General features: G+C 43.7%; 98 protein-coding genes and 1 tRNA gene (1 of these 99 running past the window's edge). 37 read left to right on the top strand and 62 right to left on the bottom strand.

Going from position 1 to position 105,784, the window contains the following annotated elements; genetic code table 11:
* Positions 1-1,069: 1,069 nt before the first annotated feature.
* The 5 genes from HUJ21_RS21725 to HUJ21_RS21705 form a co-directional block, all read right to left on the bottom strand.
* Complete coding sequence (locus HUJ21_RS21725) at positions 1,070-3,445, bottom strand: OmpA family protein (protein WP_291372794.1); 2,376 nt, start codon at positions 3,443-3,445, stop codon at positions 1,070-1,072.
* A gap of 2 nt (positions 3,446-3,447) precedes the next feature.
* Entirely contained in the window at positions 3,448-4,422 is a 975-nt protein-coding gene (locus HUJ21_RS21720) for a type IX secretion system membrane protein PorP/SprF (RefSeq protein WP_291372793.1), read from the bottom strand.
* Positions 4,423-4,461: 39 nt separating this feature from the next.
* Complete coding sequence (locus tag HUJ21_RS21715; protein ID WP_291372792.1) at positions 4,462-7,377, bottom strand: gliding motility-associated C-terminal domain-containing protein; 2,916 nt, start codon at positions 7,375-7,377, stop codon at positions 4,462-4,464.
* 216 nt (positions 7,378-7,593) lie between these two features.
* Positions 7,594-9,150, bottom strand: coding sequence for an LruC domain-containing protein (locus tag HUJ21_RS21710; protein ID WP_291372790.1), 1,557 nt, complete (start codon positions 9,148-9,150; stop codon positions 7,594-7,596).
* A 56-nt stretch (positions 9,151-9,206) separates the two neighbouring features.
* A complete protein-coding gene (locus HUJ21_RS21705; RefSeq protein ID WP_291372788.1) occupies positions 9,207-9,641 on the bottom strand; it encodes a hypothetical protein in 435 nt (144 codons plus the stop codon).
* 494 nt (positions 9,642-10,135) lie between these two features.
* On the opposite strand from HUJ21_RS21705, the gene HUJ21_RS21700 reads away from it, so the two are divergent.
* Entirely contained in the window at positions 10,136-11,287 is a 1,152-nt protein-coding gene (locus HUJ21_RS21700) for a PQQ-dependent sugar dehydrogenase (RefSeq protein WP_366483788.1), read from the top strand.
* Positions 11,288-11,339: 52 nt separating this feature from the next.
* Here the strand turns inward: HUJ21_RS21700 and HUJ21_RS21695 are convergent, their stop codons facing one another.
* From HUJ21_RS21695 to bshC, 3 genes are read right to left on the bottom strand one after another with little or no spacing between them, the layout of a single operon-like run.
* On the bottom strand, positions 11,340-11,831 hold the full coding sequence (locus tag HUJ21_RS21695) for a hypothetical protein (protein WP_291372787.1): 492 nt from the start codon (positions 11,829-11,831) through the stop codon (positions 11,340-11,342).
* A 19-nt stretch (positions 11,832-11,850) separates the two neighbouring features.
* Positions 11,851-12,426 carry a 5-formyltetrahydrofolate cyclo-ligase gene (locus HUJ21_RS21690; RefSeq protein WP_291372785.1) on the bottom strand — a complete coding sequence of 192 codons (576 nt, stop codon included), beginning with the start codon at positions 12,424-12,426 and terminating at the stop codon, positions 11,851-11,853.
* On the bottom strand, positions 12,392-13,981 hold the full coding sequence (bshC, locus tag HUJ21_RS21685; RefSeq protein WP_291372784.1) for a bacillithiol biosynthesis cysteine-adding enzyme BshC: 1,590 nt from the start codon (positions 13,979-13,981) through the stop codon (positions 12,392-12,394). The genes HUJ21_RS21690 and bshC overlap by 35 nt, the downstream gene beginning before the upstream one ends.
* A 185-nt stretch (positions 13,982-14,166) precedes the next feature.
* Here bshC and HUJ21_RS21680 point away from each other — a divergent pair, with 185 nt between their 5' ends.
* From HUJ21_RS21680 to HUJ21_RS21655, 6 genes are read left to right on the top strand one after another with little or no spacing between them, the layout of a single operon-like run.
* Positions 14,167-16,374 (top strand): heavy metal translocating P-type ATPase, encoded by a 2,208-nt coding sequence (locus HUJ21_RS21680; protein ID WP_291372783.1) that lies wholly within the window; start codon positions 14,167-14,169, stop codon positions 16,372-16,374.
* A 7-nt stretch (positions 16,375-16,381) separates the two neighbouring features.
* Complete coding sequence (locus tag HUJ21_RS21675) at positions 16,382-16,588, top strand: heavy metal-associated domain-containing protein (RefSeq protein WP_291372782.1); 207 nt, start codon at positions 16,382-16,384, stop codon at positions 16,586-16,588.
* Between the two features lie 47 nt (positions 16,589-16,635).
* Positions 16,636-17,874: a pitrilysin family protein gene (locus tag HUJ21_RS21670; protein WP_291372781.1), complete on the top strand. Its 1,239-nt coding sequence runs from the start codon at positions 16,636-16,638 to the stop codon at positions 17,872-17,874.
* A 48-nt stretch (positions 17,875-17,922) separates the two neighbouring features.
* A complete protein-coding gene (ispF, locus tag HUJ21_RS21665) occupies positions 17,923-18,402 on the top strand; it encodes a 2-C-methyl-D-erythritol 2,4-cyclodiphosphate synthase (RefSeq protein WP_291372779.1) in 480 nt (159 codons plus the stop codon).
* Positions 18,403-18,412: 10 nt separating this feature from the next.
* Positions 18,413-19,102, top strand: coding sequence for a tRNA (5-methylaminomethyl-2-thiouridine)(34)-methyltransferase MnmD (mnmD, locus tag HUJ21_RS21660; RefSeq protein ID WP_291372777.1), 690 nt, complete (start codon positions 18,413-18,415; stop codon positions 19,100-19,102).
* The gene (locus tag HUJ21_RS21655; protein WP_291372775.1) at positions 19,087-19,635 is read left to right on the top strand and encodes a hypothetical protein; all 549 of its coding nucleotides are present in this window, start codon (positions 19,087-19,089) and stop codon (positions 19,633-19,635) included. The genes mnmD and HUJ21_RS21655 overlap by 16 nt, the downstream gene beginning before the upstream one ends.
* Positions 19,636-19,689: 54 nt before the next feature.
* Here HUJ21_RS21655 and HUJ21_RS21650 read toward each other — a convergent pair whose 3' ends face one another.
* From HUJ21_RS21650 to HUJ21_RS21540, 23 genes are all read right to left on the bottom strand, one after another.
* Complete coding sequence (locus HUJ21_RS21650) at positions 19,690-20,091, bottom strand: hypothetical protein (RefSeq protein ID WP_291372773.1); 402 nt, start codon at positions 20,089-20,091, stop codon at positions 19,690-19,692.
* A gap of 132 nt (positions 20,092-20,223) precedes the next feature.
* Positions 20,224-21,228: an adenosine kinase gene (locus HUJ21_RS21645; protein WP_291372759.1), complete on the bottom strand. Its 1,005-nt coding sequence runs from the start codon at positions 21,226-21,228 to the stop codon at positions 20,224-20,226.
* A gap of 47 nt (positions 21,229-21,275) precedes the next feature.
* Complete coding sequence (locus HUJ21_RS21640; protein ID WP_291372758.1) at positions 21,276-21,692, bottom strand: transmembrane 220 family protein; 417 nt, start codon at positions 21,690-21,692, stop codon at positions 21,276-21,278.
* 44 nt (positions 21,693-21,736) lie between these two features.
* Complete coding sequence (locus tag HUJ21_RS21635; RefSeq protein ID WP_291372756.1) at positions 21,737-23,113, bottom strand: nucleotide pyrophosphatase/phosphodiesterase family protein; 1,377 nt, start codon at positions 23,111-23,113, stop codon at positions 21,737-21,739.
* Entirely contained in the window at positions 23,110-24,318 is a 1,209-nt protein-coding gene (gene eboE, locus HUJ21_RS21630; protein WP_291372754.1) for a metabolite traffic protein EboE, read from the bottom strand. The genes HUJ21_RS21635 and eboE overlap by 4 nt, the downstream gene beginning before the upstream one ends.
* Positions 24,319-24,354: 36 nt before the next feature.
* Positions 24,355-25,515 carry a 3-dehydroquinate synthase gene (locus tag HUJ21_RS21625; protein ID WP_291372752.1) on the bottom strand — a complete coding sequence of 387 codons (1,161 nt, stop codon included), beginning with the start codon at positions 25,513-25,515 and terminating at the stop codon, positions 24,355-24,357.
* Positions 25,516-25,585: 70 nt separating this feature from the next.
* Positions 25,586-26,476 carry a UbiA-like protein EboC gene (gene eboC / locus HUJ21_RS21620; RefSeq protein WP_291372750.1) on the bottom strand — a complete coding sequence of 297 codons (891 nt, stop codon included), beginning with the start codon at positions 26,474-26,476 and terminating at the stop codon, positions 25,586-25,588.
* Between the two features lie 7 nt (positions 26,477-26,483).
* Positions 26,484-27,395, bottom strand: a complete 912-nt coding sequence (locus tag HUJ21_RS21615; RefSeq protein ID WP_291372749.1) for a TatD family hydrolase — start codon at positions 27,393-27,395, stop codon at positions 26,484-26,486.
* A 105-nt stretch (positions 27,396-27,500) separates the two neighbouring features.
* The gene (locus tag HUJ21_RS21610; protein WP_291372748.1) at positions 27,501-28,388 is read right to left on the bottom strand and encodes an EboA domain-containing protein; all 888 of its coding nucleotides are present in this window, start codon (positions 28,386-28,388) and stop codon (positions 27,501-27,503) included.
* A 299-nt stretch (positions 28,389-28,687) separates the two neighbouring features.
* Complete coding sequence (locus HUJ21_RS21605; RefSeq protein WP_166145970.1) at positions 28,688-29,842, bottom strand: Gfo/Idh/MocA family oxidoreductase; 1,155 nt, start codon at positions 29,840-29,842, stop codon at positions 28,688-28,690.
* 49 nt (positions 29,843-29,891) lie between these two features.
* The gene (locus tag HUJ21_RS21600; RefSeq protein ID WP_291372747.1) at positions 29,892-30,923 is read right to left on the bottom strand and encodes a TIM barrel protein; all 1,032 of its coding nucleotides are present in this window, start codon (positions 30,921-30,923) and stop codon (positions 29,892-29,894) included.
* Between the two features lie 173 nt (positions 30,924-31,096).
* Entirely contained in the window at positions 31,097-32,302 is a 1,206-nt protein-coding gene (locus HUJ21_RS21595) for a hypothetical protein (protein WP_291372745.1), read from the bottom strand.
* Positions 32,303-32,336: 34 nt separating this feature from the next.
* The gene (locus tag HUJ21_RS21590) at positions 32,337-33,401 is read right to left on the bottom strand and encodes an aldose 1-epimerase family protein (RefSeq protein WP_291372743.1); all 1,065 of its coding nucleotides are present in this window, start codon (positions 33,399-33,401) and stop codon (positions 32,337-32,339) included.
* Between the two features lie 104 nt (positions 33,402-33,505).
* Positions 33,506-34,303, bottom strand: a complete 798-nt coding sequence (locus HUJ21_RS21585; protein ID WP_291372741.1) for a DUF1080 domain-containing protein — start codon at positions 34,301-34,303, stop codon at positions 33,506-33,508.
* Positions 34,304-34,381: 78 nt separating this feature from the next.
* The gene (locus HUJ21_RS21580) at positions 34,382-37,024 is read right to left on the bottom strand and encodes a c-type cytochrome (RefSeq protein ID WP_291372740.1); all 2,643 of its coding nucleotides are present in this window, start codon (positions 37,022-37,024) and stop codon (positions 34,382-34,384) included.
* Between the two features lie 222 nt (positions 37,025-37,246).
* A complete protein-coding gene (locus HUJ21_RS21575) occupies positions 37,247-38,752 on the bottom strand; it encodes a RagB/SusD family nutrient uptake outer membrane protein (RefSeq protein WP_291372739.1) in 1,506 nt (501 codons plus the stop codon).
* A 30-nt stretch (positions 38,753-38,782) separates the two neighbouring features.
* Positions 38,783-41,878, bottom strand: a complete 3,096-nt coding sequence (locus tag HUJ21_RS21570) for a TonB-dependent receptor (protein ID WP_291372738.1) — start codon at positions 41,876-41,878, stop codon at positions 38,783-38,785.
* Positions 41,879-42,237: 359 nt separating this feature from the next.
* Entirely contained in the window at positions 42,238-43,743 is a 1,506-nt protein-coding gene (locus HUJ21_RS21565) for a RagB/SusD family nutrient uptake outer membrane protein (protein WP_291372737.1), read from the bottom strand.
* 19 nt (positions 43,744-43,762) lie between these two features.
* Positions 43,763-46,837, bottom strand: coding sequence for a TonB-dependent receptor (locus tag HUJ21_RS21560; protein ID WP_291372735.1), 3,075 nt, complete (start codon positions 46,835-46,837; stop codon positions 43,763-43,765).
* 290 nt (positions 46,838-47,127) lie between these two features.
* Positions 47,128-47,493: a 50S ribosomal protein L19 gene (rplS, locus tag HUJ21_RS21555; RefSeq protein WP_166145942.1), complete on the bottom strand. Its 366-nt coding sequence runs from the start codon at positions 47,491-47,493 to the stop codon at positions 47,128-47,130.
* 57 nt (positions 47,494-47,550) lie between these two features.
* Positions 47,551-48,276 (bottom strand): tRNA (guanosine(37)-N1)-methyltransferase TrmD, encoded by a 726-nt coding sequence (trmD, locus tag HUJ21_RS21550; RefSeq protein WP_291372733.1) that lies wholly within the window; start codon positions 48,274-48,276, stop codon positions 47,551-47,553.
* 1 nt (position 48,277) lies between these two features.
* A complete protein-coding gene (rimM, locus tag HUJ21_RS21545) occupies positions 48,278-48,808 on the bottom strand; it encodes a ribosome maturation factor RimM (protein ID WP_291372732.1) in 531 nt (176 codons plus the stop codon).
* A 14-nt stretch (positions 48,809-48,822) separates the two neighbouring features.
* Complete coding sequence (locus HUJ21_RS21540) at positions 48,823-49,560, bottom strand: 30S ribosomal protein S16 (protein ID WP_291372730.1); 738 nt, start codon at positions 49,558-49,560, stop codon at positions 48,823-48,825.
* 362 nt (positions 49,561-49,922) lie between these two features.
* Between HUJ21_RS21540 and HUJ21_RS21535 the strand changes: the two genes are divergently transcribed.
* Positions 49,923-49,994: transfer RNA gene (locus tag HUJ21_RS21535), tRNA-Arg, on the top strand.
* Between the two features lie 61 nt (positions 49,995-50,055).
* Here the strand turns inward: HUJ21_RS21535 and HUJ21_RS21530 are convergent.
* From HUJ21_RS21530 to HUJ21_RS21510, 5 genes are all read right to left on the bottom strand, one after another.
* Positions 50,056-50,835, bottom strand: coding sequence for a glycosyltransferase family A protein (locus HUJ21_RS21530; protein ID WP_291372729.1), 780 nt, complete (start codon positions 50,833-50,835; stop codon positions 50,056-50,058).
* Positions 50,832-51,665 carry an FkbM family methyltransferase gene (locus HUJ21_RS21525; RefSeq protein ID WP_291372727.1) on the bottom strand — a complete coding sequence of 278 codons (834 nt, stop codon included), beginning with the start codon at positions 51,663-51,665 and terminating at the stop codon, positions 50,832-50,834. The genes HUJ21_RS21530 and HUJ21_RS21525 overlap by 4 nt, the downstream gene beginning before the upstream one ends.
* A gap of 86 nt (positions 51,666-51,751) precedes the next feature.
* Positions 51,752-52,780 carry a phenylalanine--tRNA ligase subunit alpha gene (gene pheS, locus HUJ21_RS21520; RefSeq protein WP_291372726.1) on the bottom strand — a complete coding sequence of 343 codons (1,029 nt, stop codon included), beginning with the start codon at positions 52,778-52,780 and terminating at the stop codon, positions 51,752-51,754.
* Positions 52,781-52,856: 76 nt separating this feature from the next.
* Positions 52,857-57,209 carry a hypothetical protein gene (locus HUJ21_RS21515; RefSeq protein WP_291372725.1) on the bottom strand — a complete coding sequence of 1,451 codons (4,353 nt, stop codon included), beginning with the start codon at positions 57,207-57,209 and terminating at the stop codon, positions 52,857-52,859.
* Between the two features lie 468 nt (positions 57,210-57,677).
* A complete protein-coding gene (locus tag HUJ21_RS21510; protein ID WP_291372724.1) occupies positions 57,678-58,712 on the bottom strand; it encodes an RluA family pseudouridine synthase in 1,035 nt (344 codons plus the stop codon).
* A gap of 264 nt (positions 58,713-58,976) precedes the next feature.
* On the opposite strand from HUJ21_RS21510, the gene HUJ21_RS21505 reads away from it, so the two are divergent.
* Positions 58,977-59,885 (top strand): pyridoxal-phosphate dependent enzyme, encoded by a 909-nt coding sequence (locus tag HUJ21_RS21505; RefSeq protein ID WP_291372723.1) that lies wholly within the window; start codon positions 58,977-58,979, stop codon positions 59,883-59,885.
* 194 nt (positions 59,886-60,079) lie between these two features.
* On the opposite strand, the gene HUJ21_RS21500 is transcribed toward HUJ21_RS21505, so the two are convergent.
* From HUJ21_RS21500 to HUJ21_RS21465, 8 genes are all read right to left on the bottom strand, one after another.
* Positions 60,080-61,435, bottom strand: coding sequence for an NAD(P)/FAD-dependent oxidoreductase (locus tag HUJ21_RS21500; RefSeq protein WP_291372722.1), 1,356 nt, complete (start codon positions 61,433-61,435; stop codon positions 60,080-60,082).
* A gap of 30 nt (positions 61,436-61,465) precedes the next feature.
* A complete protein-coding gene (kynU, locus tag HUJ21_RS21495) occupies positions 61,466-62,752 on the bottom strand; it encodes a kynureninase (RefSeq protein ID WP_291372721.1) in 1,287 nt (428 codons plus the stop codon).
* A 56-nt stretch (positions 62,753-62,808) separates the two neighbouring features.
* A complete protein-coding gene (locus HUJ21_RS21490; protein ID WP_291372719.1) occupies positions 62,809-63,321 on the bottom strand; it encodes a 3-hydroxyanthranilate 3,4-dioxygenase in 513 nt (170 codons plus the stop codon).
* Between the two features lie 176 nt (positions 63,322-63,497).
* Positions 63,498-64,304 carry a DUF4382 domain-containing protein gene (locus HUJ21_RS21485; protein ID WP_291372718.1) on the bottom strand — a complete coding sequence of 269 codons (807 nt, stop codon included), beginning with the start codon at positions 64,302-64,304 and terminating at the stop codon, positions 63,498-63,500.
* A 112-nt stretch (positions 64,305-64,416) separates the two neighbouring features.
* A complete protein-coding gene (locus HUJ21_RS21480; protein WP_291372716.1) occupies positions 64,417-65,739 on the bottom strand; it encodes a HAMP domain-containing sensor histidine kinase in 1,323 nt (440 codons plus the stop codon).
* A 6-nt stretch (positions 65,740-65,745) separates the two neighbouring features.
* Entirely contained in the window at positions 65,746-66,420 is a 675-nt protein-coding gene (locus HUJ21_RS21475; protein ID WP_291372714.1) for a response regulator transcription factor, read from the bottom strand.
* A gap of 1 nt (position 66,421) precedes the next feature.
* Positions 66,422-67,264, bottom strand: coding sequence for a hypothetical protein (locus HUJ21_RS21470; protein ID WP_291372713.1), 843 nt, complete (start codon positions 67,262-67,264; stop codon positions 66,422-66,424).
* A 39-nt stretch (positions 67,265-67,303) separates the two neighbouring features.
* Entirely contained in the window at positions 67,304-67,723 is a 420-nt protein-coding gene (locus tag HUJ21_RS21465) for a hypothetical protein (RefSeq protein ID WP_291372712.1), read from the bottom strand.
* 307 nt (positions 67,724-68,030) lie between these two features.
* On the opposite strand from HUJ21_RS21465, the gene HUJ21_RS21460 reads away from it, so the two are divergent.
* Both HUJ21_RS21460 and HUJ21_RS21455 read left to right on the top strand, forming a co-directional pair.
* Entirely contained in the window at positions 68,031-68,810 is a 780-nt protein-coding gene (locus tag HUJ21_RS21460) for a hypothetical protein (protein WP_291372711.1), read from the top strand.
* Positions 68,811-69,026: 216 nt separating this feature from the next.
* The gene (locus tag HUJ21_RS21455; protein ID WP_291372710.1) at positions 69,027-69,635 is read left to right on the top strand and encodes a thiamine pyrophosphokinase; all 609 of its coding nucleotides are present in this window, start codon (positions 69,027-69,029) and stop codon (positions 69,633-69,635) included.
* Here HUJ21_RS21455 and prmC read toward each other — a convergent pair.
* The 3 genes from prmC to HUJ21_RS21440 form a co-directional block, all read right to left on the bottom strand.
* Complete coding sequence (prmC, locus tag HUJ21_RS21450; protein ID WP_291372709.1) at positions 69,609-70,478, bottom strand: peptide chain release factor N(5)-glutamine methyltransferase; 870 nt, start codon at positions 70,476-70,478, stop codon at positions 69,609-69,611. The genes HUJ21_RS21455 and prmC overlap by 27 nt on opposite strands.
* Before the next feature lie 136 nt (positions 70,479-70,614).
* Positions 70,615-70,974: a magnesium citrate secondary transporter gene (locus tag HUJ21_RS21445; protein WP_291372708.1), complete on the bottom strand. Its 360-nt coding sequence runs from the start codon at positions 70,972-70,974 to the stop codon at positions 70,615-70,617.
* Positions 70,974-71,312 (bottom strand): hypothetical protein, encoded by a 339-nt coding sequence (locus tag HUJ21_RS21440; protein ID WP_291372707.1) that lies wholly within the window; start codon positions 71,310-71,312, stop codon positions 70,974-70,976. The genes HUJ21_RS21445 and HUJ21_RS21440 overlap by 1 nt, the downstream gene beginning before the upstream one ends.
* 64 nt (positions 71,313-71,376) lie before the next feature.
* On the opposite strand from HUJ21_RS21440, the gene HUJ21_RS21435 reads away from it, so the two are divergent.
* The 3 genes from HUJ21_RS21435 (at position 71,377) to guaB (ending at position 74,968) form a co-directional block, all read left to right on the top strand.
* Positions 71,377-72,567 (top strand): RsmB/NOP family class I SAM-dependent RNA methyltransferase, encoded by a 1,191-nt coding sequence (locus HUJ21_RS21435; RefSeq protein WP_291372706.1) that lies wholly within the window; start codon positions 71,377-71,379, stop codon positions 72,565-72,567.
* Between the two features lie 120 nt (positions 72,568-72,687).
* On the top strand, positions 72,688-73,347 hold the full coding sequence (locus HUJ21_RS21430) for a hypothetical protein (protein WP_291372705.1): 660 nt from the start codon (positions 72,688-72,690) through the stop codon (positions 73,345-73,347).
* A 142-nt stretch (positions 73,348-73,489) separates the two neighbouring features.
* Positions 73,490-74,968 carry an IMP dehydrogenase gene (gene guaB, locus HUJ21_RS21425; RefSeq protein ID WP_291372703.1) on the top strand — a complete coding sequence of 493 codons (1,479 nt, stop codon included), beginning with the start codon at positions 73,490-73,492 and terminating at the stop codon, positions 74,966-74,968.
* A 56-nt stretch (positions 74,969-75,024) separates the two neighbouring features.
* Here the strand turns inward: guaB and HUJ21_RS21420 are convergent, their stop codons facing one another.
* Genes HUJ21_RS21420 through HUJ21_RS21405 form a run of 4 tightly spaced genes read right to left on the bottom strand, consistent with a single transcriptional unit; the run spans position 75,025 to position 78,142 of the window.
* A complete protein-coding gene (locus HUJ21_RS21420; RefSeq protein ID WP_291372700.1) occupies positions 75,025-75,585 on the bottom strand; it encodes an FKBP-type peptidyl-prolyl cis-trans isomerase in 561 nt (186 codons plus the stop codon).
* Between the two features lie 10 nt (positions 75,586-75,595).
* A complete protein-coding gene (locus HUJ21_RS21415; RefSeq protein ID WP_291372698.1) occupies positions 75,596-76,141 on the bottom strand; it encodes an FKBP-type peptidyl-prolyl cis-trans isomerase in 546 nt (181 codons plus the stop codon).
* Positions 76,142-76,185: 44 nt separating this feature from the next.
* Entirely contained in the window at positions 76,186-77,109 is a 924-nt protein-coding gene (locus HUJ21_RS21410) for an FKBP-type peptidyl-prolyl cis-trans isomerase (protein ID WP_291372696.1), read from the bottom strand.
* Positions 77,093-78,142: a bifunctional oligoribonuclease/PAP phosphatase NrnA gene (locus tag HUJ21_RS21405; protein WP_291372694.1), complete on the bottom strand. Its 1,050-nt coding sequence runs from the start codon at positions 78,140-78,142 to the stop codon at positions 77,093-77,095. The genes HUJ21_RS21410 and HUJ21_RS21405 overlap by 17 nt, the downstream gene beginning before the upstream one ends.
* Positions 78,143-78,321: 179 nt before the next feature.
* Here HUJ21_RS21405 and HUJ21_RS21400 point away from each other — a divergent pair, with 179 nt between their 5' ends.
* Together HUJ21_RS21400 and HUJ21_RS21395 are read left to right on the top strand one after the other, a co-directional pair.
* On the top strand, positions 78,322-78,744 hold the full coding sequence (locus tag HUJ21_RS21400) for a nucleoside-diphosphate kinase (protein WP_291372692.1): 423 nt from the start codon (positions 78,322-78,324) through the stop codon (positions 78,742-78,744).
* A gap of 134 nt (positions 78,745-78,878) precedes the next feature.
* Positions 78,879-80,258 carry a glycoside hydrolase family 140 protein gene (locus tag HUJ21_RS21395; RefSeq protein WP_291372690.1) on the top strand — a complete coding sequence of 460 codons (1,380 nt, stop codon included), beginning with the start codon at positions 78,879-78,881 and terminating at the stop codon, positions 80,256-80,258.
* Positions 80,259-80,272: 14 nt separating this feature from the next.
* On the opposite strand, the gene HUJ21_RS21390 is transcribed toward HUJ21_RS21395, so the two are convergent.
* Both HUJ21_RS21390 and HUJ21_RS21385 read right to left on the bottom strand, forming a co-directional pair.
* Positions 80,273-81,349, bottom strand: coding sequence for a lysylphosphatidylglycerol synthase transmembrane domain-containing protein (locus HUJ21_RS21390; protein WP_291372688.1), 1,077 nt, complete (start codon positions 81,347-81,349; stop codon positions 80,273-80,275).
* Positions 81,346-82,101, bottom strand: a complete 756-nt coding sequence (locus HUJ21_RS21385) for a segregation/condensation protein A (protein WP_291372686.1) — start codon at positions 82,099-82,101, stop codon at positions 81,346-81,348. Before HUJ21_RS21385 ends, HUJ21_RS21390 begins: the two co-directional genes overlap by 4 nt.
* Before the next feature lie 183 nt (positions 82,102-82,284).
* On the opposite strand from HUJ21_RS21385, the gene dxs reads away from it, so the two are divergent.
* On the top strand, positions 82,285-84,210 hold the full coding sequence (gene dxs, locus HUJ21_RS21380) for a 1-deoxy-D-xylulose-5-phosphate synthase (protein ID WP_291372684.1): 1,926 nt from the start codon (positions 82,285-82,287) through the stop codon (positions 84,208-84,210).
* Positions 84,211-84,309: 99 nt separating this feature from the next.
* Here the strand turns inward: dxs and HUJ21_RS21375 are convergent, their stop codons facing one another.
* Both HUJ21_RS21375 and HUJ21_RS21370 read right to left on the bottom strand, forming a co-directional pair.
* Positions 84,310-84,537, bottom strand: a complete 228-nt coding sequence (locus tag HUJ21_RS21375) for a type II toxin-antitoxin system MqsA family antitoxin (RefSeq protein ID WP_291372682.1) — start codon at positions 84,535-84,537, stop codon at positions 84,310-84,312.
* A 129-nt stretch (positions 84,538-84,666) separates the two neighbouring features.
* Positions 84,667-85,269: a Uma2 family endonuclease gene (locus HUJ21_RS21370; RefSeq protein WP_291372680.1), complete on the bottom strand. Its 603-nt coding sequence runs from the start codon at positions 85,267-85,269 to the stop codon at positions 84,667-84,669.
* Positions 85,270-85,637: 368 nt separating this feature from the next.
* Between HUJ21_RS21370 and HUJ21_RS21365 the strand changes: the two genes are divergently transcribed.
* Both HUJ21_RS21365 and HUJ21_RS21360 read left to right on the top strand, forming a co-directional pair.
* Positions 85,638-86,792 (top strand): cellulase family glycosylhydrolase, encoded by a 1,155-nt coding sequence (locus tag HUJ21_RS21365; protein ID WP_291372678.1) that lies wholly within the window; start codon positions 85,638-85,640, stop codon positions 86,790-86,792.
* Positions 86,785-87,564, top strand: coding sequence for an alpha/beta hydrolase (locus HUJ21_RS21360; protein ID WP_291372676.1), 780 nt, complete (start codon positions 86,785-86,787; stop codon positions 87,562-87,564). Before HUJ21_RS21365 ends, HUJ21_RS21360 begins: the two co-directional genes overlap by 8 nt.
* Here HUJ21_RS21360 and HUJ21_RS21355 read toward each other — a convergent pair.
* Positions 87,558-88,319, bottom strand: a complete 762-nt coding sequence (locus HUJ21_RS21355) for an SDR family NAD(P)-dependent oxidoreductase (protein ID WP_291372675.1) — start codon at positions 88,317-88,319, stop codon at positions 87,558-87,560. The genes HUJ21_RS21360 and HUJ21_RS21355 overlap by 7 nt on opposite strands.
* A 269-nt stretch (positions 88,320-88,588) precedes the next feature.
* Between HUJ21_RS21355 and HUJ21_RS21350 the strand changes: the two genes are divergently transcribed.
* The 14 genes from HUJ21_RS21350 to HUJ21_RS21285 all read left to right on the top strand — a co-directional run bounded on the left by HUJ21_RS21350 (position 88,589) and on the right by HUJ21_RS21285 (position 98,014).
* Positions 88,589-89,173 carry a sigma-70 family RNA polymerase sigma factor gene (locus HUJ21_RS21350; RefSeq protein ID WP_291372674.1) on the top strand — a complete coding sequence of 195 codons (585 nt, stop codon included), beginning with the start codon at positions 88,589-88,591 and terminating at the stop codon, positions 89,171-89,173.
* 28 nt (positions 89,174-89,201) lie between these two features.
* On the top strand, positions 89,202-89,537 hold the full coding sequence (locus HUJ21_RS21345; protein WP_291372673.1) for a hypothetical protein: 336 nt from the start codon (positions 89,202-89,204) through the stop codon (positions 89,535-89,537).
* A gap of 86 nt (positions 89,538-89,623) precedes the next feature.
* Entirely contained in the window at positions 89,624-90,367 is a 744-nt protein-coding gene (locus tag HUJ21_RS21340) for a flavodoxin family protein (protein ID WP_291372672.1), read from the top strand.
* A gap of 27 nt (positions 90,368-90,394) precedes the next feature.
* Complete coding sequence (locus tag HUJ21_RS21335) at positions 90,395-90,556, top strand: hypothetical protein (protein WP_291372671.1); 162 nt, start codon at positions 90,395-90,397, stop codon at positions 90,554-90,556.
* Positions 90,557-90,559: 3 nt separating this feature from the next.
* The gene (locus tag HUJ21_RS21330) at positions 90,560-91,270 is read left to right on the top strand and encodes a hypothetical protein (RefSeq protein WP_291372670.1); all 711 of its coding nucleotides are present in this window, start codon (positions 90,560-90,562) and stop codon (positions 91,268-91,270) included.
* 14 nt (positions 91,271-91,284) lie between these two features.
* Positions 91,285-91,824: a YceI family protein gene (locus tag HUJ21_RS21325; RefSeq protein WP_291372669.1), complete on the top strand. Its 540-nt coding sequence runs from the start codon at positions 91,285-91,287 to the stop codon at positions 91,822-91,824.
* A 9-nt stretch (positions 91,825-91,833) separates the two neighbouring features.
* Positions 91,834-92,919 (top strand): type III polyketide synthase, encoded by a 1,086-nt coding sequence (locus tag HUJ21_RS21320; protein ID WP_291372667.1) that lies wholly within the window; start codon positions 91,834-91,836, stop codon positions 92,917-92,919.
* Between the two features lie 13 nt (positions 92,920-92,932).
* Entirely contained in the window at positions 92,933-94,033 is a 1,101-nt protein-coding gene (locus HUJ21_RS21315) for a BamA/TamA family outer membrane protein (RefSeq protein WP_291372665.1), read from the top strand.
* 9 nt (positions 94,034-94,042) lie between these two features.
* Positions 94,043-95,071, top strand: coding sequence for a hypothetical protein (locus HUJ21_RS21310; RefSeq protein WP_291372664.1), 1,029 nt, complete (start codon positions 94,043-94,045; stop codon positions 95,069-95,071).
* A complete protein-coding gene (locus HUJ21_RS21305) occupies positions 95,056-95,265 on the top strand; it encodes a GDCCVxC domain-containing (seleno)protein (protein WP_291372662.1) in 210 nt (69 codons plus the stop codon). Before HUJ21_RS21310 ends, HUJ21_RS21305 begins: the two co-directional genes overlap by 16 nt.
* Before the next feature lie 289 nt (positions 95,266-95,554).
* Complete coding sequence (locus HUJ21_RS21300; RefSeq protein ID WP_291372661.1) at positions 95,555-96,055, top strand: DUF4833 domain-containing protein; 501 nt, start codon at positions 95,555-95,557, stop codon at positions 96,053-96,055.
* A 4-nt stretch (positions 96,056-96,059) separates the two neighbouring features.
* Positions 96,060-96,566, top strand: a complete 507-nt coding sequence (locus HUJ21_RS21295; RefSeq protein ID WP_291372660.1) for a hypothetical protein — start codon at positions 96,060-96,062, stop codon at positions 96,564-96,566.
* On the top strand, positions 96,556-97,149 hold the full coding sequence (locus HUJ21_RS21290; protein ID WP_291372659.1) for a hypothetical protein: 594 nt from the start codon (positions 96,556-96,558) through the stop codon (positions 97,147-97,149). The genes HUJ21_RS21295 and HUJ21_RS21290 overlap by 11 nt, the downstream gene beginning before the upstream one ends.
* A gap of 10 nt (positions 97,150-97,159) precedes the next feature.
* Positions 97,160-98,014 carry a helix-turn-helix domain-containing protein gene (locus tag HUJ21_RS21285; protein ID WP_291372657.1) on the top strand — a complete coding sequence of 285 codons (855 nt, stop codon included), beginning with the start codon at positions 97,160-97,162 and terminating at the stop codon, positions 98,012-98,014.
* A gap of 193 nt (positions 98,015-98,207) precedes the next feature.
* On the opposite strand, the gene HUJ21_RS21280 is transcribed toward HUJ21_RS21285, so the two are convergent.
* From HUJ21_RS21280 to HUJ21_RS21270, 3 genes are all read right to left on the bottom strand, one after another.
* Positions 98,208-98,957 carry a DUF547 domain-containing protein gene (locus HUJ21_RS21280; RefSeq protein WP_291372656.1) on the bottom strand — a complete coding sequence of 250 codons (750 nt, stop codon included), beginning with the start codon at positions 98,955-98,957 and terminating at the stop codon, positions 98,208-98,210.
* A gap of 36 nt (positions 98,958-98,993) precedes the next feature.
* Positions 98,994-99,674, bottom strand: coding sequence for a Crp/Fnr family transcriptional regulator (locus HUJ21_RS21275; protein ID WP_291372655.1), 681 nt, complete (start codon positions 99,672-99,674; stop codon positions 98,994-98,996).
* 101 nt (positions 99,675-99,775) lie between these two features.
* Positions 99,776-100,465, bottom strand: a complete 690-nt coding sequence (locus HUJ21_RS21270; protein ID WP_291372654.1) for a haloacid dehalogenase type II — start codon at positions 100,463-100,465, stop codon at positions 99,776-99,778.
* Between the two features lie 442 nt (positions 100,466-100,907).
* Here HUJ21_RS21270 and HUJ21_RS21265 point away from each other — a divergent pair, with 442 nt between their 5' ends.
* Together HUJ21_RS21265 and HUJ21_RS21260 are read left to right on the top strand one after the other, a co-directional pair.
* Positions 100,908-101,597: a hypothetical protein gene (locus HUJ21_RS21265; RefSeq protein ID WP_291372653.1), complete on the top strand. Its 690-nt coding sequence runs from the start codon at positions 100,908-100,910 to the stop codon at positions 101,595-101,597.
* Positions 101,598-101,707: 110 nt separating this feature from the next.
* The gene (locus HUJ21_RS21260) at positions 101,708-102,280 is read left to right on the top strand and encodes a carboxymuconolactone decarboxylase family protein (RefSeq protein ID WP_291372652.1); all 573 of its coding nucleotides are present in this window, start codon (positions 101,708-101,710) and stop codon (positions 102,278-102,280) included.
* Positions 102,281-102,344: 64 nt separating this feature from the next.
* Here the strand turns inward: HUJ21_RS21260 and HUJ21_RS21255 are convergent, their stop codons facing one another.
* The gene (locus tag HUJ21_RS21255) at positions 102,345-103,013 is read right to left on the bottom strand and encodes a cytochrome c biogenesis protein CcdA (protein WP_291372650.1); all 669 of its coding nucleotides are present in this window, start codon (positions 103,011-103,013) and stop codon (positions 102,345-102,347) included.
* A 1-nt stretch (position 103,014) separates the two neighbouring features.
* Positions 103,015-103,530, bottom strand: coding sequence for a TlpA disulfide reductase family protein (locus tag HUJ21_RS21250; protein WP_291372648.1), 516 nt, complete (start codon positions 103,528-103,530; stop codon positions 103,015-103,017).
* A gap of 436 nt (positions 103,531-103,966) precedes the next feature.
* Here HUJ21_RS21250 and HUJ21_RS21245 point away from each other — a divergent pair, with 436 nt between their 5' ends.
* Entirely contained in the window at positions 103,967-104,236 is a 270-nt protein-coding gene (locus HUJ21_RS21245; RefSeq protein WP_291372646.1) for a hypothetical protein, read from the top strand.
* A gap of 99 nt (positions 104,237-104,335) precedes the next feature.
* The gene (locus HUJ21_RS21240; RefSeq protein ID WP_291372645.1) at positions 104,336-105,703 is read left to right on the top strand and encodes an FAD-containing oxidoreductase; all 1,368 of its coding nucleotides are present in this window, start codon (positions 104,336-104,338) and stop codon (positions 105,701-105,703) included.
* Positions 105,704-105,726: 23 nt separating this feature from the next.
* On the opposite strand, the gene HUJ21_RS21235 is transcribed toward HUJ21_RS21240, so the two are convergent.
* A protein-coding gene (locus tag HUJ21_RS21235; protein WP_291372643.1) for a rhodanese-like domain-containing protein crosses the window boundary here: on the bottom strand, positions 105,727-105,784 show its 3' portion. 443 nt of this gene lie beyond the right edge of the window; 58 of the gene's 501 nt are visible here — the last part of the coding sequence; the start codon falls outside the window, past its right edge — the gene reads right to left on this strand; its stop codon occupies positions 105,727-105,729.

Genomic DNA, 105,784 nt, shown 5'->3' with positions numbered 1-105,784 from the left:
TTTTAATTTATTTTATCTTATTATATTTTTATTATTTTTTAATTTAATTCTTTTTTTATTTAATTTTTATTCTTCGATAATTTTTTAATTTTTTTTTAATATTTACTTTCTATCGGATATTTATTAAACCTAATTCATTCTAATTTAATGTATTTACTATTTTTTGAGTTATTTTTTTTACCTCTTTTTAATTTATTTTAGATAACCACTTAATATTAGGGTTCATTTTTAAACTACAATAGCCATTTTTTTATTTTGTTCTTTATATTAAATCTAATCCATTTCTTATTCCTAATTTTTAACTTTAACTGTAATTTTATTCCTTACCCAAAACTCATTGTGTTTTTTACTATCATTTTTTTCATCTATCAAAGTTTTTATAAAACTATTTAAACTTAACCAGTCGTTCAAAAAGCATTCTCCATTCATTCAAATTCTTTGACAATCACTTAGTCTGTCAAGACTGCCGCTTTTTACTTTTCCGGTTAATGATTTCCAAATTAAATTTGATAATTCTGGATTGGTATTAAGTATTGCTTTAGCCTGAGCCGGAAACCAGGAAGGTTTGGAATAACAAAAAAAACCCTCATTACGAGGCATATAGTGGGTTTTGAGCGGTGAAAGCCCTGGGAATCTCTAGCCAAACGAGACTGCCACATCCTTTCCCAGCGCCTATACCCACGACAAAGGGTTCGCAGTGACGATTCAATTGGTTTTTATTGACGATCTTAATTCGAACTCAGTTTTAATGCATCTTTCGGAAAAAGTTAAGAGGTGTGCCTTTTTCTTAAAATGCTAAATATACCCGGGGGAAAAGGTTAAATTAACTAACTCCGTAATTAAGGTGAAGGAATAATAAAAACGATCAAAAATATTTGAAGACTTCGAAAAAAGTCAAAAATAATCCCTAACCAGTTAAGGGTAAAAAAGCCATAGCAGTTGGTAAAAATAGAATTCAGAATCCTTTCAAGGGTATTAAAAACAACAAATTTGCCTGGAGTTAACGAAAATACTCTTGGCTAATTAAACAAAAAAAGGAGCTTTTGAAAGCTCCTTTTTTATTCTTCGATTACTGTCCTTCTTTCTTAGACCAATTTTTCTTTGGCTTGGGAATGCTGGGCAGGATCAGCTCCGTTCGACGGTTTAGTTGGTGCATATCAGGACTGCAGGGCTGTTCATCACAATCGTTCACAGGTTTTGTTTTTCCAAAAAACTCATACACCAACCGATCAGAGGCGATGCCCCTGCCTTCCAGGTAATTTTTCACCACCAAAGCCCTCTCTTTAGATAATGCTTCGTTGTATTCGGCTGACCCTCTGTTGTCTGTATGTCCCATTATGGCCAATCTCCTGTTGATCATGTTTTTCAACATTAATGCCACCCTTTCCAGGGCCATCATGTCGGCAACATCAAGCTCCGCTTGATCAAAACCAAAATAAATGGTAGGCAACTCTTCCGGCAATTGAATGTTGCTGATATCGCATAGATCCACACCTTGCAATTCAGGGGGCATATTATAGGCCTTTCCTTCTTCCGGAAATGCCAGCAGGAGCAATTCCGTCCTCCTGTTTAATTGGTGAAGATCTTCAGGACAGGGATTCCCATCACCGCAATCATTGGCCAATTCAGTTTCTCCCATCCATTCTGCTTCAATCCTGGATCTGGCTACCCCGAATTCCGCCAAATAGTCCCTTACTGCGTCCGCCCTTTTCTCACTGAGGGCCTCATTGTAAGCTTCACTTGCCCTGGCATCTGTATGAGACCTAACAACAATATTTAAAAAGGAATAATATTTTAACAAGTCTGCCACCTTATCCAAAGAAACCTCAGCATCATCCCTTATTGCCGATTCATCCAGGTTGTAATATACCAGATCTACATATACAGCTGTGTTGTAAGGGATTCTAACCAATTGATAGGTCTTCTCCAGGCTTCCTGAGGCCAGTCCCCTGGTACTCAAATCCTTGTCCTGAACAGCAAAATAACCCTGCTTTTTGATCTGGATTTCATGGTCTTGTTCGGGAGCCATTTCGGCCTGAAGCATGCCATCCCCAATTTGATCAATACCAATGTTGATTTTATCATTGCCCTCCGTTAAGGAAACCTCTAAGGCACCTGATACCTTTTCTCCGTCACAAGCCAAAACCAATGCCTGGAAATCCTTATACAAAGTTTCCAATTCAAAAATATCATCCCATCCGCTGCTTTCTGGTCGGTTTGAGGAAATCAAAACCCTGTTTTCTGCCGTTTCGAAAAATCCAAAGTCATCCTGCGGTGAATTGTAAGGTAAGCCCATGTTTTTTACTCCGGCAAAGGTATCGTTGTTCCTGTCGGAAGCAAAAATATCCAGTCCCCCAAGCCCGGGATGTCCATCAGAGGCAAAGTAAAATTTTCCATCCTGAATAAAGGGATCTATTTCGTTGCCGGCAGAATTAATTACAGGTCCCAGATTAACTGGTTTCTGAAATTCAAAATTTTCTCCATAAGTCATGTAGTACAAGTCAAAGCCTCCATGTCCACCAGACATGTCTGAAGAAAAGTATAACCTTTTATTGCTTTCGTCAACAAAAGGACTTTTTATACTGTATTCCAGAGGAGCATTAATTGGCAGGCCTTTAAAGTCAACGGGCTTGCCTGCTGCATCCAGCCTGCTGAAATACAGCTCCGAGTGGACTTCATAATTTTTGGACCGCCTGATATCCCTGGTGACTGTATAAAAAATAATATCCTGCTCTTGCAAAACATAGGGATCTGAGGCATGAAATACCCCGGGAACCGGAACCTCAAAGGGAGATACCGTTCCATCGGTATCCATGCGGTAAATACTTAAGTAATCCCTTCCTGTCCAATCTGAGGATTTGTTGTAGTATTTATAGCTCTTGTCAATCCGCAAAGCTTTTTTCTTCCGGTCAGATTCACCCCCTCTGTCTGAGGTAAAATATATCCTTCCCTGCTGGTCCTTTACCCAACCAAATTCGGTACTTGAACTGTTGATCCGGTCCAGTCTTTTGAGCCCGGCATTGCCTTCTGAACCATACCAATATTTTAAAGAATCCAATTGAAGGTTTCTGATGGCCCCGTTCTGCTCCTCGTCCAGGGAATCCAATGCCATAAAAACAGCATCCTTTTCACCAGCCCTGTTGGCAGCAGCAATATATTGTAACCAATCCTTGTCATCCGCTTCCGCAAAAGTGACTGCCTTTTCCCACCAGTTGTAAGCTTTGGGATAATCTCTTAAAACATCAAAAGCCAATGCAGCTCCCTTTGCAGCCTGAAAAGAAGGTTTTTTGGCATAGGCATTGGCATATCCCTGGCCAGCTTCAAAATAGTTTTCCTCTGCAAGCTTTCTGTCAGCATAGCGCAACAATCCACTTTGGGCAGTGGCGCTGCCTGAAAGCAGGCCAAACAAAAACACCGGAATTAAATAAATAAAAATCTTCTTCATATTCAGAACCATCTTGGGTTGTTCATATTCACTTTTCTTGGAGAAATATAGTAGCCAAGGGAAATTTCATGTGAATTGTTCCTTAAGCCACTGAAAGCATTGGTCTGCACATCATAGGCATAACCCAACCTGAGTTTTTCCGTTGCGAACAATTCAAGGATCAGTGCCACGGCATTTCTTGAGGACAAACCCTCGGGCAAATCGTTTTGTCCTATTTTAAGGTTGGTCCGATAAGATGCTCCGGCCCAGATTCTGTCCATAAACAAAAACATACCATTTAAATCCAGGTTGCTCGGGCCACTACCACCATTTCTTAGCAGAAAGGAAGGTTTGAACTGCACCTGTTCGGATAAGGGCAGCAATCCCCCTGCTGTGAGGTAATAATGCACATTGTGGTAGACAAGGGCTACGGCCTCATCCTCGAGTGATTTCCGCCCAATCAGGTTATATGCACTAAAACCAGCGTAAAAATCCGGACTGTGGAAAAATACTCCCGTATTTAAATTTGGGGTAAATAAGTTGATTCTGCCTTCTGGAATTTCTCCGTCGTCAAAATCATTGGGATTAAACATGGAACCATCAATGGCATATTCGGTAACACCCCCACTGATCCCAAATCCCAAAAAGGAAGCAGATCCTGTTTGAATCCTGTAGGCATAGGTCAGTAAACCGGAATTGGTTTTGGCCGGCCCCTGCTCATCAGCAAGAATGGAAGCACCAAACCCCATCAAACCTTCATTGGCACTCAGGTCTGCGGTTACCGTAAAGGTAGTAGGGGCTCCCGGTAATCCTGCCCACTGACTCCGATAGGTGGATTGAATGTAATGCTCACCCTTGTAGCCTGCATAAGCAGGGTTGATATGCAATCCATTGAACATGTACTGACTGAATTGAGGCAATTGTTGGGCTTCTGTTAAGCCAAATCCCAGGCCATTCAACACCACCAAAAATCCAAAAACTCTAAAAATATTTTTCATTGATCTCCAATTTAAACGATCCCGATTAACACAAAATAATTACTTTACTACCTGAACCCATCCCTTATAGGTTTGGGCATCTCCCATACTGTCTGTAATGACCAATACATAGTAGTAGGAACCTGCATTTAAACCCTGCGCAGCCCAATCATTTTGGTAATCCTCGGAAGCAAATACATGGTCACCATTCCTGTTCAAAATGGTCAGGGAGCTTTGTGCAAACCTTTCAATTCCCCTTATCTCGAATGTATCATTCTTTCCATCCAGGGTACCTGGCGTGATCACATTGGGAATAAAGAAGGTATTAACCTGATTGGTATCGGTAGATTCCTGAATAAGGGAAACATTCTCCTGGTTTTCCGGCACCTGAAGCGTTACCCTATTGGTGATGGTACCAGGGCTTGTGGCCTGAACCCTGATGCGATAAACTTTTTCTTCACCTGCTCCAATGCTGGAAATTGTCCAGCTGATGGTGTTACCTGTGACTGCAGGATCTGCATCTCCTGTAAAACCGAGGTATGCCAGACCTGAAGGCAATTCATCCTGAACCGTAATCCCTTCACCTGGACCATCTCCGTTGTTGGTTACCCTGATCTCATACTCAAATTCATTCCCCTGGTAAATAGCTATTCCAAAAGAAGTTTTTAGGATACTAATATCCACTGGCCGGGCCAGTATGGATACAGGCACGGCTTGAGCCAGGTCTTCATAATCACCTATGCTGATTTCTGCAATATTCACCACTTCACCCAAGCTAGAACCCATGACTTCCAAATCGATATTGAAAGCCTCTCCCGAAGCTATTCTTTCAATTACCCATAGGTTATCTTCTGTTTGCTCAGGAACTGCAGATAAAAACATCAACCCTTCAGGAAGTATATCTGTTACCTGAACATTTTCCAGATCAAAGTCAGAGTTGTTGGTCAATTGAATGGTATAGGTCACTATCCCTCCAATGGACGCTTCTGTCACATCGGGAGTTTTAGAAACTTCCAGTTGAATAGGCCTTACGGTAATGCTAACCATAGCCTGGTCACAAAATTGGCGATCGGTATTCTCACAAATTTCGTACATGAAACTATCCGAGCCGGAAAAGTTTACATCCGGGGTATAGCTGACCGAACCATCGGCATTCTGAACGATACTGCCATTAACCGGATCTGTTGTAATCACCAGGGTTTCAACCAGCAATTCGCCGGTATTGATAAAATCATTTTCCAGCAAATTGATAGTAACAGGTTGGTTTTGGTTGGTCACTGCCGCATCGTCATTGGCTTCCAATTGTATATCAAGCAGGGAAAAAATAATGGTACCCTGGTCTGAATTGCCTGGATTAATGGTCTCCTTCAATTCATACAGCAATTCATAGTTTCCATTGGGCAGGCCCTCAGGAATAGATAACTCACCTGCAGCAGTCAAACTGAGGCCAGTCAACCCGTCCGCATCCAATAATTCAACAACCACTCTTCCCTCCTCTATGGGTTCACCGTTCAACAGGTCATTGGCGACCAGATCACCAATTACCCCTCCACGATTGAGGTTCACGTTTCCGAAATTGTCGTCTACCGCAATCAAAAGGGTTGGGGCCACCCTAATACTGACTTCGGCCTGGTCACATTTGCCCGGATCTGCCGCATCACAAATCTGATACACCAGGGTATAGGATCCGGAAGGAATGCCTTCTGAAATATCTATTGACCCATCTTCCGTGAGGAGGATAAAACCCGGAGCCTCATTACTTACCGTGCTGAGATTTACATTTTCAATCAATGCAGGAAGGCCATTCAACATATCATTGTCCAGCACATTCAACAAACTGTCCTGCGCAAAACTATTTTCCAGTTCGGCAGCATCGTCAAATGCCTCAGGCTTATATTCTATGACTTCAATCGTCACCTCTGCCTGGTCCGATTCGCTGCCCGTGCTTATTTCATAAGTAAGGGTATAAACGCCGGGTGCTGTATTAGGAGGAACATCCACCGTGCCATCGGGATTTAAAACAGCGGTACCCGAGGGAAAGTCTTCCAAAACCTCCATTTGTACATCAATAGGGTTTAGTGCAGCTCCATTCAATTCATCATTGTCATAAATATTCAGAACGGCATCCCCTCCCAGCTCGCTATTTATGCGTTCTGCCAAATCAGGAGTGGCCGAAATGGCATTGACAAAGAATACCAGTTTGCCATCCGGTTCATTAACCGCAATAATACGAATGCCAAAGATAGGCTCATTCGACTCGAATAGGGAGGGGGAGAACAAAACCATCTCCTGATTTTGATCCGGGACATTGCTCACATGGTGAATGCCTGTTGTCCATTGATAACCTCTTACCTCAATAGTATTGGCACCTTCAATTGGCTCTCCATCCCTGCCAAGAGCGATGAAATCTGTTGGAGAATTCCCATTCCGCTCTGTGTACAGCAGAAAACCGGATGTCACTACCGGGTCGCTGTAGATCAAATCCACAAATTGATCTCCCCTGGGAATAGAGGGTTGAGAATTGATATCCCAATATGAACGGATATCAGGGGTAGAAACTACAGCTTCCAGGTTACTAAAAAATTCCGGGTCCCTGTGTGAAATAATGGCATTGTCGGATCGAACGATTTGAATGGCATCTGGCCTTATTTCATTGCTTCCAATGGCAGGGTTGGGATTTGCCACTGAAGGATTTCTCGTGGTCGCAAAAATGACCTTATCCCCTTCAATTTGAATCCCACTTATTATGACAGGCACATCATCCGGACTGGGATTTTGGTTGCCTTCCGGAGAAGTTTGAATCAATTCCTCACCTTCGATCAGGTAGTTTACCTGCTGGATCTCGATATTGTTTTCCTCCCCGGTGACCCTGACAACCTGAGCATGGCTGAAAAAAACAATAAAAATAGCCATTGTCATCATCGGCAGAAACCTGTTAAAAAAAACAAGCTGCCTGCCCAAAGTTAAATATCCCATGAAAATTCTATTAAAAACCCGCTGTTATTCCTAATCTATAAACAAAATAAATAATCGTAGTGCTAAAATAGTTCTTTTATCACTAAACAACAAAAAACGATTTCAATCTCTTCTGAGAAATGGCACCACAATTGGCCTGTATCTCAGATAAATTAGAAATAAAGATCAGGTAATCCTTTGAGATACCTGATCTTTATTCTAAAATGATTTAGCGCATTACCTCGGAACCCTTCCCCGGGGCCTTGTCGGAACAAGAACAATATTTTCCTCTAATTGTGCATTCAACATGTACTGATCATTCCGGTTTTCCCCTCCATCCTGATACCAATCCGTATGAGACTCTCCTCCGGATACCACCCAATCGAAGAACCGGATGTATCCTTTGGTAATAGGAACTTTATTGATCATGTAAGGAATGCTTACAGGCACATTCATTGCCCAGGGTAAACCATTTTCTTTATTTCGGTAATAACTGTCAGCCCCATTGGTACTGCCGTCCTCTTTGGTGCCAAAAATAGATTCATCTACATGCTTTGTGGGCTTCTTGCCCGGCAAATGCACTTCAATACCTCTATTTTGATTGACTATTAAAAATGGATTGAAATTTTCCATTCCCAAATCTGCCAGGCTGGTAGGGCCCGCTCCTTGCGTCACACCATCCTCTTTAAGTGTGATCACGATGGTTTGCAATTTTAATTCCTGAAAACCAAATTTAGGGTCTGTGTTGATTCCCAATGCCCCTTGCCCGGGATGTGTGAGGACCAGGTCCACATCATCAAAAGGAATGATGGTAGCAAATTCATTGTCTGCTTCCAGGCCATTTTCTGCAAACTTGTGGATGGATTCTGATTTGGTTTTGGTACCAACTACTCTTATGACCTTTTCGGGAGACAAACCGGTAAACTCTATACCAAACCCATTGCTAAACCCGGCTCCGGCGGCCCTGGTCAAAAGCTCCACTACAACTTCTACCACATGTCCTTTTGCATCCGTAATTCTATTGATCCTGTAATCCACTACGAGATCATTAAAATCGTAATCTCCCCTTGCCGGCCACAAGTCTTCAAACATCAGGGTTCCAAAATCAGGCCCGGGAAAATAATTATTGAAAGCCTTGTATTTATCTTCAGGAAATACTTCCTCCTCATCGGCAACTCCGTCTCCATCAGTATCCTTCATTTGGCTTACCGGCAAACAACTTTCAGAAGGGTCAGAGGCATATTTTCCGGGAATAACCAGCTCATCCATTCCTATTCTGGCAGTCCCCCCGGAGCCAACAAAACTAATAAAGACCTTGACCGTTTCACCGATATATTTTGCGGGTACATTTACAGTCACTTCATGAACCTCCGTTTGCTTGTTGATAGGATTGGGAAAGTCAAAAGTGTCAAATTTTTCTACATCTCCTTCTCCGGTGCTTTCATTTTCGGCATCGAATGAGATTACCTGCATCAAGATACTTCTGTTGCCTCCGGCATTACCGTCAAGCCTGGTTTTAAAAGTAATATTTCCTGCTTCAAGTGTCAGCCAGGGTGATTTAATCCAGGTAGCGGTATTGGACTCATTGGTTACCTGATTGGTTCTTAGACTGTAATCCCCGGAAATCAGGGTGCCACTGTTATCACTTGTAGTTACAGCTCCCATGCCCCAGCAGGCTGCGAAATATTCATCCCTATCTCCCCACTCCGCATCTAATTCTACTGTATTTTCCTGTGCCAATGAAGGGAGGGCAATCAAGCCCATTATATAAATTAATATTGCTGTTTTTTTCATGATCTGAATTTTTAAAAATATTTAAAACAATCTCTTAGAAGAATCAAGTTTCTGCTTTAGGGTTCAATGTCATCATTATCCCTGTCAATAATGAAGTCAAAAGAAACCTGCTTATTGGAAATCTCCGCCTTTTTTTCAATGGCACCATATATCATGGTAACTTCCTTAGCATAAGCAGGCAAATCAAAAGTCATCTCAAAATCTGCTCCCATCTGCTGCACCCCGGCATAAAACTCATTGCCGTTTTCGGTTTCAAAGGTGAGGGTCCGGCTAATGTCTATATTCGCGGACAATCCCTTTACCAATACGGTCACCTGTTCTGTCGTCTTCCAATCAAAAAAACTGGAAGCCTGAAGATGTTCAATGTCTTGGGGATTACCTGTCCCAACGGGCCCTTCTATGGGTTGATCAACACAGGACACCAAAATCCCCATTGACAATCCTAAAAAAATAATCAACCTTATCCCGGTAAAATTTTTGCTGTTTTTCATTTTTGTCTTATTAAATAGCTTACTGCTTAAAATTTTCAATTGCTGCTGTTCTTTGATACCCCTAAATTCAGAAATATTATCACGTCAAATAATAATTTTCGATGAACACTACTTTTGAGCAGGTCAATTGAGATTTTGTAAGGTTTAATGTTATGGTATGCGTTGGTTTTCAGACATAAAAGTATAAAAAATAACAACTTCCAAAAACATAAAACTAATTAATATTCAAATTAAATAATACAAAATTTTTTTATTTATATGAAGCACAATATTTTATATTATTAAAGATTCATAATCAAAATTTTGATGTTAAAACTACTTTTTGTGTGTTTTGTCTTTTAGGGAAAACACTAGGGCAGGCCCTCAGTTTGTAAAAGCTGTGTAAATGGCGAATCACATTTACATATCCCCTTCTTTTGCCATTTAACTTTGATGAAAAAACAGAACAAATTACTGATCATTAAGTATATTCGCTTTTTTAAAAACAAATAATAATGAAAAGAAAACAAATAAGTAAGATAACCTTAATTTTAGTTACAGTTGTCATGATGGCTGCCTGCCAATCGGGGGAAGAAAAAAAGGCAGCTCCCGATCCTTTTGCCATCAGTTCCGAGAAACTCACCTTTAAGGTAGATACCCTTTACGAGGAATTGGAAAACCCATGGGGAATGACCTGGCTTTCTGATGGCACTTTGCTGATCACGGAAAGAAAAGGGGAGATCCTTGTATTCAAAGGAGATCAGTATACCGGAGAAAAATTAACAGGAGTACCGGAAGTCCATGAGGTGAACCAGGCCGGTTTGCTCGACATTCAAACTCATCCCGAACATGCAGATAACGGTTGGGTTTACATTTCCTATGCCAAGCCGGTGGAAGGCGGGGGTGCCACAGCCATCATGAGAGCCAGGGTTCAGGGCAATTCACTGGTAGATAAAGAAGATCTCATCATTACAGCTCCTGCTGTAGAAGGGGGTAGACACTTTGGCAGTAGAATTATTTTTGATAAGGACAATTACCTTTACTTCAGTAATGGTGAAAGAGGAAGCAATCCTGAAAATGCCCAGACCTTGAAAAATTCACATGGAAAAATTCATCGGATACATGATGATGGCCGGATTCCCGAAGACAATCCATTTGTAAACGAAACGGATGCTGTGGCTTCTATCTGGACCTATGGCAACAGAAACCCGCAGGGACTTGTTTATGACAGTGCCAATGACCGGATTTTCGGTATAGAACATGGTCCAAAAGGGGGAGATGAGATCAATATCCTTGAAAAAGGCAACAATTACGGCTGGCCTGAAATCACCTATGGGATAGATTATGACGACAGCATCATCACAGAAGACACCGTGAAAGCGGGTATGGAGCAGCCCATACATTTCTGGAGGCCTTCCATTGCGCCTTGCGGTTCCATGATCGTCACCTCCGACAGGTATCCTGAGTGGAAAGGAAACCTATTGGTAGGGGCCTTAAAAAGCCAGCATATTGCCAGGGTAGAACTGAATGGTGATACCTATGCAGGTGAGGAAAAATTGTTGCAGGACATTGGCCGGGTAAGGCATGTGGCACAAAGTCCCGAGGGGTTTATTTATGCCGTTACCGAGGGCACGGGTTTGTTGATCAAACTGGTCCCGCAGGAATAAAGAAATCATAAAAAAACCGCTGAATATATATTTCAGCGGTTTTTTTATGATTTTAAAATGTAAACCGGATGGATAAGGCCACCTCATCTCCCCAGAAACCTCCTCCATTGATAATATTGAATGCGGGTTTCCAATCCAGGGATAAATTGATCGGCGCATCGTCAAACTTATAGTCCAGACCAATGATCCCATCAATCCCTACAATCGTGGAACCTCTGTAACCAGAATCTGCCCATGGTGGAGGGGGATTGCCACTATTCCAGCTTCCAATATGGGCTCCGCCACCATAAAACCAACGCAAACCCCTTACTTCACGGATGTTTTTGTGCACCTCGTATAATCCGGTAATGACCAGACCTCTCCAGCGGGTGTGAAGGATACCTTCCAGGGCAACATCGCTTTGGATAAAATGCTTTACCGTCAACCCATTGCTGACACCTGCCCTTAGGCCAACACCTGTGGCATAGGTTTGGGCATTGCCCTCATTCATCAGAGACAATCCGATAAGGAGGGTAAAAACTACAATCATTGATTTTTTTACCATAAAACTATCATTTAGAGAACTATTGATTAAAAATTTCATAACCATCTGGAAATATGCAAGCATTTAGCGGTATATCGTGCGGATCTTTGGGCAAACTGACTTCGGGCCTGAAATAGGATAATCCGATCTTCAGCACATCCTTCCTTAGATTCAAAAAAAACCGGTCATAAAAACCCAGGCCATATCCAATTCTGTTTCCTTTATCATCCACCCCTAAAAGAGGTACAAATACCAAATCTATCAACTCCTCATTTACATATTCAGGATGCTCAGGGACCGGTATGCCCATTTCATCTTCCCGGAAAAATGTATTGGGGGAAAACCGCACCGTTTCAAGTCTTTTCGCCGACCTGTCCGTTATGGAGCCATACACCTGATACCCTTTATCAAAAAGCCTATGCAATAATAATACCGTATTGATCTCATACAGTCTTTTGATCGGTAAAAACAAATGCACATGCTGCACTTCCGGAAAATTGCTCAAAAAAGACAAGGCCTGAATGGTGATTTTTTGAGAGCGCCATTCCCGCTCCTTTTCTCCCAATGCTTCCCTATTGGCCTTAAAAGCCTTCCTTAGCGCTTTCTTCACTTCCATCCTCCTGCAAAATTATAAAATTAAAATCCAAAGGATCAAATGTTTTGTACAGCTTGTCAATAAAATGATTGTCCCCCAGGTAAAATTCAAGAAAATTCACCTTCCTTTCCTGAAGGGTGCCCAGTGGAAACAAAGCATCTTTGATTTCAAAAATCTGTCTGATGGCATCCCCATGTTTTCGTTCGGAAGCTTTTCTGAATTTAACCCCCAACTGATCGATGATTTTTTCACTTCTGATCAGTGCTGCCCGCACTGCATTTACCAGTGTAGGGTCTAACCTGACTGCTTTTTCCTCCATAGTCAAAAACAGCTTCTCCAGTTGTTCTTTTTCGGGCAACAAGCTCAAATCGGCTTCTGCATGTCTGTAAACGTAGTCAATTCTCAACTTATCCAAGGATAGAAAAAGATCCTCAGGTTTGAGATCCAATTTTTTTATTTTTCGCTGAACTTCCTTCGGAATGATCAAAGCAAAATTTCTGGGAAGAAGAAAGGGGAAATCAACCTTATAGTGATCAAAAACTCCTTTCAATTGAAACCAGTAAGCTACTTCTGCCGGTCCTCCCAGGTAAGCCAGGTTTGGCAAAATGACTTCCTGATATAAGGGCCGCATGACCACGTTGGGGCTGAATTTTTCCGGGCTATCTTCCAACAATTGGCTCATTTCTTTTTCAGTCCATTTGTTTTGGCCATCATGGGTACTGAAAACGCCTTCCTGATAAATCAAGCGCTCCCTTCTGCCTGGCTCCATGTAAAAAAAATTGATCTCCCTGGGAAATATCTGGGTTTTGTAACCTTCTGCTTCCAATGCAGCGTTGTGCTGATTGACCAGCTCATTGGCCTTTTGGGAAAACAGATCATCCTTAATAACAGGCAGGAAAGATCTTTTCAATCCCACATCGTTGGCATCCAAAATCACCAAACCCTGGTCGGCAAATAAGTGGTGCACGTATTTTCTAACCGCCTCTTTCAGGAATTTGCTATTGGTATAGGCTTCCTTAAAAAAATCAGGCAAAAAATCCCATTGTTGGATCAGGTCCCTGATAGACTTGTCCAGAATGAACTCACCCACAGGCCCCTGCTGTTCTGATTCCCAGCGATAATCCTTCCCATCAAAATGAAAATGGTTTATTTCCTCAAAATCATGATCTTCACTGGCCATCCAATATACAGGAACAAAATGGAATTCCGGGTAGCTCTCTTGAAGCCTTCTTGCCAGTAAAAGGGTAGAAACGATTTTATAAATAAAAAAGGCCGGGCCGGTCATCAGGTTCAGCTGGTGTCCGGTGGTCACGGTATAGGTATTGGGTTGCTTCAGCTTTTCGATATTGCTGCTCACCTGAGATGCTTCAAAACCAGTGTACTGCTCTTTCAAAACCCTCACCAGGATTTCCCTTCTTTCGGGATCAAAAGTCCTATCTGCTAAGATCTTTTTAAAATGCTTCAGCTCAGGGAACTCCTGATAAAATTGCTTTAACTCTTTTTTATTTTGAATGTAGTCTAAAAATAAAGTTGAAAACAAACCGGTACAGGCCGGGTCTACCGTAGATTTTAACATGGAAAGTGAGATTTAAGCTTTTATTCTAAAAGTTTTCAGTGATCGAAAACCTGAATAATAAGGCTAAAGTTCAACATTTTTATCGATTTATCAGAAACCGACCTGTACATTTTTTTAAAAATTATATAACAGGTACCTGTCAATTCCATGTAGTTTTGGGCTTAAATCCAGATGATAGCACAAAGATGAAAACCATAGAAGTACCCGTATCGGGAATGAGCTGTGCGGCCTGCGCACTAAGTATTGAGTCCACACTTAAGCAAAGTCCTGGAATTAAGTCCGCCACAGTCAATTACGCTACTCAGGCAGCTACCCTTGTCCTGGATGAAGACAGTGCCGATCTATCCCAGGCCAGGAAAAACGTTCAGGACATTGGCTATGAATTGTTGATAGCGCTTCAGGAAAAGGAGCATGCGGAAGAACTGCAAAAATTGGCTCACAAGCAGCTCCGAAAAAATACCATAGCAGCCGGAATCCTTGCTTTCCCTGTTTTTATCATTGGCATGTTTTGGATGAGCCTGCCCTACGGCAATTGGATCATGTGGGCCCTGACTACGCCGGTATTATTCGTTTTTGGAAAATCGTTTTTCATCAATGCATATAAGCAAAGTAAGGCCAAAAAGGCCAATATGGACACCCTGGTGGCTCTCAGCACAGGAATAGCCTACATTTACAGCACATTCAACACTTTCTTTCCCCAATGGCTGGAAAACCGCGGGCTGGAGCCTCATGTATATTTTGAGACGGCTGCAGTTATCGTTTTTTTCATCTTATTAGGACGTCTGCTCGAATCCGGTGCCAAAGCGGGTACCTCCGAAGCTTTAAAAAAATTGATCGGTTTACAACCCAAAGAATTGATCCTGATCAAAGATGGAAAAGAAATCTTATCCCCGGTAAGCGATGCAGGTATGGGAGAAATCGTGTTGGTAAAACCCGGGCAGAAAATCCCATTGGATGGCCTGGTAACGGGGGGGGAATCCTTTGTGGATGAAAGCATGCTTACCGGAGAACCCATTCCTGTAGCAAAGCATGATGGAGAAACTGTTTTTGCCGGCACCATCAATCAAAAGGGGAGTTTGCAATTTAAAATAACAAAAACTGCGGCCGACACCCTGTTGGCTTCGATCATTTCGAGGGTAAAACAAGCTCAGGGAAGCAAAGCGCCGATACAGAAAATGGTAGATAAAGTTACTGCGGTTTTTGTACCTTCGGTTTTGATAGTGGCGCTCATTACCTTTCTTGTCTGGACTTTTAGTGGTATAGATGATGCCGCACTTCGGGGTATGCTTTCGGCTATTACTGTGCTGGTCATTGCCTGTCCCTGTGCGTTGGGCCTGGCAACACCTACGGCTATCATGGTAGGTATTGGCAAAGCGGCTTCCATGGGCATTCTGATCAAAGATGCCGAAAGCCTGGAAACCGGCAAAAAGACAGATGTACTGATACTTGACAAAACCGGAACCATTACCAGGGGTACACCCAAAGTAAAAGAAGTAATTTGGGGCAATGGAGGGGAGGAAAATAGGCATCAACTGATTTTTCAAGCCCTGGAATCTAAAAGTGAACACCCCCTGGCAGCTGCCATCGCCCAGCACTTCCAGTCCCCAAAAACCCAATTGCCATTAACGAATTTTCAATCCGCCACAGGAAAGGGAGTCCAGGCAGTTCATGAAGGTAAAATTTACCGGATCGGAACCTTAAAATGGCTGACATCGGAGGGTATAGCCAACGACAAGCCCTTGATTCAGGCAGGAGAACAAATGTTGGAGATGGGGGATATTGTGGTTTATATGGCGGTAGACAATAACCTGGTAGGAATTGTTGCAATAGCTGATCAAATCAAGGAAGAATCTAAAAAGGCCATTGCCGCCATTCAGAAGATGGGAATTACGGTACATATGCTAACCGGAGACCAGGAAAAAACTGCTGCAGCTGTCGCAAGTGCTGTGGGCATTAAAAAATTTAAAAGTGGCATGCTCCCTGAAGATAAAGGTAAATACATACAGGAACTTAAAAGTCAGGGCCATGTCGTTGCGATGGCAGGGGATGGTATCAATGACAGTGAGGCACTGGTTTTGGCAGACCTGGGCATTGCCATGGGTACAGGTACAGATATTGCCATGGAAACTGCAAAAGCCACACTCATGCATTCCAGCTTGATGGACATCCCAAAACTCCTTCATTTAAGCAAGGACACCGTAAATACGATCAGGCAAAACCTTTTCTGGGCTTTTGTTTACAATATTATCGGCATTCCCCTGGCAGCTGGCCTGTTGTATCCCTTTTCAGGATTTCTGCTCAATCCGATGATTGCTGGTGCGGCCATGGCTTTGAGTTCGGTATCGGTAGTAAGCAACAGCCTGAGATTAAAATTCAAACACCAAACACAATAAATAGATTATGGAAAATTCAATCAAACTAAAAACCAACGTCAAATGTGCCGCTTGTGTGGCTACCATCAAACCAGCCATGGACAGCCTCCCGGCTGAACACTGGGAAGTGGACTTAAAATCCCCGGATCGAATCCTTACCGTTCAGGGTAATGTGGATCCTGAAACCATAAAAAAGGCACTTGAAAAATCGGGTTATAAGGGAGAATCTATCTAATAGTATAGGAAAAGGGGAGGGGAATTGATTACTTTTGACCCCATATTATGATCGACTATAAGGAATTTGTTTTAGACAATGGCCTGCAGGTACTGGTTCATGAAGACCCCTCCTCTGAAATGGCGGTTGTCAACCTGCTGTACAAGGTAGGTTCCAGAAATGAAAAGGTGGGCAAAACCGGACTTGCCCATTATTTTGAGCACCTCATGTTTGCAGGGTCACAAAATATTCCGGCATTTGACAGTGCGCTGGAAAGGGTAGGTGGTTCAAGCAATGCCTTCACCAATACAGACATTACCAACTATTACATCACATTACCCGCTGTCAACCTGGAAACTGCTTTGTGGCTGGAATCCGACCGCATGCTGCACCTGAGTCTGAAAGACAAGCATATCAATACCCAAAAACAGGTGGTCATTGAAGAGTTTAAGCAAAGGTACCTGAACCAACCCTACGGAAATGCCATGCACCACCTGCGCAGCCTGGCCTATGAACAACATGCCTACCGCTGGCCGACCATTGGAGAAAAAATTGAAGATATTGAGCAATTTGAAAAAAATGACCTGTTTGCATTTTATCAAAATCACTATACCCCAGACAATGCTGTTCTTTGCATTGCCGGAAAGGTGAAATTTGAATCAATGCGTGAGCGGGTGGAACATTGGTTTGGGGAGATCCCCACAGGAAAACAGTCTGTGGTGGCCCCGATATCAGAGCCCCTGCAGCAGGGAAAAAAGAGCAAGGAAGTCTTTGGAAAGGTACCCACTGAGGCCTTGTATAAAGTGTACCGCATTCCGGGAAGGTTACAGGATGGTTACTTGTCATGCGACCTTATTACAGATGCTTTGAGTTTCGGCAGGTCAGCAGTACTGGAGCAAAAACTGGTAAAGGGTGGTTCTGTTTTTGCCAGTTGTCAGGCCTATGTCCTGGGAAACATTGATCCAGGATTGTTGGTTGTTACCGGGAAACTGGAAAAAGGGGTATCGGCGGAGCAGGGTGAAATGGCTCTGGAAAAAGTTTTGGATGATTTCAAACTTAAAGGTATCCCGGATCAGGTATTGCAAAAAATCAAAAACCAGACTGAGGCCATGAAAACCTATGAATCCGTGTCTTTATTGGGCAGGGCCATGCGACTGGCGTATTATGCCTATTTGGGAAATCCATCTCTGATCAATGAGGAGTATGACAAAAAAATGGGGATTTCAGGGGAAAAAATTCAAGAAGCTGCCAAAACCTACCTCAATGATAATTCCGCGGCTGTGGTTTATTACAAATGCCAGGAGTAACTTTGACCTGACACTATGAATAAATTTGAAACTATAAAAACTTGAGCTATGAGTGCTTTCCGTGTAGGGTTCGGATATGATGTCCATCAGCTAAAAGATGGAGCTGCTTTTTGGCTGGGGGGTATACAAGTACCCCATGAAAAAGGGGCAACAGGGCATTCTGATGCAGATGTGGTGATTCATGTGATATGTGATGCCCTTCTCGGTGCAGCCAATCTTAGGGATATAGGATATCACTTTTCTGACCAGGACCCCCAATATAAGGGTATAGACAGCAAATTGTTATTGAAACAGGTCATGGAGTTGCTGAAAAAAAACGGGTATCAACTGGGAAACCTGGATGTTACACTTTGTCTCCAATTACCCAAAATCAATCCTTTTATCCCGGAAATGAAAGCCTGTTTGGCCGAAGTCATGAATGTTTCAGAAGGCCAGATATCCATCAAAGCCACCACGACTGAAAGGCTGGGCTTTGTAGGCAGGGAAGAAGGGGTCTCCGCCTATTGTGTGGCATTGATCCATCCATAATTAAAAAACAATGACTGACAAAGCACCCAAAATCATTACCACAGAAGACGGCTCACATTCTGTTTATCTACCCGAAATTAACGAAAGCTACCACTCCTCTCATGGAGCCTACAGGGAGTCCATACATGTGTTCCTACTTTACGGACTGGAAGCCTGGTATGCAAGAAATCGCGGAAAATTTCCCATCCGTATTTTTGAAGTAGGCTTTGGCACAGGACTAAACGCCTGGCTGACCCTCATTTGGGCAGAACAAAATCAGGTACCCGTTCTCTACCATACCATAGAGCCTTTTCCCTTGCCAGCTGAGATTTACAATGAACTCAATTTTACCCAGATGGATGAAACCCTGACGCATTACAATGGGTATTTCAAGCGGCTACATCAAATGGAATGGGATTCCGGCAAGCCGTTAACGGATTATTTCAATATCAAGAAAGAAAAAATCAGCTTACAGGATGTAAAACTGTATCCTTCCGATATCGTCTATTTTGATGCTTTTTCTCCCAAAAAGCAACCTGAATTATGGGAGGATACCCTGCTGAAAAAAATACATGAAAGCATGAATCCAAAAGGCGTATTTGTTACCTACTGTGCTGCAGGGCATCTCAAAAAAAATCTGTTGACATTGGAAATGGAGCTGGATGAGGTTCCCGGCCCTCCCGGAAAAAAAGAAATGACCCGGGCATGGAAAAAAGAATGATCAGTTTTATTATTAAAATAGCATCTATTTTTTTATTGCCTGCTTTTATTGCCTGCTCCACAGGCCATAAAAATGAAAAGGAGGAGAAGGTATCAACCGGGCCTGAAAAAACCGAAGTAAGGGCTACAAAAAAAGCCCCAACTATTGATAATGGCTGGCAGGAAACCAACAGTGGGGACAGTACCAGGCAAAAACACCTAAAAGACAAAATAACCTTATTTGAAAGCCTATTGGTTAACGGGAAAAGGATTAACAATAAATTTTATCCACAGATACAGGATGCATTCCTTTTTGAGGACAAATTCTACTTAAAAGCCCTGTTCCCATTGGACTATAGTGGAAAAATCGAATTTGATTTTCCCGAATACCCTGATTTTGTCCTTACCAAAATCGGTGAACAAGCCTATCAGGTAGTTATCAATGATGCGTTGGACTTAAACCGCGTGATCTTTCATTTACAATACCTTCCCTCGGAAAAGGACAGCCTGGTTCGCACCGATTATACCTTTACACATGTGGTGTACGGGGAATAAAAAAGGGCGGAAATATTCCCGCCCCTGGACTCTCATACAATTGTTTTTTCCAAATCAGCCCTTTTCAGATACCTTCTTAATGACAATACCAGGCATGCCGTTTCTGACAAAATAATTACCTGTTACCTCCACATTAGCAGCTGCGAGTTCCTTTAATGATTGATACGGGTTGGCATTCTTGTGGTCTTCTACCAGGAGGTAGACTTTGCCATCTGACCCGAGCAAACCTATAGGCATGCCATTGGCCATGCATTTTTCTGCGCAGCCCTTATGTCCTTCACCTTTGGCACCACTTGCCATAAAGCAGGAAAGATCCAAAACCTCTCCGCTAACACTTATTTCTTCTCCATCGCCTTCTTTTTCAAAAGCATCGGCCTGAAAGAAAACGAAACAGCCTATAGCCAACAAAAGCAGGCCATATCTAAATGAACTTTTTGAATTTAGTTGATTTGTCATGATAAAATGGTTTGGGTTTACGAATATGCAGATCAATTTATCTATTAATGACTACAATAGCAACTTTTTTGAGAACATAACAGAAACAAGATTATCAGTGAATACCTGTTGCCTCATGTGTCTTATTAATTCCTATGTCTGTTTCGGACTAAGCCGATCAAGAATTTCGCCGGCCTCGTCCCAGGCAAGGCGGGGACCGAATTGGCTGACAATTTTGGAGGAGGCCATGCTGGCCAATTTACCGCTGGAAGCATAGGAGTGGCCATTGGTGATACCGTAAAGAAAGGCTCCTGCAAACATGTCTCCTGCACCATTGCTGTCCACTGCTACAGTGGGGTAAGGTTCGATGTCTATAAAGGTGTCTCCGTCATAAATCATGGCACCGTTTTTTCCCTGTGTGATGACAAAATGCTTCGCCAGTTTTTTCATGGCCTCCCTTGCTTCAGACAAATTATCCTTGCCAGTATAGATCATGGCCTCTTCTTCATTGGCAAAAAGCAAATCAACTCCTTTGCCAATCACTTCCTTAAAACCTTCACCAAAATATTTTACCATAGCAGGGTCTGAAAAGGTAAGGGCCACTTTGACTCCATTTTCCTGTGCCATTTTTTTGGCTTGCATCATGGCAGCCCTGGCATCGGGAGAGGTAATCAAATATCCCTCGATATACAGGTATTTGGAATTTTTAATGGCTTCCAGATTCAACTGAGCATTGGAAAAAGTTTGGGTGATCCCTAAAAAAGTATTCATGGTCCTTTCTGCATCAGCAGTTACCATTACCAAACACTTTCCGGTAATTCCCTGTTCGAGCTCAAAGGGGTCCAGATTATGACTGACACCCGACTCACGGAGATCATCCATAAAAAACCTGCCTAGTTCATCCTCGGCTACCTTGCAGCAGTAATAAGCCTTGCCTCCAAATTGACTCAATGCAATGATGGTGTTGGCAGCTGATCCACCACATTGTAGTTTTGAGGTCTTGGTGTTGATCGTGGCCATCAGGGCCCCTTGCCGCTCCTCATCCACAAGGGTCATCACTCCTTTTTCAATGCCATTTTGTTCTAAAAAAGTATCACTTACTTCAAATTCAATATCTACAAGCGCATTTCCTATGCCTGTTACATCATATTTTTTCATCTTAATTAATTGACAGGTGTACAAGGTTTTGGTTAAAACCTTTAAAATTATTCAATGGTTGATTTACTGTTAGATTTATGCTGATTTTCTAATAGGCGCTTGTTTCTGCCAATAATGGCCTCCAAAGCAAATACCACTGCTGCCACTACAAGCCCAAAAAATTCCCTGTTGATTTCCATACCCTGGGTTTTCATGGAAAGGTCTTTTTGTTCCCATTCCTGACCTATCCAGGAAAAGATGTTTTCCGGCCAAAAGAAAACTGCAGCGATGAGGTAGGTAAAGGTTAAAATTACCGAAATATTCACATTGAATTTTCCAAAAAAGGCAAAACCTGCTGAAATAGCTGCAATCATATAAACCGGAACCCACCATTCCGGATCAGGATCGTTGATCTGCCAATAGGCAAACAACAAAAACAGCACCGAACTGATACCAAAAAACCTTTTCCAAGCTTTGCTCATCATTCTACTAAATTAAGGATTTTAAGCATAAAAACAGTTGTGAAAACTCATTTTTCCATTACCTGATCATAAATCAATGAGAAAACAGCTGTTGGGTCAACCTCTTCCAAACCCTCCCCTGACTTACCGGAAGTAACCAATACGGGCCAGTCCAGCTCACTTTCGCTGATCCTGCCATGGGAACCCTTTACCAACGATGCATCCAGGGGAATCACATCCATCAAATACCTGAAGCCCAGTTTTTTCTTCAACAGGGTCCATCCCAATTTGGCCTTTAAAAATTTGATCTCAGGATTGGCAAACATTTCAACCGGATCATATCCCGGCTTCCTGTGGATATCCACTGTACGGGCGTAGTCGGGAGCCTTTTGGTCGTCCAACCAATAATAATAGGTAAACCAGGAATCCTTATCCGCAACAGCCACCAAATCCCCGGCCCTGTCATGGTTCAAATGATAGGCTTGCTTGCCTTCATTATCCAATACTTTTTCGACTCCCGGAAGCCCTTCCATCAATTTCTTTACTGCTTCTTTTTCGGCCGGGTCATTGAGGTAAATATGAGCTATCTGGTGATCTGATACGGCAAATGCTTTGCTGGTACCGGCATCAAGGGTTTCCAGTCCCAGCTCATTCTTTACTTGAATGTAGCCCGCTTTTCTCAAGGCCCTGTTGATATGAATGGGTTGTTTTACTGAGGTAATGGCATATTCGGATAGCAAAATGATCTCGGCTCCCTGGCTTTCATAATAATTGATCAACCGCTCGCACAAAGCATCAATTTCTTTCAATTCCTTGCCAATATGGTCAAAGTCTATCCCATATTTCTGCAAGCCATAGTCGAGGTGCGGCAGGTAAATAAAGGTTAGGGTAGGGTCATGCCATTCATCCACTTTCATGGAGGCCTCAGCTATCCATTTGGAGGAGGCAATATTGGCATTAGGTCCCCAAAAGGAAAAAAGAGGAAATTGGCCCAGTTCATTTTGTAACCGGTCCCTCAAATCCATAGGCTGACTGTGTATATCGGGAAGTTTTCTACCATCTGAAGGATACAAAGGCCTTGGGGTAACGGCATAATCCACCGAAGAATACATGTTGTACCACCAGAACATATTTGCACAGGTGAAGTTGGGATCGGCTGCTTTTAAAGCGTCCCATATCTTCGGCGTTTGCACCAAATGATTGGATTGCCTCCAGAACTTAATTTCACATTCATCCTTAAAATACCAACCATTCCCCACGATCCCGTTCTCCTCAGGCCATTTACCCGTCAAATAAACGGACTGAGAGGAACAAGTCACAGCAGGCAGAACCGGTTTGATGGCAGATTGCTTCCGCTTTCCTATCCATTCGTTCAAGAAGGGAGTGTGCTCCCCAAGAACTCTGGCAGAAAGCGCGACGATATTAAGTACAACTGTTTTTTTCATTTGACGTGATTTTTCGCCCAATCCAGCTCTCTGACAATAGACTGGTCCAGGGATAAATGGATGTCCTCGGGCAGTACTTCCCAGGTATAAGTCTCCACCTCCAATTGGCTTGAATAATGATTTTGGCTGTTCAAATCCAGTACTGATAAAATATCCTCCTGGGTGGATTGCAAGGTGCCATAACTGGGCAAAAATACGGGTACATGGAAATGGATGCGCCACTCCCGGTCATGTGTCTCGGCCAAACCCAATAAGGCATCTGGAAGGTCGGGATAGGCCTTTAGCCCATCTCCTTCTGATCTGCCGATTACCTGATGTAGGTAAGTGGATTCAACAAAAGGCAATAAAGCCTTTTCAACCAGCCTTCTTTGACTGATTTTCTCTGGTATGTCCATTTTCAGCGCAGCACTGAGTTGGAATTTGCCTATTTTGATCCCATCCTTTTTAAAATTTTCCAAAACTGTACGATGGTCCTCATAGGCCACCGCGAAATGGCACACATCATAACAAACCCTGACATGGTCTTTAATGATATCCATGGCCTCCTTTGGGGAAACACCATATTTGGCTGTCAGCATAGGAATGCCCTGTGGAATCAGCCATTTATCAAAAAATTCATGGACCCCGGAAGCATTTTCAATCATCCCATCCGGCTCTGGTTCTATGTCCAGATGAAGGATTTGCTTTTTACTCAATTTGATGCTGTAGAGGTACTCCACCACTTCCAGGATTTGGGTGCAGGATTTGCCTAAGATTTCATTCCTGGCAGTTTCAGTACTGTGCCAGTGTTTGTAGCTCAATGGTGAAGTGGAAATTCCGGCATCCATATCCTCTGGCATTAATACGGAAAGAATATCGAAAAGCCGGAGGGTATACTCTTTTCGTGCCTGGGTGGTCCAATCCGGTTGATGCACTTCATCTTTGACCACCTGCCTGTGAAAACCACCATAGGGAAAACCATTTAGGGTAAACACATAACAATTATTTGCCTTTAACCAGGATTTGAACACCTGTAATTCATTGTTTTCCAGCAGTTCCCTGCTGGCTTCATCCGATAACCTCAAGCCTATGGCAAAGCGCTTTTCGATAGAAAGCCCATCCTTGATTTTGGGCACATACGACTTTAAATTTTCGAAGGTAGCTTCCCAGCTTTCTCCAGGGTGAATATTGGTGCAATAAGTAAGGTGGTAATCTGAAATTTGCATGGTCAGGTATTTCCTTGGTTAAAATTAAAAAACCAATCAGGCTTTTTGATAGTCCATTTGTAATTGATTTAGTTTTTCCACTGCCTTGAAAATTAATGCAGGGTCCATCTGATGTACCTCCACGCCAGTTCCAATTTTATCCAGCAGCATGATGGTCAACTCCCCTCCCAGGTGCTCACGAAACTCATTCAACCCTTTTAAAAGGGCCTCTCCTGACAATTCAGGCACATACAAATCAAATCCCAACTTGATGATGAGGTCCAATACCCTGTTCAGCTCATTTTCAGAAAGCATCCCGGCAAGGAAAGAATAGGTGGTGTCCAAGGCGATACCTACAGCCACTGCCTCTCCATGCCTGATTTTATAATCGGTCAGGTGTTCTAATTTATGTGCTGCCCAGTGCCCAAAATCCAAAGGCCTGGAAGAGCCTGTTTCAAAAGGATCCCCGGAAGCAATATGATCCAGGTGCATTTGCGCACAACGATAGATCAGTTCTGCCATGGAGGAATGGCTTTTATCCATCAGGTCCACAGCCTGCTGTTCTATCCAAACAAAAAAGGATGCATCCTTGATCAAGGCAACCTTCAGGGCTTCTGAAATCCCGGAGCGCCAATCTCTTTCCTCTAAAGTCTGCAAGAAGTCTGCGTCATTGATCACAGCAAAAGGAGGGGCAAATGTACCCAGGTAGTTTTTCTTTCCGTAGGCATTGATGCCATTTTTCACACCCACTCCCGAGTCATTCTGAGACAATACGGTGGTAGGAATGCGGATATGCCTGATACCTCTGTGGGCTATGGCTGCAGCAAAGCCCACCATGTCCAATAAAGCTCCGCCCCCTATTCCGACTACATAGGAATGCCTGTCAATGCCATAGGTATGGGTAGCTTTTAAAACATCCTGAAAATAATGCTGGTCGTTTTTCACCTGCTCTCCTCCCGGAACCACCAAAGGTGCCGCGCACAATGTAAAGGTTTCGGTATGCCCCCGGGCATAATCCTCAATCTCTGCAATCAGTTTGGGGTGATGCCGGGCCACACCTTCATCCAAAACAAAGAAGACTTTGGGGACCTTATCTCCTTTTACCAGCTCAGCAAAAAGCTGATTCTCCGTTGAAAACAAACCTTTTGTAAAAAATACCTGATACCGGAAAGGAACGTTAAAAGCCTGCTCAATTGTTTTATTTGCCAATTTTTTCATTTTTATTTTGACAGTTCAAGAGAACTTTACATTTCATTATAGATAAGTAATAAAACCCTGTTTTGGTTCATTAAGTGACCGCAAATGCCTTTGCCATCAGAAGGGAAATGGGCAACAATAACAGGATGGTTAATGCCACCAACCATCCTGCAAAGGCAGCGGCCAAAGTGGCGTTGACAATAATTAGCGACAAAACAGCAGCTTTTACGGATTTCCCAATCAAGGCCGGCTCCTGATGTTGCAATGCTTTAAGCAATGGAGGAAAAATAAAAGCAGCCAATAAGACCAAAAACGGCAAACTTTCCCACCAATGATCGTTGTACAAATAAGCCACAACAAAAATAAATAAAATGATGCTTCCGTATATGAACGCTCCCCCTTTCAGGGCGCTGGTGTTTTTTCCGTGAACCTCTCCACGGCTGACCATAGTAATGGCGGCAACATACAGTAAGGGGATTAAAGCAATAAACCAAAATTCTTTCCATGCGCCTTGAACCAAACTCATGCCCAATAGCAGGTTTCCAGCCCTGCAAAGCCCCATGTTAATGGGACCCAGAAAAGATTGATGTTTGCCCCAGGCATCGTAAACCACTGCCAAAACAGCTACCGAAAGGGCCAGAAAAGCAGCCTGCTGGCTGACCTGCCAGGCCGCCCAAACACCAATTAGAAGCAGCAATAAGGCCATTGCTCCTGCACTTTTGACACTGGCTTTCCCACTGGGAATGGGACGTTCCGGACGCTCCACCTTGTCCAGTTCCGCATCAAATACATCATTGAAAGCCACTCCCCCTCCGTAAAGACCGATGGTAGACAGCACCAGCCAGCCAATGCTGCCCCAGTCGACAGCATTACTATAAAAAATCAATCCACCCGATATGGCCGCACCGGCTAATATATCGGCAATGGCCGTTATAATATTGGCAGGCCTGGTGAGCCTGATGTGGGCAATGATATTGGACATCAACTGGCTAATTCTCTATAATATTAGAGGAATCATTATCCACTCTTGGCTTTTGCCCTCCCCGTAAAACTGTATTCCCGCCATGTTTTTTAGTTTGGTCAATGGGTTCCTTTTCCAACCAGTCTTTTTCCTCCATTTGCCCGCTTTGACCATAAGCCTTCAAGGCATTTCCGTAACAGGTCAGCTGTATATGCTCTTCAGGAATGCCTTTTTCTTTCATCAGTGCTGCCGTTTTGGGCACTGCCAATGGATCACTTATGCCCCAATCAGCGGCACTGTCTACAATAATTCTTTCCGGTCCGTACTGCTTTACTATGTCTACCATTCGTTCGCTTCCCATTTTGGTATGCGGGTAAATGGTAAATGCAGCCCAGTATCCCCTATCCAAAACTTCCCTGACGGTTTCTTCATTATTGTGGTCAACGATGACCATTTTTGGAGCCAATCCATGCTCTTCACTTACATCCATACTGCGGACAGTTCCTTTCTTCTTGTCCCTGTGGGGCGTATGGATCATTACCGGCAAGTTCACTTCCTTGGCCAATTCCAATTGTAACCGGTAAAACCTGTCTTCTGCGGCTGTCTGATCATCATATCCGATCTCACCGATGGCCACTACTCCTTCTTTTCCCACATATAAGGGCAGGAGTTCCATAACTTCTTCCGCAAGAGCCTCGTTGTTCGCTTCTTTTGAATTCAAGCCAATGGTACAGTAATGTACAATACCGAACTGCTTGGCCCTGAATCGTTCCCAACCCACCAGACTGCTGAAATAATCCTGAAAACTACCCACTTTCGTCCTCGGCTGACCCAGCCAGAAAGCCGGTTCTATCACAGCTACTATGCCTGCTTTCTGCATGGCTTCATAGTCATCAGTTGTCCTGGAGGTCACATGTATGTGTGGATCGATATACATCATAATGATTCAATTTTACCTGCTAACCTAAACTTTTTTATATGCAATTCATAACAATAACAAATGAACGGAACAATTTTATGGGAAACGGTACTATACAGATGAAAATCACCTTTCCAAATCGTAGGATTCACCTACTGCTGCCCAGTTCAGGCTACCCTCCTTTATGGCGGCCAGATGATCAGGGTACCGGTCCAATAGCTCTTTGCATCCGGCATGCTCTGAATGAAAACAGGCCAAAGTTACCGCCTCGCGTTCCAATTTACTTCCTTCTTTTAATACCTTTTCAAACATCCCCAATATTTCCTGATCTGCAAAGGGGGAAAGAAAACGCCATAATTCAGGCATGACATTCCTGCCGGCTGACCAACGTTCGTGCACATAATCCACCAAAGTCTTTGCCAGATTTATATTGGCTCTCGCATCTGCCCCCATTATTCTATACAGGGGGCGTTGCATGAAAATGGCTTTCAGTACCAATTGATTCCAGGCAGGCTCGTCCAAAAATTCTGCGGGATAAGGATTATTAAGGGCAATGGCATCAAATACAGAAGTGATATTTGTCCTGAGACCCTCCGAAGCCCTCCTTTTAAGCTTTTCCGGAAATGGATATAAGGGAAGGGCTGCGTAAAGCGCTTCCAATTCGTGCATATCTGCCGATTCAAACAATTTGTCCAAAGTCGGTATCCAATCATCATTTTTTTCTGATACTGCCTCCAGTACCAGAATGGTTCTGGCCGTTTGCAATGTAGTCCAGAAAGATGGCTGAAAACCGGATCTGATTTCCCTGGCAGTAGCTTGATCTGACTCATCCAGCGCTAAAGTTTCTTTGGAGAAATACCTGGACGCCTGACTGAATGCCAGAAATAACTTCATGTTCCCTTTGGCACCGGTAACCTTAACTACCTGCTCATCCAACCAGTTCATTGACTCCCTGGGAGCAGACTGAGATAGCACTTTAATTAAAAATTGTCTGATGGTAGCGAGCAGCATCATAAACCGTTCATTTTAATTCTCTGTAAATATAACACTTATTATATTTCCTTCAGTTGATCATGAGAATAATCATATTTTCAATAGATTCCAGAGTTAAGCCAAGCCTGAACTTACAGGCAATCTGATATTTCTTTCGGGGTATCTTAGCCTAACACTACTGTCTCCCAATCCTTCTCAAAACCCAAATTTCTTCTTACCAACTTTGTTTTGACACCGGGAGAAAGTCAAGGGGCAAAAGGCAAAAAATCCGGGCCATTCATGACCCGGATTAAATTTACGTCAATGCATGTTCCCAGGTGTTACCAATCTACACCGGTATCCTTCCAGCTTCTGGACGCTGCAGAATCCAAAACAGCCTGGCAGACTTTCTGGGTTTCATAGGCATCCTTAAAAGTGGGTGGGCAAGGATCATTGCTTTCCAGGCTTTTAAAGAAATCAGACACTTGATGGATGAAGGAATGCTCATAGCCTATACAAGTCCCCGGAATCCACCACCTGCCCATGTAGGGTTGGTCATGGTCTGTTACATGGATGGAACGCCAGCCCCTGACCACTGACTCATCCCCGTGATCAAAATATTCTAATCGATTCAGATCATGCAGGTCCCATCTGATTGAGGCATGCTCTCCATTGATCTCAAAAGTATAGAGTGCTTTATGGCCTCTTGCATAGCGGGTTGCCTCAAACAAGCCCAGGGAGCCATTATCAAAATGACAATGAAAAGAACAGGCATCATCGATGCTAACTTTTTTCTTTTCACCGCTTCCCTGATGAACCCTTTCCTTGATAAAGGTTTCAGTCATTCCAGACACATCTTTGATCCCCCCATTAAGCCACATTGCCGTATCGATACAGTGGGCCAGCAAATCTCCGGTTACACCGGAGCCTGCCGCATCCGCATCCAGCCTCCACAGGGCATCTCCACCTTGTGGCAAATCCGGACTTATGGTCCAATCCTGAAGGAAATTGGCCCTGTAATGAAATATTTTTCCCAGCTTTCCTGAGTCAATCACCTGCTTGGCCAAAGTAACCGCAGGCACCCTGCGGTAATTGTACCATACAGTATTTCTTACGCCAGCTTTTTCTATGGCCTCCACCATGGCCTTGGCTTCGTCCAGTGTCCTTGCCAAAGGCTTTTCACACAATATCATTTTACCGGCTTTTGCAGCCGCAATGGCAATTTCAGCATGGGTGTCATTGGGTGTACAAATATCCACTGCATCCACATCATCCCGCTCAATTACCTTTTTCCAATCCGTCTCATAGGAAGCATATCCCCACTGTTCGGCAAAAGCTTTGATCTTATCCTCTCTTCTGGAGCAGGCAACCTGCAAAACAGGTCGGTATTCGTACTCAGGGAAAAAATCCCCCAATCTCTTGTATCCGTTGGTGTGGATCCTTCCCATCAGACCCGTGCCTATCATTCCTATTCTAATTTTCTTCTTTTCTGACATGTTTGAATTTTTTTGTTGGAAAATAAAGATTCATTCCGAAATAAAAGACTTAGGCTTTCCAGCCATGTGCTTCACGAACCTGAATCAGGGCAGCCAGAATATTATTCCAGGTATCCTGCTTACTCATCACGGCATTTGGAAACATACAACCGTCCCAGCAGATGTGATTGAAGGCCTTGGTAAGATTTCCTTTCTCATCACGCAGCCAATATCCCGCATCCTCAGCAATATCCAATTTTCCATTCGGGTCATTGGCCAGGCAATGCCGGCCTGTTTTATCGTGCGAACCGGAACCAAATACGGTCGCATCATTTTGAGCCACGTGAAAATCAATGGTCCAGGGACGCAAGGCGTCGGTCATCTCTTTCAAGGCTGCTTTCCAAACAGATTTATCTTTCCAATCATAGCCCTCAGGAAGGATTCTGTGCTCAGGGTAATTATAGCCCAGTGTATACAACAAGGTATGGGCCATATCGGCCTGAAAACCCAGATAAGGGCTATCTACAGATTCCAGGGTTTCCAGCATGGTTTTCCAGCTGTGCATGCCTCCCCAGCAAATTTCCCCTTCTGCTGCCAATTTTTCTCCGTAATTCTCGGCAATCTTGCAGGCCTCTTTAAAAGTCTCCACGATGATTTTCTGACTGCCTTTGGGATCTTTGGCCCATTGCTCAGGACTACTTGCAGTATCCACCCTGACTATACCGTTGGGTCTGATACCTGCCTCCCTCAGCTTGGAAGCCAACTTGCAGGATTTTTCGAGTAAATCCAGATAGGTGGCACGGTCTTCTTTGGAACCCAGAATAGGGCCTCCCCAAATCGGTGCCACCACTGAGCCTATTTCAAGGTTATAGGAAGACACCTTCTCCACAAGCTTTTTCACTCCCTCATCGTCCATTTCCAGATCGATGTGAGGGTCAAAAAGACCTATGTCCACCCCGTCAAACTTCACGCCGTCTACTTCTGCTTTTGCAGTATTTTCCAGCATCTCATCAAAAGAAATGATGGGTTCGGAATCGGGCCCTTTTCCTACAATTCCAGGCCAGGTGGCATTATGTAACTTTGGAAAATTATTTTGGGACATAATATTATATTTTTTACTATGAATAATTAATTAAAATTAAAATTAAGTTTTGAAAAAGAGAAAATGCCCAGCTAAAACAGAAGGCCTTCCTCCAAAAATCCTTTTCAATTTAATAAATAACTGAAAGAATCCCAGTATAATACAGGATTCTGACCCTATTGTTAAGGATAAACTTATAGTTTAAGATCAGGATTACCCGGCCCAAAATGCTTGAGCATCACGATCGGGTCAGTTTTGGAATGGTTGCTGATTTTCACTCCTTCCCTGGCTGCCTTTTCGGTTACAAAATACTCGTCATGGGTCAATTGACCATAGCGGATCAGGGCGGGGGTCTCCACATCCCAGACGCCCATGGTGCCATGGCCCTGCATCATGATCATGCCATATGCTGCATTGTCTTTTATTGTCACAGTCTGCCCCGGCATCACAGTCAGCTCTTTGGCACTAAAAGCATCTGAACGGTAGCAAATCCAATTCTCTACAAAACCTTCTGCCTCCATGGCAGAAGTCTCTTTTACGGGAACAGGGGCCATGAACCGGGTCTCCAGGATGTTTGGGTCTACATTGAGGTCCCAGTCAATAACTTCCATCAGCTGGTCATAATCGCCAATTCTATCTTTCGGAGTCCCTTTCCACAACAACTCTTCCGGAATAATGGCCTCATTTACCAAAGATTGGTACATGGCAAAGACATCAGAAGCCTTTTGTGGCTCATAGGTACACATGCTGCCTGGAGCATGTAACATCCCTGGAGGTACATCCCAACCAGTGCCCGGATCCAGCTTAAATGCCTGAGAAAAACTGGTTATTTTATTATCCCCTTTAGTGAAATTCATCAGACATTCCTTGATTTGCTCTTTGGTGGTACCCGGGGCAATACCGAAAAAGGTATAAGGGAAATCACCACCATGGTTATTCAATTGGGGAGGAAAATAATAAGCCTCCGGCTTTCCTTTCATCCCTATTTTGGCAGCATGTTCATCATTGTGATGGATGTGATGGGGTAAGGGTCCCATATTGTCAAAAAATTTGGAATACATAGGCCAGCTTTTATATTCGTTCCAAAGCCGGTCTCCTATTATTTCCGCTTTCAATTCATCAATGACGTCTTTCAAAAGGAGTTGCTCTTCCTTTCCTGCTGCTCCTACTACTACTTTACTCAAGCCCTCATGCTCTCCGGTAAGCGGGCCGTTTTCAGCAGGAGTGGTGGAAGAAAACCAACGTTCATCAATACCTCCCCTTTCTCCTCCCAGTACATAATAATCATCCGGGTGTAATTTTATCCTTCTTCCGGGAACACAAAAAGACCGGGGCACCCAGGTAGGAGCCAAACGCAATATGCCTTCTCCCTCTTCTAATGCTTTTTTTGCCAAACTCATAGGTTCTATTTTGATTTATGGTTACTGATGCTAATTAATTATTATTTACAAATGATGCAATATCTTCCTGCTCGGTTAAAATATCAAAAATCAGCTCGTATTGCCGCCTTTCTCCGGGTTTGAGCATAATCAATGTACCTTCTTCCCTTGCTTTTGCCTGACCAATGGGCGGGTTGGTTCCAGGTTCCAGGGCAGTCACGTATTCGTTTTCTCCCCAGTGCTGCCAATTGATCAACCAGGGCAGTTGTTTTTTATCAAAACCCATGCGTAGGGCAAAACCCAATGCCGGATTATAGATGCCAGCCCTGCACAGCCCATCCACGTCAGCTTCAGGCTCAATAAAGGCCACATCCTCTCCAAACCCTGCATGATCTTTTAAGGGGGCAGGACAGCCCTTAAAATCATTTTCCGGATTAAATATCCTATTTTTGGGGTCCCTGTCTCTGGACGTCCATTTGCCTTTCCAAACAATACGACTGCCCTCATCGACCAGTGGCCATCCAAAATTGACATGATACAGCAACATGTGTGGGGATGCAACATTAGAGGTATTGGTGACCTCATCTGTTATTTTCAAAAAGGGTTTGCCCAGGGTTCCTGAGATGGTCCTTTTCAAAACCAAATGCGGCCCAAAAACGCTGCTTTCCCGGATGATCCCTGATATGTGCATGTCCAAATCACCTGTCCACAAATCTGGTTGCTTGATGGCTACGATTTCAGCCGGTTGATTGGAAACCTTACCGTGAAGGCCCCTTTTACCATTTTTATCGGCTTCAGGACCACCTACGTGACTTAGTCCACAAGTCGTGAGCAGACCACCTCCAAAGGTACTTAACCAATCCAGTCCCTCAGCAGTGAATGGGGAAGGAGGAGTGATACCCACCTGGCTGATCCAGGACAAGCCATGAGACCCAAAAGAGGCAGCGGAAATATCCATGGCCCGGTCAAGCACAAGTTTGTACCGAAGACCGGCTCCGGTATCAATCCAGGCTATGCGAACACCTTTGCCCGAACCGTTGTCCAAAACAGCCGTCTCAATTCCCCCAATTTGCTGGAAATTGCCTACTTTTCCTTCCCATGGTTGCTTACCTGCACGCATAAACTATTTTTAATCGATACAATTTAACAATTCCAACGCTGCCAACTATCCTGTTCTTTCGGGTTTGCTCCCGAAAAAATGTACAGCATTGCAACAGCCTGTCTTCAAAGCTCCTTCAGGAAGATATTCCGGTATTCAACTTGCATGGGTGGCCCTACATGCACCTGCATGCCCAGGTATCCCTTCATGGTCCGGTTGGCCGGATCTTCATCCGTCACATCACTCATGAGGGTGCCGTTGATAAAATGCTGCAACCTGTTCCCCTTAGCGATAATGTGGATTTCATTCCAGTCATTGGACTTGACCACCTTTCTCATCTCTTCACGATCGCCCAGTTCTTCTGTTACCTCCAAACCCAGCCAGGCATTTCTCTCCACATTGGCTCTCAGGTCACCTTCTTTTTCCTGTGGATTGATTTTCGTTTTTTGTCCGATATAGGCCAGGGTAGTTCTTTTTCTTTCTTCATAATTCTGACCGGTATAATTGTTCTTGCCGTCAATATCCGCCTGATATCCTTTCAAGGCATGATCAAGGCCCTCCACCAGATCGCTGCGGTAATTCACACCGGAGTTGCCGGCTTCTGTTATTTTGAATTCGGCCTTGAACTCAAAATCAGCCGGCTGTCCACCCTGCCAGATGATGAAATGATTCCTGTCCAGAGTCGTCTCTTCGGTAATTTCACCTATCAGTGCGCCATCTTCAACCCGCCAATAGGTAGGATCTCCATCCCAACCGTTCAAGGTACTTCCGTCAAAAATCTGTACAAATCCGTCATTGTCATCCTGAGCCTGCACAGCCTCTGCAACGCTATCAGTTTCAGAATCGTTTTGTTGGCCAGATCCACAGGCAAAGACCAGTGTGGAGATAACAGCCATAAAGGTTATTTGAGAAAATTGCTTCATTTTAGTACTGGTTTGGTTTAAATTTTTCAGGCCAAACATATACTGTCTGGCCTGAAATACTAAGTTATTGTGAAAACTTTATTGGTAAACTTCATGGTTCGGATCTCCTCCCGACACCAAATAAGCCATCAAATCTTTCAATTCTTCTTCGTTTAACCGATTTACCAAACCCGGCATCATTACAGACACTTCGGACTCCTTGATACTGGTCACCTGATCTTTAGGAACTTCTTTGATCACTTCAGGAGCAAAAGGATTTTGCGAAACATAATAGGTATCGTCATCTTCACGGATCAGCCTGCCCACTACAGAGGATTTGTCACCCATAACAAAAACCATGGCTGCGTATTGATCCGAAATGACAGCACTTGGATCAAGGGTGGCTTCCAGAATGTCCTTAGGAGTAAAACGGTTACCCAACTGGGTCAGGTCGGGGCCTACGGCTCCACCTTCTCCTCCAATGGCATGACAAGAACTGCAAAGCGCTGCTCCATACATGGCCTTGCCCTTCTCCAGGTCACGGTTGCTCAGGTCAGCTACCATTGGTGCCGCTTCCTCCACAGTCCATCTCCTTCCGGGGCCTTCCGGCTGTACTTCCGAAGCGGCAATATCGTTACCTGAACCGGTAAGCATTTTGCCACCGGAAAGCTCATCGTAACGGTCAAATTCACTTTGAGGAACGGTGCTCAGTGCCATTTTTCTTGCCCGGTCAATGAAGCCCACGTAACTTCTTCCTCCCTTATATTGGAAAGCATTGTGAGTCCAGTTGAAATATTTCTCGTAGGATGCCTCATCCCAGCCGGCTTTTGCTCCTCCCAATACGGTAGCGTAATAGGTTTGCTGTGCAGGAGGCACGTTAGCCAACATGTTGGCAATATCCAATCCATACTGAGGGTTTCTCATGATCAAATCAGAAGAAGCCGTTAGCGTTTTCTGGAAATTCGGATCGTCCTCTGCACTTTCAAGCAGGCTTAGTAACTGCGGCACAGCTGAAGGAGCCTCCAATTCCACCAATACCTTCCCAAGTACCCTGTTCAGGCGATTGCTTCCGGCAGGGAAATTTTCATCCAGGTAGCTGATCAACTGATCTCTTACGGCACCGGTTGGATTGCCGTGGCGGTATATCACTACTTCGATCGCTCTGGACAAGTTCATTTGATCTTCCTCACTCAGGGAAGCATAATCGATTCCCATCAGGGCCTGAAGCATCGCATTTCTTTGGGAGGCACTGCCATGCCTTGCCATTGCAATCATGGCTTGGGTCAGGGTCCTTGGGTCGCTTTCACTCAAGGCTTTGTTTTGCCATTCGGAAATGGGCTGGTGCTCTACGGCAATTCTGGCAGCATACTGAACAAATCTGTCTTCATGCTTTAAATAAGGCCAGGCAAAATCTATGGCCTCAGGATTGGGACCAACGTGATACGCTTCCAGACTTCTTCGGATTTGATGTTCTTCCGGTAAATCAGCTTCACTTAATCCACCGTTACCATCACCACTTAAATCTCCGGTATAATGTACACGGTACAGATCAGATTCCAATCTTCTTCCCCCCGTCATGAAATACAATGCCCCATCGGGACCAATGACTCCGTCAGTTAACGGAAGCGGAGATCCGGAAATGAACTCTTCCCCGGTAGCTTTATAGGATCCACCATCGGGCTCCAAATTAATTTTATACATGATGCCAAAACTCCAGTCAAATGCATACAATGCATTTCTATAGTCTGCCGGAAATTTTGCATTGGTACCGTAAAACACATTGGTAGGTGAGCCCTGACCAATATTCAGAATAGCAGGAAGGTTATCGGTGTAGTCTGGGGACCATTTTTTGTTTCCTGTTCTCCATCCATATTCACTTCCGCTTGTTACATGATTGATCCGGGTAGGACGGTACCAGGGCATTCCAAAATCCCATTCCATGTCCGAATCGTAGGTGAAAAGATCTCCTACTTCATTGAAAGCAATATCAAATGGATTTCTATAGCCTACACTGATCAATTCCCATTCTTTTCCTTCGGGATCAATTTTGGCTACCCAGCCTCCCGGTGCGCCTCTGTTATTGGCATGGCCACGGGGGTCTTTGATTTCAGGGATCAGGTTGTCATCTGCCCAAACCCTTGGAATCCGGTAATGATCCATTTCAGGTACATCAATGTGATTTCCTACAACGATATAAATTGATTGACCATCGGGGGAGACCACCATGCTATGGGGCCCATGTTCTCCCGGACTTCCTGTAAATTCCTTAATGGTGGTGATTTTATCAAATTGATCGTCACCATTGGTATCCTGCAAGCGGTAAAGACCCGTTTCTTTGTCAAATTCTTCATTTGCCCGGTTATTCACCATCACATATAGGCTATTAAAGGCATAAAGTAAACCTTGCGCGTAGCCCATTCCAATTTTGCCATCACCATTCTCTCCGATAATGAGTTTTTCCACCTTCGGAGTCAGTGAATCCGAGCCTATAGCAGGAACCTCAAGCCGGTAGATGGCACCATATTGGTCCACAGTCAACAGCCTGTCCTTGTCATCGAACGTCATACCCACCCAGGAACCTTGTTCATGGTCTCCCGGGCTGTAAAGGTGTTCTGCCTCAAAACCGGAGGGTAATTTTAACTTGGCTACTTTGGGATGCAGATCCTTTTTCTCCTTACTGCCCCCATCACCGCATGCTCCTGCGATTACCAGGACAAGCACGGCCATCAGCCAGTTTTTCATTGAATTTTTATAATACATATGTTTGTCATTAATTGGCTATTCTTTATTTATTAGATGTAAAGAAACCTGCTTAAAATTAACCCAATTACCTCGTTAATTAAAGCCAGTAATAGGAAAATTACACCTTTGGTCACAATTAACCAAAAACAGCGGAAAGCCAGTATGCTCTCCGCTGTATGTTAAAGGCTGGGTTATACCGCTATTTTCATGCTACCTATTGGATCAGAAATGAGGAGTGATCTCCGCTTCTGCAGCCGGCAAGGCATAATATTTGGTAATATTGGTAAAGGCATTGGAACGGAAAGTTGCTCCTTCAGGATAATAATAGTCCTGTGGATTGGCTAAAGCCCTTTGTCCGAAATCTCCGATGATTTCCTGTACCCTGTCTGCACGGGTGATGTCAAACCACCTTTTGTTTTCAAAGGCCAGTTCCACCCTTCTTTCTTTAAAGATGGCTTCTCTCATATCCGCCTGACCGGAGGCATTGGTATCTTCCAGTCCAGCCCGGGCCCTCACATCGTTCAGGTAGCCGGCAGCTTCTTCGGTTTTGCCCTGCTCATTAAGCGCTTCCGCAAGGAAAAGCAATGTCTCTGCGTAGCGGTAAATCGGCCAGTTTATTCCATGGTTGCCATGCAGGTCATGGTGCTTGGCATATTTTTTAATATATGGATACACCTTGTCTTCCCGGTCACTACCTGCAATTTCCACGTAAGCTATGGAAGCATCCTCTCTCAAATCCCCTTCTTCATAGGCAGCGATAATATCCGGAGTAGGAATGTTGTTTCCTTCACCATCCAAAGGTTGTGGGTTAGAAGTCCCCGTGATGGGCTGCAATTCATCAGGAGAAATAGGTCGGGGCATAAAAGCATACAAAAAGTTGCTGTTCAAACCTTCCGGGCCTTCCAAATATTGTACCTCGAAAATTGACTCTGCATTGTTTTTATTGCCTACACTTTCGGAAAAAACATCTTCATAATTTTCGATCAATTCGTATTCTCCACTGCTCACAATAGCCTTCAACAAAGTTTCTGCTTCTGCCCAACGCTTCTGGGTGATAAACACATCGGCAAGCAACATCTGGGCAGCGCCCTTGGAGGCTCTGCCTACCCCTTGCTGAGAACGTACAGGCAACAAATTGATGGCAGACTGAATGTCACCGATCAAATGCGTATAAATCTCGGCTTCGGGAGTTAATGGCAATGCAGCTTCTTCCCGGCTGGTCACAGGAGTAAGGTGCAAGGGCACGCTTCCAAAGTAACGGGCCAATTCGTAATAGGCGTATCCGCGCAGGAATAGTGCCTGTCCCTTCAGGTTGTCCTTAGATGCCTGATTGAACTCCACATCGTCAATCAGATCCAGAATCTGGTTTGCCCTGGCGATGATCAGGTAATCCTGCCGGTACTGGTTCAACACGTGTGTATTGGAAGTGATTCCCTGCGCTTCTGGCAAGGCATGATCCGACAGGTCTTCCTGCTGCTCGGTAGCACCAAAGTTAATATTTCGGGCATAAATCGTATTGTCCGAACGCATTTCACACAATAACCACGACCGGTCATCTGCAATGGTTCTCATTGGCGCATAAGCTGCATTTACCGCTTGTTCAAAGTCGGACTCTGTCCTGTAGAAGGTAGCCGAACTCAATGCAGTTTCCGGGGTAATAGTCAAGAACTCTTCGCAGCTTGACAGCATGATTCCCAAAAACGCTAGTATGATATGTATTTTTTTCATTTTTAAGTCAATTTTAGATGAAAAGCTTCTTTAGAAGGTGATGTTAGCACCTACAGTAAAGGTTCTAGGGACAGGATAACCGGTAAGGTCAACTCCCTGACTAAGGTTTCCTCCGTCGCCATTCCCATTATTTTGCTGACTAACTTCAGGGTTTGGACCTCCCCAGTAAGGAGTAAAAATGTACACATTTTGTACAGCAGCATAGATTCTGGCAGACTTAATCACGTTGGCAATTGCTCCCAGATTGTATCCCAGCGTTATGTTTTTGATGGTGAAAAAGGAAGCATCCCAGACAAAGTTGCTGTTGGCCCAGTCTCTCTCGATACCGGTGACGTTGCCTCCACCCACGGTGGTACCGAAAATTCCCTCACCAGGATCTTCGGGAGAACGGAAACGTTCGGTGGCTTTTTGTACCATATTGAACACACCATCCAAATTTGCAGTACTGTAGAGATGTCTCATGTACAACTCATTTCCATAGGAACCTGACCCTATGATATTCAAATCCCATTTACCATAACGGAAATTATTGGTGATTCCATAAGTGAAATCTGGGAATGGATTGCCTATGATGGTTCGGTCATCGTTATCACCACCTATGGTAATGATGCCGTCACCATTGATGTCTTCTAATTTAATAGAACCAACGGTAGACCGGCCAGGTACCTGCGGAGAACTGTTCAGGTCTTCCTCATTCATGTAGTTACCAAGCTTTCTCAATCCATAAAATTGTCCGAATGGCTGTCCAACCTGTGTAATGTGAACGTTACCATACACCCGATCAATTCCTTCGGCAAGATCCATTACCTTATTTCGGTTAAAGGAAATATTGGCATTGGTGGTCCAAATCAGTTTTCCCTGGGTATTTCTGGAAGTAATGGCAAATTCATGTCCCCAGAATTTAATCTCGCCTATATTATCCGTAAAGCTGCCAAATCCGGCCTCTTGAGGAATCTGCACATTGTACAGCAGGTTGGTAGTGTTCTTGGTATAGAAATCATAAACAAATTGAATGCGGTCGTCAAACAATCCCAGGTCCAATCCAATATCAAACTGCTGGGTGGTTTCCCATCCCAGGAATGGATTTTGCAAGGAGGTAACTGCAGCTCCGGGCACCACTGAATTGTTAAAAACATGATTTACGGTATTGTTTACCAGGGCATATTGGGTATAGTTACCGATGTTGTTGTTTCCGGTCACCCCGAAACTACCCCTGATTTTGGCAAAAGAAACCTTATCACTGGTATTCAAAAATCCTTCATCTGACATGACCCAGCCGGCAGAAACAGAAGGGAATACACCCCAACGGTTTTCAGAACCGAAGCGGGAAGAACCATCCGCCCTGATCGCAGCAGTCAACAGGTATTTACCCTGGTAATTGTACGTTAACCGGCTAAGAAAGGAAGTCAAAGCCCATTCCTGCACATCAGATATGGTGCTTCCTCTATTGATATTGATGGCTCCTTGTACGGTAGGCAGGCGGTCATCCGCATAGGTATTGGCGGCCACCTGTGTACGGTCCAATCGGAATTTCTGATTGGTAAAACCTCCCAGCAACTGGAAATTGTGATCGTTGATGGATTTGGTATACGTTACCGTATTTTCATTCAACCAACTGAATATTTCCCGGTTATCACGAACGGAGGAAGCCACCGTCGGAATGGCTACATTCATACCAGGTGTGGCAGTGGAAGGGTTGAAATAGAAATATTTGCTATTTCTGATTTCCGCATTAATGGTGGATTTGATTTCGAGACCCTCTATTGGCTGGTATGACACATAGGCATTGGACAGCAAATTGGTTTGTTTGGTCTCATTGGTAATTTCCAGGGCAGACCTTACGTAATTGGGATAAGCAAATATATTTCCCGTTTCGCTGGGAAAACGGTTAAAATAGGTCAGTTCACCCTCATCGTCGTAGATCGGCATATTCGGCCAGGTATGCAGGGCATTGAACAAAATACCGGTACCTCTGGATCCATCTGTTCTGGGTGTGTTGTCTCGCACATAAGTCGGAGCCAGGTTAAAACCCATGGTCAGCTTATCTGAAGCCGTGTAATCAGTGTTTAATCGCAATGAAAACCGCTCGTAGTCGGTATTCAATACCACGCCTTCCTGATCAAAATAGCCTGCGACAACCGAGGTTCTCATTTTCTCGGTATTAGAGTTGATTGTCAGGTTATAGTTGGTGATAGGAGCCGTTTGCAACAAGGCATCGTACCAATCCTGTGTTTGTCCCTCGTACTGGGAAGGATTTTGGAACATGTCAGGGACAGGACGTCCGGCATCTTCAAAATACTCCTTCTTAAACTGAGCAAACTCTACTGCGTCCATCATTTCCAGGCGGTTGTAATGGGGTACATTCTGCAATCCTGTATACACATTCAGGGCAACCGAAGATTGGCCGGCTTTCCCTCTTTTAGTAGTAATCAGCACCACTCCGTTTGCTGCACGTGATCCATACAAGGAAGTAGACGCCGCATCTTTCAGAATGGTAATGTCCTGAATTTCATCCGGATTCAAGGTAGAAATATCTCCGGTAATAGGAAATCCATCAACCACATACAGTGGGTCACTACCAGCGGAAACAGATAACTGTCCCCTGATCCGGACATTCATGCCCTGACCGGGTTTACCGGTGGTTTGGTTGATCTGCACTCCGGCAAGCTGTCCCTGCAGCTTCTGCGCCATTTGCGTAGCTGGTATGTCCATCAGGTCATCTCCCTGGATGGTTTGTACCGATCCCGTGATTTCCTTTTTTAACTGGCTACCGTAACCCACAACTACTACTTCCGTCAAATCACTCATGGATGAAGCCAGCACAATCTCATACTCGGTTTGTCCTCCTTGTATCGGTACTTCTTGCGTGGTGTAACCAATGTAGCTCACAGAAAGCACTTCTCCCGATGATGCCTCTACCTGAAACCTTCCATCCAGGTCGGTAACCGTCCCCCGAGTAGTACCTTTAACAAGTACAGAAACTCCCGGCAAAGTTTCATTGTCTCCCTCAGAGCGCACCACACCGGATACGGTGCTTTGCGCATAGGAAACAAAAGTCAATAGCATGGCTGCCATGAATGCAATCATGCGCCTGCTATCCAAAATTGGGTAACAATCTTTTTTCATAATTTTTAGGTTAATTTACATGGATTTATTCAACCACCTTCACAACTTTACCTGTGAAAATATCCCTAAATTAATCATATATTTTAATAACAGCCATCCTGTACTGTGCTGAATTGAAAAAGCCAATGGTCATTTTGGAAAAATGACCAAACTGGTATTATAAGCACAAGATTTAATAAAAAAAGAAATTTAATTCTGACCGAACTGGTCTTTGTACCAATCAAAAAAACTTTGTGTTCGAATCCTCTCCATTGTAAAATATAATACTGAAAATTGACAAAGGCAAAAAGTAATACCACCGGAAAACAAGACAGTCAAATCTGCTTTCCGGTGATAAAAATCATATTTTTATTTCTGATTTAGTACCCCGGATTTTGGGCCAAATCCGAATTGATCCTGATTTGGTCCTGAGGGATAGGAAACAAAATTTCATGGGCCTCAAAGATAAAATCTCCATTGGAAAATGGAATACCCTCCCTTGAAGTAGTGGGGTCGGCACGTTCTCTCAATCCATAATCATTCAGGAAACTTACCAGTTGCTGCGTATCCATGGTCCTTTTCAGATCAAACCAGCGGTGGTTTTCAAAGGCCAGCTCGATTCTTCGCTCCTGCATTACAGCCTGACGGAAGGCATCCTGTCCCAATCCACTTAAAGGATCCAGACCTGCCCTTTCCCTTACATCATTCAGGTAGCCATAGGCCGTACCGGTAGGACCATCCGCCTCATTGATGGCTTCTGCCAGCATTAACAAGACATCTGCATACCGGATCACCGGCCAGTTGTCATTGGTAACTCCACGGATAGAATGGGGATGGTTAAACTTATTAATAAAGGGAACTCCAACATAATCTCCCTCCAGATTGGTATAGCCTTCTTTCAGGGAGACTTCTTTTCTCAGGTCTCCTTCTTCATACGCTGCAATGATGTCATTGCTAGGGGTATTCCAACCACCGCCTTCCTGGCCCGGAAAATCAATCACCGCTCCAAAAGACTCCCTGGGTGCGAAGGTGTAGATGAAATTACTATTTACCCCAAACTGATTTTCTCCCTGGTATTGAATATCCCAAATGGATTCCTGGTGATTTTTGTTTTGCGGGTCGAACACATCTTCATAATCCGGCAGCAAATCATATCCCAGCGAGGTAACCTGATTCAGCGCCTGAATGGCCGGACCATACTCTTTGCGGGTCAAATGTACTTTTCCCAAAAGGCTCAAAGCCGCTCCTTTGGTCACCCGGCCTACTTCATCGGCATAGCTTTCAGGCAAGGAATTGACAGCATCATTCAAATCCGAAAGAATCTGCTGGTAAACGGTCTCAACGGGTTGCCTCTCATATTCAAACGCTTCGGCAGGTGAACTCACAGGTTCAGTGATGACAATCACATCTCCAAAGTGCTGTACCAGGTGGAAATACAGATAGGCCCGTATAAATTTCAATTCTCCTTCAGAACGGGTCTTGATGGCCTCGCTGGCATTGGACTCTGGAAGTTTCTGCAGCGCAGTATTCACATTTACCATCACCCCATAGGTACTGTTGTACAGGTTGGTAATATTGGGCGTGGCCGGATTGTATTGCCAAAATTCCAATGCTTCCAAGGCAGGTCCCTGTCCCCTGTTTCCCGGGTTAAAATGCAAGGTGGTATTGTCAGAAATAAATTCCGTGTATTGCCATTGGTTTAAATGGAGCGGACGTAATTGTCCATATACTCCATTGACCGCCTGAATAACCTGCGTCTCGGTCTGGTAGAAATTGTCAGCTACCAAAACGGTGGGGTCGGTTTTGTTCAGAAACTCTTCATCGCATGCCGAAAAAGCAAGCAAGGATCCCAGACAAAACAATTTTATTTGCGTGTTTATTTTCATCTCTTCGGTAGTTTAATGTTTAGAATCTGATGGTCGCACCCAAAGTAAAGGTTCTGGGCATTGGATAGGCTTCATCATCTACCCCTATATTGATTCCCCCTCTACGATTGATTTCCGGGTTTGTTCCTGGAAAATCGGTGAAAAGGAAGGGGTTTTCCGCACTGAAAAACACCCTGGCATTGGGAATCACCGGATTTTTAGGGACGGTGTAGCCCAGGGTAATGTTTCTCAGCCACACATGCGTCGCATCATATACATAACGGGAATTGGATTCCCGCTGCCATTTCCAGGTATTGGTGGTGGCACCACGTCCGTCGCCCGGATTTTCTGCAGATCTCCAGCGGTTTACTCCGGACTGCAGGATGTTAAACACGCCGTCCATGTTCATGGTAGTAGCCTCAATGTTTCGGAATACATCATAGTCAAAGGCACCGGTAAACATGAAGTTAAAGTCAAAGCTCTTGTAGTCTCCGCCAAGGGTAAAGCCCAGAATGTAGGCAGGGTGTGGGTTGCCGATCTCTATCATGTCCTGCTGGTCATAAGATATCTCTCCATCTCCATTGGCATCAAAATATTTGTAGGTTCCGGGAATGGCACCATCCTGTGTAGGCCAGGCTTCGATTTCATCCTCCGTATTAAAAATGCCCTCCATACGGAATCCATGCAACATGGCCAGGGGTCGACCCACTTTAGAAACATTATAGGTACTATAAAAACCACCAGACCAGATCTCGTCATTTTCGCCCCTGATTTCAAGGACTTCATTCCTGTTAATGGTCAGGTTCAGATTGCTCCGCAGGTTAAGCTGACTGATACGAGTACGGTAATCCAGTGCTAATTCCAATCCCCGGTTTTGCACCTGCCCTACATTATCCAGCGACTGGGTGAAGCCGGAGATGACAGGCATCTCTACCGAAAGCAGCATATTGTCTGTCAATCGGTTGTAATACTCAGCGGTAAAAATCAAGCGGTTGTCAAACATGGCCAAATCCAGACCTATATCCGTTTGTTGGGATTGTTCCCAACCCAGGTTGGCATTCGCAAAATTGGACAGCACCTGTCCATTGGCAATGGTACCGCCCAGCACATAATTGGAAAGCCTCATATTGGATAAACTGGAATAATTTCCGATGGCGTTATTACCTGTAATTCCATAACTGGCCCTTAATTTCAGATCGGTAATCCAGTTGGTCTGGGGCATAAAGGATTCTTCGGATATTCTCCATCCTGCAGAAAAGGCTGGAAAGTCACCCCATTTGTTGTTGGCTCCAAACCTGGAACTGCCCTCTCTCCTATAGGATGCGGAGAAGAGGTATTTGTCCTTAAAGGAATAATTCACCCTGGCAAAATAAGCCAGAAGGCTCCAATCTGCTTCACCTGAACTGGATACCTGCCGGATAGCCGCACTCAGGTACCGCACCTGATCGTTGGCAAATTCGTTCCCATTACCCTGAAGGAATTTGAAGGTTTCTTCCTGAGCTGAGAATCCCAGCAAACCATCCACCCGATGGCTGCCTAAGATTTTACTGTAGGAAAGCAATTGGTCTGCAGAGATATTCAGTACCTCATTCCTTCTCTGGTACAAAGTGGCCTCTCTGGGAGGCGCCTGGTTAAAGCCCGTTCCGGCCAAGGTTGACGGCCTGAATTCCTTCTGATCCGTATTTTCAAGAATGGCGTTGACCGATGTTCTGAATTTAAAATCTTTGAGAAATGAAAATTCCAGGTACCCATTGGTCAATAGGTTGTTTTCATTCAGGGTCCTTTCCATTTCGTGCAGTTCCTGTACCACATTGGCTGTACCGAATACACCATGCGTACCCCCGATAAAATCATTGAAACTTCCATCCTCATTGTAAACAGGATTCCTGGGATCTGCCCACAAAGCCCTACCTATCAGGGCATCCCTTCCTTCCGTAGAAGCATAATCCTCCCTGGAATGGGAGGCTGCAATGTTCCAACCCATGCTGATAAAGTCATTGATCTTCCCATCGATATTGGCCCTGACGTTAAATCTCTCGAAGCCGGTCTCGATTACGGCACCCTCCTGATTGATATAGCCTACGGATACCAGGGAGCGGATATCTCCCTTTCCAGCCGACAAGGTGGCATTGTAATTCTGAAAGCGGGCATTTTGATTCATGATCTCCTCAAACCAGTCTGTGGAAATGGTGGTTTGCTCCGGAAACCTGAATTCCAAAGGAATTTCTTCCAATGCCGGCTCACGCTGTTCGAAATAACGAATTCTATCCACAAAGCTATCGTGCTTGAACTGAGCAAACTCCGGACCGTTCATCATGCGCGTTCTTCTTCCGTCAGGAACATTCTGAATGCCGTGATTGACCACAAAATCCAGGTTAACGGTTCCTTCTTTAGCGGATTTGGTGGTAATCAGGATTACGCCATTGGAGCCCCTGGCTCCGTAAATTGCTGTAGAGGCAGCATCTTTCAGAACGGTCATACTTTCGATGTCGGCAGGATTCAGGTTCTGTCCCAGGGAAGTTCCGATTGGAAAGCCATCCACTACATAAAGCGGCTGGCTACCGGCTCCCAAAGAGCCAATACCCCTGATGGTGACCTCCATTTCCTGACCCGGTCTGCCGGTTGGTTGTCTGACCTGCACACCTGCGGCTTGTCCTTGTAGCAAACGGGTAACATTGGTAGTAGGTACATCCCCGATATTTTCCATATTGATCACCGAAACGGCAGAAGTAATGTCTGCTTTTCTTTGTGAACCATAGCCTACGACCACTACCTCACCCAGATCACCTATAGAGGCTTCCATGCTGATCTCGTAGTTGGTTTGGCCCCCGGTAACAGCTACTTCTTTGGTTTCAAAGCCGATAAAACTTATGGTAAGGGTTTCCCCTGAGGATGCTTGTATGGCAAAATCCCCATCCATGTTGGTAACCGTACCGCGGGTAGTCCCTTTTACAAGGATGGAAACCCCCGGAAGCGGTTCAGCATCTTCTGCTGCTACGACCTTTCCTGTAATCTGCCCAGCCTGTTGGGCATAGCCTTGAAAGGTCATCAACATCAGAAAAGCCATTACTGCAATTCCAGACCCCCTGAGGGCAGAATAGTAACATTTTTTCATTGTTTCTTTGAGTTTAGTTAAAATTGATTTAATGATTATAAATAAACCCAAATTCTCCTGAAATACTATCCTGCACTATCCTGTTTAAATAAAATAATATAATGGTATAAAACTAGATAAAAAGTAATTAATGTCGTTTTTTGAAAAATAAAGAATTAATAGTGAAAATTATTAATAGAAATAATAGACAGAAAAAGCAGCTGTCTACTCCGTGGGAGGGAATAAAAAGGTGGCAACAAAAAAAGGGCCAAATGGCCCTTTTTTATGTAATGTAAATCGTGAGTTGAAGCTTATTTCTTCACCCTGATTTTTTCTTTGATCTTAGCGGATTTGCCTTGTCTGCCTCTCAGGTAGAAAAGTCTTGCTCTCCTTACTTTGCCCTCACGGAGCACTTCGATCTTCTCCAGACTGGGAGAAATGATGGGAATTATTCTTTCCACACCAATCCCGTTGGAAATTTTTCTTACCGTAAATGTCTCCCCATTGGTATTGACATTTTTCCTTTGGATTACGGTTCCCTGAAACTGCTGAATACGCTCTTTAGCACCTTCAGTAATTTTCACGTGAACATTGACGGTATCGCCGGCTTTGAAAGCAGGGAATTTCGATCTTGCGTCTTTATAATCCTGTTCTACGAATTTAAGTAGTTCGCTCATTGCTTTACTATTTTGCTTCTCGCTGATATGGATACCCGGGGGATATCCTTGATTGTCTTAATTATCGTTTCGTTCTTTTATAATATCGCCTTCTTCAGCAGAAAAACTTCCAGCAATCAAATCTGGCCTTCTTTCTCTGGTCCGGCGAACCGATTGTTCAAATCTCCATGACTCAATATTTGCCGCATGCCCTGACAGCAAAACCTCAGGTACCTTCCAGCCATCAAAATCGGCCGGTCTGGTGTAAACAGGAGGGGCCAGGAGGCCATCCTGAAAGGAATCTGTCAGTGCGGAAGTTTCATCGTTCAACACGCCCGGAAGCAAACGGATGATGGCATCTGTCACCACCGCCGCAGCCAACTCTCCTCCGGAAAGCACAAAGTCACCAATACTGATTTCTCTGGTGATCAAATGCTCTCTTACCCGCTCGTCAACTCCTTTATAATGACCACAAAGGATGATCAGGTTTTTTTTCAGAGACAATTTATTGGCCATGGACTGGTTGAAACAGTCCCCATCAGGTGTCATGTAAATGACCTCATCATATTGCCGCTGGCTCTTCAGGTCAGCTATGCAATTGATAATGGGTTCGATCATCATGACCATTCCTGCTCCACCGCCAAAGGCATAATCGTCCACATTTTTCTGCTTACCGATACCGTACTTTCGCAAGTCATGAAGCCTTACTTCAGCCAGGCCCTTATCCTCCGCTCTTTTCAAAATAGAGTGGGAGAATGGACCTTCCAGAAGTCCGGGCAATACGGTAATGATATCAATACGCATATCAATCTTCCAGATAAATGTCAAGCAAGCCTTCCGGCAAACGGCAGAAAACTTTTTTCTCTGCCTTATCTACTTTTTGCAAAATACCTTCCTGAATGGGAATAAGCACCTCTTTTTCCTTGTATTCCATTCCTATCAGATCCTGGGTATCCAGGTCATAAATGACCTTTACCTCTCCCAATTCGCCCATATTTTCATCTATTACGGTAAAACCTACCAATTCATGAAAATAATATTGGTCTTCCTTGAGTTCCGGTAAAGCCGAAAGGGGAAGGAAAAGAGCCGCTCCCACCATGGGCTTGACCTGATCTACATGGTCAAACTCCTCAAATTTTGCCAGGAATTTGTTGTTGGGCTGAGGTACCATGTGTTCCAGAATGAAAGGTACCAAACGGTTGGCCTTCTCCACGAAAACATGATTCAAATCCTCATAGTCTTCCGGAAAATCCACATCCAAAACCAGCAACAACTCTCCGTGCAAACCATGAACCTTGGCTATATGGCCCAATTGAAAACAATTGTCTTTGTTCATGGCTGAAGGTAAATTTAATCTTTTTTATCTTCTGAATCAGCAGACTTATCAGCTGCAGGAGTTTCTTCCTTAGGCGCATCAGCGGCTTTTGCTTCGCTTTTAGCGGCTTCTTCCTTTTTAGGAGCTTCTTCCGTAGGTGCTTCAGCTGGTTTTGCTTCTGCTTCAGGAGCCTCTTCCTTTGGAGCCTCTTCTTTAGGAGCTTCTTCCTTAGGTGCTTCTGCAGGTTTTTCTTCCTCCTTAGGTGCTTCAGCAGCCTTAGCTTCCGCTTCAGCAGCGGCAACTGCGGCGGCGGCATCGTCCTCCCGCTTCTTGATGGCATCAAGTCTGGCCTGGTTCTTGGCAGCTTCCGCTTCCAATGCAGCCTTTTTGACACTGTCTTTTGCAGATTGGATTTTATCCACTTTGCTGGCGATAGTCTTCTCCTTATTCTCTAACCAGGCCTGGAATTTTTCATCCGCCTGTTCCTGGGTGATCGCACCCTTAACCACACCGATTTGCAGGTGCTTTTTCAACATCACACCACGGTAGGAAAGCATGGCTTTTACCGTATCTGTGGGTTGTGCTCCATTCATCAACCATTTTAACGCACGGTCATTGTTGATGTTAATGGATGCGGGGTCAGTATTGGGGTTATAAGACCCGATCTTTTCAATAAAGCGTCCATCCCGTGGAGCCCTTGCATCAGCTACTACTACATCATAGATGGCCATTTTTTTCCGGCCCCTACGTGCTAATCTGATTTTTACTGCCATATTATATTGACTTTTAGTGAATTGATGGAACCCGTCCATCCTTAATTTTTGGACTGCAAAGATAAGGCATTAAAATCAAAAAGAACAATAAGCCGATCTTTTATTTGTGAAATAGTAAAATAATGGTTTAAATTGCGGTGTTTTTCAGGGGAAAAGCCCCTGATTTTGGCTTAAATAAAACCTTAAGGGCTGTTTTTCAATAAATTAGCCATCAATAAAGCATGGCCTCGTAGTTCAACGTCCGCCTGGCTGATGCCAGTCGGACAGGGATAGAATACCTGCCTGCCGGCAGGCAGGGAAGTTTCCTAAACCCGGGCATTCAATTGGGCAGCAAAATAAAAAATTTGATCAATTTATAATATGGCCTCGTAGTTCAACGGATAGAATAGAAGTTTCCTAAACTTTAGATACAGGTTCGATTCCTGTCGAGGCTACAAAAAACCCCATTTACAGTATGTATTTGGGGTTTTTGTGTTTTGGGGGACAGTTTGGGTTTCAAATTTTCCCCACCCACCTCAACAAGGTATTGTATGCCCTGGACCAGCTGCGCTGAAACCGCAGGGGTCCATTGAGTTCCCTTTCAAAAAAATCCCGGTGCCTGGCATTCAAGTAGGCAATCCGCTCCCGCTTTCTCTTGCCGGTGCCTGTCTTTTTCCGCTTGCTATCGGGTGTCATCCGGTAATAAAAACCAACAAAAGGAAGCTGCACAACTTCCCCGCCATCCTTGAGCATCTTGATCCAAAACTCCCAATCTTCCCGCCCCATGTGCATGTCCTCCGAAAATCCGCCTACCGCCAGGGCATCTGCTTTCCGGAACAGGGCAGCCACAAAAATCATGTTGTCCCTGGCCAGGGCAGCCAGGCTGAAGGGTTTCAATTTCCAGGGTTTTTGCCCTGCTTCAGAAAATTTTACCGCCTTACAGTAGACGACTTTTACCTCAGCCCGCTCCCTTAGCAGCTCCACCCCAGCCCCGATGTAGTCTGCAGAAATCTTATCGTCGCCATCCAAAGGCAGGATGATTTCTCCTTTGGCTGCTCTAACTCCCGTATTTCTGGCTTTGGCCACTCCACCATTCGCCTGGTCAATGACAGTAAGTTCTTTATGTTTTCTCTGAAGGCTCATCGCTACTTCCAGGGAATTGTCAATAGAGCCATCGTTGACAAGGAGTACTTCTAAAGGACGGTAGCTGGAGGCCAATACCGATTGCACCGTTTCCTCAAGGTATTTCCCCTGATTGTAGCAAGGGATGACTACGGAAACGAGTACACTTTTCATCCCTCAAAAAATCGGTTGTACAAAGGATTGGACCTTTTCAGCGCCAACGTATTGGGGCCGAATTTTCGGGTTCCGTAGCCATTCTCCTGCAAAAGGGAAAGGCAGGCAGCATAATCTGCCTCCTTTAAACCCACGTTTTCAAATACAACTGCCTCAGGCTGACTTTTGGGTATATCAAAAATGCGGATCACCTCCAGGTCATAGCCCTCAGCATCGATTTGCAGCAGGTCTATGTGATCAAGCCCATAACGCTGTATCAGGGTATCTGGAGCAATTACCTCCACTTCTTCCTGACTGATCCATTTGTTTTTATCTTCCGGGATTTCAATGCCGAATTTTTCACAATTGGTAGCGACAATACCTTCCTCAAAGGCCTGTTCGATTTTTTCCCTGGAAAAGGAAGTCAGTCCGGTGGCCCAGCGCATATTGGAAAATCCGATTTTAAAAATAGGTTGGGTACCATCTTTCTCACCGATTGCGGCACAAACCGTTTTTATGCCTTCATTTTTTGCATAGATCTTTTTCAGGAATTGGTGGTACACATCCGGCTGGGGCTCAAGCAAAACGCCTTTCCATCGGTCCCTTTTAATAAATTTATGAATGGGATCATGTGTGATGCCATCGTTGGCCCCTATCTGTATAACTGTAAAACCAGATCTTTTGGACAAGGAATAGGTGCTGAGAAATTCACTCAGGCTTCCTTTGCCAGGATTGTAAAAATATTTGTAAAAACCCAGAAAAGCCGGGTTATTGGACGCACTTAGCTGGAAACGCAGGGCCTTCCATTGGCTTTGTAATTTTCTCTTGAGCGGCAAAAATAATGATTTCATAGTCCTTATGTCCAAACCTTCTGTTAAATATGGCTGCCCCTTTACCAGATAAGCCTGCCTTAATCCATTGAAACCTTGCTTTTAACTTAGAGAAAGCCCCTAAACTGCTGAAGGAAGCGGATATCGTTTTCTGTAAACAACCTGAGGTCATTGATCTGGTATTTGAGCATAGCGATACGCTCTATCCCCATACCAAATGCAAAACCGGTATATTTTTCTGAATCTATGCCACAATTTTCCAGCACATTGGGGTCCACCATCCCTGATCCGCCGATTTCCACCCAGCCGGTACCCTTACAGATATTGCATCCTTTACCTCCACAAAGCTGACAGGAAATGTCAATTTCCGCACTGGGCTCCGTAAATGGAAAAAAGGAGGGCCTAAACCTGACCTGGGTATTTTTACCAAACATTTCTTTGGCAAAGTGATACAAGGTTTGCTTTAGATTGGCGAAGCTTACGTTTTCATCCACATAAAGGCCTTCCACCTGGTGAAAAATACAATGCGCTCTGGCAGAAATGGCCTCATTCCTGAATACCCGTCCCGGAGAAAGGGTCCGTATGGGGGGCTTTTCATTTTCCATGACCCTGACTTGCACCGAGGAAGTGTGCGTCCTCAGGGCAATATCAGGATTTTTCTCAATAAAGAAAGTATCCTGCATTTCCCGTGCGGGGTGATTTTCAGGAAAATTCAGGGCAGTAAAATTATGCCAGTCATCTTCGATTTCTGGTCCCTCCGAAAGATTGAAACCAATTCTTTCAAATATTTCTACAATCCGCTGCCGGGTGGCAGTAAGGGGATGGATACCCCCAACAGGCCAGGAAGTGGGGGGAAGGGTCAGGTCAATGCCCTGGTTGGCCTTTTTTTGTCCTCCATTGTCGATTTGTTGGATCAGGGCCTGAAATTTTTCTTCTGCCAGTTGCTTGACTTCATTGACCTGCTGTCCGTAGGCTTTCTTATGTTCGTTGGGAATATGCCTCATTTCAGCAAAAAGAGCGCCCACCACACTTTTTTTACTGATAAAGCGCATCCGGTATGCTTCCAGCTCTTCCCGATTTTCGGCATTGGCTGCTGCAATTTCCGTTTTGATCTGATCTATTTTTTCGCTTTGCATGCGCAATTTGGTCTTTTTAAGACCACAAATCTAAAATAAAATATTGAGGTGACCTACCTTTTAAATCAGGTAAAAATTATTCTTGCCCCTGGATTTGAGCTTCCTCCTCTTCTTTTCTGGGAATTTTGGGTTGGATCAAGCCCGAACTACCCATCAAACCAGAAAAGGTGGCCTTCCACATGTAGTTAAAAATGAACTTGTGGGTCATACGCTCCATATAGATGGGCGAGGACACCAACCGGTTAAAAATGGGACGTGGATTGTTTTTTCGCATGGCCAGGGCATTGATGACGAAAGTAAGTATCCCTTTGCGCCCTCCGGCTTCCCTGAGGGTGCGCTCTTCCAGAAGCCGTACTTTCAAATCGTTGTATTTAAGTGTCATTTCACCTATGGCCTTGTCCTGATCCGCAATAAAATGCCAGTCTCCACCTTTGATAACTCCTCTTTCAACGGTAACAAAAGCATTGGATTCTAAGATGGAATTGATCACCGGAAGCTCAAAGGAATTTACGCTGGCCCTGACTTGAAGGGGATAAGGTTCCTTAAAAGTCATGGAAACATCAACTTCCAGTTGAGCCGCCTGGTTGATCTCAAATGATGCATTGATAAAGGCCTTATCTCTTTCTTCCCGAAATGCTCCCAGCCTGAAGGGATACATTTGGGCATTCATCTTTGTAAAGCTTATTTCTCCTGGCACCATACCCTTTTCGGGAAACTCCCTGTACCTGAGACGGCCATCTATAACAATAAGGGTATCCAGGTCCAGGACCATTCCTGCTGCTTCCATCAACTGCTGAGGCATGGGTTTTACCACGGTGGTATCTTCGGTTACCCTTTTGTCCCTAAAAACCTCAGCATAGGGAGCAAAAAGTGTCATGGAACGGGCTACCAACTTTTCTTCAGCCAAAAATTTCCCAGCCTCCAAACCATCGATAACCAGCCTGGGAACATAAACTTCTGCTACATCTGTCTGCTCGCCCACCTTTCTGGCATAGGCGTAGCGGCCTACTTTCGGAAAAAAGCGTACATCATTCAACACGAGCTTATTTTCTGAAATCAACACCTGACCAATATCCAGTTGGTTGAGGCTATCCGGTAATTCAAGGGTGTAATCCTTTAATTCCAACTGGAAATCCTTGTTGAAAAAAAATGCTGTGTTAATGGTTTGATTTTGGGTAAAGTCAAAATTAAGGTCGCTGAGGAGCAAACTCAGGTTATTCAATGCGGTGAGCTTGGTGGTATCGGCTTTATTCATCCAGGAAAGTTTGCCTCCGGTGAGTTTAAAATTTCTCACCAACAGGTTTTCCAGCACATTTTGTCCCGTTTCTCCTTTTTTCTCACCGGGCTTGAGCCGGGTCATGTTTTCCTTACCATCCAGGTAGAGACTGACTTCCGGATCGGTCAGCTCCAATAAAGAAACATCCAACTCGCCGGTTTTTTGAAAGCTTTTCAATGACCGGGTGCTTATTGAAACTTTGGGCACCCGGGCTTTCAGGATGGGAACGCCTTTGGTACCGGTAAAATTTCTGGGAACCACACTCAGGTTTTCCAAAATGATTTCTTCATCCCTGGAATCCAGTTCTATATTGGAAAAATTAATGGAATGTATACTGTCCTTTAAGGCCAGGGAAAAATCGTCCACCCCCAGGCTCATATTGGAAAAGAAACTGGCGATGTCCCCTTCTGCAAGTCTGGCAGAATCAAGAAGAAAATCAGTGATGGCAATGTTTATGCCTGTCTTGATCAAATCCAAATCTTTCCCCTCCTGATAATAGGCTACATTAAAAGAGGCATTTGAGGTAAGTATAGAATCTATTCTGATCACCTCAATTGTATTGGGCAAATTACGGCTTCTGGAATTTTCTTCTTCCGCTTCATCCCCAAACTCCCTGTTAATGGAAAGCTTCACTGCTGCATCAGAAAGCCGGAGTTGGGATAAGGAAAGGGTATTGTCAAAAAGAAAGGCTTCCAGATCCACACCGCTAAAACTGAGCTCAGGAATAACAGCCTCAATACTCACTTTTGAATCCAAATAGCTGTTTGGCATTAAGCGGACATTGAAGGTATTGATTTCTTCTCTGGCTGAATTAAAGGCTATCCTCTCCGCCACTATGTTGTATTTCCCGTTGGCTATATTAAACAAATAATTGTTCAAATTAACATCTACCTCTTCTGCGAAAAGTGTGCGGTTTTCTGTTGGGTCTATGTTTTCATCCAGATAAAAATTCCTGATTTTTACCGCAATATCATTCTCTGCAAAGGTCCTGAACGTTTCATTGGCAAAATTTTCGTAAACAAAAGTCCCCTCGGCTATGCTTAACGAATCAATACCCACCTCCCTGAAATAGTTTGAAATAAGATTTAAAATATCTCCCCGCTCCAACTGGGCCTGTTGCGCTTCATCACTGGGCATGTATTTGGACCAGCGAATGATCGGGCTTGGGATATCGATATGGTTGATAAACAAACGCTCTTCAAAATAAGCCTGATTGATATCCACTCCCCTGGCCAAAAACTCCGGTATCTCAATGTCCAGGACAGTGGTCTTGCCATACCTTTCCAAAACAGGCATTATGTCCTCCGGCGAATGAGGCTTGAGCCGGAAGCCATTGATCAAAAGTAACTCATCATTGGTATCTATCAGTATCTTGTCTGCTGCAAAAAGGTGCAGGTTATCTGATAATTTCAAGGCATAATCACTGATCTCAAGACGAAGGTTGTCTGCGAGGAAAATTCTGGAAGAAGAATCTGTTCGCTGTTGCTCATCCAATTGGAAATTTTCCAGCACGAAGTCTATCCTGCCGAAGGAAAGGCTGTCTTGCCGCACCCTGAGGTGATTGTCCAGGACCAGACTGCCTTCTTCCATTTCCAGTTTTTGGATGTATATGGCTTTCAAAAAACCCCGGGTAAGCTTAGAGAGGGCTGTCATAGACACAGGGGCGTTATCCCGTGAGGCATTGCCCAAAATATCTTTTATGACCACGTCGGGCGCCCTGATCATCAACTCCCCTATATCAATGATCTTATCATTATAAATTTTCCTGAGATTGGCATTGGCAAAAGCCAATTGCGGTACTTTGATTTCAAACAGGGAAATATCTGAAAGGCTGTCCTCATCAACGATTGGCATTAATTCCACGTTATTGATGGTCACCCGGTCTTCAAATGAGGAAAGATAGATATCCTGGCCCGATACCCAATGGATTTCGTCAGCCAGGGCTATCCTTGCTTTTTTGATTTCCAGGCTGGCATCCTCAGCGTAAAAAAAACTGTTTTCGCGCAATGCTTCATCTTGTCCTATATAAACATCCTCCATTGAAAACCGAATGTCTTCTGCTTCTATTCTGTTCTTATTGGGGGAAGCAACTCCTCTCTGAAGAAATTGTCCGTGATTGATGGTGAGGTGCTGTATCGAAATGGATGTCAATACCTCCCGGATAAGTTCATATAGATCAGTGGTCCTTCTTTCGCTTTCCAGGGTGGACCTGTCGGTGTAAAGCACAAAATCAGGCGCTTCAAGATTCAGGTCCCCCACATTTACTTCCGCTGTCTGAAACATCTCCATGATGTCTGCATCGGCCAGCTCCAATTGGTCCAATGAAATTTCGTAATATACATCAGCCGGTTTCTCCAGATCCGGCATCACCTGAAGCATTTCGGCCTCGATTCGTTTTTCCAATGAGGAGATGGCTACTTTTTGGGCCGCTACCTTATGGATGCTATCTGCCAAAACAATTTCAAAATTGTCAAAATCCAATTCAAAACCTTCAATCCCGAATGGCGTCAATTCGCTTTTATCCTTACTTAGGTGGATGTTTTTTACATACAAATTGGTATTGGAGGCCGATATGGATTTTTGGCTGATAAAATTTTCTATCAATAAATTGGCCTGATCCACATAAAAATCACGGATAATAATTTCCTGAACCTTGGTACCCAAAGATTTTTGAATTTCAGCTTCCAATAGTTGAAGCGGACTTTCATCTTCGTTTTCCGGTAGTTCGGCCTGTTGCCGGGCTTGTACCACAGGTGAGCTCAGGCGAAGCACACCTATGCTTAAACTGCCGCTATTCCGGGAATAGCCCACACCCAATATATCCAGGTGTTCGAGTGATATTTGGTAATAAGGTATTCTCTCCCGGTCAAAAATCTCCGGATCGATGGGATAAAGGGTAAATCCCTCAACAAAAACACCTACCTGAAAAAGAGAAACATATACCTTATCAAAGTCTACTCCGTATTTACCAGCTGAGGCTTTTTCTACCTGCTGTTTGATGAATTCCCTAAAAAGCCAGTCGCTCCCAAAATAGAGCCCTGCCTGCAGGGTCAACAACAGGAAAACAAGGATCCCAAATACCTTCAGCCATCGCTTTCGCCTGTTACTTTGCTGTTTTGTATTTAAATTATCTTCACCCATTTGCCAGTTCAAGAATACAAAATAAAGTGGATATTATTCAATAATGACCAACAAAAGAAAAATTGCATCAGGATTTGGCCAAAAAAAACCGGAAATTATTCGGTAAAATAATTTCCGGCGAAAAACTTTTGCTGTAGGAGAAGGATTCGAACCTCCACGGAGCTGTTAGGCAACACATTGAGCTCGATGTGTGCTTTATCCAGTACACCAGATAAATCTGGATCCTCCACCCCCGAGACAGGAGGGCTTGTCTGCCAATTTCAACATCCTACAATTAGTACCAATAAAATAATGGTTGGTTTAAAACAGAAACCAAATATTATATTGATGCTTCAAATGTAATGAATTCCTCCATTTGAAGAAATTTTTTTATAGAAAAATGTGTTTTTTTATAAAAATAAAAATTAATTAAGGTGTTTAATTCATTTTTGGCAAAAAGCAACTTGTTTTTATTATTTTAATTAACAATTTAATAACCCCTTATTTTTCATATTGAACATAGTTTTTCCATTTCTCAATAACGGATTCCATATCTGCAGGGATTTCGCTATCAAAAAACATCTTCTTTCCGGAAACAGGATGGATAAATCCCAGGGATTTGGCATGCAAGGCCTGCCTTGGCAAAAGTTCAAAACAATTTTGTACAAAGGTTTTATACTTGGAAAACTGCGTCCCCTTTCTGATTTTGTCCCCTCCATACACCGAATCATTAAACAATGGATGTCCCAGGTATTTCATATGAACCCTGATTTGATGGGTTCTTCCGGTTTCCAATGTACATTCAATCAAGCTGACATACCTCAGCCTTTGAATCAATTTCCAATGGGTGACGGCTGATTTACCTGTATCCCCATCGGGATAAACCTGCATTACCTTTCTGTCCTTTAGTCCCCTGCCAATGGGCACATCAATGGTTCCCTCTTCTTCTTTCATCTCTCCCCATACCAGGGCCAGATAACTGCGCTGTATGCTGTGGTCAAAAAACTGCCTGGCAAGATGAGTCATTGCCTTTTCGGATTTAGCCACCACCAAAAGCCCGGAAGTATCTTTATCTATGCGGTGTACCAGCCCGGGGCGACCTGAATTTCCGGGCAATTCAGGGAGACTTTTGAAATAATAGGCCAATCCATTTACCAGGGTACCCGTCCAGTTACCATGGGCGGGATGCACTACCATACCTGCGGGTTTACTTACCACCAACAGGTGCTCATCTTCATACCGGATGTCCAGAGGAATGGGCTCGGGAATCACATCCGGATCTTTTCTGCTCCTTTCCATGACAAAACTGATCAGATCCCCTGCCTTGGTCTTGTAATTGGATTTTACAGAAAGGCCATTCACTTTCACCTCCCCATCTGTGATGCGTTGTTGCACTTTGTTTCGGGAAGCATTGGCTACTTTATCTGTAATGAACTTGTCTATGCGTAAGGGACGCTGCCCCGGATCAACAAACAATTCGATTCGTTCAAAATAGGATTCCTCTTCCGGTAATTCCTCGTCTATGGATTCAGTCATGGTACAAAATTAGGATTTGATCAAAAACAATCGGTATTTTATCATTAAAATCCACAAACCTTTCAGTTTCTGTCGATCGTCAGCTGTTGGTTGCACCCGAAATTTGCATGAGAAATTCTATTGCAGTCTTGTCCCAAGCCCTGTAATATAGACCGGGTTTAAGTCAAACGAGTGAACCCTGAGGGTTTTTACTCCAAAAGCTTCAACTGTTGGTCAGCAGGTACTGCGGATTTATGTTATTATCAAATTATTGGATAATTTACTTTGAAAAAGCAATTATTGCCCTTTTACCAAACCCTTCAACTGCCTCTGCTCGGGGAAAAACAAGTACAGGTTGTCGTTAAAAGACTGGATCTTTTGCATCCGGTGATTCAGGGCAACAAACATTATAAGTTACTGCACAACATTCGGGCAGCTAAGGAAAGAGGATATGCCAAAATCCTGACTTTTGGAGGTGCTTTTTCAAACCATATCCATGCAACCGCTATTTCAGCTGCACAAAATGGCCTGCAATCCATCGGTCTGATCAGGGGCGAAATCCCAAGACCTCTCAATCCTACACTGGCTGACGCCGAAAATCAAGGCATGCAACTGTATCCCATGTCCCGGACGGATTACCGGGAGAAACAATCTCCATTCGTATTGGAACAGCTCAGGTTGAAATTCGGTGAAGTTTATATTATTCCGGAAGGAGGTACCAATGCCCTTGCCATCAAAGGTAGCCGGGAAATCCTGGATCCCGAAGATAAGCTAATGGATGTAGTGGCTGTTCCGATAGGCACCGGGGGAACTTTTGCCGGATTGCTGGCAAGTGCTTCCCAAAACCAGCAAGTGCTGGGCTTTTCGGCTTTAAAAGGAGCATTTATCCATCAGGAAATCAGCAAGCTTTTGGTGGATCACCAGATCAGGCCTTCTTGTTCTTGGGACATTCATACCACTTACCATTTTGGCGGGTATGGCAAATTCAAACCTGAATTGATCGCATTCATTAAAGAAATTAAGGAGACTTGCGGGCTTCCACTCGAACCATTATATACAGGTAAAATGCTATTTGGTCTAATGGATCTGATAAGGAAGGATGCTTTTCACAAAGGCACCCGGATTCTGGTCATTCACACAGGTGGCCTTCAGGGCATCAGGGGATTTAACCAACGCTTCAAAACCGATCTGTGATTTAAACCCGAAAGTAGGCATTAGCATTTCTACGGCGAACCTAAAACGCTTAAAAATCATTTGCTACACTTCCCATTACAAGTTCGTAGAGGTCGCTAAGCCTCACGCTCCAAAGTGACTGATTTTCCTGCGTATAAAGCCATTCCCGACCAAAGTCGGGAATGGCTGTCACGAACCCTGATGCATCGTCCGCTTTAAACAGCTCCTGCTACTACTACCTGATGCAGAATTTCTTCATAATCCAAACTATCCCAGTTTTGGGTGATCAGCGGATCACTCATCACCCGGTCCATTACTTTCTCCTGAAGCTTTCCAATGGCATAAGCTTCAGAATATTTCATTTCCGAGAATGTCACCATGCTGTACAGTGGCACCCATTCCTCAGGGAAAAGTTCATGTAACCTGGCTTCAATTTTTTTCCTGATCAGAAATTTGGGATCGGCCACATTATCGCTCATCTCCACAAAATTATCCATGGCCAACTGGCAGATGGCATCGGTATCCGGTTTCCGGCCCTTTTGGAATTTCCCGAAAACCAAGTCCCAGGAAGAGGTGCCATATTTGCCGATCAGCCCATCAAGAATGGAACAGTCTTCAAAACCACAATTCATACCCTGCCCGTAAAATGGCACCATGGCATGTGCTGCGTCTCCTATCAGCAAGGTACTGTTATCTGTCCAGGGGTAACATTCCGTATTGATCAACGCTGCTGTGGGATTTCGCTTGAAGTCATGCAGCAAAGTAGGCATCAAATTATACGCATCATTGAAATGCGTTTTGAAAACCTGTTCTACATCCTGCTCATCATGTATGTTTTCGAAACTGACTTTATACCCTTCAAAGGGTAAAAAAAGCGTACAGGTAAAAGATTTATCCAGGTTAGGAAGTGCTATCAGCATGAATTTTCCCCTTGGCCAGATATGTAAGGCATTCGGATCCATCGCAAAATCACCTTCCTGATTAGCGGGAATGCTCAGTTCCTTGTAGCCATGTGATACATATTGTTGGTTAAAATTAAAACGCAGCTGGCTTTGGAAAGCATTTCTAAGGGCGGAATAGGCACCATCAGATCCGATCAATACCTCTGCGGCTATATTTTTGGAAGAGCCATCAGCCAGGCTAAAGGTAACTTCCCTTTTGGCCACATTTACCTGCTCTACCTTATGTTGAAAATAAATGGATGCACCCTGCTCCTCAGCTTCATCCAGGAGTATTTTATTGAAAGCATTCCTGCTTATGGAGTAAATGGCCTGATTTTCCTTTCCATAGGGCTGGAAAAAGGTGTCTCCATGCTCATCATGAATCCTCCTGCCATACATGGGTTGCGTATAAGGTATAACTTTGTCTTTAATACCGGCTCTTTCCAGGGCTTTCCAACCGCGGTAACTTAAAGCCATGTTGATGGAACGGCCTTCTCCTGTGGTATCTACCTGTCGCCAATCTTGTCTTTTTTCATAAATGGCTACATCCAACCCTCTTTTCCTCAGGTAAATGGCCAAAAGGGAACCAATCAATCCTGCTCCCAGTAAGTTTATTTTTTCTTTCTTCATTGATTCAATAGGTTGTGAGAGTTTCTGATTTTACAGTCCCTCCTTCATGGATGATTGCACCATTTTACCGAAGGCAAAAACATCCTGAAAACTGTTGTACAAAGGTGTGGGGGCGAGTCTGATCACATTGGGATTTCTCCAATCGGCTACCAACCCCTTTGCCGTCCAGGAGTCAAATATTTCTTTGCCCGCTTTATGAAGAGACAAAGAAAGCTGACAGCCCCTTTCACTTGGTTTTGAAGGAGTTATCAATACAAACTCTTCTGGCCCACCAATTGTTTCACGAATAACAAACTCCAAATACCCGGTCAATAGTTCAGACTTGGTCCTTATTTTTTCCATGCCTGCTTCAGCAAAAATATCCAGTGATGCCTGATGCGCTGCCAGACCTAAAACAGGGTCATTGCTCAACAACCAGCCATCCGCTCCGGGCATGGGGTCAAAGGTTTTTTCCATCAAAAAGCGTTTCCCCTCATCATGTCCCCACCAACCTGCAAATCGGGGAATATTTTTGTCCTTGCCATGTTTTTGGTGGACAAAAATTCCCGAAACATTCCCGGGTCCGGAGTTGAGGTACTTGTAGCTGCACCAGGTGGCAAAATCCACTCCCCAGTCATGCATGGCCAGCGGCACATTACCAATGGCATGAGCCAAATCAAAACCCACCTTAATTCCATGAGAGGAGGCTTCCTTGCTGATGGCTTCCAAATCAAAAAACTGTCCGGTATAATATTGCACTCCAGACATCATCACCAAAGCCATTTCATCCCGGTGTTCCCGGATTTTTTCAAGAATATCATTTGTCCTGAGCAAATGCTCACCCGGTCTTGGGCTCATTTCTATGATGGCCTCATCCGGATGGTACCCATGGTAGCCTACCTGTGAGGCCAAAATATATTGATCTGAAGGGAAGGCCCCGGCTTCTGTAAGGATTTTAAATCGCTTCCCCTCTGGCCGGTAAAAGGAAACCAATAAAAGGTGAAGGTTGACACTCAGGCTATTCATGGCTACAACCTCCTCCGGAAGTGCACCCAATAAATTGGCCAGAATAGGCTTGGAAGGCTTTCGGGCATCCACCCAGGGAACAGCTCCCTCAAAATGTCCATCCACTCCTTTCTCTGCCCATTTTTTTAAGTCTTTTTCAATGCTTGCAGCGAGGGTTCTGGGCTGTAGCCCAAGAGAATTCCCGCAAAAATACAGGACTGGCCGGCCATTTTTTTCAGGGATATAAAACTTTTCCCGAAATTGCCTTAGTGGATCTTTTTCATCCATCTCCCTGGCAAATTCCAGACTTAAAACATAGGGTGCAGCATCCATAAATGGTAGGACAAGAAAAGGCTATTCAAAAAGAAAACAGGGTGTTTAGGGAGGGGTTATTTGCTCATTACCGTTCCACATTGCTCACAGGTGGTATGCTCAGGATTGGCCCAAAACCGGTCCATGATAGGGGGAAGCTGATTGACTATGTCCGTGATGGCCTGATATTCTTCATACAATTTATGCCCACAGTTTTCACAAAACCACAGAAAACCATCCTTTTCTCCAGGCTTGCGGTATCTTTCAATAACCAAACCCACCGTGTTGGCAGGTCTTCTGGGACTATGAGGGGTTCTGGGAGGCAATAAAAACACATCCCCCTCTTTGATGGTAATGTCTTTCATTTGCCCTTCATCCACCACTTTCAGGGTGATGTCGCCTTCTACCTGATAAAAAAATTCTTCTCCTTCATTGTAATGGTAATCCTTTCTGGCATTGGGACCTCCAACCACCATGACGATAAAGTCTTCGTTTTTCAGGTACATCTGTTGGTTCCCAACTGGTGGTTTTAACAGGTGTCGGTTATCTTCAATCCATTTCGTAAAATTAATCGGAGGGAGTATGGACATTACTTTATAGATTCGTTTTGATTGATTTATTAAGTTAACAAAAATAAACTTTTTGCATCCAAAACTAGGAATAAATAAAAGTTTACCAAAATCCCATTCCCATTTGAGTCAATAAAAAAGCCAGCCCAAAAAATATTCCCGGGCTGGACAATTAAAAGTGGTTTAAATTTAATTTGTTATTCCTCTTCCATCAAATCAATAGGCTCAAGTTGGGTAACCTCTCCCAATTGTGTGGATACATTAAACAAGGTATCTCCCAGGTACGGTTCGATGGGGTGAATCTCTACGCGATATTCTCCTTGATTAAGACCTTTCAGTATGAAATCTCCCTGATCATCCGTAAAAGTAGCCAAAGTGTCTCCATTTTGGATACCAAATACAGTAGATGAAGCAGCTAAAGGCGATACTTTTCCCTTGATACTGGCAGTGCCTTCTGCTACCACCCTGAGTACAGGCTTAAGGATATATTGTCCCGAATTTCCCGCCTTAACGATGGATTGGGCTGCATCAAAATCTAAAACTAGATCATATTGAATCCCTGCCAGTAATTCCTGATTCAGCTGAAGTTTCAGACCGGACTGTTGGGCACTTGGAGTGGATAAATCTATCCTGTCGCCGTCCTGCATGATATAGTTGTCGTTCCCCAATATCAGCCTGATCTGAGAAATATAGCCTGCAGGAATCTCCTCGGTACCTAAATTCAAGGCGTTCCCTCCGGTCAAGGTCAACAGGTCAATTTTTTTCTCCACTGACTCATTTTCAATACTGATCCAGGCAGATGCATCGTCTTCATCACTTCCCTGGGGTTGCACCTCCAAAGCCAGCACCTCTACCCATACTTCATCATAATCTGCCGGAGCATCGATTAAGGAAACGCTTAATCTGGCATTTCCATCCATCATACCATCCTGCTCATTACAGCCAACCAATATAAAAAAGGAAAGGATGGCTGCCACCTGTAATTTAATGTTTAATCTTTTCATGATTTTAAAAGTTTAAGTTTTACACTACAAGTATATCAGGGTAAAATGAAGTTTAAATGAAGTCCTGACCCTTTACCAGGTCAACACACATGACCCTCTGGATTTCAAGCTTTTAATTTATTGGAAAACAAAAAATAAATCTGGTACCAGAGGTATTGTTGGATTCCACCCGAACTTTTACCCCCAAAAAACCAGCAATTTTAAAAATTATCTGTAAACCAAATCCTGAACTTTCCTTTTTGGCATCTTTCAAAAAAACCAGACCGGCTGCCACCTGCTCCATCAATTCCTCGGAAATCTCAGGGCCCTCATTGATGACATGAATTTGGTATTCGGCCGGCTCCCTTTTTCCGATCATTTGTATGCTGGTGTTTTCATACGCATATTTAAGGGCATTTGACAAGGCATTTTGTACCATGATATGACAAAGGGATGCATTACTCTGCCTGAAGGCAAATTTATCCCGGATTTCCAAATGCAAATCGAGGGATCTCCCCTTTGCCAAAGCTTGCCATTCTTCAAATAACGCTTCCAATAAACCATCCAGGGAAACGGTCTCTGTTTTTAAAAATTGTGCGTTGTTGACCTTGGATAAAAGCAGCAGGGCATTGATAATCTTTTTCAACTTCTGAATGGTCTCTTGCATATCCATCAACCGCTCCATTTCGCGCGGATCCAAATTTTCATCGCCAAAAAAGGCCTCTATTTTGGTTTGTAATATCGAAACCGGAGTCCTGAGTTCATGTGAGGCATGGGAAATAAACACGCGCTCCTGATTGAAGGCCTTTTGTATTCTCCACATCATATCGCTGATGGCCTCATCCAGCATTTTAAAATCCCTGGTGGATGTTTTAACCGGCTCATGCATAAACTGCTGAGGTTCGTTAATATGGCTTATTTTATCCCTGATTATTTTTTTGAAAGGTTGTATCAGTCGTTTGCTGAAAAAATTGTCCAGAAAAAAGGAAGTGGCCAAAAAAGCCAGAAGCAAGGACAAAATAATCCCTGATATTAGATCGATAATCCGATTGATGGTTTCAAGACTTTTACCGATTTCCATCAGGTAAATTTCTTCTTCAAATGAAAAAACATAAGCGCAGACCCTGTAGGAAACGGTGACATTATCCAGAATTCTTTCTTCATTAAAAATACTATCCAGAAGAAAGGGTTCTTCCATTTTTTCCAAAAGCACATATTCCTCTCTCAGAATATTGTAACTGCCAAAACCACCCGGAGAATCATCCCCTGCAAAAAACTCATCCATCCCATCCTGACTGATAATATCAAGTATTTGATCCCTTTTATCTTCCAATTCTGCATCGATATCCTCTAGGGCAAAATATCGCAACAAAAATGGGCCGGTCATTAAAAAGAAAAGTAAAATGATCCCCTTCGCCAGGAGATTATACAATAACATTTTGGTGGATAAGTACATTTATGATCAGGTTTTGATCTTATAACCCACTCCCCGCACTGTTTCCAGCCATTTGACCGAAGCGTAGCTGCCCAATTTCTTCCGGATGTTTTTAATATGCACATCAATATAGTTGGATTGGTAATCGTCCTCCATATGGTCTCCCCAGATGTGTTCGGCCAGTTGAAAACGGTTAATCACCCTGTTGGGGTGAATCAATAAAAAGTGCAGCAGGCTAAACTCCTTTTTAGTTAAAAGAATTTTTTCGCCCTGGAATGCTACCATCCAACTGTCCAGGTCAAGTACAAAACCTCCAATTTTGATCTCCTCCTTATTCCAGCCACTTTTTCTCCTTAGGATAGCCTGCATTCTGGCTTTTAATTCCAAAAAGGAAAATGGTTTTGAAAGATAATCGTCGGCTCCCATTTCCAATCCCCTCACCCGGTCATCAACATCCGCCCTTGCGGTCAATATGATGACAAGTGCGTGTTTTTGGTAGGTTTTGCTCTCTGCCAACAGGTCCAGGCCATCTCCATCCGGCAGGCCAAGATCCAGAAAAATAAAATCATACTGGTTGACGGCCAGTGATTCTGAGGCTTCAGCATATGTGGAAGCCCAATCACATACCATTTGCTCTTTTCCTAAATACAATACCAGCTCCTCAGCCAGTAATTTTTCATCTTCAACTAAAAGCACCCTCATCCTAAGCTCCTTTTCTCTTTAACGGAATAAAATAATAGAATTGGCATCCAAACACCATTCTGGTGGTGGAGGCATCAAAATCTGGAGTATTCCCTGGAACCACCAGCCTGCCCTGCAATTCCACAGTCCAGTTTTTAAATTCAAAATTAATGGGGATTTCCATATTCCAGGCCAGGAAAACGACAGATTCAGGGGTCTCCGGGTTTACCCCCTGATATTCCTCAAATTCTCCCAAATAATAAAAGTTGTTCGTTCCAAAAGTAAAAGAAATGGAGGGTTCGAAAGAAACCGTAAGGACATTGAACAGTTTTTGGTCAAACTCAAAATACCTGGAATGTTTGGATACAATAAACAAATCCGGTTTTTCATTCCATAAGGCCTGGGCCTGAAGGGTGGAATAAAGGTAATTCCAATCCAGACCAAAAGTCCCTTGTAAAAGGCCCATATTCTGGATACCGGTAATATTACTGTCTTCAAATATAAAAAACTGGGAATAACTCAAATTCATATCCGTTTTGAAAGACAGATCGGTCTGGTATCCTGCTGTAATGCCGTATTGAAGGGGCACAGTTTGCTCCAAAAATTTAAATACGGAAGCGTTGAGGAACCAGCCTGTGTTGGCATAATACATCACATCAATATTGGCCGATGGAATTCTCCTTCCGAAATCCCTGCCTAAAAAAGTAAAGCGGTCATTTACTTTTGAATTAAGAATAATAAAATCAAAAGTCTCTTCAGCCTGCTTGGACGGCAAAGTGTCGTTTTCCTGCCCAATTACTTTCAATGTCAGAAAAATTGCCACTATTACCAAAGCAAAAAAACGATAAAAACTTTCTCCTCTCATTCTTTCCTTTACCTCAAAACAAACCCAAATGAAAAATATTTACATCCCTCTCGGCTTCCCCGGAATTCGTGGTGTCCCCTTTGGTCCCGGGGTATTGGGCCGGGGTGTCACGGGCCTGACTACAGGTGGGGTAGGCCTGGCAGCCGGTACAGTAATGGAGGGTTTTACCGCTCCGGCAGGGTTATCCACTCCTGCAGGCCCCTTTCTCCTGGCTTCACTGGAGATTGTTGTTCCGGGATTTGCTTTCGATTTTTCGGAAGCACCTTCATTCGCCTTACCCATTTTTTGATTCACCACACCTCTTCTCCTGGCGGCACTGCTGATACTGATACCTTTTTTTTGCCCCTCAGGATTTGCTTTCTCCACCACCGGAATTTCCTGGCTTTTATTTTCACTGGATTGGCCAAAAACGTCCTGAAGGGAAAATAAAAGTAACAATAAAAACATTACCTTTTTCATATAAATCAACTTTTTATAATATCATTATCGAATTTTACAGAATAATAAACCATACAATTCGTTTTTATTCCCCAAATCTTTCCAATTAAAGGTGAAGTAAATACATGAAAATGAAGTTTAAATGAAGAAATAAATTATAAGCATAATTTTAAATTAGTTACCAGAGAACTTGCCCCTCCCTCATCATCAAAACTTCATTTATACCATTTAGTTTAGCCTCATTATTTAATGATTTTTAAAACGTTAAACAGTTTAAATTATGAAAAAGGTTGTTTTATTTGCGTGTTAATTAGGTTTAGGCGCTTTGATGAGTTCTGAGAACGATATCGATCCCCCCAATCAGACTACTTTTAATGGATCAGCTGTAAAAGGTAATGTGGCTGGTGCTAAAGTTGATGTGTATGCCTACAGTTCCACTGGTACCAGGGGGGAGCTATTATACTCCACCATAACTGATGCAAAAGATAGCTTTGATGCATCCATGAATTACCGGGGAACTATAGAAATTATTGTGAGTGAAGGGAAGTATTTTGACGAAGCTACCGGGGTTCTTGTCCCTCTGGGTGACAGCAAATTGCGTTTGGTTACCAAAGCAGATGAAAACACCCAAATGGCAGGCGTAATTGCACTTACTACAGTTACCGCAGCTTATGTAGATGCGCATGCCTCATCAGGTCTGGAAATAGCCATCAAAGCGACCAATGAGAGAGTCGCCGATGCTTCTGGATTAAAAGGAATTGATAATTCAAAAGAAATTCCAGCAGATTTATCAGTGGAATCTGAAGCAATAACCAAAGCCCAAGCCAAATATGGAGCTGTGCAGGCCGGATTATCGCAAATTGTGAAAGATAGTGATCTTTCACCTGATCAATTGTTAATTCTGGTACAGAAAATTGCAGAAGATTTCTCTGATGGAAAAACTGCTACAGGTATTTTGGAAATTAAATTAAATCTGGCTCCTGTTCAGGCTATGATTGGACTTAATGCTGGCATATCAAATTTTTTGAGCAGTCCGGAAAATGTGAGTTCGCATAGTTCTATGTCGATTGGAATAAACGTTCCGAATGCTGCAAGTCAGGGCGGCTGATTTCAGGATGTAAAGTTCTGGACCATTCTGAATGAAAATCAACAAAAATGGGGAAAACCAGACGGGCTTCCCCATTTTTGGTTTTTATAAGTTGCTACAACTTTTTTTTACAATTGTTGCTGCTGGCGGAGGTCAATTATTTTAAATTAGATTTTATATTGGTAGGAGGAGAAATTTAAAACCTTTTATCACTTTCAAGAAAATTCAACCTTCAATATGTCCTCTCATCATTTTGTAAAAGAACAACAGGAACCCGCTCTATTGATACTGACACTGGAGGGATGGGATTTAGCTACGCTTCATTCTCTGTTGGAATGGGTGCCAACAATAATCGTTAGCCAGGAAACGGTGTTCAAAATGTTGTCTCTGGGAATAAAAGTGGATATTATTTTGGCAGACACGGATTTTCAAAAGGAGAATGATGTGCTTTTGGAAGAACAATTCCCGGTGAAGTTTGTGACGGCCGGGGGGAGCAGGTATATGGAGGCTGGTTTAGAATACCTTGTCCAATCCGGACACCACGCCGTCAATATCCTGGCTTATGATCCTTTTGATGCAGATAAATTAACCCCTTATCTACCTTTACTGGACATCGTATTTTTCAAGAATGGGCTCAGGTATTGCCCTGCAAATAAAGGATTGATCCAAAAATGGCTTCCCAAATCAGAAATTAAGTTACATGGGAAGGAAGGGCAAAAGATCAGGCACGAAACCCGGAACAGCACCACCTGGATACTCCTGAAATCCGTTGACCATTTACATGTAGCAGAAGGTTTGCATGGATTTAAAAGTGAGCAATTATTCTGGCTGGGAACCAGCATTTAAGCAAGTTGGTTTTCTTCCCCATACCACCCGGTCCTTACCCATCAAATCTTGATAAACCCGCACTTCTTCCAAACCGGTCCCGGACATCAAATCTGACACTTCCTTTCCGAAGGTTTCATTGATTTCAACATACAGGTATCCGCCGGGATTTAGGTAATGGCGGGCATGCCGGGCAATGGCACTGTAAAACCTCAGGGGGTCATGGTCGGGAACAAAAAGGGCCGAATGAGGTTCGTGGGCCAGTACATTTTGATGCATCCCCCCTTTTTCCTGCTCAAGTACATAGGGTGGATTGCTTACCATGATATCCACCATTTCCAAGGGCAAATTGGTGTCCAACATATCCGCATGGAAAAATCTGACCGAAGCATCCATTGCTGCTGCATTATTCCGGGCCATAGCGAGGGCTTCAGGACTGATATCCAAAGCCTGCACCTGCGATTCCGGCCACTCCAGGTCCAGGGTAATGGCGATACAACCAGAACCTGTGCCCAAATCTAATATTTTCAGCTTGCCTGAATGGTTGGCCAGAATAAGGTGTACCAATTCCTCTGTTTCGTTTCTTGGCACCAAAACAGCCGGGCTTATCTGAAAGGTCCTTCCATAAAAAGGGGCTTTTCCAAGCACATATTGTATGGGCATGCCTGCTTTTAATTTATCCAATGCCAGTTCCATTTCGCCGGGAATAAAGGGCAATTCCCTATCCAGCAAAAGGTCTTTTCTTTCACATCCCAGAAAAGCTTCAAAAAGCCAAAAAACCAGGTTTCTTGCTTCCTCAACCGGATAACTGCCGCTTAGTTCGGTGCAGTACTGCTTATAAATTTCTCTCAGTGGTATGCCCATGTGCCAGCAAAATTAATCAGTTTACTATTCATGTGTCTATAATTTGTTCTTTAATGGCCACATGCCCGCCCGGCTGACTCCAGTCGGACGGGGAATCTCGCATGCGTTATAATCATCCCACTGTTTGACGTTCTCATCATGCTCGATTTCTGTTGATCAAAAAATAGAAATAAACAGTACCTACAAGGTAACATCCCACATCCCAAAAATCCCTGGTATAGGTGGAAGACCAGATTGGCAGTAATCCTTCAAACAAGATGCTGAAGTAAACCAAACCAACCATTACCTGTACCGGGGTAAAAACAAACCCATTTTTTAAAGGGTGGATCCAGCGGTAGATTTGAAGTGTTGTCCCCAAGACCACCGGCATGGCCATTAAGTCATCGAAATAACTGTGCAATATAGGAATGAAAATTTCCTGAACCCTTTCCAGGTATTGATTTGCCCAGAAAAGCAAGGCTGGTAATAAGAAGTAGGGGTTTTTAAGGATGGACATTATCCGGGCAAAGCGGCAATCAGCCAGGCGATAAAAGTAATAATTGATATATAAATGGTATAAAAGAAATTACCTGCCTTTTTCACTCCTTTTACAAATTCACTGTCGGTTTCCTTGATGTAAAAGACCCACTGTTCTTCATTCGCTTTTACCTGGGATGCCCTTTTTTCCTGAAATTCCAAGTCTGCCCCTCCCAGGGTATTGCCGCAATGCTGGCAGGTGTCTGTTAAATTTTGGTTCCAATCGGACCATTTCCCGCAATGGGGGCATTTTTTTTCTCCCATAATGGCAAAAGTACCAAAATCCTGCAAAATATCTGCCTTTTCCTTCCCAGGCAAAAACCAGCTTCACCTTTCCTGCATATATATTTACCTATATTTGTATTTTAAAAGAAAGATATTTATGAAGCTTTTCCCGAATACGGTGAATGGGGTAGTCAAAGCCCTGGAGGACATTTTTGACAACAACCAATATGCCGATAAGGTAATTGAGCGGGTGCTGAAATCCAATCCGAAATGGGGTGCCAGAGACAGGGCCTTCATTGCAGAGAGTGTTTATGAGATAGTTCGCTGGAAACGTCTTATTCAATACCTGAGCCCGGGTGAGGATTATTACAAGTGGTTTGGCACCTTCTGGACACTTCAGGAGAGAACACTACCTGATTGGAAGGAGTTTAAAGGAATAGACAAGCAGAAAATCAGTAAGAAAAAAGAAAAAATCACCCAAAGGGCCCTATTGCAATCCATCCCCGATTGGCTGGATCAGCTGGGCGCAGAGCAATTGGCAGACAAATGGGAGGAGGAGCTGACCAGCCTCAACCAGGAAGCTGAGGTAGTTTTACGGGTAAATACCATTAAAACCAATAAGTCACAACTCAAGGCAAAATTGGAAGAACTGGATATTTCCACGCATGCTATCAAGGGCTATCCTGATGCCTTGGTATTGCAAAGGAGGAAAAATGTATTTAGAACCCCTTTGTTCAAAGAGGGCCTGTTTGAGGTTCAGGATGCCTCCTCGCAAATGGTGGCTGCTGCCCTGGAGGTCCAACCCGGTATGCGGGTCATTGATGCCTGCGCAGGTGCCGGTGGAAAATCCCTGCATTTGGCTGCTTTAATGGAAAACAAAGGCAGAATCCTTGCCATGGACCTGGAAGCCTGGAAGCTTAAAAACACCAAATTAAGGGCAAGAAGAGCCGGTATATCCATTATTGAAACCAAACCCATAGAAAGCAGCAAAACCATCAAAAGATTACATGCCAGTGCTGACCGCCTGTTACTGGATGTCCCTTGTTCCGGGTTAGGGGTGCTCAAAAGAAACCCCGACACCAAATGGAAATTGAGTCCGGAGTCGATCGCCAAAGTGCAGGACATACAACGGGATATCCTTTCTCAATACCCCTCCATGTTGAAACCCGGCGGTATTTTGGTTTATGCCACTTGCAGCATTTTACCCTCAGAGAACCATTTACAAGTAGCCGCATTTCTAAGCAGTCCGGCAGGTAAATCCTTTGAACTCCTGGAGGAAACTCAAGTCCTTTCCCATGAAAGTGGCTTTGATGGGTTTTACATCGCCAAAATGATAAAAAAAGCATGAAATCGACACGATTAAAATCATCATTGCCCTGTGTGGTTAATGATGATTTTAATCGTCAAAGATTCCACCGAAAAAAATACGGTGCTGGCAATGTGGGTTTTAAAAACAATTTATAAACACATGAAACTACGTTTATGGCTTGGGTTAATCGGGCTTATTTTCGCCTGTCAGCCCAAGGAAAACAAGCCTGGACAAATCCAAAAAATCCTGGTCATAGGAAACAGCATAACCTATCATCCCCCGGATGCGAGTATAGGGTGGAACGCCGATTGGGGAATGGCTGCCAGTGCTGCTGATAAAGACTACTTTTCCTTACTTCAGGATAGCCTGCAACTTCACCTTCCTGGTTTGCAAATGATACGGGAAAATGTTTTCCCTTTCGAAAGACAGTTTTCCACCATAGATTTCACCCAATACGAACACCTGAAAGCCTTTCAAGCTGATCTTTTGTTAATCAGATTGGGAGAAAATATACCTCTCGAAAAGATTGAAGGTTGGAATTTCTCACAAAGCTTGCGGGATTTTGCCGGGTACCTTAGCACCGACCAGACCAGGGTCCTTTTGACCAGCACCTTTTGGCCTAACCCCCCTGTCAATGCGCAATTGTATCATGCTGCTACCCAAATGGATTGGCAGGTCGTAGAACTATCACCATTGGGTACGGAACAAAAGTACATGGCATTGGGAGAATACGCCAATGAGAGTGTATCCCGACATCCGAACAACCTGGGTATGCAGGCCATCTCGCGGCTGATCGCCAGAAAGATTTTTGAGGAATGACGCTCAGCTTATCATCCAAAGAATATTCCTTTGATTAGAAGAATTCAGGAAGTAGGCTGTAATTTTTTTTCGTTAAATCATTGATTTGCATGTGAAAAACATCGTACCTTTGACGGGCAAATAGGGTTACTAACCATTTGCCATGATTCCAGACACAAATAAATTTCTCTTCGAAGCACTCACCTATGATGATGTGCTTTTGGTACCCGGTTATTCTGAGGTACTTCCCCGAAATACAAGCACTGCTACTCAACTTACGCGCAAAATCCGGCTGCAGATTCCACTGGTTTCTTCTGCCATGGATACAGTCACAGAAGCAGAGTTGGCCATTTCCATTGCCCTGGAGGGTGGATTGGGTTTCATCCACAAAAACATGTCCATAGAAAAGCAGGCCGCTCAGGTCCGCAAGGTAAAAAGATCTCAAAGCGGAATGATCTTGGACCCGATCACATTGGATATTAATGCCAAGGTAAAAGATGCCGAGGCCATCATGAGGGAATTCAATATAGGCGGTATTCCGGTAGTGGATAAAGCACGTTTCCTGAAAGGCATCATCACCAACAGGGATTTAAGATTTATCAAGGACATGGAAAGACCGGTAAGGGAAATCATGACCAAGGACAACCTTTTTACTGCCAAAGCAGGCATCAGCCTGGAGCAGGCAGAAGAGATCCTTCAGGAATACAAAATAGAAAAATTGCCCATCGTTGATGAAGAATACAAATTAACCGGCCTGATAACTTATAAAGATATTCTGAAAAGGAAGGACAAACCCAATGCCTGCAAAGATGAGTTTGGACGACTGAGAGTAGGTGCTGCTGTTGGTGTTACCTCGGATATTGTAGATAGGGTGGAAGCCCTTAAAGTCGCAGGTGTTGATGTGGTTTCCATCGATACTGCTCATGGCCACTCCAAAGGGGTAATCGATACTTGTAAAAAAATCAAGGCGAATTTCCCTGATCTGGAAGTAATAGTGGGAAATATTGCCACTGCTGAAGCAGCGACAGCCTTAGCCGATGCAGGTGCTGATGCTGTTAAAGTGGGGGTAGGACCTGGAAGCATTTGTACCACACGCGTGATTGCCGGAGTGGGTATGCCCCAATTGTCTGCCGTTATGGAAACTGCCAGGGTTTTGAAAGACAGAGGTATTCCTGTGATCGCAGATGGAGGCATCCGGTATTCAGGTGATATCGTCAAGGCCCTTGCAGCGGGTGCCAGTTCGGTAATGATCGGGTCTATTTTGGCAGGGACTGAAGAAGCTCCCGGAGAAATCATTATTTTTGAAGGCAGAAAATTCAAGTCCTACAGGGGAATGGGGTCTATAGAAGCAATGGAATCCGGATCTAAAGACCGTTATTTTCAGGATGCAGAGGACAATATTAAAAAACTTGTACCCGAAGGAATTGTAGGCCGGGTAGCATTCAAAGGCCTGGTTTCTGAGGTATTGTACCAATTGATCGGAGGACTTCAGGCTGGTATGGGCTATTGCGGTACAGCTACGATTGAAGACCTCAAAGAAAACGGGAAATTCGTAAAAGTAACCGCTGCCGGCGTAAGGGAGTCTCACCCGCATGACATCAGCATTACCCGGGAGGCACCAAATTACAGTGTCAAAAATTAAATTAAAAAAACCTCCTGAATTGAATTCAGGAGGTTTTTTTATCTCTGCTTATTTTTTTAATCCAGTCCCAAAAACTCCACGTCAAATACCAACACGGAATTTGCAGGTACCCTGATCACATTTTCATTGTCCTGATAGCCATAGGGAGAGGGTATGATAATACTGGCTTTGGCACCACTTCTCAGGCGCTTAAATCCCGTACTGAACCCTTGTATAGCTCCACCCTGGGAAGCCGGTAAATCAATGAAGAAAGAAAAAATATCATAATTTCTATCCTCATCATAGATATTGTTTTCCCGGGCAACATCCTCAAGATTCGAATCAAAGACAGTCCCATCCAAAAGGTATCCCGTGTAGTTGGTATAGACCACATTGCCTGAAGTTGGCCGGGAGCCTTCTCCCTCTTCTTCCACAATGACGACTACACCTGATGGATCATGAATACGGTAAATACTGTCAAAGGGGGCAGTTTCCAAATATTCCGCAATGATTTCCCGATCTATGGCAAGGTTACCTTCACGGTCATATACCGGGCCGCCAAATCCCCCCATTTGGTTGTCGCAGGAAAAGGCCAATGCAGCCAGTAAAAAAATACAAATGCTTCGATAAAATCTCATCTCTGTTGGTTTAAGGTTGGTAAGGTCTAACCTCTACCAGATCCAGTTCAAACACCAATACTGAATTTGCCGGAATAGGCCCGTTAGCCTGACTCCCATAAGCATAAGCGGAAGGGATCAAGGCAATGACCTTTTCACCCTCCTTCATACGGGATAAGGACCAGTGCCAACCATTGATTACATTGGAAACACCTAAAATAATGTTATACGGCTCGTAGGTTCTATTGGGATTGAAAACATCATTGTCCTGGGCCACCTGCTCCAGGGAGGTGTCGAATACGGTTCCATCCAGGAGCATACCCGTGTAATCTACAGACAGGGTATCCCTACCATCAGGCAATTCACCCTCCTCAACTACCTCAGTGAATAAAAGCTCAATACCTGTATCGCCTACTGTTTCCCTCCGCATGTATTCCGTCTCCACAGTCTGGATATATTCCTCGATTTTCTGCAGATCCTGCTCGAAAACCACATCGACATTTTCTTCCTCGGAAATACAGGAAGCCATCAATACCACTGCAGGCAGCATGCCCCAGGTTAAAGCACTTTTTTTCATGGTAGTTACTTGTTTATATGCGCTTCAATAACCCGACAATCGGGTTATTGCTTTTCTACATCAGTTACTTCTACATCAAATATCAATATAGAATTAGGTACAATAATAGCACCTCGCTGGCTAGGTCCATAGGCCAAAGGTGAAGGGATCAAAAACTTGGCTTTTGCTCCTTCTTTCAACAATTGAAGTCCTTCATCCCATCCCGGAATGACCATTCCCTGTCCTACATCAAAGGTGAAAGGCTCATAGGGTCTGTTTTCATCATAGGTATTGGCCTCTTTGGCTTTGCTTTCTATGCTGGTATCGAATACAGTCCCATCCAGCACATAACCCGTGTAGTTGACAGAAATTTTATCTCCCTGCTCTACCTGAGGTCCTGAACCTTCTTCTTCTATGACGTAGTAAAGACCCGATGCTGTCTTGCTTGCATCCAAATTATTTTCCTGAATATAAGATTCAATGGTCTGCACATCTTCATCCAACTGAACACCAGCCTGTTCGGATTGCTTTTTTTGCTGTTCGGCCACCAGGTCATTGAAATAATCTTCAAATACTTCTTCTTCAAGCACGTTAAGCACACCAATACTAATGGTCACCGTCTCATCATTTTCCAAGAATGGGGGCACGTTTTCAAGAAATATTTTTTCTGCAGTGGAAGTGATGACAATGCTGTCTCCGTTGTTCAGGTTTAGAAATATTTCATCTATACCTGTCTTTGCTTCCGCAGAATCCAAATGCTGTAAATAAGGAGGTACCGGCTGATCATAGCTGGAAATAAACAGAGAGTCACTGCCGGTTTTGGCTGTAAAGTGATAAACCACGAATTCTCCGTCCTTGGTCTCCTGATCCCCCTGATTGATGTATTTGTATTCAATACCATCTGATGTTGTCTGGGTTTTTTCACAGGAAAAAAGCAAACCAGAGCTTACCAGGAGAACTCCTAAAACTAAATTATTGATTTTTTTCATCGACTAATGCTAATTGATTAAATAGGATATGTTTGTTTTCTTTTACTAATTTTTCAAATCGCCGAATAGTATCTTCCAGGGAAAGCTGAGAGATTCCACCCGAGGCATTTTTATGGCCTCCCCCTTCAAAAAAGGTAGCCGCAAATTTATTGACTGCCACATCTTCTGAAGAGCGAAAAGATATTTTTACCCCGTCTTTTCTTTCGGTAAACAGGGCAGCAATCTTTATTCCATCGAGGGAAAGTGCATAATTAACCAGACCCTCCGTATCGCCGGTTTGCGATTGGTATTTCCTGAGGTCCTTTTTACTTATGCCAAAATAGGCTGTGCTTAATTCCGGCAATATGGTTAACCTTCTGGTCAATGCAAAACCTAAGAACTTAAGTCGATTGACTGAATTGGTATCATAAATAAGCCTTGAAATTTTGGAATTGTCCGCCCCCAGTTCTATCAGTTCTGCCGTAACCAAATGCACATTCTTGGTCGTGTTGGGGTGTCTGAATCCTCCGGTATCCGTCATAATACCCGAGTAAAGGCACTCTGCAATATCCTTATCGATCAATTCCCTATCCCCCACTTTTACAATCAAGTCGTACAATAACTCGCAGGTGGCCGCTGCCTTGGAACTGCAAAAGCTAAAATCAGCAAATTCCTCCGGATCCTGATGGTGGTCTATATTGACCTTAAAGGCTTTGGACTCCCTTACTGCCTGTTCCATTCCCTGCAATCTTCCCAGGTTGGAGAAATCCAGACAAAAGATGATCTCCGCCTCAGCGATCAATTTCATGGCTTCCTTTTCCTTTTCAGGATCCTCAAAATTCACCACTTCATCATTGCCTTTCATCCAATGTAAGAACGAAGGATAGTCGGATGGAGTCACCACGGTTACCTGATGGTTTTTCTTTTTCAGATAGCCGGCCAGCGCCAAAGAGGACCCCAGGGCATCTGCGTCAGGTTTATGATGGGTGGTGATGATGATCTTTTTGGATGAAGCTGATGAAATCTGTTCTTTAAATAGATCTAATTCCTGCATGTGTATTATTTGAGTACCGTATTTTAAAAACACGGACGACAAAGTTCTGTATAATTTTCTGAAATTCCCAATGGCAATTTTTCCGGATGCTGACAGTTTATCCAGAAATGCCCCATTACCTTCGGTCTTTCATTGAAAAGGATTAATTTTGTGGGCTTAACAAACAAAACAAACAATTTATGGCTACCAATAGAACATTTACCATGATCAAGCCTGATGCTTTCGGAGCAGGAAACGCAGGCGCAATATTGAAAATGATTGAAGAGGCAGGGTTCAAAATTATTGCCCTTAAGGCAACCAGGCTTAATAAAGAACTTGCCGGAGAATTTTACAAAGTGCACCAGGAAAGGCCTTTTTATTCCGATTTATGCCAATACATGTCCTCAGGACCTATCATTGCTGCCATCCTGGAGAAAGAAAATGCAGTGGCAGATTTCAGGGAGCTGATCGGGGCTACCAACCCGGAGAATGCAGCAGAAGGTACCATCCGAAAACTTTATGCCACATCCATTGAGGCCAATGCTGTTCATGGTTCAGACTCAGATGAAAATGCATCCATAGAAGGCAATTTCTTTTTCAGTGCATTTGAACAGGTAAGCTAATTCCAATTTCCCCCACCTCTTAAGCACAAAAGAGGCGGGGGAAATTTTATGAATTTTTAACATTTTCCCAAAAGCACAGCCGGTTTTTCCGGCTGCTTTTGATTTTTCTTATATTGCATGCTCAGCCATTCCCCATGAACTTGAGCCCTAAAACCGTTTTATTCCTGTTTTTGTTCGTTTTCTCCCTTGCTTTCACCTACGGTCAGGAAGACCTTCCCCGACTCAGGGTTGCTGAAAATCAACGGTTTCTGGTAACAGCAGACGAAAGCCCCTTTTTTTGGATGGCAGATACGGCATGGGAACTTTTCCATCGCTGTGATCGGGAGGAAGCCGCCTATTACCTGAGAAAACGTGCCGAACAAGGCTTTAATGTGGTGAAGGCCGTGGCGCTCGCTGAGATTGATGGTCTCCAAAGCCCTAACGCATACGGAGAAACGCCCCTCATTGATCTGGATCCCAGGCAACCCAACCCGGCCTATTTTTCGCATGTGGATGAAGTGGTGGAAATGGCGGCTGCCGAGGGTATCTACATTGCCCTGCTCCCCACCTGGGGAGACAAGGTTTTTAAAAATTCCTGGGGTAAGGGGCCGGAAGTGTTTACGGAAGAAAATGCCAAATCTTTTGGCAAATGGATAGGCAACCGCTACAAAGACCAGTCAAACATCATTTGGGTCATTGGTGGGGACCGAAATCCCAGGGAAGATACCAGGGATGTAGCCATTTGGAGAGCCCTGGCGGCGGGTATTGTCGAGGGAACCGGGGGACAGGACAATGCATTGATGACTTTCCACCCCCAGCCTGCCGGACCCGGTGGATCCAGTAATTGGTTTCATAATGACGAATGGCTGGATTTCAACATGCACCAGACTGGTCATTGTGCCAATCAACCTACTTATCAAAAAATAAGCCACGATTACAACTTACAGCCTGTCAAGCCCACCCTGGATGGTGAGCCATTGTATGAAGACCATCCCAATTGCTTCAATGCCAAAGAACTGGGATACAGCTTGCCGGAAGATATCCGAAGGATCATGTACTGGAATGTGTTTGCAGGTGCATTTGGACAGACCTATGGATGCCATGACGTATGGCAAATGTACACAACAGACAGGGAAGGGATCAATGGGCCCCTCAGGCCATGGCAAGTGGCACTGGACCTACCCATGGCCAATCAAATGAAACATCTCAAAAACCTAATGCTAAGCAGGCCTTTTCTGAGAAGGATTCCGGCACCGGAAATGATTCCCGGCATTCAGGAAAACAATACAGATTTTGTCATTGCAACCAGAGACAGTGAAGGAAGTTATGCCATGGTTTACTTCCCCACCGGTCAAAGCAAGGCGGTAAACTGCAAGCCCCTTAATTCCAGAATGCTTAAGGTCACCTGGTACGATCCCAGGACCGGAAACCAGATAGATGCCGGGATTATTAGCAAGGCTCCCAGTAATACTTTTGTGCCGCCAAGCTCAGGAGGAAAAGGTCATGACTGGGTACTGATTTTGGATGCGGTATAAATCCGGATCATTCGTTAATCAACGGACTTGTTATCAGTTTTATCTTTTTTCTTGAAAAAGACCTGCCTGATCCAACGTGGCAGAAAAATGGCTCCCAAAAGCAGGTAAGGATAATACGAGAACATGCGCCAGAGTATGCTGGTAACAAAGGTATAACCCGTGAGGAATTCATTAAAAAACTGCGCAAAGAAAAATTCTGCGGTACCACTGCTTCCCGGTGTAGGACTGATCATCATTACAATCCACATGATGATCTGACGGGCGAAGATGACTACATGTTCGAAAATACTGATGCTGGAGTAGGCCGAAATCAGGGCATTCAGCATAAAATACCTGGCAGACCAGATGAAAATGGTGGTGAAAATAATTACCAGCCAGTATTTCAGGTTTTTACCCCTGAATTCCTTGCTCGCCTGTATGATTTGATCCCCATAAATATTTGCCTGGTATTTCCATTTCTTAAGCCACCTGAGGGAAAAAAGTTTTAACAGCAGCCATTTGAAAACCCTGGGCCGGTAAAACAAGGCCAATGCCATTAGCAAAGAATACAAAGTGTACAAAGAGTAACTCACCCAAAAGAGGTATTCAAGGCTGTTTCCCAGGCGCATTTCCAAAACCCTGCTATTAGGAAAAATATAACCCTGGGCAAAAAAAAGAATAATTGGTGCTCCCAACACAAAAAACAGGTTGTCCAAAATGGCTGTCAACATGGTAAAGGCCAAAGCCTTTCCGAGAGGTATCCCTTCTTTATTCAAAATAAATACGGCCACTGCTGTACCGCCTACAATAGAGGGGGTGACTGCAGAGGCAAATTCCCAAAGGACAATCACAAAGATGGCCCTGTTCCAGGTTAGGTGCTTGTCCGTCACTTCCCGGATCCTAAAAACATAGCCTGCATCCCTCAGAAATATAAATACCACAGCCAAAAGCAGAGACCAGGCCGAAGCATCAAAAACCCCCCTGAGGGTTTGCACATTTACAGTGGGGTCCATGTAGAACATTACAAGTACAATCGCAATCCCGATCAATACAGGAACCCAAACCTTATTGGGGTTTAAGGTTTTAAAAACTTCCCTATTGTCTATTTTCATGTGTTTTCTACTGGTATGGATGCAAGCTTTTCAACCCAAAAATTATTGAAACCTTCACCTATCTTTATGGTCACAAGGGCAAGCTGAAGCAATTCTAATATGGCTAAAAAGGTATAAATGACAAAAATCTTATCCGGATTATAAACGATAAAATCCGAAAAAGGGATCCTCGGCTTTTCATTGAGTCGATCAAGGATCAGGGATTTTTGCTGTTCAATGGTATACGGATATTGAATAACCGTATGTTTGGTATCATCGCTTCTGTGAGCGAATTTGGTCATGACTTTTTGGTACACTTTCAGGAGGCTGTACAGGTCCAGGTCCTGCAATTCGGCATCCACATTATCGACTTTTGATATCTGCTTTAACTCATCCATCACATTTCCCCTGGCGAATTTACCCATCCTGTCTTTCTCCATTTCTGAAAGCTCGGCAATCACGGATTTATATTTTTTGTATTCCAATAAATGCCTGATCAGTTCCTCACGTGGATCTATTTCTTCTCCCTCTTCATTTAACTCTGGTCTGGGCAAAAGCATTTTGGATTTGATTTTCATCAAAGTGGCCGCAAAAAGAATGAACTCACTGGCTATTTCAATCTCCATTTTCTCCAATTGATGGATATAATCCAGAAAATCATTCGTGATTTTGGAGATGGGAATATCATAAATATCCAGCTCATCCCTTTCTATAAAGAAAAGCATCAGGTCAAATGGTCCTTCAAATAAGGGTAATTTGATTTCAAAACTCACTGGATACGATTATTTTTTGTTATTTTTGCATTTCCTGTTGCGATCAAAGATATTACTTATCTTTTTAAATCAATAGGCATCCGAATAATTTCCTTAAAACCATGGGGTCTTGAATAATTATTGGTATTATTAAACATTATACAGAGACGGGAGGTTAATAATTTTTATAAAGAAACGCTGCATATGCAAATAGAACCTGGAAAATTACTCAGGGAAATCCAATATCCGGACGACCTAAAAAACTTCCATAAAGACCAATTGGTTCAGATCTGTGATGAATTGAGGCAATTCATTATCGATCACGTGTCCATCTATGGTGGACACTTTGGTGCTGGTCTGGGAGTAGTAGAATTGACCGTTGCTTTGCATTATGTACTCAATACCCCTGATGATCAGCTCGTGTGGGATGTAGGCCACCAGGCCTATGGACATAAAATACTTACCGGTCGCAGGGAGCAATTTTATACCAACAGATTGTACAAAGGCCTATCGGGTTTTCCCAAAAGAAAAGAAAGCGCTTACGATGCATTCGGAGTAGGACACTCAAGCACCTCCATTTCTGCTGCGTTAGGCATGGCCATGGCCTCCAAATACAAAGGGGAAGACAAAAGGCAGCATGTAGCCGTAATTGGAGACGGTGCCATGACCGGAGGAATGGCCTTCGAAGCCATGAATCATGCGGGGGTTTCAGATACCAATCTGTTGATAATCCTCAATGACAATTGCATGTCTATTGATCCCAATGTAGGTGCTTTAAAAGATTACCTGACCGACATTACCACCTCCCATACCTACAATAAAGTAAAGGACGAGGTATGGAGCCTGCTGGGCAAAATCAGTAAATTTGGTTTTAGTGCACAGGATGTGGTTTCCAAAGTAGAAGGTGCCATCAAATCGACCCTACTCAAACAAAGTAATCTGTTTGAATCCCTGAACCTTCGGTATTTCGGACCGGTGGATGGACACGATGTCAACCACCTGGTAGAAATTCTAAACGACCTCAAAGACATTCCCGGACCAAAAATATTGCATTGCATCACGGTTAAGGGGAAGGGCTTTGCTCCCGCAGAAAAAGACCAAACCAAATGGCATGCACCAGGAAAATTTGATAAGATTACCGGAGAGATCGCTAAAAAAATACCCACCAGCCCTCAGGCCCCCAAATATCAGGATGTTTTTGGGCATACCCTGGTAGAGCTGGCAGAGAAGAACGAAAAAATAGTAGGTGTTACACCGGCCATGCCTTCCGGTTCATCCATGAACCTGATGATGAAAGCGTATCCGGAAAGATCATTTGATGTGGGCATTGCAGAGCAACATGCCGTGACTTTTTCTGCGGGTCTGGCCACCCAGGGGCTTACTCCTTTTTGCAATATCTACAGTACGTTTATGCAGCGGGCTTACGATCAGGTGATCCATGACGTCTGCCTGCAGGATCTTCCGGTGGTTTTTTGTCTGGATCGGGCAGGTTTTGCCGGGGCCGATGGCCCCACCCACCACGGAGCCTACGATTTAGCCTTTTTCAGGTGTTTGCCCAATTTGGTGGTCAGTGCGCCCATGAACGAAGAGGAGCTACGAAACCTCATGTTTTCAGCCTGCGAGCACAACGGGCCCTATTCCATCCGGTATCCGAGGGGGCAGGGCGTAATGCCCGACTGGAAGCAACCGCTCCGGAAAATTCCTACTGGTCAAGGTAGAATCGTGAGTGAAGGAAAAGACCTGGCCATTTTAAGCATTGGTCATGTGGGGAACTATGCAGTGGAAGCGGTAGAAAAACTCCAGAATAAAGGCATCGACCTGGCGCATTACGACATGCGGTTTGTCAAACCCTTGGACGAATCCATGCTCCATGAGGTTTTTACAAAATTTGATAAGGTCATCACCATTGAGGATGGCTGTCTGATGGGAGGTTTTGGCAGTGCCATTCTGGAATGGATGGTAGATCACAATTACCAATCCAGGGTTAAAAGACTGGGAATACCGGATGATGTTATCGAGCACGGCGAACAGATAGAACTGCACCGGGAATGTGGATTCGATCCGGATGGAATTTTGGCCGCTGTAAAAGAAATGCTCGGAACCACCGTTTCGGAAAATTTAAAGTACTGAAGGTCGGGCAGGGTTTACCGGAAATGTGATTTGAAGTAATTGGTTAATCCTATTTGTTGTGTTTCAACCTCATAATTGCTTCAACTCACCTACTTCCAGTCAGGCCACTTGAAGTTTCACTACCTCCAGTTCGGTACCTTTGCTGTAAGCTTCCTTTCCTTTATTCAAAACTAATTGCGTCGTTTTATCAGGAAGGAAGGAATGCCCACAATTGGTGCAAACTTCTGCAGGGACGCTTTTAATCAACACGATGGTTTCACCTTTTTCCAGCGTCACTGTTACATAACCCTTTTCGGTGGTGCCATTTTTACATAAGGAGCATTCCATGGTTATTAGTTTTTCTTTTTAAAATTTTTATCCCACAATTTGGGATCAGGCTCATAGGCTGTAATGATAAGACAATTCTCTTTATTTACGCCAATCAATATTCAAAGACGCATCGCTGAAAGCCTGAGTTTACAACTCCCCGAACACCTCATCCAGATCCAGGACAAAACCTGAAAGAACCTGAGACTTTACTTCGTCTCCCAAGGTAAATAACCGGGAGGGTCGGTATTTTCCGCCTTCCAGGGTATAGATCAGCAAGGTACGCTCGTCGGGATGAATGATCCAATATTCCTTTACACCAGAGGCTTCGTACACATCATATTTCAATTGCAACTCTTTCTTATTGTTTCCCGGAGAGAGAATCTCCACAATCAGGTCCGGAGCACCTACGCAGCCCAGCTCGTCCAACTTCTCCGGGTCGCAAACTACACATAGATCCGGTTGTACCACGGTATCGATGTCGGTATGCTTTCTGGAAGCAACCGGAAGGCGCACATCAAAAGGGGCGGTATACACCTTACAGCTTCCTCCTTTTATTAAAAATCCGTGAATTCTCGTAACCAGGGCTACCGTAAGCCCTTGGTGAATTCTACGAGGAGCAGCTGCCTGCCGGAATACTTTTCCCCGGATCAGCTCCACCATCTCCTCCAGCTGCCAGGAAAGGTAATCCGCATAGGAATAGCGTCCATAGACGGAAAACGGTTCTTTGACTTTATCTTCGGGTTTTTCCATATTTTGTGTTAACCAATAATGATTACTAAAGATAATAAGATTTGGGCAAAGGTGCCAGGGTTAAACAGCCAGATAAGGTACTCGAACGCACCCAATTCCTCCTATCTTCATTGTATTTTTTAACCACATAGTTACATAGTTCACATAGGGAGCTTCACTCAGAATGATAACCCCTTAACAAATTCCAGGTTTTTGTCGCAACAAAACTAGGTGCCCTATGTGCGCTATGTGGTTAATTCTTTTGCGTCCTGGAAATTCAGGAAGATTAGACATCCATTAAAAAGAATAACTGGTTTTTTGGTATTTATTTTTTATTTTGGCTTATGGTAATTCAATGCCAGTTACAAACCAAATAACCTGTTAAGCCCATGTCGTTCCAATCCAATTCCAGAAGAAATTTTCTCAAAAAGTCCACGCTCCTCACCGCAGGTATAGGGCTCTCCCTACAGCAAAGGAGCTTCGCAGACGCCAAAGTTCAAAACCAATTACCCCGCTGGCGGGGCTTTAATTTACTGGATTTTTTTAACCCCGATCCGGATAAGGGACGCAAAAGTAAAGACGACTATTTCAAATGGATGGCCGACTGGGGTTTTGACTTTGTTCGCATTCCCATATCCTATCCCAGTTACCTGGATTTTGACCGCAGCAAACCCATCACTCCCGAAGAGGTGATGCAATTTGACGAAAGAAGGCTGGAAGAAATTGATGCGCTGATCGAAAAGTGCCACGAGCAGAAGTTACACGTCAGCCTGAACCTACACCGGGCACCGGGATTCTGCATCAATGCCGGCTTTCAGGAGCCCTACAACCTCTGGGAGGACCCCGAAGCGTTGGATGCCTTCTGCGCCCACTGGGAAATGTGGTCCAGGCGTTATAAAAATATTTCCTCCAAAAAACTGAGCTTCGATCTGGTCAATGAGCCATTCAAAAGAGAAAATCCCAACGATCAACACTCTCCGGGAGGGCCGGTTCCTGTAGAAGAATACAAAAAAGTAGCTACAGCAGCCCTGGAAACCATCAAAACCGTCAAAAAAAGCCGACTCGTCATTGCCGATGGAAACGGTGGCGGCGGCATGGCCGTGCCCGAATTGGCGGACCTGGACCTGCACCAGAGTTGTCGGGGTTATTTCCCCATGCACATTTCCCATCACAAAGCCTCCTGGGTATTTAAAGATCCCGATAGCCTGAAAGATCCGGTTTGGCCAGGCATGCACAATGAAAAATATTACAGCAGGGAAGACCTGGAGAAACACTATGCCCCCTGGATGGCTTTACTTGAACAAGGTGTTGGGGTACACTGTGGGGAATTGGGCTGTTACAACAAAACACCTCACCCTGTTTTTTTATCCTGGTTTGAAGACATCCTGGACATACAGCATGCCCATGGGATAGGTTTTGGTCTTTGGGAGTTTTCGGGTACTTTTGGGATATTGAACTCCGGCAGGGAGGATGTGGACTATGAAGATTGGTACGGGGAGAAACTGGACCGCAAACTGCTGAACTTATTGATGAAATATGCCTGACATCGCCTATTGGAAATCCGGTAAAGGACAGCCGCTGGTTTTGCTGCCAGGCTTTGGTGAAACCAAAGAAATGTGGCAGGAATTTGTTCCTGAACTAAGCCATGACTGGGAAATCTGGTGCCCCGATTTACCTGGTTTTGGGGAAAGCCGCGCACTCAAACAGGGGTATACCTTGAAGGATGTGGCACTGGTTTTGGCAGATTGGCTCGACAAACAAAAAATCAAAAATGCCAGCCTGATTGGCCATTCGCTTGGGGGTTATATAGCCCTGGAGATAGCTGCAAATACAGCTTCAGAGCCAAAAGCCCTTGGTTTGTTCCATTCAACAGCGTTTGCCGATAGTCCGAAAAAAAAAGCCAACCGGGACAAAACGGCCGATTTTATCCAAAAACATGGGTCTGCCACTTTCATTCAATCCTTTGTGGCTCCGCTTTTTTCAGCTAAAAACCAGGAATCTTGTCGTGATACCATAGCAGAATTGATCCGCAGGGGCAGCCAAAATAGTGAAGAAAGCCTGATCGGTTATACCCTGGCCATGAAAAACCGGGCGGAACACATAAATTCCCTGAAGAATTTCAAGAGACCTAAACTAATGATTTGCGGTATGGAGGACCCTGCAGTACCCCTGGAGAGCAGCCTGCAGCACCAGCCGGTAGTTACCGAATTCCATCAGCTACCTGATTGTGGACATATGGGTATGTTTGAAAAGCAGGCAGTCAGCCAGACCATCATCAGGAAGTTTATGGAATCATTGGCCTCACAGCATCAGTAAGTAGCCCTGCCTCCGGAGAGGTCAAAGATGAAACCTGTGGTAAAACTTGCTTCATCCGAACATATCCAGCAAGCAATGGCGGCAGCTTCTTCCACCGTACCCAGGCGGTGCATGGGGATTTTGGAGGCCATGTATTCCAATTGCTCCGGAGCAGTGTCGGCATTCATGGGCGTCCTGATCACTGCCGGCGCCAAACCATTTACCGTGATTCCCGTGGTAGCATACTCCTTTCCCAGGGCTTTGACCAGACCAATCACCCCTGCCTTGGTAGCCGAATACCCAACCATATTCGGGTTTCCTTCTTTCCCGGCAATGGAGGCAATCAATAATATCCGGCCTTTACCGCTTTTTTCCATCCAGCTCAGGGCATACTTGCTGGTTAAAAAGGATCCCTTTAGATTGACACGATAGATTTCATCAAAAGCTGCTGTAGGATAATCGGTAATTTTGGTCTGGGTAGGACCGACAATGCCTGCAGAATTGACCAAAATATCCAATCGTCCAAAGTGTTCTACTGTTTCCCTAAAGGCTTTTTCTACTGCATCTTCTTCTGATATATCTACGGTTGTGGCTTTTACCGGAATACCTTTTGCCCGCCATTCGCTTTCCAGGGCTTTCAACCGGGATTCCTTAATGTCCCAAAGCGCAAGGCTTGCTCCTTCTTCTGCCATGCGCTGCGCAATTGCCTTACCTATTCCATCAGCTGCGCCGGTGATCACAGCCACCTGATCGGTATATCTTTTTTTGGTATCCATATATATAATTCGTTTTTAGATTGTTTATTGCTAAAATAAGAAAGTACTGTGAAAGGCTCGCTAAAAGCTGTTTTTTAAATCAATTTTATTCTATCATCAATTACATCAATACCTATTCCCAAAATGCCCAATTTACTAAGGAAAAAGGTATTCTATAAGTCTGCTTTATGTGGTTGATAAAAGAATTAAAAGGTCAAAAAAGTTGATTAGAGGGGATTTTTATATTTACTTGTAAATTGGTAGTTAAAATCTTTAGGAGTCCCTCATTTATGGAAAAAAAGTCCCAACAAGCATCCAAACATGTGGTAGTCAGTGAATGGGTTAATTCCCATGGTGACTATCTATTCAGTTGGGCCTATCATAAAACAGGCAACCGGGAGGTAGCGGAAGACCTGGTTCAGGAAGTTTTTCTGGCTGCTGTAAAAAACTTTGAAGGATTCAAAGAAAAAAGCAGTCCCAAAACCTGGCTGCTGAAGATTTTAAACAATAAAATCATCGACCACTACCGGAAGTCTGCCAAAAAAACCGTGCATCTGGATGATCAGGCATTTCAATTTACAGAAACACTTTTTAATGCAAATGGTAACTGGAAAGCAAATGGTCTGGAGGATGCCTGGTCTAATGATACCCATTTATTGGATGATCCCGCCTTTAACGAAGTGATGAACGTCTGCATGGAAGACCTCCCTCCCAGGTGGCGCCTGGCGGTTATCTCCAAATATATTTTTGATAAAGAAACACTTGAAATTTGTCAGGAACTGGAAATCAGCAAGACTAATTATTGGCAGGTGCTACACAGGGCCAAATTGCTGCTGAAAAAATGCCTGGAAATTAATTGGTTTGGTGCTAACTGATCCCACTAGAATGAATTTGGAAAAAATCATGAACTTGATGCTTCTTTCCTGTAAAGAAGCTACTTGTCTGATTGAGAAACAATCGGTCTTCCCGCTTACCTTTAAAGAAAAATGCCGGCTTTACGTGCATGTAAAGATGTGTGTGGTCTGTAACCTGTACCGGCACCAAAGCAAAACCATTGAAAAAGCCCTTTCCAAATGGATCAACTCGGAAGGAGTTTCCGGAGAACGTTTGTCTGCAGCCAAAAAAGATCAAATTCTGGAAGAAATAAAGAAAGATAAATTTTTTTGTCAGGAAGCCCCTCCCTGTCCGACTATTCTACCATTAAATAAGATTACAGCTTATAATCCTCGCTGGTGGTAGGTCCTTGTACAAATTACTGTTGTTTAAGCAGTTTCATTTGTAAAGTTTTCCATCAGTTTCAGGATGATAAAATGAACCAATCTATCATGAAACTGAATACATTCCAGCAAAAACTGAACAAGGAAAACCCCTATGATTTTAAGGGTTTAAAAGCCATTTTTCTCAATTGTACGTTAAAAAAGTCCCCGGAAATTTCCCATACGGAGGGCTTGATTCAAATGAGTCAGGCCATTATGGAAGCCAATGGAGTTACCACCGAAATCATTCGGCCGGTTAATCATCAAATTGCCTTCGGAGTATATCCGGATATGACCACAAAAGGATGGAGAAAGGATGATTGGCCTCCTATTCAGCAAAGGATAATGGATGCAGATATTTTGGTCCTTTGTACCCCTATATGGTTGGGTGAAAAATCCTCTGTTGCCTCCATGGCCATAGAAAGGTTGTACGGATTTTCCGGAGAAATGAATGACAAGGGGCAGTACGCCTATTATGGAAAAGTGGGTGGCTGCCTGGTAACCGGAAACGAAGATGGGGTCAAGCATTGTGCCATGAATGTGCTGTATTCCCTGCAACACCTGGGATATTCCATTCCCCCGCAAGCCGATGCAGGATGGATAGGAGAAGCAGGACCCGGTCCTTCCTACCTCGACAAAGATTCAGGAGGTCCCGAAAACGAATTCACCAACCGGAATACCACTTTTATGACCTGGAACCTGATGCACCTTGCCTTGATGCTGAAAAAACAGGGTATTCCTGCCTACGGAAACCAGCGTACTGCCTGGGATTCCAGAAAGGTGAAAGATCCTCCAAATCCAGAATACAGATAATAAAAAACAAACCAAAATATCAACACCATGAAAAAAATAGTTGCTATCGTATTGATTGTTCTCGGCATCGCAATGATTGTCATGGGCATCGGGAATTTTATGATTCCTCCGGCTTTGACCGGAGTAGGCTTTATCGCCATTGCTTATGTTTTTATTAAGGAAATTCAGCACAAAAACTTTGAAAAATAAATCATGAAAAATCTATTGAAATTTTACCTGTTCATTGCCACCTTTTTCCTGGCCATTACCTGTTTGCAAGCTCAAAATGCTCAAATACCGAAAAAAGAGCAAAATTTTGACCTTGCCCTGGGCATGGGAGAAAACAGCAGTTTTTCCTATGCCTTGTCCTGGAATCAAAGCCACGGCATGTTCTCCTCCAACAAATTTCGACTGGGATACGGTATCCGTTTCTCCGGCTTTACCGGAAGCGAGCTGAACTACATCACAGCTCCTGCCGACCTTACAGGGAATGATGCCACCATCGATACACTCTTGATCAGCAGTCCCCATTCTCTGGGCTTAAGTGCGTTGATAAACCTTCAATATCAATTCAGCCCGAAATTCAAAATCGGTTTTAATATTGATGCCATAGGATTGGGCTTTGGCAGTACCAATGACGCTCGCTTTATTTCGTCGGAAAATACCGGGCAATACCCCGAAACGGTTGCAGCCAGCCCTAGTTCTTTTAACCTGCTATTGGGGGGAGACAATGACTTGGGGCAGATCAAATCGGAATTTTATATCGCTTATGCCTTATCTGAAAAAACCTGGATCAGGGGAGGAATGGACATGACCTTTTCCGAATACACTACTTCTCAGGAACTTGCTAATGCCAATGACCGGTTTCGAAGCAAACCAATGCTGATTTTCCTCGCTGTTTCTTTCAATCCCTTTAACAAGTAAATCTCACACCTATCATGCAATTCTCATTTATAGTACTACTTTGGTTCTGGATTGGCAGTCCTGACCCCCTGGACCGTCATGCCAATTGGGAAGGAACCCAGGAAGCGTCTTATATTAAATTCAATATCAGAAATTTGGGATTGAATGTAGAAGGAATGTTCGAATCCTTTAGTACCAACCTGGATTATGATAAAAACCAACCCTCTAACAGCCAATTTTCCGCAGAAATACAGGTTAATTCTATCAATACCGGCATTAATAAGCGCGACAACCACCTGAAACAGGAGGAATATTTCCATGTAGAAAAGTATCCGACTATACGCTTTAAATCAACAAATGTGAGTACTTCTGGTACAAATAAATTAAAGGTCAAAGGAGACTTAACCGTCAAAGGAAAGACACTTCCCGTTGAATTGGACGTGGCCATTTCGGAATCCGGCGGAAAAACTGGTTTTACCATTTCAGGCCAGTTGGACCGAAGGGATTTTGGGGTAGGCGGCAGCAGTTGGGTCATGTCTGATGATGTGTTTTTAGATCTTTATGTTGAAAACTGATCGCAATAGATGGCAAAAATACTCTCCATAGTCACTCTTCCCGGGACTTATCCTGTGCCCATTGAAAGGATGACCACAATTTATGAAGAAATGCATGCGGATAAAGAGATGGTAAAAAAAATGAATGCCTTGATCCGTGCCGGGCCTGTCTGGCAAAAACACTGTTTTTTACCTGATTTTTCGCTGCATGTGAAAGACAGGCTTGTTTACCACTCCTTCAAGACATTGCCCTCTACAGCAGAAAGAATGAAGGTCTATAAGCAATTGGCTTTGGGCATAGCGGGGAAAGCATCCCGGCAGGCCATTGAAAAAGCCAAATCCAAAAGCGCACAGATTACACATCTCATCTCTTTCAGTTGTACAGGTTTGTATGCACCTGGCCTTGAATTTGAATTGAGCGAAACACTTGAATTAAGTCCTTATCTTAAAAAGTTTACGGTCAATTTTATGGGCTGCCATGCAGCTTTTCATGCGTTGAGGCTGGCACATATGATAATTGAAAGTTCTAACCGGGCAAAAGTACTGATCGTAGGATTAGAAATTTGTTCGCTACACCTGAACAACAATAAAAGTGATGACAACCTGCTGGCAAATTACCTTTTCTCCGATGGTTGTGCGGCTTGTGTGCTGGGAGCTTCTCATCCCGGGCCTGTTATGGAGACTGTGGATTTTCAATCTGCCACTTTTCCGCAAAGTAAAGACATGATGGCATGGGAAATCGGTAATCTGGGATTTGAAATGAAACTACACCGTAAATTACCTGCCATCCTGAAAGAAAACCTGAATGAATTGTTGAATAGTACCTTGCAACAATTCGACATGGATCTTTCGGAGATAAATGAATTTGCCATCCATCCCGGAGGAAAAAATGTTTTAGAAGCCTTTGAAAAGGCATTGGATATCCCCTCCGAAAAACTCCAAAACAGTCATGAAACACTTGCCAGGTTTGGTAACATGTCATCCGTTACCATACTGTTTGTATTGGAAAGGATATTGAATGGCCCGGTCAAAAAAGAAACCGAATCCCAAGCCATCTATGCAGCTGCCTTTGGACCCGGTGTCAGCCTGGAAAGTGCCCTGATCATGTATCAATGAGATAATATATGCTTTGCTGACTAGAAAAAAAATACCGGAACAAGTAAAAATGGGAGGCCTGGCCCTTTGGTTCCTGCTTATCTTCTCCCTGTGCTTTGGCCAGGAAGAACCAAATGACAGCACGGTTTTCAAGGCCTTGCCGTTGGCCTATTATACCCCGGAAACCCGTATTGCATTCGAAGGGTTTGCCTTTTACAGCTATTATTCAGAAGGAAGCAAGAGAAAATCAAATGTCAGGCTATTTGCCACCTATACCCAAAACCGGCAATACATCTTTATCCTTCCCTGGCAGATATATACCGCCGATGACCGGTATTTTTTAAATGGAAGCCTGGATTATCGCAAATTTCCGGAATATTACTATGGTATTGGTAATGATACACAGGAAAAAAACAGGGCCTTGTATGAGTTTTCCGCATTTACCATTAATAGTAAAAGTTACCTGAAACTGGAAAATGATACTTACATGGGATTTGCCCTGCAGGGGCAGTGGCTGATGCCGGAGTTTACCGAAAATGAACCCATTTTTGATGATATCGACAGTACAAATGGAAGAAACGGGTACAATTACCTGAGCCTGGGCCCATCATTTATGTGGGATAGGAGAGACCATATCCTTTCACCCTCAGAAGGCAGTTTTCTGGAATTCACGCCCACTTTCGGATTTGGCCATTCAGACCAGGAAGCCATTTATTTTGGATTGGCCAGCCTGGACGTCCGGGACTATTGGAAATTGGGAGAAAAGTCCACCTGGGCCAACCAATTTGTGGCGCAATTTTCCATGGGAGAGGTACCCTACCGGGTGTTGCCTACCCTGGGTGGCCCCTTTTTGCACAGGGGCTATTACCAGGGCAGATTCCGGGACAAACACCTGATGATCCTTCAGTCGGAATTCCGGCAGCATGTTATCGGAAGATTTGGGGTGGTGGCCTTCGCTTCAGCAGGAAGGGTTTATTCCACCGTTAGAACGGAGTTGACCAGAGACATCCACCTGGCTGCCGGTGGGGGCATTAGGTTCAGGATTAGCAAAAATGACCGCACCAATGTCCGCTTTGATTATAGTTTGACCCCGGATTCCAGTGGGTTTTATATTTATTTTGCCGAATCTTTTTAACTTCTTCCCATGCTGCAAAAAAGCCAAACGAATTTTATCACCAAACTCCTACACTGGGAATACTGGCCTACCTGGATCATCTATTTTCCCTTATTTTTCTATTATCTATGGCTGTCCTTAAAGGCCAGGAGCTTCTTTTTCTTTACCGCAGCCAATCCTGAAATGGAAATGGGAGGGCTCTACAACTGTAGCAAATACAAGCAACTCCAGCACATTCCCAGTGAACTAAAGCCTTTGACCTTATATGTGAAAGCCGGCTCCGAATTCCCCCTGATTCATGCCAAAATACTGGCTCTGGAACTCGATTACCCAATCATCGCCAAACCGGACAGGGGGGAAAGGGGCAAGGGGGTTGCCCTTTTGAAAAATGCATCTCAACTAAAAAAATATCTACAGGAAAGCCCCACTGATTTTTTGTTACAGGAATACATTTCAAGTCCTTTTGAAGCAGGTCTTTTTTATTACCGGTTTCCTGATAAACATTCCGGGCTTATTCCCTCCATTGTTTTGAAAACCTTCCTATCTGTCACAGGTGATGGGAAATCCACGCTGGAGGAACTGATACTACGCATCCCCAGGGCCCGGCTTGTGGCAAAAAGCCTGCTGCAAAGGGGGGATATGGATCCCAGGGAAATTTTGCCTGAGGGAAGCATAAAATTGCTGGAACCCATAGGCAACCACAACAGAGGTACTGAATTTTCCAACGGCAACCAGCTGGTCAATCAGGACTTGTTGTATTTTTTTGATGCCTTGAGCTACCATCTGCCCCATTTTCATTATGGTCGTTTTGATTTAAAAGCACCCTCACTGGATGATTTCCTGAAAGGCAATGGTATCAAAATATTAGAAGTCAATGGCGTAAATGCAGAGCCAGCCCATATTTATGATCCAAAAGGGAAATACCAGGATGCGGTCAAAACCCTGTTCAGGCATTGGAACATTATTTATCAGATCAGTAAAAAAAACCGATATCAGGGTTTTTCTCCTGCAACCTTCAGGATGGCACTAAAAAACTTCAGGGAATGGCAAAGACATTAAAATCAACACTCAGATGTCCAAACTGCGGACACCAAAAAGAAGAAACAATGCCAACAGCCTCTTGTCAGTATTTTTACGCCTGTGAAGCCTGCAGTAAGGTGTTAAAACCAAAGAAAGGTGACTGTTGTGTGTATTGTAGCTATGGTACTGTAAATTGCCCTCCCATGCAGGAAAATGGGGACCAGTGCTGTTGAAACAACTCTTCATATCAATTTGTAGACCTATTCATCAAAAAAGGAAAATTTATTCTTCATAATTCTCCTTACTACTTTTATTGTATGTAAGCGATATTTTAACCATCATTTATTTTATGATATTCTATTTATAAAGTTTTTAATATTAATTTTCTTTATTTTTACAAATATAAATCTATCCTAAAAACAACCTTAAAATATCAATTCCATGAAGCCTTAAAATTTGTTCATGATTTTGTCAGGATGACCCGACCTATCCGACTAATAAAATGGAAAGAAAAAAACGACTATGTTGACACGGTTTTCCTGCCTATTTTCTTTGCTCTTCATCCACTGGTATTCATCCATGGGTCAACAGGTTCTTTTTACCATAGAACGAAGTCTGAATGAGGACCAAATTGTTTATTTTTTGCATCTGGATGAAAATGGCCTTCTGAGAAAAGATGAACCCATCAGCCTGAAGTGGTTGGACAATGAAAATTCGGGGGAGTTGGTACCCGTCAACTGGATCAAAAAAAAATTCGGATATGGGATTGAAATCATACAGCAGGAAGAGGAAAAGGTAACCTTCAAATTTGTATCCTATGACAAAAAGGTTTTTACAGTGAAAAAAGATGCCTCAGGAAATTACGGGGTTTTTGGAAAAATAAATGACAAGCGAATGAAAATCAGACATATTTACCTGAAAATGGAAGGTGGCACCTTTTGGAAACCCAATATTACAGAGGTAGCCGTAATGGGATACCATGAATTAGCCAATACCCACACCAAAGAAACCTTTAACCCTTGATACCATGCAAGCCGAATGTCGGGAAAATCTCAAAAGCATCTCCACCTTACTGAAAAACTTAAAAGAAGATCAGTATCAATATCCGTCCACTTATTTGTCGGGGGCATCTATTGGGCAGCACATCAGACATATCCTTGAGTTTTATACCTGTCTCACCAGTGCCTGTCTGGAAAATACACCGGTAAATTATGATGCGCGGAAAAGGGACCATGACCTGGAAAAAAAGCCGATGGAAGCCATAAAGGTTATTGACCGGATCATTGACTACCTGGAAAATGGGGAAATCAAAGGAGAAACAGCATTGCTGGCCAACTATGCAGTAGGTAAAACACAAAGTAGAAGCATACCTTCTTCTTTTCAAAGAGAATTGGCCTACTGTCTTGAGCACAGCATCCACCACCAGGCCCTGATAAAAATCGGCCTTCTGGAACAAGGCCTGTCAGCACTTATCTGTCCTGATTTTGGAGTGGCCCCATCTACCATCAAGTTTCGCATGAGCAATGACAGCTGAAAAATCAAAATCCTACGACCTGTTAAAAAAACAAAAGTACCTGATCCTTTTATTCACTATATTTCTGCTAAATCAGCACTACTCCCACGGACAGCAAAACAAGGAGTATAAAAACCGCATTGGAACAAACGTATTGGGATTGGCAGCAAACAACCTTGTTTTATCCTATGAATACAGTTACAAAAAGAACGGTCTTTGGTTGGGAATCGCACACCGGTTGAACCAATGGTCTGAGGCAGAAGACCAATCAGCCAGTTCTATTGCTTTGGAATACAGAAACTATTTCCTCCCCGGCGAAACACCCGGCAGCGGCTTTTTTGGGGCCTTGTATGCCAAATACGGATGGGGGGAGGAAAACAGCCTATCCAGCCCTGCTATAAGCCGTCAATACCAGGCCCTCTACTCAGGATTAAATACAGGATACAGGTATAATTTCAGGAGATGGGCATTATCGGCATTTATCGGATACGGATGGGCCTTATGGTCAACTGACACCACTACCCCATCCGGTGCAGTGCACGAATTGCATCAAAATTTTAAGCAAGATTTAAGGTTGGGACTCAATGTGGAATGGGCCTTTTAAAAGCTGAAAAATGCATAAATTCTTCGACTTAGAAACCATGGAAGGAAGCTTTCATCTGGCAGATGGAAACGATTTCAAAACAACCCTGAAAACGACGGAACACCACCTCAAATTCTTTTGGAATTTTGGTGCAGTTCCCTTAATACTAGATATAGATGGACAACCGATAAGTTTGGAACCCAATGAGTTGTTGAGCTGTACCTACTTACAGAAAATAACGGTAATCGAACAACAAAATCAGCCCGAAATCCTTTTTCTGGCTTTTAACAGGGGCTTTTATTGCATCCACACTTACGATTCTGAAGTTTCCTGCAACGGTTTACTGTTTTTTGGCTCCAATTACAACCCCGTTATCCAATTGGATGAGGAGGAAATTATCCGGCTAAGAACACTGATAAGCGTACTCCAGGAGGAGTTTGACACCAAAGACCAGAATCAGGAAGAAATGCTCCGGTTGCTTTTGAAGAGGTTTATTATCCGTATCACCAGGCTGGCAAGGAAACAATTGTTCAATAAAAAACTTCCGGAAAAAGAATTGGAATTGGTCCGCCAATTCAATGTTCTGGTGGAAGAAAACTTCAAAACTCTCCGGCAGGTGACCGATTATGCCGCATTGATGAACCGTTCGCCGAAAACCATTGCCAATATTTTTTCCCAGCAAGGGGGAAAACGTCCTTTGGAGATCATCCATGACAGGCTGATACTGGAAGCCAAAAGACTACTCTTATATACCGATCAGTCATCCAAAGAGATTGGCTGGGAATTGGGTTTTGAGGATCCTTCTCAATTCAACCGCTTTTTCAAGACCCACATGGAAATCCCCCCCCGAGAGTTTAGGGAAAAATTTGTTCAATTTTCCTTCTAATCCTAAAACCGTTGAGTCTTTGGGACCTCGATGGTTTTTTTCGTCCCCGTTTCGGTTAAGACCTTCGGGGTTGGGAAAACCCCAAAGGTCAAGATGACTTCAACCGTTGAGGTCTTTGAGACCTCGATGGTTTTAATGTTCTTGTTTCTGAAAAGACCTTCGGGGTTAGGGAAACCCCAAAAGTCGGATAGCTCTATTCATTCAAACTCCAGTCATACTCCTTAAAACTGATTTTGGCATTGGGGTCCAGGGGATTATCCGCATAGCCGTTGATAAATGCTACCAAACTGCCATCTCTGGTAAAATCCTCCTTAAACCAGGAAAAAATACTGGATAGTTTATTCCTGTCCAGGTCATTCCGGCTGGGGTCATTGATAAAGGCTTTGGTCACCATCTCCAATTGCATTTCAATTTTATCTGCCGTAAAAGCACGATTGTAAAGTTTGGGACAGGATACGGAGGCACAATTGATGGCAAAGTGAATCCTCGGTTCTTCAAACTCCTTCCGCAGGATTTTATGCTCAATTTCATCCAGACTGGCTGCCCTTCCGCCAATTTCAAAAAACTCCAGGTGCCAGACGGTGTTTACCAGCGGAATTTCCAATTTGGGTCCAATATCCCGAATACTTTTTACCGGGTAATGGTCCATAATCAACTTGATGGTATAGGCGTTGTAGGCATTAATCCAGTAGGCCAGCTGCTCCTCTCTGGACCAGGTATTTCTATCGGGCGGATTTTGACTAAGCAACTGCAGGTAATCTTCGAACGCCTCTTTATCGGCGATAAAACCCTTGTAATCCACTAAGCCCTCCTCGTCTACATGAATCGAGAGCAAGGAATCAAAAATGTCATGTGCGGGCGGCTCGGTATCTACCCCACCCAATGGCGAATCCCCACAAGATACGTTAAACAAGAAAAGTGCAAATAGAATAAGGATTTTCATGGAAGTTTCTATGTTTTGTTGAGGTTCTATAGCTCGCTACAGCCTTTCAATATCTTTCACCAAAATTCTGTTCCTACTATAGCTGATGATACCATTCTTATCCAGCTCATTAAAAACCGTGGTAACCGTTTGCCTGCTGGCGGCCGTTAGTTTACCCACTTCTTGGTGCGTAAGTCGGATTTTTATTTCCCTTTGGTTTTTTTCTCCGGAAATATCTCTACCAAAATCGTAGGCCATTTCCTTTATAAAACTACGGATTCGTTGCTCCGAAGTTTTGAACATGATATTTCCCAACCGGTTTTGGATTTTTTTCAGACGAAGCCCTATAAACTTGGTAACCTGAAAGTTCAAAATTCTATTTTGCTCCATGAGTTTTTCAAAATGGGGAGTACTTATTTTGCATACAAGCGCATTTTCAGTGACGATAGCCATCTCGTCTCTTTTACTTTGATCGATCAGGGATAATTCTCCAAAGACCTCCCCGGGGCCCAGTATTCCCAAAATGACCTCCCTACCATCCTGGGAGAGTCTGGATATTTTTACTCTTCCCCTTTTTAAAATGTACACGTGCTTTGCCTCGTCGTCTGAAAGGTAGATCACTTGTTTTTCAGGAACCTCACGCATCACCGTATAGGCATCCATCTCCTGCATTTCTTCCGGTGACAGCATTTTAAACATACTGAAATTTTCCAAAAACCAAATCTTGCTTTTTTCCATTTCTCAACTACTTTCCTATGGGTATAAAAATACGAAATGATACCAATTGAAAGGCGTAATTCGAGAAGTTAATGCAGGCTAATTTGAATTTAGCGATCAAACTATTGATCCATTTGTACGGCAATTTCCACCAACGAATTCCCGGTGTATTCCGGAAGGGGTGCCTCCGGATATAACACCTTACCAGGACGGGAGACAAATGCCGTTTGCATTCCCACTCGCTGGGCTCCGAGAATATCCCAGGCATGGGCCGCCAGCAACATTCCTTTGTTGGCTTGGATCTGCATTTGATCCAATACATGCATATAAGTAGCCGGGTCGGGCTTAAATTTACCGGTGACATCGACACTGAAAATCCGTTCAAAAAATGGGGAAAGCCCTGCATGATCCAGTTGCTTTTGAACCAGATCCAGGCTACCGTTGCTCAGTGCCACCAGCGTATATCCCGCGTGTCGAAACAATTCCAAGGCTTCGGGCACCTCCTTGTGGGCAGGAAGTGTACCCATCAAACCTAACACCTCCTCTATCTCCTTTTTCTGAATGTCTTTCCGGTACTCCTGAAAAACCATTTTCAGTGTGGCCTTGCCTATGGAGCCGAATTCAAGGTAATTACCGCTTAGTGATTCCACACAGGAGTAATGCAACAGCAGGGAAAACCACTCCTTGAAGGCATGTGCATCACCCCTAAGTTCATTCACCCTCCCTTTTACAGGACTCAAATCCAATAAGGTTTCATTGACATCAAAAATCAATAACTGAGGTTTTTCGAGAAATGCGGCTTTTGGTATCATTAATTAAAAATAGTGAAAAGAACTGACTTGTATTCGATACCGAACCACAATTAGCGGATATCTGGTTAACTGTCGGCTATCCGACAAATAACACGGATTGAATACTTTATACTTCCTTTAAATGCTCTTCCCGGTCCGACTATTTCGGGATAAAGTAAATAGCTAAAGCACTACCAAAAATTTCATGAAATCGACACGATTAAAATCATCATTAAACACACGGGGCAATGATTATTTTATTCGTCAAAGATTCCATCTGACCGCTTAAAGACAAATTATAAACACATGAAAAAGAACGCATACATTTTAGCCGCCATCCTTATTCCTTTGTGCCTGTCCTGCAACTCAACTGGCGAAAAGGACTATCCCAAAGAAAGCTGGATCGAAGAACGGGTCTGAAAGGCTCAACAGCAGCCCCGCAGGTCAAAAAATCTGGAAGGCGATGGAGGCACATGGTGGCTTGCAACGGTGGTATGCAAATGGTCCGCTCCAATTTCACTCTAATTACCAGCCCCTTGATGGGAATACACCCCGAAACACGATTCAAATCAGTGATAATTGGTCTGCCAAAGCACGACATCAAATGGCCGTCGATACAAGTCGGCAGTTTGGCTGGGACGGCTCGGTGGCCTGGGCAGTGCCTGATGCTTCAGAAATACCCTTTGATGCCCGGTTTTGGGCACTCACACCCTATTACTTTGTTGGTATCCCTTTTGTACTCGGGGATGAAGGCGTGCACCTTGAAGACCTGGGAGAAGCATCTCAGGAGGGGACTTCTTATGACCTGATTAAGGCAACTTTTGGAGAAGGCGTAGGGGATGCTCCAGATGATTACTATATCATTTACCTGGACAAGGACTCAGGAAGGATTGCCGCCTATCGCTACGTTGTTTCCTACCCGGCTTACTTCCCGGATGGTGGCCATACACCGGAAAAAATCATGGTACTGAAGGGTGAGCAGGAGGTTAATGGCATATTTTTTCCGGACGGGTATGAAACTTTCATGTGGGAGGATCAACAAAAGGGAGCATATGTAACGAATATTACCCTCTCAGACCTTTCCTTTTTACCTGATCTGCCCCAAACTTACTTTGAAGTGCCCCGGGGAGCCGAAGTCATAGAGCAAAAATAGGAGGAAACCCCTGGCTTGTCCGCAAAATGACACTACCGGTTAGCAATCCATTGTACATTCATCATTGGTAAAATCGAACCAAAAAAACCAAACTAAAACGTACTACTATTATGAGCAAAACCGATTTTCAAACCAAGTTAAAACCAGTAAGCCTTGAGGAAGCAAACGAAGCCCAAAAGCCCTTACTTGAAAAGCCAAAGAAGCAAATGGGCATGGTCCCTAATATGTATGCCAACATGGTCAATTCTCCAGGATTGATGGAAACCTATGCCGTAGGTTACGATCATTTCCGTAAAAACAGCGGTTTGAGCCCCGTGGAACAAGAAGTTGTCTTTTTGACCATTAGCATTTACAATGGCTGTGATTACTGCGCTTCGGTACATAGTTACATCGCTGACAACATGTCTAAATTACCCAAAGAACTGACCAATGCGCTAAGAAATCAAGAGGAGATTGAAGATCCAAAAATGAGCGCCCTGTCTACCTTCACTAAAATAATGCTGGAGAAAAGAGGCTATCCGACGAAGGCCGATGTGGCTGAATTTACGGCTGCAGGGTACGAAGAAAAACATATTTTGGAAATCATATTGGCCATTGCGGTAAAAACCATCAGCAATTACTCCAACCATATTTTCCATACGGAGCTGGATGAGGTATTTTCAGAAAGAAAATGGCCTGATTAATCCCCTGGACCACTTCTAAAAAGTATCCTACCAATACCTGTACCAGGTATGGTAGGATTTTTTTTTAAAACAACACCAACTGATAATAAATGATATAAATTCCGGACAGGATTAAAACAAAACCTGCTGCCCGCTCCATGTAGGGAAGTATTTTCCGCAAGTATTTTCTCAACAAATCTTGCGCAAAGGTGGCCAATACGATAGCTAATACCATCATTAAGGCAAAACCCACAAAATAGGCCAGCAGGTAACTTCCTCCCAACAAAACGTTTTCTGCAGCAAGGGCTTGGGTAGCCACCACCAAAAACAAAGGGAATAAACATCCAAGTGCCCCTATGGCATAGGCAATTCCAAAAAAGAACGCTTCTGAGGTCTCTCTTTTAGTAGAGGGTTCCGAAAAATTTATGTTTATTGAAATGCTTTTCCCAAATAGCATGAGCAGGCCAAGAAATACCAATAATCCTCCCATCCCCACTGTGATGAATTTCATGTTTTCTTTGAGCAACTGGCTTGCTAAAATAATTAGCGTTCCAGCCAAAGCATAAACGATCAGAATTCCTGAAATACTGAAGAAAGCTAATTTGAGTCCTCTGAGCAATTTGGGGACCATGGAACGCTCGATCCCTGCATTCCGGGATATATAAGCCATAATATACCCCGGAAGCAGGGCCACAGCACAAGGAGCTAAAAATGCCATGATTCCTTGCAAAAATGAAAAAGAGACAAAATCCATTCTATGCGTCTATCAGGGATTGAAAAACTTTTCGGAACTCGGATGCACTCATTACAGCACGCTCCATAAATTGGATATTACCGTTTTTATCTATTCCAACGGTGGTAGCCTGGGCTTTGGCTCCAAGTTTGACCATTAGCTCGGGATTCCCGGCAGCTACCGGAAAAGTTAAATTTTTCTCTTTAACCAGCTTCCTCATTACCGCTTCATCGTCTGTGGGGTCAATGCTAACGGCAACGAAGTTCAGTTTATCTTTAAACTCCGGATAAACCTCTGAAAGACTGGGCCAGTTTTTGGCACACATTGGGCACCAGGAAGCGGTAAGGTAAATCACTGTAGGCTTTTCTTCTTTTAGGGATTTCTTTAGACTTATCTCCTCACCATCTATGGTGGTTATTTCAAAATCAGGTGCCTTTTCAATATAATTAAATGACCCAGGTTCTGAATGGGAAAGGGTTGAATAAGCGGAAAGAAAGACGAGTGGTAACGCCACAAGTAATAATTTGGCAATTTTCATAATGAACAAAGGTTTTAATTATTGATAAGAATTGTTTGCGGGTAGGTGTGTTTGGACCTACCTTCCTTACTAGTCGAATCATTCACCCGAACCTGACAAGGAATGGTAATCTAATTTGATACTTTTTTGCAAAAGTTCTACTTCAAACTAGCTGTCATCACTTTTGGAAAAGACATTTCGAAATTACGTTGCTGTGCCAGTTAGGAAAAACATCCGAATTTACAGCAGCATAGTGTCAGGAATTGGTTTTTTTACGACTACTCAAGCACATCCTATTAAGATGGTAACGAAACTGATTCCTCATGCAATTCATGGCTATTTCCCTGCTTTTTGTAGGAATCGGTTTGTTTATGTTTTACACCTTGGTGCCCGGCGTATGAAAGAGATTAGTTTAAAAACCCTCCATAAATCTTTTAAAAGGGTACAATTGAAAAAAATGGGTAAAAGCAGCTTGTTTTTCTTATTCCTATTTGCCCTGGCCACGATTGCTTTTCCTCAGGAGAAAAAGGGATTTGACCTTTCCCGGGTTTCGATACCATTGGATGAAATAAAAGATGTATTTCAGGGACAAATGCTGTCTATTAGTTTTGATGCAGAAAGCCAAAGTGCCGAAATCAGGGATGCCGGTAAAAATATTATCCCGACCGTGATGAACTTCTGGTTTGCCTATCATCCTAAAACATCGGTCTATGTCCATAAAGATTGACAAAAAAACCAATGAAGAACCTATTTCGCTTTATCATTCTACATTTTTCTTAGCACTTTGTTTCTAAAAAAATAATTGAAAAAACTAAAACGTAAGACCATGAAATTTGACGCAATCATTATCGGATCCGGACAAGCGGGCACCCCTCTGGCTTTTAAAATGGCAGCAAAAGGTAAAAAAGTGGCTTTCATTGAAAAGGAGCATTTGGGAGGTACCTGCCTGAATGTAGGCTGTACACCTACCAAAACATACGTGGCAAGTGCACGCAGAATGTTTGATGCTCACAATGGGGAAATGCTGGGCGTACACATTCCGGAAGGTACCCGGATAAATCTAAGCCAGGTAAAAAAACGTAAAGACGAACTGATCAAAAAATCAGTCGATGGAATGGCAGCCGGAATAGAAAAGAATGAAAATATAACCCTTTTCAAAGGTGCTGCCAGGTTTACTGACTCACATACCGTAGAGGTGAATGGTAAAGTTTTGTCTGCAGAAAAAATTTATATCAATGTCGGTGCCAGACCCCTTGTCCCTGAGGGATTGAAAAAAGTCAATTTTCTAACAAATCAAAGTATCCTTGAGTTAGAACAGCTACCGGAGCATTTAATCATCATCGGCGGAAGCTATATAGGCCTGGAATTTGGTCAGATGTTCAGGCGCTTTGGAAGCAAAGTGACCATTATAGAAAAATCGGACAGAATCATTTCCAGAGAGGATAAAGATGTCTCCAGGGAAATACAGCGGGTAATGGAGCGAGAGGGCGTCGTATTTCGGCTAAATGCAACCTGCATTGATGCGCAGGAAGAAAAAGATGGCCAATTGCTTGTTTCGGTATCCTGTGAAAAGGGGGCACCACAAATTCGCGGTTCGCATGTATTGGTAGCGGTAGGTAGAATCCCCAATACAGCTGAACTTGATCTGGGAAAAGCAGGCATCAAGACCGATGGTAGAGGATATATTCAGGTTAATGATACTTTGGAAACCAATATCTCCGGCATTTTTGCACTGGGCGATTGTAACGGGAAGGGTGCATTTACACATACCGCCTACAACGATTTTGAAATCATTAATTCCAACCTGTTTGAACAGGGAAACCGAAAAGTAAGTGACCGTATACTTACCTATGGTTTATTTGTAGATCCTCCATTGGGCCGTGCCGGCATCACGCTAAAAGAGGCAAAAGATCAAAACCTGGAGGTTTTGGTCGGATACCGCGATATGAAACGTATCGCCCGGGCAAAAGAGAAGGGAGAAACGGATGGGTTCATCCGGGTAATTGTAGATAAAAAAACGGAGAAAATTCTTGGAGCTGCCGTTCTGGGAGTAGGAGGAGATGAAATTATCAGTAGTATTCTCAATGTGATGTATGGCGGACTCTCCTACACCGTAATTCGTGATGGGGTATTCCCTCACCCCACCGTAGGCGAATTGATCCCCACCTTGCTGGAAAGCTTAGAACCAATATAATGGATAGCCTAAATGATAAATAATCAGTGTACCTTTTCTCCTTTATTTACCCACATGCCCCACATTTTATTGTAGGTGTGT

The sequence above is a fragment of the Cyclobacterium sp. genome, assembly GCF_014762705.1.
Taxonomy (GTDB): Bacteria; Bacteroidota; Bacteroidia; order Cytophagales; family Cyclobacteriaceae; genus Cyclobacterium.
This window is presented reverse-complemented; position numbering and strand designations above follow the sequence as displayed.

What these genes read in the sequence shown, in the direction of transcription:
- HUJ21_RS21725 (WP_291372794.1), bottom strand. Translation starts at nt 3,445, where the DNA reads ATGAAGAAGATTTTTATTTATTTAATTCCGGTGTTTTTGTTTGGCCTG.
- HUJ21_RS21720 (WP_291372793.1), bottom strand. Translation starts at nt 4,422, where the DNA reads ATGAAAAATATTTTTAGAGTTTTTGGATTTTTGGTGGTGTTGAATGGC.
- HUJ21_RS21715 (WP_291372792.1), bottom strand. Translation starts at nt 7,377, where the DNA reads ATGGGATATTTAACTTTGGGCAGGCAGCTTGTTTTTTTTAACAGGTTT.
- HUJ21_RS21710 (WP_291372790.1), bottom strand. Translation starts at nt 9,150, where the DNA reads ATGAAAAAAACAGCAATATTAATTTATATAATGGGCTTGATTGCCCTC.
- HUJ21_RS21705 (WP_291372788.1), bottom strand. Translation starts at nt 9,641, where the DNA reads ATGAAAAACAGCAAAAATTTTACCGGGATAAGGTTGATTATTTTTTTA.
- HUJ21_RS21700 (WP_366483788.1), top strand. Translation starts at nt 10,136, where the DNA reads ATGAAAAGAAAACAAATAAGTAAGATAACCTTAATTTTAGTTACAGTT.
- HUJ21_RS21695 (WP_291372787.1), bottom strand. Translation starts at nt 11,831, where the DNA reads ATGGTAAAAAAATCAATGATTGTAGTTTTTACCCTCCTTATCGGATTG.
- HUJ21_RS21690 (WP_291372785.1), bottom strand. Translation starts at nt 12,426, where the DNA reads ATGGAAGTGAAGAAAGCGCTAAGGAAGGCTTTTAAGGCCAATAGGGAA.
- bshC (WP_291372784.1), bottom strand. Translation starts at nt 13,981, where the DNA reads ATGTTAAAATCTACGGTAGACCCGGCCTGTACCGGTTTGTTTTCAACT.
- HUJ21_RS21680 (WP_291372783.1), top strand. Translation starts at nt 14,167, where the DNA reads ATGAAAACCATAGAAGTACCCGTATCGGGAATGAGCTGTGCGGCCTGC.
- HUJ21_RS21675 (WP_291372782.1), top strand. Translation starts at nt 16,382, where the DNA reads ATGGAAAATTCAATCAAACTAAAAACCAACGTCAAATGTGCCGCTTGT.
- HUJ21_RS21670 (WP_291372781.1), top strand. Translation starts at nt 16,636, where the DNA reads ATGATCGACTATAAGGAATTTGTTTTAGACAATGGCCTGCAGGTACTG.
- ispF (WP_291372779.1), top strand. Translation starts at nt 17,923, where the DNA reads ATGAGTGCTTTCCGTGTAGGGTTCGGATATGATGTCCATCAGCTAAAA.
- mnmD (WP_291372777.1), top strand. Translation starts at nt 18,413, where the DNA reads ATGACTGACAAAGCACCCAAAATCATTACCACAGAAGACGGCTCACAT.
- HUJ21_RS21655 (WP_291372775.1), top strand. Translation starts at nt 19,087, where the DNA reads ATGGAAAAAAGAATGATCAGTTTTATTATTAAAATAGCATCTATTTTT.
- HUJ21_RS21650 (WP_291372773.1), bottom strand. Translation starts at nt 20,091, where the DNA reads ATGACAAATCAACTAAATTCAAAAAGTTCATTTAGATATGGCCTGCTT.
- HUJ21_RS21645 (WP_291372759.1), bottom strand. Translation starts at nt 21,228, where the DNA reads ATGAAAAAATATGATGTAACAGGCATAGGAAATGCGCTTGTAGATATT.
- HUJ21_RS21640 (WP_291372758.1), bottom strand. Translation starts at nt 21,692, where the DNA reads ATGATGAGCAAAGCTTGGAAAAGGTTTTTTGGTATCAGTTCGGTGCTG.
- HUJ21_RS21635 (WP_291372756.1), bottom strand. Translation starts at nt 23,113, where the DNA reads ATGAAAAAAACAGTTGTACTTAATATCGTCGCGCTTTCTGCCAGAGTT.
- eboE (WP_291372754.1), bottom strand. Translation starts at nt 24,318, where the DNA reads ATGCAAATTTCAGATTACCACCTTACTTATTGCACCAATATTCACCCT.
- HUJ21_RS21625 (WP_291372752.1), bottom strand. Translation starts at nt 25,515, where the DNA reads ATGAAAAAATTGGCAAATAAAACAATTGAGCAGGCTTTTAACGTTCCT.
- eboC (WP_291372750.1), bottom strand. Translation starts at nt 26,476, where the DNA reads ATGTCCAATATCATTGCCCACATCAGGCTCACCAGGCCTGCCAATATT.
- HUJ21_RS21615 (WP_291372749.1), bottom strand. Translation starts at nt 27,395, where the DNA reads ATGATGTATATCGATCCACACATACATGTGACCTCCAGGACAACTGAT.
- HUJ21_RS21610 (WP_291372748.1), bottom strand. Translation starts at nt 28,388, where the DNA reads ATGATGCTGCTCGCTACCATCAGACAATTTTTAATTAAAGTGCTATCT.
- HUJ21_RS21605 (WP_166145970.1), bottom strand. Translation starts at nt 29,842, where the DNA reads ATGTCAGAAAAGAAGAAAATTAGAATAGGAATGATAGGCACGGGTCTG.
- HUJ21_RS21600 (WP_291372747.1), bottom strand. Translation starts at nt 30,923, where the DNA reads ATGTCCCAAAATAATTTTCCAAAGTTACATAATGCCACCTGGCCTGGA.
- HUJ21_RS21595 (WP_291372745.1), bottom strand. Translation starts at nt 32,302, where the DNA reads ATGAGTTTGGCAAAAAAAGCATTAGAAGAGGGAGAAGGCATATTGCGT.
- HUJ21_RS21590 (WP_291372743.1), bottom strand. Translation starts at nt 33,401, where the DNA reads ATGCGTGCAGGTAAGCAACCATGGGAAGGAAAAGTAGGCAATTTCCAG.
- HUJ21_RS21585 (WP_291372741.1), bottom strand. Translation starts at nt 34,303, where the DNA reads ATGAAGCAATTTTCTCAAATAACCTTTATGGCTGTTATCTCCACACTG.
- HUJ21_RS21580 (WP_291372740.1), bottom strand. Translation starts at nt 37,024, where the DNA reads ATGAAAAACTGGCTGATGGCCGTGCTTGTCCTGGTAATCGCAGGAGCA.
- HUJ21_RS21575 (WP_291372739.1), bottom strand. Translation starts at nt 38,752, where the DNA reads ATGAAAAAAATACATATCATACTAGCGTTTTTGGGAATCATGCTGTCA.
- HUJ21_RS21570 (WP_291372738.1), bottom strand. Translation starts at nt 41,878, where the DNA reads ATGAAAAAAGATTGTTACCCAATTTTGGATAGCAGGCGCATGATTGCA.
- HUJ21_RS21565 (WP_291372737.1), bottom strand. Translation starts at nt 43,743, where the DNA reads ATGAAAATAAACACGCAAATAAAATTGTTTTGTCTGGGATCCTTGCTT.
- HUJ21_RS21560 (WP_291372735.1), bottom strand. Translation starts at nt 46,837, where the DNA reads ATGAAAAAATGTTACTATTCTGCCCTCAGGGGGTCTGGAATTGCAGTA.
- rplS (WP_166145942.1), bottom strand. Translation starts at nt 47,493, where the DNA reads ATGAGCGAACTACTTAAATTCGTAGAACAGGATTATAAAGACGCAAGA.
- trmD (WP_291372733.1), bottom strand. Translation starts at nt 48,276, where the DNA reads ATGCGTATTGATATCATTACCGTATTGCCCGGACTTCTGGAAGGTCCA.
- rimM (WP_291372732.1), bottom strand. Translation starts at nt 48,808, where the DNA reads ATGAACAAAGACAATTGTTTTCAATTGGGCCATATAGCCAAGGTTCAT.
- HUJ21_RS21540 (WP_291372730.1), bottom strand. Translation starts at nt 49,560, where the DNA reads ATGGCAGTAAAAATCAGATTAGCACGTAGGGGCCGGAAAAAAATGGCC.
- HUJ21_RS21530 (WP_291372729.1), bottom strand. Translation starts at nt 50,835, where the DNA reads ATGAAAAGTGTACTCGTTTCCGTAGTCATCCCTTGCTACAATCAGGGG.
- HUJ21_RS21525 (WP_291372727.1), bottom strand. Translation starts at nt 51,665, where the DNA reads ATGAAATCATTATTTTTGCCGCTCAAGAGAAAATTACAAAGCCAATGG.
- pheS (WP_291372726.1), bottom strand. Translation starts at nt 52,780, where the DNA reads ATGCAAAGCGAAAAAATAGATCAGATCAAAACGGAAATTGCAGCAGCC.
- HUJ21_RS21510 (WP_291372724.1), bottom strand. Translation starts at nt 58,712, where the DNA reads ATGACTGAATCCATAGACGAGGAATTACCGGAAGAGGAATCCTATTTT.
- HUJ21_RS21500 (WP_291372722.1), bottom strand. Translation starts at nt 61,435, where the DNA reads ATGAAGAAAGAAAAAATAAACTTACTGGGAGCAGGATTGATTGGTTCC.
- kynU (WP_291372721.1), bottom strand. Translation starts at nt 62,752, where the DNA reads ATGGATGCTGCACCCTATGTTTTAAGTCTGGAATTTGCCAGGGAGATG.
- HUJ21_RS21490 (WP_291372719.1), bottom strand. Translation starts at nt 63,321, where the DNA reads ATGTCCATACTCCCTCCGATTAATTTTACGAAATGGATTGAAGATAAC.
- HUJ21_RS21485 (WP_291372718.1), bottom strand. Translation starts at nt 64,304, where the DNA reads ATGAAAAGATTAAACATTAAATTACAGGTGGCAGCCATCCTTTCCTTT.
- HUJ21_RS21480 (WP_291372716.1), bottom strand. Translation starts at nt 65,739, where the DNA reads ATGTACTTATCCACCAAAATGTTATTGTATAATCTCCTGGCGAAGGGG.
- HUJ21_RS21475 (WP_291372714.1), bottom strand. Translation starts at nt 66,420, where the DNA reads ATGAGGGTGCTTTTAGTTGAAGATGAAAAATTACTGGCTGAGGAGCTG.
- HUJ21_RS21470 (WP_291372713.1), bottom strand. Translation starts at nt 67,264, where the DNA reads ATGAGAGGAGAAAGTTTTTATCGTTTTTTTGCTTTGGTAATAGTGGCA.
- HUJ21_RS21465 (WP_291372712.1), bottom strand. Translation starts at nt 67,723, where the DNA reads ATGAAAAAGGTAATGTTTTTATTGTTACTTTTATTTTCCCTTCAGGAC.
- HUJ21_RS21460 (WP_291372711.1), top strand. Translation starts at nt 68,031, where the DNA reads ATGAGTTCTGAGAACGATATCGATCCCCCCAATCAGACTACTTTTAAT.
- HUJ21_RS21455 (WP_291372710.1), top strand. Translation starts at nt 69,027, where the DNA reads ATGTCCTCTCATCATTTTGTAAAAGAACAACAGGAACCCGCTCTATTG.
- prmC (WP_291372709.1), bottom strand. Translation starts at nt 70,478, where the DNA reads ATGGGCATACCACTGAGAGAAATTTATAAGCAGTACTGCACCGAACTA.
- HUJ21_RS21445 (WP_291372708.1), bottom strand. Translation starts at nt 70,974, where the DNA reads ATGTCCATCCTTAAAAACCCCTACTTCTTATTACCAGCCTTGCTTTTC.
- HUJ21_RS21435 (WP_291372706.1), top strand. Translation starts at nt 71,377, where the DNA reads ATGAAGCTTTTCCCGAATACGGTGAATGGGGTAGTCAAAGCCCTGGAG.
- HUJ21_RS21430 (WP_291372705.1), top strand. Translation starts at nt 72,688, where the DNA reads ATGAAACTACGTTTATGGCTTGGGTTAATCGGGCTTATTTTCGCCTGT.
- guaB (WP_291372703.1), top strand. Translation starts at nt 73,490, where the DNA reads ATGATTCCAGACACAAATAAATTTCTCTTCGAAGCACTCACCTATGAT.
- HUJ21_RS21420 (WP_291372700.1), bottom strand. Translation starts at nt 75,585, where the DNA reads ATGAGATTTTATCGAAGCATTTGTATTTTTTTACTGGCTGCATTGGCC.
- HUJ21_RS21415 (WP_291372698.1), bottom strand. Translation starts at nt 76,141, where the DNA reads ATGAAAAAAAGTGCTTTAACCTGGGGCATGCTGCCTGCAGTGGTATTG.
- HUJ21_RS21410 (WP_291372696.1), bottom strand. Translation starts at nt 77,109, where the DNA reads ATGAAAAAAATCAATAATTTAGTTTTAGGAGTTCTCCTGGTAAGCTCT.
- HUJ21_RS21405 (WP_291372694.1), bottom strand. Translation starts at nt 78,142, where the DNA reads ATGCAGGAATTAGATCTATTTAAAGAACAGATTTCATCAGCTTCATCC.
- HUJ21_RS21400 (WP_291372692.1), top strand. Translation starts at nt 78,322, where the DNA reads ATGGCTACCAATAGAACATTTACCATGATCAAGCCTGATGCTTTCGGA.
- HUJ21_RS21395 (WP_291372690.1), top strand. Translation starts at nt 78,879, where the DNA reads ATGAACTTGAGCCCTAAAACCGTTTTATTCCTGTTTTTGTTCGTTTTC.
- HUJ21_RS21390 (WP_291372688.1), bottom strand. Translation starts at nt 81,349, where the DNA reads ATGAAAATAGACAATAGGGAAGTTTTTAAAACCTTAAACCCCAATAAG.
- dxs (WP_291372684.1), top strand. Translation starts at nt 82,285, where the DNA reads ATGCAAATAGAACCTGGAAAATTACTCAGGGAAATCCAATATCCGGAC.
- HUJ21_RS21375 (WP_291372682.1), bottom strand. Translation starts at nt 84,537, where the DNA reads ATGGAATGCTCCTTATGTAAAAATGGCACCACCGAAAAGGGTTATGTA.
- HUJ21_RS21370 (WP_291372680.1), bottom strand. Translation starts at nt 85,269, where the DNA reads ATGGAAAAACCCGAAGATAAAGTCAAAGAACCGTTTTCCGTCTATGGA.
- HUJ21_RS21365 (WP_291372678.1), top strand. Translation starts at nt 85,638, where the DNA reads ATGTCGTTCCAATCCAATTCCAGAAGAAATTTTCTCAAAAAGTCCACG.
- HUJ21_RS21360 (WP_291372676.1), top strand. Translation starts at nt 86,785, where the DNA reads ATGCCTGACATCGCCTATTGGAAATCCGGTAAAGGACAGCCGCTGGTT.
- HUJ21_RS21355 (WP_291372675.1), bottom strand. Translation starts at nt 88,319, where the DNA reads ATGGATACCAAAAAAAGATATACCGATCAGGTGGCTGTGATCACCGGC.
- HUJ21_RS21350 (WP_291372674.1), top strand. Translation starts at nt 88,589, where the DNA reads ATGGAAAAAAAGTCCCAACAAGCATCCAAACATGTGGTAGTCAGTGAA.
- HUJ21_RS21345 (WP_291372673.1), top strand. Translation starts at nt 89,202, where the DNA reads ATGAACTTGATGCTTCTTTCCTGTAAAGAAGCTACTTGTCTGATTGAG.
- HUJ21_RS21340 (WP_291372672.1), top strand. Translation starts at nt 89,624, where the DNA reads ATGAAACTGAATACATTCCAGCAAAAACTGAACAAGGAAAACCCCTAT.
- HUJ21_RS21335 (WP_291372671.1), top strand. Translation starts at nt 90,395, where the DNA reads ATGAAAAAAATAGTTGCTATCGTATTGATTGTTCTCGGCATCGCAATG.
- HUJ21_RS21330 (WP_291372670.1), top strand. Translation starts at nt 90,560, where the DNA reads ATGAAAAATCTATTGAAATTTTACCTGTTCATTGCCACCTTTTTCCTG.
- HUJ21_RS21325 (WP_291372669.1), top strand. Translation starts at nt 91,285, where the DNA reads ATGCAATTCTCATTTATAGTACTACTTTGGTTCTGGATTGGCAGTCCT.
- HUJ21_RS21320 (WP_291372667.1), top strand. Translation starts at nt 91,834, where the DNA reads ATGGCAAAAATACTCTCCATAGTCACTCTTCCCGGGACTTATCCTGTG.
- HUJ21_RS21310 (WP_291372664.1), top strand. Translation starts at nt 94,043, where the DNA reads ATGCTGCAAAAAAGCCAAACGAATTTTATCACCAAACTCCTACACTGG.
- HUJ21_RS21305 (WP_291372662.1), top strand. Translation starts at nt 95,056, where the DNA reads ATGGCAAAGACATTAAAATCAACACTCAGATGTCCAAACTGCGGACAC.
- HUJ21_RS21300 (WP_291372661.1), top strand. Translation starts at nt 95,555, where the DNA reads ATGTTGACACGGTTTTCCTGCCTATTTTCTTTGCTCTTCATCCACTGG.
- HUJ21_RS21295 (WP_291372660.1), top strand. Translation starts at nt 96,060, where the DNA reads ATGCAAGCCGAATGTCGGGAAAATCTCAAAAGCATCTCCACCTTACTG.
- HUJ21_RS21290 (WP_291372659.1), top strand. Translation starts at nt 96,556, where the DNA reads ATGACAGCTGAAAAATCAAAATCCTACGACCTGTTAAAAAAACAAAAG.
- HUJ21_RS21285 (WP_291372657.1), top strand. Translation starts at nt 97,160, where the DNA reads ATGCATAAATTCTTCGACTTAGAAACCATGGAAGGAAGCTTTCATCTG.
- HUJ21_RS21280 (WP_291372656.1), bottom strand. Translation starts at nt 98,957, where the DNA reads ATGAAAATCCTTATTCTATTTGCACTTTTCTTGTTTAACGTATCTTGT.
- HUJ21_RS21275 (WP_291372655.1), bottom strand. Translation starts at nt 99,674, where the DNA reads ATGGAAAAAAGCAAGATTTGGTTTTTGGAAAATTTCAGTATGTTTAAA.
- HUJ21_RS21270 (WP_291372654.1), bottom strand. Translation starts at nt 100,465, where the DNA reads ATGATACCAAAAGCCGCATTTCTCGAAAAACCTCAGTTATTGATTTTT.
- HUJ21_RS21265 (WP_291372653.1), top strand. Translation starts at nt 100,908, where the DNA reads ATGGAGGCACATGGTGGCTTGCAACGGTGGTATGCAAATGGTCCGCTC.
- HUJ21_RS21260 (WP_291372652.1), top strand. Translation starts at nt 101,708, where the DNA reads ATGAGCAAAACCGATTTTCAAACCAAGTTAAAACCAGTAAGCCTTGAG.
- HUJ21_RS21255 (WP_291372650.1), bottom strand. Translation starts at nt 103,013, where the DNA reads ATGGATTTTGTCTCTTTTTCATTTTTGCAAGGAATCATGGCATTTTTA.
- HUJ21_RS21250 (WP_291372648.1), bottom strand. Translation starts at nt 103,530, where the DNA reads ATGAAAATTGCCAAATTATTACTTGTGGCGTTACCACTCGTCTTTCTT.
- HUJ21_RS21245 (WP_291372646.1), top strand. Translation starts at nt 103,967, where the DNA reads ATGGGTAAAAGCAGCTTGTTTTTCTTATTCCTATTTGCCCTGGCCACG.
- HUJ21_RS21240 (WP_291372645.1), top strand. Translation starts at nt 104,336, where the DNA reads ATGAAATTTGACGCAATCATTATCGGATCCGGACAAGCGGGCACCCCT.